108 protein-coding genes and 3 riboswitches (1 of these 111 running past the window's edge) are annotated in these 115,343 nt (G+C 46.2%); of the genes, 44 read left to right on the plus strand and 64 right to left on the minus strand.

The features are described 5' to 3' along the window. The first annotated feature begins 246 nt into the window (after positions 1 to 246). Positions 247 to 1,032, plus strand: coding sequence for an alpha/beta hydrolase family protein (locus tag KNQ02_RS10365; protein ID WP_088838193.1), 786 nt, complete (start codon positions 247 to 249; stop codon positions 1,030 to 1,032). A 17-nt stretch (positions 1,033 to 1,049) separates the two neighbouring features. Here the strand turns inward: KNQ02_RS10365 and KNQ02_RS10370 are convergent, their stop codons facing one another. From KNQ02_RS10370 to KNQ02_RS10380, 3 genes are read right to left on the minus strand one after another with little or no spacing between them, the layout of a single operon-like run. Continuing rightward, positions 1,050 to 1,622: a ferric reductase-like transmembrane domain-containing protein gene (locus KNQ02_RS10370; RefSeq protein WP_088838194.1), complete on the minus strand. Its 573-nt coding sequence runs from the start codon at positions 1,620 to 1,622 to the stop codon at positions 1,050 to 1,052. Beyond that, the gene (locus KNQ02_RS10375; protein ID WP_214808409.1) at positions 1,610 to 2,500 is read right to left on the minus strand and encodes an FAD:protein FMN transferase; all 891 of its coding nucleotides are present in this window, start codon (positions 2,498 to 2,500) and stop codon (positions 1,610 to 1,612) included. The genes KNQ02_RS10370 and KNQ02_RS10375 overlap by 13 nt, the downstream gene beginning before the upstream one ends. Before the next feature lie 11 nt (positions 2,501 to 2,511). Beyond that, positions 2,512 to 2,823 carry a hypothetical protein gene (locus tag KNQ02_RS10380; RefSeq protein WP_214808412.1) on the minus strand — a complete coding sequence of 104 codons (312 nt, stop codon included), beginning with the start codon at positions 2,821 to 2,823 and terminating at the stop codon, positions 2,512 to 2,514. A 112-nt stretch (positions 2,824 to 2,935) separates the two neighbouring features. Between KNQ02_RS10380 and KNQ02_RS10385 the strand changes: the two genes are divergently transcribed. From KNQ02_RS10385 to KNQ02_RS10395, 3 genes are all read left to right on the plus strand, one after another. After that, positions 2,936 to 3,613 (plus strand): response regulator transcription factor, encoded by a 678-nt coding sequence (locus KNQ02_RS10385; RefSeq protein ID WP_088838197.1) that lies wholly within the window; start codon positions 2,936 to 2,938, stop codon positions 3,611 to 3,613. Beyond that, on the plus strand, positions 3,606 to 4,772 hold the full coding sequence (locus KNQ02_RS10390; RefSeq protein WP_214808415.1) for a sensor histidine kinase: 1,167 nt from the start codon (positions 3,606 to 3,608) through the stop codon (positions 4,770 to 4,772). The genes KNQ02_RS10385 and KNQ02_RS10390 overlap by 8 nt, the downstream gene beginning before the upstream one ends. Positions 4,773 to 4,852: 80 nt before the next feature. Then, on the plus strand, positions 4,853 to 5,260 hold the full coding sequence (locus tag KNQ02_RS10395; RefSeq protein ID WP_088838199.1) for a DUF2231 domain-containing protein: 408 nt from the start codon (positions 4,853 to 4,855) through the stop codon (positions 5,258 to 5,260). 84 nt (positions 5,261 to 5,344) lie between these two features. On the opposite strand, the gene KNQ02_RS10400 is transcribed toward KNQ02_RS10395, so the two are convergent. The 5 genes from KNQ02_RS10400 to KNQ02_RS10420 form a co-directional block, all read right to left on the minus strand. Next, positions 5,345 to 6,580 carry a DEAD/DEAH box helicase gene (locus KNQ02_RS10400; protein WP_088838200.1) on the minus strand — a complete coding sequence of 412 codons (1,236 nt, stop codon included), beginning with the start codon at positions 6,578 to 6,580 and terminating at the stop codon, positions 5,345 to 5,347. Positions 6,581 to 6,682: 102 nt separating this feature from the next. Next, a complete protein-coding gene (locus tag KNQ02_RS10405) occupies positions 6,683 to 6,982 on the minus strand; it encodes a DUF3817 domain-containing protein (protein WP_088838201.1) in 300 nt (99 codons plus the stop codon). Between the two features lie 76 nt (positions 6,983 to 7,058). Further along, entirely contained in the window at positions 7,059 to 8,024 is a 966-nt protein-coding gene (locus KNQ02_RS10410) for a ring-cleaving dioxygenase (protein WP_088838202.1), read from the minus strand. A gap of 121 nt (positions 8,025 to 8,145) precedes the next feature. Then, positions 8,146 to 8,346, minus strand: coding sequence for a cold-shock protein (locus KNQ02_RS10415; RefSeq protein WP_012371797.1), 201 nt, complete (start codon positions 8,344 to 8,346; stop codon positions 8,146 to 8,148). Between the two features lie 260 nt (positions 8,347 to 8,606). Further along, positions 8,607 to 10,985, minus strand: a complete 2,379-nt coding sequence (locus tag KNQ02_RS10420) for an immune inhibitor A domain-containing protein (protein ID WP_159173227.1) — start codon at positions 10,983 to 10,985, stop codon at positions 8,607 to 8,609. A gap of 245 nt (positions 10,986 to 11,230) precedes the next feature. Between KNQ02_RS10420 and KNQ02_RS10425 the strand changes: the two genes are divergently transcribed. From KNQ02_RS10425 to KNQ02_RS10435, 3 genes are all read left to right on the plus strand, one after another. After that, positions 11,231 to 12,724, plus strand: a complete 1,494-nt coding sequence (locus KNQ02_RS10425; RefSeq protein ID WP_088838204.1) for an HD-GYP domain-containing protein — start codon at positions 11,231 to 11,233, stop codon at positions 12,722 to 12,724. Between the two features lie 22 nt (positions 12,725 to 12,746). After that, a complete protein-coding gene (locus tag KNQ02_RS10430; RefSeq protein WP_214766344.1) occupies positions 12,747 to 13,181 on the plus strand; it encodes a GyrI-like domain-containing protein in 435 nt (144 codons plus the stop codon). A gap of 413 nt (positions 13,182 to 13,594) precedes the next feature. Beyond that, a complete protein-coding gene (locus KNQ02_RS10435; protein ID WP_214766342.1) occupies positions 13,595 to 15,130 on the plus strand; it encodes a M4 family metallopeptidase in 1,536 nt (511 codons plus the stop codon). Between the two features lie 251 nt (positions 15,131 to 15,381). Here KNQ02_RS10435 and KNQ02_RS10440 read toward each other — a convergent pair whose 3' ends face one another. The 4 genes from KNQ02_RS10440 to KNQ02_RS10455 all read right to left on the minus strand — a co-directional run bounded on the left by KNQ02_RS10440 (position 15,382) and on the right by KNQ02_RS10455 (position 18,925). Then, complete coding sequence (locus KNQ02_RS10440; RefSeq protein ID WP_214808419.1) at positions 15,382 to 16,245, minus strand: hypothetical protein; 864 nt, start codon at positions 16,243 to 16,245, stop codon at positions 15,382 to 15,384. Positions 16,246 to 16,314: 69 nt separating this feature from the next. Beyond that, the gene (locus KNQ02_RS10445; protein ID WP_214808422.1) at positions 16,315 to 17,298 is read right to left on the minus strand and encodes a YhdH/YhfP family quinone oxidoreductase; all 984 of its coding nucleotides are present in this window, start codon (positions 17,296 to 17,298) and stop codon (positions 16,315 to 16,317) included. Positions 17,299 to 17,592: 294 nt separating this feature from the next. Continuing rightward, on the minus strand, positions 17,593 to 18,099 hold the full coding sequence (locus tag KNQ02_RS10450) for a hypothetical protein (protein WP_159173223.1): 507 nt from the start codon (positions 18,097 to 18,099) through the stop codon (positions 17,593 to 17,595). 61 nt (positions 18,100 to 18,160) lie between these two features. After that, positions 18,161 to 18,925, minus strand: coding sequence for a hypothetical protein (locus KNQ02_RS10455; RefSeq protein ID WP_214766338.1), 765 nt, complete (start codon positions 18,923 to 18,925; stop codon positions 18,161 to 18,163). Positions 18,926 to 19,070: 145 nt separating this feature from the next. On the opposite strand from KNQ02_RS10455, the gene KNQ02_RS10460 reads away from it, so the two are divergent. Continuing rightward, complete coding sequence (locus KNQ02_RS10460; RefSeq protein ID WP_214808425.1) at positions 19,071 to 20,705, plus strand: glycoside hydrolase family 55 protein; 1,635 nt, start codon at positions 19,071 to 19,073, stop codon at positions 20,703 to 20,705. A gap of 40 nt (positions 20,706 to 20,745) precedes the next feature. Here KNQ02_RS10460 and KNQ02_RS10465 read toward each other — a convergent pair whose 3' ends face one another. The 3 genes from KNQ02_RS10465 to KNQ02_RS10475 form a co-directional block, all read right to left on the minus strand. Continuing rightward, the gene (locus KNQ02_RS10465; RefSeq protein ID WP_214770202.1) at positions 20,746 to 21,567 is read right to left on the minus strand and encodes a DUF1028 domain-containing protein; all 822 of its coding nucleotides are present in this window, start codon (positions 21,565 to 21,567) and stop codon (positions 20,746 to 20,748) included. Positions 21,568 to 21,669: 102 nt separating this feature from the next. After that, positions 21,670 to 23,076, minus strand: a complete 1,407-nt coding sequence (locus tag KNQ02_RS10470) for a YfcC family protein (protein ID WP_214766334.1) — start codon at positions 23,074 to 23,076, stop codon at positions 21,670 to 21,672. A gap of 170 nt (positions 23,077 to 23,246) precedes the next feature. Then, a complete protein-coding gene (locus KNQ02_RS10475; protein WP_088838213.1) occupies positions 23,247 to 23,528 on the minus strand; it encodes a putative quinol monooxygenase in 282 nt (93 codons plus the stop codon). A 144-nt stretch (positions 23,529 to 23,672) separates the two neighbouring features. Between KNQ02_RS10475 and KNQ02_RS10480 the strand changes: the two genes are divergently transcribed. The 4 genes from KNQ02_RS10480 (at position 23,673) to KNQ02_RS10495 (ending at position 26,627) form a co-directional block, all read left to right on the plus strand. Further along, positions 23,673 to 24,158 carry a cupin domain-containing protein gene (locus KNQ02_RS10480; protein WP_214808428.1) on the plus strand — a complete coding sequence of 162 codons (486 nt, stop codon included), beginning with the start codon at positions 23,673 to 23,675 and terminating at the stop codon, positions 24,156 to 24,158. Positions 24,159 to 24,233: 75 nt separating this feature from the next. Then, a complete protein-coding gene (locus tag KNQ02_RS10485) occupies positions 24,234 to 25,124 on the plus strand; it encodes an aldo/keto reductase (RefSeq protein ID WP_214766330.1) in 891 nt (296 codons plus the stop codon). Between the two features lie 14 nt (positions 25,125 to 25,138). After that, positions 25,139 to 26,071, plus strand: coding sequence for an aldo/keto reductase (locus tag KNQ02_RS10490; protein ID WP_214808431.1), 933 nt, complete (start codon positions 25,139 to 25,141; stop codon positions 26,069 to 26,071). A gap of 109 nt (positions 26,072 to 26,180) precedes the next feature. After that, positions 26,181 to 26,627 (plus strand): OsmC family protein, encoded by a 447-nt coding sequence (locus KNQ02_RS10495; RefSeq protein WP_088838217.1) that lies wholly within the window; start codon positions 26,181 to 26,183, stop codon positions 26,625 to 26,627. 99 nt (positions 26,628 to 26,726) lie between these two features. Here the strand turns inward: KNQ02_RS10495 and KNQ02_RS10500 are convergent, their stop codons facing one another. Both KNQ02_RS10500 and KNQ02_RS10505 read right to left on the minus strand, forming a co-directional pair. Further along, on the minus strand, positions 26,727 to 28,067 hold the full coding sequence (locus KNQ02_RS10500) for a Sau3AI family type II restriction endonuclease (protein ID WP_214808433.1): 1,341 nt from the start codon (positions 28,065 to 28,067) through the stop codon (positions 26,727 to 26,729). A 135-nt stretch (positions 28,068 to 28,202) separates the two neighbouring features. Next, positions 28,203 to 28,676, minus strand: coding sequence for a very short patch repair endonuclease (locus KNQ02_RS10505; protein ID WP_371816422.1), 474 nt, complete (start codon positions 28,674 to 28,676; stop codon positions 28,203 to 28,205). A gap of 570 nt (positions 28,677 to 29,246) precedes the next feature. Between KNQ02_RS10505 and KNQ02_RS10510 the strand changes: the two genes are divergently transcribed. Further along, positions 29,247 to 29,774, plus strand: a complete 528-nt coding sequence (locus KNQ02_RS10510; protein WP_214808436.1) for a PDDEXK family nuclease — start codon at positions 29,247 to 29,249, stop codon at positions 29,772 to 29,774. A 267-nt stretch (positions 29,775 to 30,041) separates the two neighbouring features. On the opposite strand, the gene dcm is transcribed toward KNQ02_RS10510, so the two are convergent. Further along, positions 30,042 to 31,307, minus strand: a complete 1,266-nt coding sequence (gene dcm / locus KNQ02_RS10515) for a DNA (cytosine-5-)-methyltransferase (protein ID WP_214808439.1) — start codon at positions 31,305 to 31,307, stop codon at positions 30,042 to 30,044. Between the two features lie 274 nt (positions 31,308 to 31,581). On the opposite strand from dcm, the gene KNQ02_RS10520 reads away from it, so the two are divergent. Next, positions 31,582 to 33,315 (plus strand): hypothetical protein, encoded by a 1,734-nt coding sequence (locus tag KNQ02_RS10520; RefSeq protein WP_214808443.1) that lies wholly within the window; start codon positions 31,582 to 31,584, stop codon positions 33,313 to 33,315. Between the two features lie 307 nt (positions 33,316 to 33,622). Here KNQ02_RS10520 and KNQ02_RS10525 read toward each other — a convergent pair whose 3' ends face one another. Beyond that, positions 33,623 to 34,879: a DNA cytosine methyltransferase gene (locus KNQ02_RS10525; RefSeq protein WP_214808446.1), complete on the minus strand. Its 1,257-nt coding sequence runs from the start codon at positions 34,877 to 34,879 to the stop codon at positions 33,623 to 33,625. A 334-nt stretch (positions 34,880 to 35,213) separates the two neighbouring features. Between KNQ02_RS10525 and KNQ02_RS10530 the strand changes: the two genes are divergently transcribed. Then, entirely contained in the window at positions 35,214 to 36,401 is a 1,188-nt protein-coding gene (locus KNQ02_RS10530; RefSeq protein ID WP_214808449.1) for a class I SAM-dependent rRNA methyltransferase, read from the plus strand. Positions 36,402 to 36,511: 110 nt separating this feature from the next. Here KNQ02_RS10530 and KNQ02_RS10535 read toward each other — a convergent pair whose 3' ends face one another. Beyond that, positions 36,512 to 37,501 (minus strand): zinc-binding dehydrogenase, encoded by a 990-nt coding sequence (locus tag KNQ02_RS10535; RefSeq protein ID WP_214808452.1) that lies wholly within the window; start codon positions 37,499 to 37,501, stop codon positions 36,512 to 36,514. A 108-nt stretch (positions 37,502 to 37,609) separates the two neighbouring features. Here KNQ02_RS10535 and pepT point away from each other — a divergent pair, with 108 nt between their 5' ends. Beyond that, positions 37,610 to 38,842 carry a peptidase T gene (gene pepT / locus KNQ02_RS10540; RefSeq protein ID WP_214766319.1) on the plus strand — a complete coding sequence of 411 codons (1,233 nt, stop codon included), beginning with the start codon at positions 37,610 to 37,612 and terminating at the stop codon, positions 38,840 to 38,842. A 48-nt stretch (positions 38,843 to 38,890) separates the two neighbouring features. Here the strand turns inward: pepT and KNQ02_RS10545 are convergent, their stop codons facing one another. From KNQ02_RS10545 to KNQ02_RS10560, 4 genes are all read right to left on the minus strand, one after another. Further along, entirely contained in the window at positions 38,891 to 39,904 is a 1,014-nt protein-coding gene (locus KNQ02_RS10545; protein ID WP_214808454.1) for a WxLIP family cell surface protein, read from the minus strand. A gap of 16 nt (positions 39,905 to 39,920) precedes the next feature. Then, positions 39,921 to 40,628, minus strand: a complete 708-nt coding sequence (locus KNQ02_RS10550) for a WxL domain-containing protein (RefSeq protein ID WP_088838226.1) — start codon at positions 40,626 to 40,628, stop codon at positions 39,921 to 39,923. A gap of 15 nt (positions 40,629 to 40,643) precedes the next feature. Continuing rightward, positions 40,644 to 42,191 carry a hypothetical protein gene (locus KNQ02_RS10555; protein ID WP_214808456.1) on the minus strand — a complete coding sequence of 516 codons (1,548 nt, stop codon included), beginning with the start codon at positions 42,189 to 42,191 and terminating at the stop codon, positions 40,644 to 40,646. 255 nt (positions 42,192 to 42,446) lie between these two features. Continuing rightward, positions 42,447 to 43,313 carry a prohibitin family protein gene (locus KNQ02_RS10560; protein WP_088838228.1) on the minus strand — a complete coding sequence of 289 codons (867 nt, stop codon included), beginning with the start codon at positions 43,311 to 43,313 and terminating at the stop codon, positions 42,447 to 42,449. A 294-nt stretch (positions 43,314 to 43,607) separates the two neighbouring features. Between KNQ02_RS10560 and KNQ02_RS10565 the strand changes: the two genes are divergently transcribed. Then, positions 43,608 to 45,230, plus strand: a complete 1,623-nt coding sequence (locus KNQ02_RS10565; protein WP_088838229.1) for an ABC-F family ATP-binding cassette domain-containing protein — start codon at positions 43,608 to 43,610, stop codon at positions 45,228 to 45,230. A 129-nt stretch (positions 45,231 to 45,359) separates the two neighbouring features. Here the strand turns inward: KNQ02_RS10565 and KNQ02_RS10570 are convergent, their stop codons facing one another. The 6 genes from KNQ02_RS10570 to KNQ02_RS10595 form a co-directional block, all read right to left on the minus strand. Next, the gene (locus KNQ02_RS10570) at positions 45,360 to 45,818 is read right to left on the minus strand and encodes an SRPBCC family protein (protein ID WP_088838230.1); all 459 of its coding nucleotides are present in this window, start codon (positions 45,816 to 45,818) and stop codon (positions 45,360 to 45,362) included. A 104-nt stretch (positions 45,819 to 45,922) separates the two neighbouring features. Continuing rightward, positions 45,923 to 46,870, minus strand: a complete 948-nt coding sequence (locus KNQ02_RS10575; RefSeq protein WP_088838231.1) for an ATP-grasp domain-containing protein — start codon at positions 46,868 to 46,870, stop codon at positions 45,923 to 45,925. Further along, on the minus strand, positions 46,867 to 47,925 hold the full coding sequence (locus KNQ02_RS10580) for an LLM class flavin-dependent oxidoreductase (RefSeq protein WP_214808458.1): 1,059 nt from the start codon (positions 47,923 to 47,925) through the stop codon (positions 46,867 to 46,869). Before KNQ02_RS10580 ends, KNQ02_RS10575 begins: the two co-directional genes overlap by 4 nt. 72 nt (positions 47,926 to 47,997) lie before the next feature. Then, a riboswitch (SAM riboswitch) is annotated at positions 47,998 to 48,102 on the minus strand. A 190-nt stretch (positions 48,103 to 48,292) separates the two neighbouring features. Then, a complete protein-coding gene (locus KNQ02_RS10585; protein ID WP_214808460.1) occupies positions 48,293 to 48,967 on the minus strand; it encodes a DUF975 family protein in 675 nt (224 codons plus the stop codon). 67 nt (positions 48,968 to 49,034) lie between these two features. Then, complete coding sequence (locus KNQ02_RS10590) at positions 49,035 to 50,303, minus strand: DUF2325 domain-containing protein (protein ID WP_214808462.1); 1,269 nt, start codon at positions 50,301 to 50,303, stop codon at positions 49,035 to 49,037. A gap of 92 nt (positions 50,304 to 50,395) precedes the next feature. After that, entirely contained in the window at positions 50,396 to 51,175 is a 780-nt protein-coding gene (locus KNQ02_RS10595; RefSeq protein ID WP_214808464.1) for a DUF817 domain-containing protein, read from the minus strand. A gap of 158 nt (positions 51,176 to 51,333) precedes the next feature. Between KNQ02_RS10595 and KNQ02_RS10600 the strand changes: the two genes are divergently transcribed. From KNQ02_RS10600 to KNQ02_RS10620, 5 genes are all read left to right on the plus strand, one after another. Continuing rightward, positions 51,334 to 52,002, plus strand: coding sequence for a YczE/YyaS/YitT family protein (locus KNQ02_RS10600; RefSeq protein ID WP_214808467.1), 669 nt, complete (start codon positions 51,334 to 51,336; stop codon positions 52,000 to 52,002). Positions 52,003 to 52,158: 156 nt separating this feature from the next. After that, positions 52,159 to 52,608 carry a MarR family winged helix-turn-helix transcriptional regulator gene (locus tag KNQ02_RS10605; protein WP_251135072.1) on the plus strand — a complete coding sequence of 150 codons (450 nt, stop codon included), beginning with the start codon at positions 52,159 to 52,161 and terminating at the stop codon, positions 52,606 to 52,608. Positions 52,609 to 52,625: 17 nt separating this feature from the next. Then, positions 52,626 to 53,261 carry a nitroreductase family protein gene (locus KNQ02_RS10610; RefSeq protein WP_214808473.1) on the plus strand — a complete coding sequence of 212 codons (636 nt, stop codon included), beginning with the start codon at positions 52,626 to 52,628 and terminating at the stop codon, positions 53,259 to 53,261. A gap of 53 nt (positions 53,262 to 53,314) precedes the next feature. After that, positions 53,315 to 53,950: a nitroreductase family protein gene (locus tag KNQ02_RS10615; RefSeq protein WP_214805337.1), complete on the plus strand. Its 636-nt coding sequence runs from the start codon at positions 53,315 to 53,317 to the stop codon at positions 53,948 to 53,950. 131 nt (positions 53,951 to 54,081) lie between these two features. Then, a complete protein-coding gene (locus KNQ02_RS10620) occupies positions 54,082 to 55,404 on the plus strand; it encodes an NAD(P)/FAD-dependent oxidoreductase (RefSeq protein WP_214808476.1) in 1,323 nt (440 codons plus the stop codon). A gap of 33 nt (positions 55,405 to 55,437) precedes the next feature. Here KNQ02_RS10620 and KNQ02_RS10625 read toward each other — a convergent pair whose 3' ends face one another. The 5 genes from KNQ02_RS10625 to KNQ02_RS10645 all read right to left on the minus strand — a co-directional run bounded on the left by KNQ02_RS10625 (position 55,438) and on the right by KNQ02_RS10645 (position 60,582). Further along, complete coding sequence (locus KNQ02_RS10625) at positions 55,438 to 56,883, minus strand: DEAD/DEAH box helicase (RefSeq protein ID WP_214766300.1); 1,446 nt, start codon at positions 56,881 to 56,883, stop codon at positions 55,438 to 55,440. Between the two features lie 123 nt (positions 56,884 to 57,006). Then, positions 57,007 to 58,080 carry a dual-specificity RNA methyltransferase RlmN gene (gene rlmN, locus KNQ02_RS10630; protein ID WP_088838241.1) on the minus strand — a complete coding sequence of 358 codons (1,074 nt, stop codon included), beginning with the start codon at positions 58,078 to 58,080 and terminating at the stop codon, positions 57,007 to 57,009. Positions 58,081 to 58,225: 145 nt separating this feature from the next. Beyond that, complete coding sequence (locus KNQ02_RS10635; RefSeq protein ID WP_214766298.1) at positions 58,226 to 59,029, minus strand: ABC transporter permease subunit; 804 nt, start codon at positions 59,027 to 59,029, stop codon at positions 58,226 to 58,228. Then, positions 59,026 to 59,907: an ABC transporter ATP-binding protein gene (locus KNQ02_RS10640; protein ID WP_214808480.1), complete on the minus strand. Its 882-nt coding sequence runs from the start codon at positions 59,905 to 59,907 to the stop codon at positions 59,026 to 59,028. The genes KNQ02_RS10635 and KNQ02_RS10640 overlap by 4 nt, the downstream gene beginning before the upstream one ends. Before the next feature lie 42 nt (positions 59,908 to 59,949). Then, positions 59,950 to 60,582, minus strand: coding sequence for a methyltransferase (locus KNQ02_RS10645; RefSeq protein ID WP_214766294.1), 633 nt, complete (start codon positions 60,580 to 60,582; stop codon positions 59,950 to 59,952). An 84-nt stretch (positions 60,583 to 60,666) separates the two neighbouring features. Between KNQ02_RS10645 and KNQ02_RS10650 the strand changes: the two genes are divergently transcribed. Together KNQ02_RS10650 and KNQ02_RS10655 are read left to right on the plus strand one after the other, a co-directional pair. Further along, a complete protein-coding gene (locus tag KNQ02_RS10650) occupies positions 60,667 to 60,996 on the plus strand; it encodes a heme oxygenase (RefSeq protein ID WP_029332105.1) in 330 nt (109 codons plus the stop codon). A 161-nt stretch (positions 60,997 to 61,157) separates the two neighbouring features. After that, positions 61,158 to 61,904 carry a uracil-DNA glycosylase family protein gene (locus KNQ02_RS10655; protein WP_088838245.1) on the plus strand — a complete coding sequence of 249 codons (747 nt, stop codon included), beginning with the start codon at positions 61,158 to 61,160 and terminating at the stop codon, positions 61,902 to 61,904. A 54-nt stretch (positions 61,905 to 61,958) separates the two neighbouring features. Here KNQ02_RS10655 and KNQ02_RS10660 read toward each other — a convergent pair whose 3' ends face one another. The 5 genes from KNQ02_RS10660 to KNQ02_RS10680 form a co-directional block, all read right to left on the minus strand. Further along, complete coding sequence (locus KNQ02_RS10660) at positions 61,959 to 62,687, minus strand: GntR family transcriptional regulator (protein WP_088838246.1); 729 nt, start codon at positions 62,685 to 62,687, stop codon at positions 61,959 to 61,961. Positions 62,688 to 62,769: 82 nt separating this feature from the next. Further along, entirely contained in the window at positions 62,770 to 64,191 is a 1,422-nt protein-coding gene (locus KNQ02_RS10665) for a glycoside hydrolase family 1 protein (RefSeq protein ID WP_088838247.1), read from the minus strand. 30 nt (positions 64,192 to 64,221) lie between these two features. Next, on the minus strand, positions 64,222 to 65,559 hold the full coding sequence (celB, locus tag KNQ02_RS10670) for a PTS cellobiose transporter subunit IIC (protein ID WP_088838248.1): 1,338 nt from the start codon (positions 65,557 to 65,559) through the stop codon (positions 64,222 to 64,224). Between the two features lie 14 nt (positions 65,560 to 65,573). Further along, complete coding sequence (locus KNQ02_RS10675; protein WP_088838249.1) at positions 65,574 to 65,903, minus strand: PTS sugar transporter subunit IIA; 330 nt, start codon at positions 65,901 to 65,903, stop codon at positions 65,574 to 65,576. A gap of 4 nt (positions 65,904 to 65,907) precedes the next feature. After that, on the minus strand, positions 65,908 to 66,204 hold the full coding sequence (locus KNQ02_RS10680) for a PTS sugar transporter subunit IIB (RefSeq protein WP_088838250.1): 297 nt from the start codon (positions 66,202 to 66,204) through the stop codon (positions 65,908 to 65,910). 150 nt (positions 66,205 to 66,354) lie between these two features. Between KNQ02_RS10680 and manA the strand changes: the two genes are divergently transcribed. After that, positions 66,355 to 68,163, plus strand: a complete 1,809-nt coding sequence (gene manA, locus KNQ02_RS10685) for a mannose-6-phosphate isomerase, class I (protein WP_214766292.1) — start codon at positions 66,355 to 66,357, stop codon at positions 68,161 to 68,163. Positions 68,164 to 68,272: 109 nt separating this feature from the next. Continuing rightward, a riboswitch (Lysine riboswitch) is annotated at positions 68,273 to 68,448 on the plus strand. Positions 68,449 to 68,552: 104 nt separating this feature from the next. Then, complete coding sequence (locus tag KNQ02_RS10690; RefSeq protein WP_088838252.1) at positions 68,553 to 70,136, plus strand: Na+/H+ antiporter NhaC family protein; 1,584 nt, start codon at positions 68,553 to 68,555, stop codon at positions 70,134 to 70,136. Positions 70,137 to 70,501: 365 nt separating this feature from the next. On the opposite strand, the gene htpG is transcribed toward KNQ02_RS10690, so the two are convergent. Further along, on the minus strand, positions 70,502 to 72,367 hold the full coding sequence (gene htpG / locus KNQ02_RS10695; RefSeq protein ID WP_214766290.1) for a molecular chaperone HtpG: 1,866 nt from the start codon (positions 72,365 to 72,367) through the stop codon (positions 70,502 to 70,504). Between the two features lie 84 nt (positions 72,368 to 72,451). Continuing rightward, positions 72,452 to 73,309 carry a hypothetical protein gene (locus KNQ02_RS10700; protein WP_214766288.1) on the minus strand — a complete coding sequence of 286 codons (858 nt, stop codon included), beginning with the start codon at positions 73,307 to 73,309 and terminating at the stop codon, positions 72,452 to 72,454. 148 nt (positions 73,310 to 73,457) lie between these two features. Here KNQ02_RS10700 and KNQ02_RS10705 point away from each other — a divergent pair, with 148 nt between their 5' ends. After that, positions 73,458 to 74,279 (plus strand): SDR family oxidoreductase, encoded by an 822-nt coding sequence (locus KNQ02_RS10705; protein ID WP_088838255.1) that lies wholly within the window; start codon positions 73,458 to 73,460, stop codon positions 74,277 to 74,279. A 266-nt stretch (positions 74,280 to 74,545) separates the two neighbouring features. Next, positions 74,546 to 75,706: an ArgE/DapE family deacylase gene (locus KNQ02_RS10710; RefSeq protein WP_214766286.1), complete on the plus strand. Its 1,161-nt coding sequence runs from the start codon at positions 74,546 to 74,548 to the stop codon at positions 75,704 to 75,706. A gap of 47 nt (positions 75,707 to 75,753) precedes the next feature. Here the strand turns inward: KNQ02_RS10710 and KNQ02_RS10715 are convergent, their stop codons facing one another. Further along, entirely contained in the window at positions 75,754 to 76,122 is a 369-nt protein-coding gene (locus tag KNQ02_RS10715; protein ID WP_088838257.1) for a hypothetical protein, read from the minus strand. A 101-nt stretch (positions 76,123 to 76,223) separates the two neighbouring features. On the opposite strand from KNQ02_RS10715, the gene KNQ02_RS10720 reads away from it, so the two are divergent. After that, positions 76,224 to 76,643 carry a DUF1801 domain-containing protein gene (locus KNQ02_RS10720; RefSeq protein ID WP_214766284.1) on the plus strand — a complete coding sequence of 140 codons (420 nt, stop codon included), beginning with the start codon at positions 76,224 to 76,226 and terminating at the stop codon, positions 76,641 to 76,643. 51 nt (positions 76,644 to 76,694) lie between these two features. Here the strand turns inward: KNQ02_RS10720 and KNQ02_RS10725 are convergent, their stop codons facing one another. Continuing rightward, positions 76,695 to 77,936: an MFS transporter gene (locus tag KNQ02_RS10725; protein ID WP_214766282.1), complete on the minus strand. Its 1,242-nt coding sequence runs from the start codon at positions 77,934 to 77,936 to the stop codon at positions 76,695 to 76,697. Between the two features lie 17 nt (positions 77,937 to 77,953). Beyond that, positions 77,954 to 78,409 carry a CBS domain-containing protein gene (locus tag KNQ02_RS10730; protein WP_029332115.1) on the minus strand — a complete coding sequence of 152 codons (456 nt, stop codon included), beginning with the start codon at positions 78,407 to 78,409 and terminating at the stop codon, positions 77,954 to 77,956. Positions 78,410 to 78,587: 178 nt separating this feature from the next. Between KNQ02_RS10730 and KNQ02_RS10735 the strand changes: the two genes are divergently transcribed. Then, positions 78,588 to 79,010 (plus strand): MarR family winged helix-turn-helix transcriptional regulator, encoded by a 423-nt coding sequence (locus KNQ02_RS10735; protein WP_088838261.1) that lies wholly within the window; start codon positions 78,588 to 78,590, stop codon positions 79,008 to 79,010. A 93-nt stretch (positions 79,011 to 79,103) separates the two neighbouring features. On the opposite strand, the gene KNQ02_RS10740 is transcribed toward KNQ02_RS10735, so the two are convergent. Both KNQ02_RS10740 and KNQ02_RS10745 read right to left on the minus strand, forming a co-directional pair. Continuing rightward, positions 79,104 to 80,510 (minus strand): polysaccharide pyruvyl transferase family protein, encoded by a 1,407-nt coding sequence (locus tag KNQ02_RS10740; RefSeq protein WP_088838262.1) that lies wholly within the window; start codon positions 80,508 to 80,510, stop codon positions 79,104 to 79,106. Positions 80,511 to 80,733: 223 nt separating this feature from the next. Next, complete coding sequence (locus KNQ02_RS10745; RefSeq protein ID WP_088838263.1) at positions 80,734 to 81,654, minus strand: ketopantoate reductase family protein; 921 nt, start codon at positions 81,652 to 81,654, stop codon at positions 80,734 to 80,736. Between the two features lie 194 nt (positions 81,655 to 81,848). Here KNQ02_RS10745 and KNQ02_RS10750 point away from each other — a divergent pair, with 194 nt between their 5' ends. From KNQ02_RS10750 to KNQ02_RS10780, 7 genes are all read left to right on the plus strand, one after another. Beyond that, entirely contained in the window at positions 81,849 to 82,565 is a 717-nt protein-coding gene (locus KNQ02_RS10750; protein ID WP_088838264.1) for a GntR family transcriptional regulator, read from the plus strand. Further along, on the plus strand, positions 82,558 to 84,099 hold the full coding sequence (gntK, locus tag KNQ02_RS10755) for a gluconokinase (protein WP_214808483.1): 1,542 nt from the start codon (positions 82,558 to 82,560) through the stop codon (positions 84,097 to 84,099). The genes KNQ02_RS10750 and gntK overlap by 8 nt, the downstream gene beginning before the upstream one ends. 22 nt (positions 84,100 to 84,121) lie before the next feature. Further along, on the plus strand, positions 84,122 to 85,468 hold the full coding sequence (locus KNQ02_RS10760; protein WP_029332123.1) for a GntP family permease: 1,347 nt from the start codon (positions 84,122 to 84,124) through the stop codon (positions 85,466 to 85,468). Between the two features lie 19 nt (positions 85,469 to 85,487). After that, entirely contained in the window at positions 85,488 to 86,888 is a 1,401-nt protein-coding gene (gene gnd / locus KNQ02_RS10765) for a decarboxylating NADP(+)-dependent phosphogluconate dehydrogenase (protein WP_214770262.1), read from the plus strand. Positions 86,889 to 87,107: 219 nt separating this feature from the next. Next, the gene (ahpC, locus tag KNQ02_RS10770; RefSeq protein ID WP_028105377.1) at positions 87,108 to 87,671 is read left to right on the plus strand and encodes an alkyl hydroperoxide reductase subunit C; all 564 of its coding nucleotides are present in this window, start codon (positions 87,108 to 87,110) and stop codon (positions 87,669 to 87,671) included. 14 nt (positions 87,672 to 87,685) lie between these two features. Further along, positions 87,686 to 89,215 (plus strand): alkyl hydroperoxide reductase subunit F, encoded by a 1,530-nt coding sequence (gene ahpF / locus KNQ02_RS10775; protein ID WP_214808486.1) that lies wholly within the window; start codon positions 87,686 to 87,688, stop codon positions 89,213 to 89,215. An 870-nt stretch (positions 89,216 to 90,085) separates the two neighbouring features. Continuing rightward, entirely contained in the window at positions 90,086 to 90,628 is a 543-nt protein-coding gene (locus tag KNQ02_RS10780) for an ECF transporter S component (RefSeq protein WP_029332126.1), read from the plus strand. Positions 90,629 to 90,688: 60 nt separating this feature from the next. On the opposite strand, the gene KNQ02_RS10785 is transcribed toward KNQ02_RS10780, so the two are convergent. Then, positions 90,689 to 92,182, minus strand: coding sequence for a malate:quinone oxidoreductase (locus KNQ02_RS10785; RefSeq protein ID WP_214770267.1), 1,494 nt, complete (start codon positions 92,180 to 92,182; stop codon positions 90,689 to 90,691). A gap of 234 nt (positions 92,183 to 92,416) precedes the next feature. On the opposite strand from KNQ02_RS10785, the gene KNQ02_RS10790 reads away from it, so the two are divergent. Further along, positions 92,417 to 93,943, plus strand: a complete 1,527-nt coding sequence (locus KNQ02_RS10790) for a cryptochrome/photolyase family protein (RefSeq protein ID WP_214808489.1) — start codon at positions 92,417 to 92,419, stop codon at positions 93,941 to 93,943. Between the two features lie 140 nt (positions 93,944 to 94,083). On the opposite strand, the gene KNQ02_RS10795 is transcribed toward KNQ02_RS10790, so the two are convergent. After that, positions 94,084 to 95,454, minus strand: coding sequence for an amino acid permease (locus KNQ02_RS10795; RefSeq protein ID WP_214808493.1), 1,371 nt, complete (start codon positions 95,452 to 95,454; stop codon positions 94,084 to 94,086). 162 nt (positions 95,455 to 95,616) lie between these two features. Continuing rightward, a riboswitch (glycine riboswitch) is annotated at positions 95,617 to 95,693 on the minus strand. A gap of 214 nt (positions 95,694 to 95,907) precedes the next feature. On the opposite strand from KNQ02_RS10795, the gene KNQ02_RS10800 reads away from it, so the two are divergent. Both KNQ02_RS10800 and KNQ02_RS10805 read left to right on the plus strand, forming a co-directional pair. Then, entirely contained in the window at positions 95,908 to 96,450 is a 543-nt protein-coding gene (locus tag KNQ02_RS10800) for a histidine phosphatase family protein (RefSeq protein WP_214802368.1), read from the plus strand. Between the two features lie 212 nt (positions 96,451 to 96,662). Beyond that, entirely contained in the window at positions 96,663 to 97,025 is a 363-nt protein-coding gene (locus tag KNQ02_RS10805) for a hypothetical protein (protein ID WP_214808496.1), read from the plus strand. Between the two features lie 50 nt (positions 97,026 to 97,075). On the opposite strand, the gene KNQ02_RS10810 is transcribed toward KNQ02_RS10805, so the two are convergent. The 3 genes from KNQ02_RS10810 to KNQ02_RS10820 are packed head-to-tail and all read right to left on the minus strand — an operon-like array spanning position 97,076 to position 98,617. Continuing rightward, positions 97,076 to 97,606, minus strand: a complete 531-nt coding sequence (locus KNQ02_RS10810) for an NUDIX hydrolase (RefSeq protein ID WP_214808499.1) — start codon at positions 97,604 to 97,606, stop codon at positions 97,076 to 97,078. Further along, positions 97,607 to 98,116: an LURP-one-related/scramblase family protein gene (locus KNQ02_RS10815; protein ID WP_214770283.1), complete on the minus strand. Its 510-nt coding sequence runs from the start codon at positions 98,114 to 98,116 to the stop codon at positions 97,607 to 97,609. 21 nt (positions 98,117 to 98,137) lie between these two features. Further along, entirely contained in the window at positions 98,138 to 98,617 is a 480-nt protein-coding gene (locus KNQ02_RS10820) for an LURP-one-related/scramblase family protein (protein ID WP_214766261.1), read from the minus strand. 160 nt (positions 98,618 to 98,777) lie between these two features. On the opposite strand from KNQ02_RS10820, the gene KNQ02_RS10825 reads away from it, so the two are divergent. Next, a complete protein-coding gene (locus KNQ02_RS10825) occupies positions 98,778 to 100,364 on the plus strand; it encodes an FMN-binding glutamate synthase family protein (RefSeq protein WP_214808502.1) in 1,587 nt (528 codons plus the stop codon). Positions 100,365 to 100,503: 139 nt separating this feature from the next. Further along, positions 100,504 to 101,499 (plus strand): tRNA dihydrouridine synthase, encoded by a 996-nt coding sequence (locus tag KNQ02_RS10830; RefSeq protein ID WP_214766257.1) that lies wholly within the window; start codon positions 100,504 to 100,506, stop codon positions 101,497 to 101,499. A gap of 47 nt (positions 101,500 to 101,546) precedes the next feature. Here KNQ02_RS10830 and KNQ02_RS10835 read toward each other — a convergent pair whose 3' ends face one another. From KNQ02_RS10835 to KNQ02_RS10860, 6 genes are all read right to left on the minus strand, one after another. Next, positions 101,547 to 102,071 carry an SF0329 family protein gene (locus KNQ02_RS10835; protein ID WP_088838281.1) on the minus strand — a complete coding sequence of 175 codons (525 nt, stop codon included), beginning with the start codon at positions 102,069 to 102,071 and terminating at the stop codon, positions 101,547 to 101,549. 59 nt (positions 102,072 to 102,130) lie between these two features. Further along, entirely contained in the window at positions 102,131 to 104,905 is a 2,775-nt protein-coding gene (locus KNQ02_RS10840; RefSeq protein WP_214808505.1) for a glycoside hydrolase family 3 protein, read from the minus strand. A 4-nt stretch (positions 104,906 to 104,909) separates the two neighbouring features. Next, positions 104,910 to 106,013: an alpha/beta hydrolase gene (locus KNQ02_RS10845; RefSeq protein WP_214802384.1), complete on the minus strand. Its 1,104-nt coding sequence runs from the start codon at positions 106,011 to 106,013 to the stop codon at positions 104,910 to 104,912. Between the two features lie 255 nt (positions 106,014 to 106,268). Beyond that, the gene (locus KNQ02_RS10850; RefSeq protein ID WP_214808508.1) at positions 106,269 to 107,465 is read right to left on the minus strand and encodes a DUF4317 domain-containing protein; all 1,197 of its coding nucleotides are present in this window, start codon (positions 107,463 to 107,465) and stop codon (positions 106,269 to 106,271) included. A 125-nt stretch (positions 107,466 to 107,590) separates the two neighbouring features. Beyond that, complete coding sequence (locus KNQ02_RS10855) at positions 107,591 to 107,770, minus strand: hypothetical protein (protein ID WP_012371875.1); 180 nt, start codon at positions 107,768 to 107,770, stop codon at positions 107,591 to 107,593. 28 nt (positions 107,771 to 107,798) lie between these two features. Continuing rightward, positions 107,799 to 108,017 (minus strand): hypothetical protein, encoded by a 219-nt coding sequence (locus KNQ02_RS10860; protein WP_088838286.1) that lies wholly within the window; start codon positions 108,015 to 108,017, stop codon positions 107,799 to 107,801. A gap of 230 nt (positions 108,018 to 108,247) precedes the next feature. On the opposite strand from KNQ02_RS10860, the gene KNQ02_RS10865 reads away from it, so the two are divergent. Further along, positions 108,248 to 108,880 (plus strand): HNH endonuclease family protein, encoded by a 633-nt coding sequence (locus KNQ02_RS10865; protein ID WP_214805367.1) that lies wholly within the window; start codon positions 108,248 to 108,250, stop codon positions 108,878 to 108,880. A 49-nt stretch (positions 108,881 to 108,929) separates the two neighbouring features. Next, entirely contained in the window at positions 108,930 to 109,172 is a 243-nt protein-coding gene (locus tag KNQ02_RS10870; RefSeq protein WP_088838288.1) for a hypothetical protein, read from the plus strand. A gap of 54 nt (positions 109,173 to 109,226) precedes the next feature. Here the strand turns inward: KNQ02_RS10870 and KNQ02_RS10875 are convergent, their stop codons facing one another. The 6 genes from KNQ02_RS10875 to rlmH form a co-directional block, all read right to left on the minus strand. After that, entirely contained in the window at positions 109,227 to 111,176 is a 1,950-nt protein-coding gene (locus KNQ02_RS10875; protein ID WP_214805369.1) for a CotH kinase family protein, read from the minus strand. 99 nt (positions 111,177 to 111,275) lie between these two features. After that, on the minus strand, positions 111,276 to 111,959 hold the full coding sequence (locus KNQ02_RS10880; protein WP_088838290.1) for a DUF4956 domain-containing protein: 684 nt from the start codon (positions 111,957 to 111,959) through the stop codon (positions 111,276 to 111,278). Between the two features lie 46 nt (positions 111,960 to 112,005). Next, positions 112,006 to 112,704, minus strand: a complete 699-nt coding sequence (locus tag KNQ02_RS10885) for a polyphosphate polymerase domain-containing protein (protein ID WP_214808512.1) — start codon at positions 112,702 to 112,704, stop codon at positions 112,006 to 112,008. A gap of 104 nt (positions 112,705 to 112,808) precedes the next feature. After that, positions 112,809 to 114,107 carry a sensor histidine kinase gene (locus tag KNQ02_RS10890; protein ID WP_214770310.1) on the minus strand — a complete coding sequence of 433 codons (1,299 nt, stop codon included), beginning with the start codon at positions 114,105 to 114,107 and terminating at the stop codon, positions 112,809 to 112,811. Beyond that, entirely contained in the window at positions 114,104 to 114,787 is a 684-nt protein-coding gene (locus tag KNQ02_RS10895; protein ID WP_088838293.1) for a response regulator transcription factor, read from the minus strand. The genes KNQ02_RS10890 and KNQ02_RS10895 overlap by 4 nt, the downstream gene beginning before the upstream one ends. Positions 114,788 to 115,165: 378 nt before the next feature. Then, positions 115,166 to 115,343, minus strand: the 3' portion of a protein-coding gene (gene rlmH, locus KNQ02_RS10900; RefSeq protein WP_012371884.1) for a 23S rRNA (pseudouridine(1915)-N(3))-methyltransferase RlmH. It continues 302 nt past the right edge of the window; the window shows 178 of its 480 coding nt (coding positions 303-480); its start codon lies off the right edge, out of view; it ends in the stop codon at positions 115,166 to 115,168.

Below are 115,343 nucleotides of genomic sequence, written 5' to 3' on the forward strand. Positions count from 1 at the left end.
TGCCGACTTGAATCGCTTCCATATCGAAAAGCGGGCACCCGCCGCTCGGAGACGAGACAAGGCGGAAACGCGCAGCAGACTACAAGCTAGTCGATTTCAAGCACACCTCCATCCCGGCTCTCAAACGGCGGGGCGCAAAACGTTCTTTTCCTACTTTATTTTTTGTTCATAGACTTAACGATTGCTTTGCTTCCTAACTTGTATCACACTATGAAACATACGAAACTTTTTAAAGGAGCGAATGAGATGGAAACAATCACGAACAAAGCTAGTCTTTCTTTAATTGCCATACCGAGCGGAGGGAACGAAGCGCTATTTTGCCGTCTGTATTCTCCGGCAAGTACAGGTCCTGCTCCGTTAATCGTCCTCTTCCACGGGTTTCCCGGGAAACAATTGAACATGGACTGGGCGGTCCGTCTCCAAGAAATCGGCTACCATGTCCTCGTGACCTCTTATCGCGGCAGCATCGGCAGCCCGGGTGCGTTCCGTTTTCGTCATGTCCTGGAAGATGCGACAGCGATCATGGAGCACGTCGCTTCTCCGACCTTTACAGAACAGCATGATGTGCTCGGCGACCAAATTACGATTGTCGGTCACAGCATGGGTGGATTTGCTGGTCTACACGCGTTTGCTGCTGTTCCGCACATCAAACACTACATCGGAATTTCTCCGTTCAACTTCGGTCTAATCGGTCAACTGATCCTCGACTACCCGGAACACGAGGACGCCTTACGCGGTGTTCTCAGCCGCGGTGCGTCTTTCCTTACAGCGACTGACGGTGACACGTTACTCGAGGAGTTAAAAGCTAACCATGCGAGTTGGAACCTTCTTGCGCTCAAGGAAGAACTAAAGAACCGCTCGGCATTGCTCGTCACATCTGAACGGGATGAAACATCCGTCAAGGCGCTCCACCACGACCTCCTTCAAAACGCCGGTTATTTCGAAGAACTGGTCGTCGACAGTGATCACAACTACATCGAAAATCGGGAAGACGCTTTTGTCGCGTGGACGAAGTGGCTCGAGCAACAATGAATAAAACCGGAATCCTCTTAAGACGTCGAGGATTCCGGTTTTATTTGTACTTTTGTTTTAGGACGTAGGCGCATCCGGTAAAGAATCAATGTGATAAATGTCAGTGTCGAAGCCACGTACCAGATTGTCGTAAACAACGTTCCCGTATCTGTCCCGATGAAGAGACCATGGAGCGTCATCAATCCCCAAGCTGGTAAGACAAGCCAGTGCGTTAATTTCCATAAGGTTTTTCCGAGCGTCTCTTTTAGGAAGTCCGACGTGATCAGGACAAAACCGAAGAGATAAAGACTGATTGTCCCAAAGGCATTCCACAGTGGTTCGTAAGAAGCGTTGCCTGGTATCAAAATCTCGAGGATGGATAGCGGTGCATACGTATCCACGACAATCAACGTCGCGTGGAGGACAATCGCGAGCAGTCCGGCCCATCCGCCATAGAGGTGGACGTTATGAAGTCGTGCTTTTTGTTTTCGGAGATTCGGAAACGAGCCTAGTAATCCAGCTAATACGGATAATGTCATCAAAAAGTGACCCGCTAGCCCACTGAGACGAATCATCGTCCAGGTCGAAAACATCCATTTCAACCAGTCCATAGTGCACATCCTCCTTTCTTCTCAGATATAATTTCACCTGACGCGTCGAGTAACAATAATCGTCCATTCGGAAACCATCTGAATAACTTCTCTTGCCGTTCCTGTTCTGTCATCTGAAAAGCAAGTTTCGTCATTACTTCTGCTTCATACAGCTCTGGAGCAGAAGCCGTCACTTGAATGAGCGGTGTCTCAATCGGTCGCCCCGTTTTACCGTCAAGTAAGTGATGATTCATCCGTTCGCCGACATGCCAGGAGCGATAAATTCGATTCGAGGTTGCGATTGCCCCTTGTCGAAGGTTGATTTCCGCGATTTCTTCGTCTGTATGCGGATGTGTAATGCCAATCTTCCATGGTGTTTCGTCTGACCAGACGACGACATCACCGCCAGCTTCAATCAATCCGCGTCGTCGTTCTTTCCGAAGCCGTTGCGCCACCATCATTGCGGCTGCGCCTTTCCCGATTCCACCTAAGTCAATTGCTCCTCCACCGACACGTGTCACTTCAAGTCCTTCGAGAATAAATGGTGTAATCTCTGGGGGACCAACCCGTTCCGACTCAGTCGCATAGTGAAACGGAAAGGAATCCCGGTATCCGTTTGCCTGTTGTTGTTCAAGAAGAAACGGAGAAAAATAGTGCTCCGTCTGTTCAAAATAACGAATCGAACGCTTTAGTAACCGAGCGAGTGGTAACGAAATCGATAAGGTTTCACCGATTCGAAGGCGATTCAACCGATTCACTTCACTCGCTTCAGCAAACCGTGACCACTCTCGATCAACATAGCTGAAAAATCGTTCAATCTCCTGCCACTCTTCTTCAGGAATCTGATTTTCCGTCACGAATCGAATCGTATTATGCATCGAATAGAGTTGTCGTTCCATCACTTGACCTCCTATTTCGAGTGACTCGAGCGTCCGTCGCTATTTCCGCTCGGCTGGCTGAATCCGGAAGAATCCTCTCCTGACCATCCATCATCATCATCATCATAATAATATCCGCCATCATCGTCTGACTCCTCGTCACCATAAGAATCCCCTTGCATCGGTTGACTCGGGAAATTCGTTTCATTCGAATACGTATCCCCTGTACTGACCGGTGTCGTCGATTGTCCATCTGAGCTGACACTTAATTGACCAATCGCTAGACCGATAAACACCGTACTACTTAAACCGACCATCCATTTTGCAAACGGCTTTGGTTTCATCTTCCTTCATCCTCTCTCGTTTGTTGTTATCTTTACTGTAGCGCTAAAAACTGATAACTAGCTGACGGCAACTATGGGATAATAAGAAAAAATGAACGCGGGGGGAAAATTCATGCGTGTATTGATTGCAGAAGACGATCAGCGGCTCGCAAAAATGCTTCGACTCCATCTCGAACGTGCCGGCTACCAAGTCGATGTCGCACACGATGGTGTCGATGCACTCAATCAATGCCAGACATTTCGTTACGATTTGCTTGTTCTCGATTGGATGATGCCTCATAAAAGTGGGGTTGAGGTCGCAGCTGAACTTAGAAAAAATCGTTTTGAAGGTGGTATTTTAATGTTGACGGCACGTGATACAGAAATCGACCTCGTCCATGGTCTCGATAGTGGTGCCGACGACTATCTCGTCAAACCGTTTCAATCGAATGAATTGCTTGCCCGTCTCCGCGCATTAAGTCGTCGACAAAAAAAGGCCTTCGTCGATACGGTATCTTTTCAAGGACTTGAACTCGATGTTTCATCGCAAATGATTTCCTATAATCATCATCCACTTGAATTGACACGTCGTGAATTTGAATTTCTATCACTCTTATTACGTCGACCGGAACAAGTGATGGGTCGCGAACTGATCATCGAAGTCGTCTGGGGAATTGGTGCCGACGTTACGGACAACGCTCTCGATGCCTTGGTCCGTCTCGTCCGCAAAAAATTAGAGGCGGTTGGCGCTCCACCACTCATCAAGACCGTCCGCGGTTTCGGGTATCGTCTTGGTGACCACCATGCTTGAAGTGATCCGAAAACGGCTGACCCTTTTATTCAGTGGGACCTTCTTACTGTTATTAATCCTCATACTCGTTGGCGTCTACTTTACGACGGCACGGTTACTCGACCAAACAGAGCTCAATCAATTAAAAAACATCTCGAACCGTGACGTCTTCGAACGAATCGAACATGGTGAAGATCGCTTGACACCTAATCCGATTTATTTTCAAGTGCTGGACGAAACGGGTGAAGAACAGTATTCGAGTCTTCCGGATGATTTAACGGAAGAGACCGTTCAGCGTTTCGTATCCTCTGCTCAAGAAACTGAAAAAGTGACTGTCGAGGATCACCATTTTTTATTGTACAAACGCGACACGAACGAAGGCTCCATCGTTCTTTTAAAAGAAACGTCCGCTACACGCGATACACTCCAACGTTTAATCGCTGTCTTATCTGGAATCGCCGTCTTATCGACGTTGATTTTGATGGGACTCAGTTATGTTCTCGCCGGTCGAGCCGTCCAGCCCGTCCAACAATCTTTCGACCGGCAACGTCGCTTCACGTCGGACGCCTCCCATGAACTGCGCACACCGCTGACGATTTTATATAGCGGAATCGAATTGCTTGAAGCTGAACCGCTCAGTCGTGAGGGACAGACGATTCTCGACGATTTGAAAGCCGAGACGACTTCGATGCAATTACTCGTCGCGGACTTGCTGTTGCTTGCCCGCGGGGGTCAATCCATGACCCTGCAATCCGTTGATTTCAGTACGCTCGTCTCAAAGACCGCTGAACGGTTCGCCCATACATTATCCAACCGGACACTACGAATCGAGATTGAACCGAACCTCTTAATTAAAGGAGACGCTAACCAATTGACGCGCTTATTAATGGTCTTTCTAGAAAATGCTTCCGTCTACAGTGACGGACCAATCAAGGTCCGCTTGTCAAAAGCCCCTGGCGAAGTTCAGCTGACAATCGCTGATGAGGGAATCGGTATCCCGAAAAGTGATCAGGCAAAAATCTTCGAACGCTTCTATCGCGGGGACCACGCTCGCCACGGAACAGGGACCGGTCTCGGCCTCGCAATCGCTAGCTCGATTGCTGATGCCCATAACGCGAGCATCGAGGTCGACTCCAGTCCAAATGAAGGAACACGGTTTACGATTCATTTCCCTCATTAAGTAAAGCCGTCAGCTAACTATCAGGTAGCAGGGGTAAAGTAATGAATAGTCATACACTCATTACTTAAGGAGGATTTATCATGCTATTCGGTGTTCCGCTCCACCCCTTACTCGTCCATGCTCCAATCGGTCTGTTACTGTTCGCTACACTACTATTATTCTTTAGTTTAAAATGGGTTCAATTGAAATTGTTTGCTCTGATTACCTTATTCACCGGTCTCCTCGCAGGGGTCGCTGCGTATCTATCCGGAGATGAGACAAAAGACTATGCCCGTTCGACGTTCAATGCGACACGGGCTGCGATTGAAGATCATGAACACTTTGCGCTTTACAGTCTGATTGCTTTCGGTATTTCCTTTGTATTGTTGATTTTCAATTATCGATCAAATAAAAAAATGCTTCTTATCTTCAGTCTAATCGTCGCTGTGATTGGTAGTGGATTACTTGCTTATGCCGGTCATCTCGGCGGACAGATGGTCTATAAATAACACAGACCAGTAAAGCGTCTCTTCAACGATAAAAAATCCCGTTTCCGATGAATGGAAACGGGATTTTTCTGTAGATTGATTTGTTTACTTCCGGTGTGTCCGTCCTGGGCGACGATTATTCGACCGGCGTGTATTGCCACGGCCTTCCGTTGTCGGCTTTTTCGTGCCTTTACTCTGGTCATGCTGTGCCCGAATCATTTCATCTGACAATTCGACGACGATTGGTGTAACTTCGACCCCAAGTTCACGTTCCATGTCACGGAAACTCCGACCGTCTTTCGGTGTGACGATTGAAATCGCGACGCCGTCGTTCCCGGCACGTCCCGTCCGCCCAATCCGGTGGACATAGCTTTCTGCATCGTCCGGCAAGTCATAGTTGAAGACGTGTGTGACACCTGTGACATCCAGTCCGCGTGACGCAACATCGGTCGCAATCAAGAATGGTGTTTTCCCTTGATAGAACTTCGACATCGCCTTTTCACGTTTTCCTTGCGTCAATCCACCGTGTAACTCGTCCGTCGGATAACCTTGCATTTGCAATTCTTCGTTTAATTTCGTTACGCGACGTTGCGTCCGACAGAAAATGATTGCGGCATACGGGCGCATTTCGTCGAGCATCGTCCGAAGTGTCGCTTGCTTACGACGATCCGTCGTTTCGACGACGAATTGTTCAATCGCATCGACCGTTACTTTTTCAGCTTCGACTTGAATTTCAATCGGGTCACGAAGGTACGTTTTCGCGAGTTGCTCGACTTTTGGTGGCATCGTCGCAGATAACATGACGAATTGACGATCGACCGGTGCTGCTGCGATGATATCTTCGATTTCCGGTAAGAAACCAATTTGAAGCATCTGATCGGCTTCATCTAAGACGAGTGTCTTCAGCGCGCTCAAATCGAGTGTTCCCCGTCCGACATGGTCTAAAATTCGTCCAGGTGTCCCGATGATGATTTGCGGCATCCGTCCGAGACGTTGGATTTGTTTAAAGACATCTTGTCCGCCGTATACAGCCAGTGCCCGAATGTCTTCCATATTCCGAATCAACTTATGTGTTTCGTCGGCAATCTGACGCGCAAGTTCACGTGTCGGTGCGACGATCAATGCTTGGACCGTTTTACTCTCTAAATCGATTTGCTCGAGAATCGGTAACAAGAAGGCAAGTGTCTTCCCTGTACCTGTTTGTGCTTTTCCTATTAAATCACGTCCCGCAAGCAAATGCGGAATAGCTTGTTCTTGAATCGGTGTCGGCTGTTTGATGCCTTGCTTTTGTAGTTTTTTTATCCACAGTTCTTGAATGTTTAATGTTTCGAATGTTGACATAGTATCCTCCTAAAAATTATCCACAGAAAAAAGCTGTGGATAACCTGCTTCGCATAGACAAAAACAGTTATCCACAGCCGTGCTTTTACTAGTATACACAATTTACGCGTTTGTTGCTTCCTGTTTTAGCTTTCGATCGAGTACAAACGTACCAAACGGAATGAAGGATGCGATAAAGGCGATACCTGCTTTGACAAACGACCAGCGGTATTTAAATTTAACGACGACAAGCCATAACGCATACATGACAAACAACACACCGTGCATGGCTCCAACGACCGAGACTGCCTCAGGAATTCCTGCCATATATTTTAACGGCATCGCAATCAGCAACAATACTAAAAATGAAATTCCCTCTACAATCGCAATTAACCGAAATTGACCTAACGTAGTTCTTAACATCCCGTCACTCCTTTTCGTGATTCTTTCTTTTAGTATACGGGACGTCGACGTATCTGTGACCCGTGTCACAGGATTGTCAGATTTCGAGTGGACGAAGACGTGCTTCAATCTGCTCACGTTGTGGTTCTAAAAATGGTGGTAGTGCGAGTGTCTCTCCTAACTCCTCAATCGATTCATCTGTCGCAAATCCCGGTGTATCCGTCGAAAGCTCGAATAAAATATGATTCGGTTCCCGGAAGTACAAGGCTTGAAAGTAATGGCGATCAACTTTTCCGGAGTTCGGAAGACGGTAGTGGTTTAAACGCTCGACCCATAGATCATATTCCGCACTGTTCGGTACGCGGAACGCGACATGGTGGACACCGCCGCGACCAAGACGTTCTCGATCGAGATCCGGTCGCGCTTCGAGGTGGACTTCGGCTCCGATTCCTCCTTGACCCGTTGCATACACTTCAATATCCGCAAACTCACCCGCAAGCGACGGATAACTGCCGATTTTTTTAAAACCGAGGACTTCCGTCAAAACGAGCGCTGTTGGTCCCGGGTCGTTAACGGTCAATGTCACGGCACCTAAGCCGACGATTGCATGTTCTGCTGGAATCTCGTCGTGTTTCCAAGGTACGCCACCCGGGACGCCTTGTTCCCCATCTTCTGCGACGAGAATCAAACGTGTCCCTTCTTGGTCACGAAAGGCAAGCGTTTGTCGCCCTGCCCGTTCGATGATTGAATCATGATCAATCTCTTTTTGCTCAAATCGCTGTGCCCAAAACTTGAGTGCTGCCGTTGTCTTAACGCGAAGTGATGTTGAAGAAATACTCGATGCACCAGGTACACCTGTTCCGAGATGCGGAATGTCGAAGAACGTCAGATCAGTCCCCGGATTTCCTTCCGCGTCCCCATAAAATAAATGATACGACGTCGTGTCGTCTTGATTCACTGTTTTCTTAATTAAGCGCATTCCAAGGACTTGCGTGTAAAATTGATAGTTCCGTTCCGCCATCCCGGTCAAAATTGAAACATGATGAATACCGAGTAATTCCATCTTTGCCACTCCCTTTTGAATTTGATTATATGCAAAGCATAGCGCACAGATATCTTAAATTCAAGATATTAAGACAATAAAAAAACCGCTCTTCCGAAGAAGAGCGATTGAATAGTTGAAATTAAAGTTTTACGACGTTAGCAGCTTGTGCTCCACGTGCGCCTTCAGTGATTTCGAATTCAACTTCTTGACCTTCGTCAAGTGATTTGAAACCTTCACCAGTGATTGCTGAGAAATGTACGAATACGTCTTCTCCGCCTTCAACTTCGATGAAACCGAAACCTTTTTCTGCGTTAAACCATTTTACTTTACCTGTGTTCATGGGAACAACCTCCAAAAATAAATTACTTAATACATATGACGATGCATATGAAAGAAATTCATTATTGTCCCGAAATACATGGAGCGACGAAAAGATTGTTCGTGACGCAATGTGAATCAGTAGTGACAATAACAATATTAAGCTAACGTCAGTATAGTATGGATGCGCTTTAAAAGTCAAGTTGTCTGACCAATATTTTTTCCAATTGATTCCACTTTTCAAAAGAAAAACAGACCTGGTTTCCCAGATCTGTTTTGTTCTTAACGGTGGATCCAGACAGCTCCAGCAGAGTTATCTTTCGCTTCACCGATGACTTGAATTTTAAGACCATTGTTCGGAAGAAGTTTCCCTGCATCCGGGATCAATTGGTTGATATACGATTTAGAATCATCGAATTTCGTTACACCTGAGAGACCTTTGTAGTCGTAAAGACCACGTGTTGGTGAATCGATCAACCAAGAAGGTGCTTTATCGTAGCTGAATGCAGCATCCGCAACTTGGTAACGTGTGCTACCTGATACGACTGGCTTGCCTTTAAGCGTACCGACGATTGCTTCAGGGTGTGAATCGACGACACCGAGGAATCCTTCACCCGGGTGAACACCGACCCAGTTATCTGTGAAGCTAGAATCTGCGTACCAAACGACGAGACCTGTGTTGTATTTCACGCCACGCGCATGCTCAAGTGCTTTATCTGAGCCTGCGTAGTTACGCCATTCGAGGTAGTACGCATTGTCAGCATAGCTGAAGCCGTCAGACGCGATGAACCCGTCGAGTTTAAACTTCGGTGTACCTTCTGCATCATCTTCGAAGACGACTTTACCGTCGACTGTCAATTTCGCGTTATCAAGTGCGAAACCGTCGAGTGCAAGACCAGCATCACCTGTGTAATCAAATTTAAGCGTTACTTTTTTGCCTGCAAATTCGCTGAGGTCGTATGATTTATCGACCCATGCACCTTTTGAAGACTCAGCACGTTGATCACCATCAGTATCTTCGTCACCGATGACGTCGATGACTTTTTCTACTCCACCAGCTGTTGCTGTAACTGTCAAGAAGTCATAATCGAACTCGACATCAAAGTACGCTTTGTAATCAAATTTAGCAGCTTTAGCAGCTGTCAAATCGAATTCTGGTGACGTCATTGACGTATGAAGATCGTTTCCTTTTGTGCTGTAATAGTATTTTTTACCGAACGCCGGTGCAATTCCTTTGACCGGTTTTTTCGGTAAGTCTACTTTGATGATTCCTGGGTTTTTCGATTTTGTAACACTTTGATCGATATAAGAAGCAGTTCCTGCTTTTGATAACGAATCAAAATCGATTGTCTCGATATTCGCCCAGTTTCCACCCATCACGTTTTGGAAGAATTCTTTATTTTGTGGTGAGAAACTTGTTGGTTCTGTTCCGGCAACTTTCCCGTTCCAGCTACCGCCACTCATGATTGACCATGATGCGACCGGCTCGCCTTGACCTGTGTACTGTGTATCGTACTCATCTGGAAGACCTAAGTCATGACCGAATTCGTGTGCGAAAACACCGACCGCGCCGTCTTCAGGTTGAACCGTGTAATCGTAGGCAGCCATTTTACCGCCCCAATAGTTTACTTTCGCTACCGAGTCAGCAACAGGATATACGTTGCCGAGTGTCCAACGGTGTGACCAGATTGCGTCATCTCCGAGCGTTCCGCCCCCAGCTTCTTGTCCTGTTCCTGCATGGATGATCATCAAGTGATCGACGAGGCCGTCCGGCTCGTTCAAGTCGCCGTCTCCATCCATATCGTATTGGTCGAATTGATCGTACTCTGCTAAGTTGATGCCTGATTTTACTGCAGCATTCAACGAATCTTTAACGAGACCACGTGGACCCTTAGCGCCTGGAAGGTTATCGTTTCCGCCCGCTGGATTATCCGAACCGTAGTCTTTGGCTGTACCTGGAACTGTTAACCAGTTCGAGACCTTACCATCAACCGTGTAGCTTCCGCCTGACTGTTCTTCATAATACTGTTTAAATGTCTTGACCTTGTCTCCGTTAAAGAGTTCGAACTCTTTATTACCAAACATTAAATCTTGATAATGCTTTTGGTTGAAGTCATTCGAATACATGTATCCATCTTCTTGCACAACATTGTTATGCTTAAAGTCACTGTACTCAACGAGTAGAACAAGGACTTTATCTGTCCGTGTATCACCGTTGTATTTTGCTTGTTTAGCTTTGTCGACTTTGACAAACCCATCTTTTTTACCTTTTTTATAATTATCGTGCTTCTTGTTCAACTGTTTTGCGAGTTGATCTTTTTGTTTCGTCAAAAAGTCTTTTGTTTTTTGATCGAATTCTTTCGCTTTTTCTGACTCATGTTCAGCTGCTGGTTTACCGTTCGACTTTTTATCCAAATACTTTTGGACAGCCTTTTGTTTCTCAGCTGCAGATGATGCTTTTGAGACGACCCCACGATCCTGCAATACTTTTAAGAGACGTTCCTGATCGACTGTGTTCAAGTCCATCGGCGCTCCTACTGCTGCTTTTTCAGCAGCATCAACAGATTTTACCTTCCCACCAGGTAAAACCGGACTAACTGCGAATGCAGCTGCCGTGATTCCAGATAAAACGGCTAAGCTAAGCTGTTTCTTTTTCCCCACGTGAACTTACCCCCTATGTAGTAGTGAAAAGCACACTTTTAATATACTTTTCTGAATATTCAAATCATATGTTATTTTAGTTCGTTAATCAATTAGTTTTTGTATAATTAGGACTTTATAACTATACCTATTTTTGGAATTTAGTTTAATATTCTTACATCGTGCCGATATTAATAAGATAGACCATTATATAGTACTAGAAAAATTCTTTGCTGCACGCTTTGATTAAGAAGAGGAGGAATTCCATGCAACCTTTAAAACGTTTTGAGCGACAAGTCTTAACGAACTATTTAATCGGCTCATTCGTTGCCGTTTTCGGTGTCGGCAGTTTGTTCATCTTCGAAACACTGACCTTCAGTCCACAAGAGCGGATACTCTTGCTTGGTATCATGGCAGGATCTGTCACCCTGATGTTCAGCTTGGAATATACAATCTATCGCCGACACGTTCGGTCCCTTTATATAGTATTTCAATCAAAACAGCCCACTGCTGACGAATTGACAATTGCTTTTCAGACGACGCATCGCTTCCCGGTTTTGACGATGCAACGTATTCTCGGTCCACACTTTCTCGGATTATCACTTCCTTCTTCTACCTTGACAGCTTTCGCCATATACCGTGGTTGGCTCGACATGCCCTACTATTTGATTGGTCTCGCTTGTTTCGGAGCGATTCTCGTCGCGATTCTTCATGCTCTGATTGAATTTTTCCTCACTTACCGGGTCACGGAACCGATGTTGCTCGAGTTGACGAAACGATCTCAGGCGGCAGGTTACGGCGACATCGTCTTAAAGAAACAACATATGGTCAGCTTGCGCCAAAAAATGTTGATTAGTACACTCGTCATCGGTGTATTTCCAATCTTACTGTTCGTCCTCGCTTCTGCCGTTCAGTTAACGGAAAACGAAAGTCTTCAGTCTTATTGGAGTTGGGCGACGTTAATTTTGATTGTCATCCTCTGCCTTGCGACATTTTGCAGTCTTCTACTATATGAAAACATTAAAAAACCGATTCTTGCTTTGCAAGAAGGAGTTGCTCAAATCGAGTCGGGTCAATTGAATACGATTTCCAATCCCTACTCCGATGAATTCGCACACTTGATTGGCGGATTTAATTTGATGGTTGAAGGAATCGAAGGACGCGATTTAGAAAATGAACGCCTTTTAAATAGTTTATTTACGTTGTTTGCCGCGACTTTAGATGCTCGCGATCCTTATACGGCAGGGCATTCTTTACGTGTAGCGGAATATTCCGTTGAAATCGCCCGTGCCGCTGACTTACCTGATGAACAAATCGAGTTATTACGAAAGTCTGCTCTTCTTCACGATATCGGTAAAATCGGTATCCGAGATGCCGTTCTTTTGAAGGAAGGACGGTTAACGGAAGAAGAATTCGATGAAATCAAACGCCATCCGGTAATCGGTGTCCATATTTTATCGCAAGTTGATTTACCAGAGACGTTACAACCGATTCTTCCCGGGGTAAAGTACCATCACGAGCGTTATGATGGCAAAGGCTATCCGGAAGGCTTGACCGGTGACGCGATTCCGCTTTTCGGACGAATCATGGCAATTGCCGACGCCTATGATGCCATGACTTCCGATCGCCCCTATCGAAAGGGGATGCCCGCCGAACGAGCATTGTCGATTCTTGAAGAAGGAAGCGGCACACAGTGGGACGCAACTTTTACTAAACTCTTCTTAGACTTAAAACGACGGAACTTGACTACTGCTTCTTGATTTCTGACGAAAGGAGTCTCAAATGCATCCTAAAATTGTTGAACGTCACGAGCTTTATGTAATCGGACTCAGCATGACGTGCGAAGAAAATGAACTCCATACATTGATGCCTGAACTATGGCGTGAATTTTCACGTCGGGCGCATGAAATTCAGGCAGTCATACCGGACAGTTTTCCATTAGATGTTTCGCTTGCCCATCGCGGAACGACCTATACGCAATGCGTCGGCTTACCTGTCTCTTCACTCGAACGGGTTCCTAAGGGAATGAAAGGATACCATCTTCCTCCCGCTCGCTATGTCTTTTGGAGACATGAAGGACCAGACATCGAAATTTGGAAGTCGTTTGAAAAGATTCAACGTTTTGCACACAAACAAGGGATTGAACTTGATCCGCTTGATTTTAAAATCGATGAGACACGCGAAGGCACGCATCACTTATATCAACGAATTCTCTAAGGACTACTCAAATGAGTAGTCTTTTCCGCGTGTAGACAAACTCTAGCGTGAACTTACGATATCGAGACGGATTGTGCTCTAAACCGTCTGCATGCCCGGCTTTCCCTCCTGGTATTATCTACAAAGCGTCACGTTTCGTTGACTGCTACGGGAAAAGACGCTTTATCTACCGATAGTTCGTTGTCTACAATTTGAGGACTACTCACAGAATTTAAGGCCAGAAAGCCCGTTTCTTCAATGATAGGAGTGCTAGAAGAGTATTTCTTCACTCGATTTGTCTCAATGACTAAATTGTTCAGTACGGGTACTAAATACCTATTTTCAGAAAATTCTATTTAATCCGAATGCCTTATTCTCGTTCTCTATTTTGTTTGGCATAGTTAGACTCAACCCAAACAAGGAGGCGATTTATTTTGAAAAAGTTTCTCGCTACATCGCTTGTCGCAAGTGTACTTGTCGTTCCTACAGTCGTAGGCGCAGAAGGTCTTCAATCTGGCAAGTTGACGAAAGCATCGTCCGAGCCAGCTGCATCAATCGTTAAAGAGTATGTCGAAGGTAAAGGTGACTTCTCTGTACAAGATGTTCAAAAAGACGGATCATCTCACATCGTACGTCTCCAACAAGAAGTGGATGGCGTCCCGGTCTTCGGTAGTGTCGTCGTCGGTAACGTTGCGAAAGACGGTACTTTAAAAGCAATCGTCAATGATGCAGTCAAGGTCAAAGGGAAACCAGGTCTTGATAAGAAAATTGCAATCTCTGAAAAGAAAGCTTTAAAGTTGTATAAAAAATCAATCAAAGCAACAGAATTCGAAGTGGCTCCAACGAGTGAACTCGTTGTCTATCCAGTCAAAGACGATGCTGTCTATGCTTATAAAATCACATCGACTGTCTTAGCCGGCGACGAGCCGTCACGCTGGACATACTTCATCGATGCAAACTCTGGTAAGGTCATCAACAAATATGACCAACTGGCACATGCGAAACCAGTTACGACAATCACCGGAACAACGACAGTCGGTTCAGGTACGACGGTTCTTGGAACAAGTGCTACATTCAACACAACGAAGAGTGGTTCTTACTACTACCTTCAAGATTCAACACGCGGTAAAGGCATCTCGACGTACGATGCAAAAAACCGGACATCACTTCCAGGATCACTTTGGGCGGATGCCGACAACGTTCTCAATGCTACTTACGACCGTGCCGCTGTCAGCGCACAAGTCAATGCAGTGAAAACATATGACTTCTACAAAAACACATATGGCCGCAACAGTTACGATAATGCGGGTGCAGCACTCAATTCAACGGTTCACTATTCTTCACGCTACAACAATGCGTTCTGGGATGGATCAAAAATGGTCTACGGTGACGGAGACGGTTCGACATTCACATATCTTTCTGGCGCACTTGATGTAGTCGCTCACGAATTGACGCACGCTGTCACTGAATACACAGCAGGACTCGTTTACCAAAACGAATCGGGTGCGATCAATGAGGCTGTTTCGGATATCATGGGAACAGTTGCAGAGTACTCAGTCGGATCAAACTTCGACTGGCTCGTCGGTGAAGACATCTACACACCAGGTGTAAGTGGCGATGCTCTTCGTTCAATGTCTAACCCTGCCGCTTACGGAGATCCAGACCACTACTCAAAACGTTACACAGGTACGGCTGATAACGGTGGTGTCCACACGAACTCTGGTATCGTCAACAAAGCCGCTTACCTCTTAGGTAACGGTGGTACACATTACGGTGTCACTGTACCAGGCGTCGGCGTACCGAAACTTGGTGCCATCTACTACCGTGCCCTTAACGTCTACTTGACTCCGACTTCGAACTTCAGCTACCTCCGCGCAGCAGTCGTTCAATCGGCAAAAGACCTTTACGGTTCTTCAAGTGCTGAAGCAGCCGCTGCAGCAAAATCATTTGATGCAGTTGGCGTCTACTAAGAAAACCTCCTCCCAAGGATTTTCTCTTTCCTCTCGAGTCGATGACTCGGGAGGTTTTTATTGTGGAACCAACGCAAAAAAGCACGTTCACTCGACGGAATGAACGTGCTTCAGACTTTAGATAAAATGAAAGACAGGACTGTGCATCTTTGTGAGATGACGATCCTGTCTTTTTTGTCGTTGCGTTCAAATCCAACTCGCCATGTCCGGCTCTTGATTAGAGAAACTGACTAGCTCCAGTCTCAATCGATTCATTTCCCAAGATCACGTGCGAGACGCAAGCGCGTCGAACCGTTATCCGGGAATGCCTTGAGCTGTAATTTCTCACCCTCGTACCATGTGCCGTAATCCGTCTTTACGACCGGATCACCAAGTGCTGTTAAACCTGACGCTGAGACATTCATCCAGTCAATTGCTTCGACTACTCCATCTGATACGACGAGCAAGTACCCGGCGTTCGAGAAATGGTACGTATTGACGGCATCTTTTTGTATGTTGCCGAGCTTGCCATACTTCGCCTCAAACGTTTCAAGCGGTTTCCCGAGGTATTGTTCCGGCTTGTCAATCGGCTGATTCGCGACGACTTGTCCGAGTGTCGAAAGGAGTTCCTCATCTTTTAGACCAGACGGAGCCTCCATCTGAACATCTGTCTCCGGGATGTAGCCTTCGACCGCATCACTTAACTTCAGATGTACCATGCCGTCTTTTGCGTCGAGGACTTCATAAACATCCCCTAAGTCCGCCTTATAGATGACACTGGTCCGATTTGCATCTTGATAGACATCTGCAAACGGTCGTTTGATCCATGTTGCTGAACTAATCTCAGGTGCTGCTTCTTTTTTCGATTTCTTCGGCTCTTTTTTCTTCTCTTGATCGGCCGAATCTTTTTCTTTATCCTTTGATGTTTCTTTGGCAGAAGCATCTGTTTTCGGTGTTTCGACCGTCGACGTCGCTTGCGAAGGATCGTTATGCGCGACCATATAACCCCATCCGCCGACGATCAAAGCCGTCGCCAAAAGGCCACCGAACGCAATCCCACGCCGGTTGCGCTTTTGTTTTCGACGCATGTGACGCGATTGCCGTGCCTGATCGTGCTCTTGTTCCTGTTGACTCATATTTGGTTCCTCCTGAATTGACCGAGTGATGTTTCATTCACTATACCATCTAATCCAGAACCAAATTGTTTAAATTTCGATGACAGTTCTGCCTTGATGTGTCCCTTCAAGCAACGACTTGACGACTGCCGGAACATCACTCAACGCTTTCATTCGGACCATCTCGGCAATCGATAAATGCCAGTCGTTCGCGAGATGATTCCATAAACGCTCACGCTCTGTGATTGGTAACTGAACAGCATCGATTCCAATCAAACGAACACCACGTAAGATGAACGGATAGACGGTCATCGTCAGTTCAGCACCACCGACGTTACCGCATGTCGTGACGAGTCCACCGTATTGTACGTAACGGATGACTGAAGCAAGTAGCGAACCACCGACCGTGTCGATAATACCGGCATACAGTCCTTTTTTCAAAGGTCGCGTTGTTTCTTCCAGAAGTGACTGGCGTGAGATGACTTCTGCGACACCTGCTTGCTTCAAGCGATCATGCTCGGCTTCTTTCCCGGTCACGGCATGGACTGTAAACCCGAGTTTCACGAGGAGTGCGACCGCGACACTGCCGACGCCGCCCGTCGCTCCCGTGACGAGGACCGGACCATCTTGCGGTGCTACACGTTGAACGAGTTCATCAATCGACTGGGCAGCTGTCAGACCAGCTGTTCCGTAACTCATCGCTTCAAGCGTCGTGATGCCGTTCGGTAGCGGCGTAATCCAGTCCGCCGGCACGCGGATATACTCCTGGAAACCACCCGATGTATTCATTCCGAAATCAAAGCCGTTGACGACGACCGCTTGTCCTTCGCTGAAGCGTTCATCAGATGATGTTACGACATGACCTGCCGCGTCGACGCCTGGTGTATGTGGGTAATTTTTTGTCACCCCTCGATTTCCCGTGACCGATAACGCATCTTTATAGTTGATGCACGAATAGGCGACACGAATCAACACATCACCTGCTGGTAAGTCGTCGACTTGTTTTTGTTCGAGTCCCCCGACGAATTGTCCTTCTTCCTCACGTACGACGAATGCTTTAAATGAATTTTTCATATCAATTCCTCCTTCAAGATTTACTATTCCCCTAGCCTATACCCGAACTAAAGTAGTGGTCTACCTTTTTTTAAGGAATAACAAGATGTTATGCATAAAAAACCGCGATGCCGAAGCAATCGCGGTTTTTTGGCATCTGACGGAAAAAGTCTTTTCCGCAGGTAGTCAAAAGTGACAGGTAAACATGTCATCGGTCCGTGGTCATAGGTGTGCCGTGGCCGTTGTGATTCCCTTGTGGAAGCGTTTGAGAGTCAGAAATGCCATCCTTGATCAGGAGTCTCACCTGATCAAGGCTTACATATAACGGTGACCGTCAAAATCAATTTCCGTTCGGTAATTCGCGGCATTGATCGCATTCGAGATGCGGTGAGCAGCCCGCTCCATCTCTTGTGCCTTGATCCGGTATGCCTCAGGATCGTACAAAGCATGCCGGATGACCGTCGTTCCTTCAAATCCATACTGGAATTCGCGTTTCGGACGTGCGGCGAGTTCTTGGAACTGTGTCGCTTTTGCCCGTAATTGAGTCGCCAGTTCAATCGCTTCGACGAGCGGAATTGCTCCTTCTGTCGTCTCGATGGTCGTTGACAAGTTTGCTGCATAGACCAGCCGATCGAGTGTCCGCATATCACGCCTGACTGCATCCATCGCCGACTCGACATCGAGTAACGTCCGTTCTTGACCAGTCGGTAGGGCCTCCCCTTTTTCAAGGTCGATGAATGCAATACGCTCCATCTCTTCGACTAGTTGCTCCAATTGTTTCCGTAAGATACTTTTTAGTTTCACTGCGTCTGCTAAGTACATTCTTCAGTCCCCCGTTTCCTGACCTTCTGTTCCATGATACGTCGGGACTTTCTAAAAGGTTTCATCGGAATCGGTTGAGATAATTTGAAAAATCATGTTTGATGTCTGTCAGCGCGGTCGATGGCACTTGAATTGATTGTTTTGAATCATACCGGATTACCTCATATAGATGCTGCAGTTCGGTTGACGGATGAAAACCGATCCGTCCGAACCACTCGCTGAACGACTCCGTCTCTCGGCGTTTCAGCCGCGCCGGCAACTGACGATTGAACAAAACGACCTGTTGCCGAACTTGTTCGACCGGCAATGGCGGGAATGTCTCCTCTGAATCCACCTTAGTCTGTCGGTATTGCTGCGGTGGCATTACTTCGTCTTCGGGTGCACCTTTTAAGCGACGACGGCGTGTTCGAAGACGACGGACAAGCAGGACAAGCAACAGAACGGCCGCCAGACCCAGTCCAATCAAGAAATAGGGAAATCCTTCTGTCTCTTCAATTCCCACACCACCTTTTTCATCATGTTTAAATCCAAGTGAGATGAACTTAAATTTATCTTTAGGTTCTCCTCCCATTTCACCTTTTTCATCCGTCTCGTAACCATAAACCACACCCTCAGGTTTCGGTTCTTTCTTCCAAAGTAACTTCAGCCACCACCAGTCGAGCGGCTTGCTTTCACAATCTTCTCTACACTGTTGCGCCGTCGCCGTCGCCGGAAAAACTTCGACATCACGCAGTGCCTGATACCCGGTCTCGGCTAACGGTTTCATGATTCCAAGCGCTAACAAAACTATACCCATCATCAACAGTAATCGACTTCGAAATCGCATGCTCCCACCTCTTTAATGTCATTTTTATCCATTATATAATGATTCAAGCCTAATTTACGGAATTTTTTGATTTTAATCAAAAAGGGCTTGAACAACAGACAGGATGGGAAAAGAAATGGAGTGATTTCTAGAGAGGAGTTCAATCATGGTCATATTAGAAGATACGCACAATCCCTATCAAAACGGGCGATTGATTGCTGAATATACGGAAAGTAACACGAATCTTGCGGCCATTACCCATGCTGAACAATTGATGAACGAAAGTCCGTTCGTCGCACCGCGTCGCGCGCCGCATCCGAGCCGCTACTTACGTTCGTTAATCTCACCACTTTTTTTAACGGACCGTGCTAAACATATCTTGCCCCTGACAAAAGCTTTCGTCAGTCAACAGGATGAGGTCCGGCCGAGCTGGTTCGGTCGGCTCACCTATGAATTCGAACAACTGGCCTGTCAGGTCGAAAAAGTCGATGTCCGGACGTATGGAGCCATCGGTGACGGAAAGACCGATGACACGCTCGCCTTCAGGGAAGCACTTGCTGACGGACATCGGCAAGTCCACGTCCCTGCCGGCACATACATCGTCCGCGGGATCCGGCTCCCGAACTTTACGATTTTGACGGGCGACGGGAAAGGCCGGACGATTATAAAATTGCATGACGACGCCCCAAAAGGACGCCGGTTGATCACGAACCAAAATTACTTACTCGGTAATCATCATCTGCTCGTCGAAAAAATGACCCTCGACTGGAACATCGAGCGGATCGGTGATGCTAAAAAGAGCAGCACATGGGGCAACCATTCGAGTTGTCTGACCTACGCCCATGTGACGTACGGCTGGGTCTTCGACGTCGAGGCAGTCGATCCCGGGCTCCATTGTTTCGACATTTCGACACCTTACTACAATTACAACGGGGACGGCGCACGAGCGAATTTAAGTAGTTCCTTCATTTGGTTCGACGGCTTGACCGGATCCGGATTCGGCGACGATGGCATCACGACGCATCATAGCGATCACTTATTCATCTCGAACTGCTTCATGCATGACCCGAGCGGGCGAGCCCACGCCGTCGGCTTTTCGAATTCGAACGGAATCGAAATCGATGATGGCTCGCGCGACGTCTGGTTGTTCAACAATGCGACGTCCCGTTGTTTCGGCGGACTCGAAATCAAGGCGCATGCGACATCGTCCGCTGCTTCGACCGTCAAAATCGTCGGGCACCTCTCCATCGATGACCACCGCTCGTTCAACTTCCGCCATATCGGTCACCATCAAGCAACGGACCCGACGTCACAAACTGCCTATAACATCATCGCGACACGGCTCGTCGCGCAGACGCCTCAATACACACCGCTCTATGCAAACTCAAAACCGCGGGCACTCGTCGTCTCGGCATATCGGAACGTCGTCATCCATGACTTCACCGTCCTCGGTGACCCGAACTATGATTACCAGGAACAGCCGGTGATCGGAATCCAGTACAAGGCGAAAAACGTCACCTTGAGCCAAGTCAAGATGACGGGATTCCGTCAGGCTAAAACGGACATTCAAGTCTTTGGTGGTGAAAACGGGGCAGATGACGTCCGGCTCATTGATGTCCGGATTGAAGATTCCGCACGCCACGGGATTACGATCGGCCCCCACATTGAGCGCATCCGTTTGATGAACGTCGCGATCAAAGGGGACGGGACGGTCGGATTGAATGCTAAATCCGAACCGGAGCTTGAACGCTTCATCGCAACCGGTTATCAAGTGCCTGTCCGGACCCATCCGTCCGCATAAAAGAAGCTCTGCCTGACCTCGGTCAGTGCAGAGCTTTTTCTCATTGGGCGCGGAGATAAGCAAGGACACGTGTATCGATCGTACGGTCCTGATGCTCACGCATCTCGAAATTCTCCGTATGCAGGTACGTCCGGAAAGCTTCTTCGAACGATCCCCGGTAACCGAGTTCGAGTAATTTATCCATCACTTCCGATTCAAGCGCATCATCAATCGGCTTGATTTCTTCCGGTTTACTTGGTTGCAGGTAAAGGGTGTGCAGTTGATAAATCCGCTCGAGCTCTTGAATCGGACTCGGGTGATCGTCGACACGCAAATCGATGTAGCGGTCATTGAAACCACCATATCCACCGTTTTCCTTGACGACGAGGAGCGCAGCTGACTGCATTCCGCGTGAGTCACCGCCTGCCGCTTGTCCGGCAGCGAGGGCACGTAACAACCGTTCACCGAGCGGTCCATCCGTCGCCTCGAACACACGGGCCATCTCCTTGACCGTGTTGCCGTCGACTAAGATATTCCCTTGCGCGGCAAAGTGTTTACCGGCAATTCCGCCTGCCCAGTCATTACAGGCGTCTCCCGTGAAAGTTGCGCTCCGACCAGTTGCGTCAACGATTCCGACTTGCCGCTCTGCCCGTCCTTCGTCCGCGTCCGTCAACAATTTTAAGACTTCTTCCGCCGACTTCCCTTCAGAAATCATCCGTAATCCTTCCGGACCGTATGTCGTATTCGCGAATGATTGGGTCGCGATTGCTCCGACACCTGCTTTTGCAAACGGGACGGCGCTGCCGACCGCAAGAAACTTCGATTGAACAGCGACTCCCCATGCTTGTTCTTTTTCACAATAGCCAACGATTGAATATGTCATGTTGAAATCCCCCTTATGAACTTATAACTAACGTTCGTCTTAGAAGTTCCCGATTCCTGCACGAAAAAAACCTTCCGCACCCATTGCACGGAAGGTCGGTGTTCATTGAATGCCTAAGGTGACGGCGAGAAGCAAGGCGACGCAGGCAAGTGTCACCCAAATCGCAAACAACTTCCAAACGAAACGTAACCATTTTTCATACGGAATGCCGGCGATTGCAAGGAATGCCATCAAATGGGCACTCGTCGGGAAAATCATATTCGTCAACCCATCTCCATACTGGAAGGCGAGGACTGCGACTTGTCGTTCAATCCCTAATAGATCGGCGAGCGGAGCCATGATGGGCATCGTCGTCGCTGCTTGTCCACTCCCGGATGGAATGAAGAAGTTCGTAATCAACTGGACGATGTACATGCCGATGACGGCAAGCGACGTCGGTAAATGTCCGACGGCGTTCGATAAACCGTAGATGACTGTGTCGATGACACGACCGTCTTCCAAGATGACGACGATTGCACGTGCGAAGCCGACGATTAAGGCACCGAACGTCACTGCTTTCGCCCCGTCAATCAAACTTTCGAACGTCCGATTGATACCGAGCGTCGCGATTCCGGCAAGCATACCGATGATGAGGAACGATGCCGTCAACTCCGTTAAGTACCAACCCCACTCAAAGATTCCAATGACATTCAGTGTGATGCCACCAATCAAAACGATGAGGACGAACGCATGTTTCTTCGAAAACCGTGAAAATGTTGTCGTTACTTCTTCTTTCCGATGTTTCTCTAAGTCATAGACTAAGCTGCGCTCCGGATTTTTTTTAACCTTTTGGGCATAGTTCATGACATATAAAATCGTCACGAATAAAAAAGCCAAGTAGATTGCAGTCCGGTAACCAATCCCACTGAACAATGGAACTTCGGCAATCGACTGTGCAACACCAACCGTAAACGGATTAAGCATTCCGCCGGCAAATCCAACCGCTGCCCCGAGACTGACGATCGCTGCGCCCGTCATCGCATCGTAACCGAGTGCCCGGGCGAGCATGATACCGATCGGGACGAAAATAATCGTCTCTTCTGCCATGCCGATCGTCGCTCCAGCAACCGAAAAGACAAACATCGTCATCGGAATCATGATATGTCCCTTTTGACCAAATCGATTAATCAATTGATTGATTCCGGATTCGATTGCTCCCGTCTCACGGATAATACCGAAGACACCACCGACGAGAAAGATATAGAAGATGATGCCAGCACCCGCTTCCATGCCTTTTGGTATCGCTTCAAACAACCCAAACAAATTAACGGGTGCCGACTCGACCGCCCGGTATGTACCATCGATGACGACCGTCTGTCCATCTTGTTTCTCACGATCAAATTGACCTGCTGGTAACGTATACGTCAAGATAACTGAAATCAGTAAAATCCCCATGATAATGGCATATGTATGAGGCATTTTAAAGAAAGAGCGTGAAGACGAATCTTCCTGGACTTTACGTTCGTTCATTTAGCTGCCTCCTCTCAAGTCTGAATCTAGCTACTCTTAAGATAATGCCCTATTTTTGGAAAAAGTAACAGGTATTCGAGGTCTTTTAATTTTTTTGTAACAAAAAAAGAGAACTTTCGTTCGCTTTAAACATAAAAAAAAAGCCTGACATTGCCAGACTTTTCTCCTACTTATGCAGTGAACATTTGAACATCAAGTGGTTTAGCGAGAACAGTTTGTGCAAATGCAACGAACTGTCCGAAATGTGCACTCGTGTTGTGTGATTCAATTGCTGCTTGATCTTCCCATTTCTCAATCATCATGAAGACATTTTCGTCTTCTGTGCTTTGGAACAGGTCATAGCTGACGTTTCCTGCTTCTAAGCGTGAACCTTCGATCAATGCTTTAGTAGCCTCCAAAAAATCAGTACGTTTTGCTGGTTGAACTTCTAATTTTGCTTCGATTGCGATCATGTAAATTCCTCCTTCAACTTTCGTTAACTTACATAGTTTAGCACCTCGATTATGCAAGTGCTATAAAGATGCCTAGACGATTAATTTAATTCGATTTCGGGTAAAAAATGGTATCATTTTTGACACCAGAGAGGAGTACACACGATGAGTATCGAGCTTTTTCGTTTCGAGGACGATGGTGTGATTCCAAATAATCCACGTTACCCGGTCTTGATTTATCGTCATGTCTTCGAAGACCCTTCTGCCATCGAAAAGACCTTCCGTGCGAACAATTGGCAAAACAGCTGGGTCGACGGTATTTTTGATTTCCATCATTACCACAGTGTCGCTCATGAAGTCATCGGTATTCTCGAGGGCCACGCCAGTATCCAGATTGGAGGACCGCTCGGGAAAACGTTTACGCTGACTGCTGGGGATGTCATCGTCTTACCTGCCGGAACCGGACATAAAGCGCTTGATACGAGTCGTCGCTTCAAAGTGGTTGGTGCCTACCCGAATGGTCAAGACTACGATACGTTGACGGGTGAAGCCTGCGAACGACCGGGTAATCTCGAGCGGATTGAACACGTCGAGCGTCCATCGACCGACCCCGTTTATGGCCAGTCAGGTCCTTTGTTTGAGCATTGGTAAACAAACGATTGACGTTTTTTTCTTATCCATCCGTGGTAAAGCCTATTATTGTGAATTTTGGAGGAGGAAGCGAGAATGAATGAGACAGAACGGACGATTCTACTTGCCGCGTTAAAACAACAGACGGTAGCATTTCCCGATGCAACACACGTTCGGGCATTCGGTCAAGGAACGTGGCACATGGGTGAAGAACCGACAAAACGACAAGCGGAAATCGAAGCTTTGAACGTCGGACTCGACAGTGGAATGGAATTAATTGATACCGCAGAAATGTACGGTGAAGGGGCATCGGAACAATTAATCGGCGAAGCAATCGAAGGACGACGTGAAGAAGTGTTTCTCGTCTCGAAGGTTTATCCTCATAATGCTAGCGGAGACAAGTTACGCGAAGCATGTGAACGTTCGTTACGTAACCTGAAGACGGATTATCTCGATCTTTACTTACTCCACTGGCGCGGTGACATCCCGCTTCAAGAGACGATCGATGGTCTCGAGCAGTTGAAGGCAGAAGGAAAAATTCGCCGCTGGGGTGTCTCGAACTTCGACGTCGCAGATATGAAAGAGTTACTTGCGTTAGAAAACGGCGATCAATGTGCCGTCAACCAAGTACTTTATCACCTTGGCTCACGCGGGATTGAATACGAATTGATGCCGCTTTTAAAAGAGCACGGCATTCCAGTCATGGCGTACTGCCCATTAGCAGAAGGCGGGAGTCTCCGGGAGAAGCTACTTGATCACCCGACCGTTGAACGCCTTGCTGAAACACATGGTGTCGACCCGGCACAAATCCTACTCGCCTTCGTCGTGCGGAGTGGTGATGTCATCGCCATTCCGAAAGCCGGTCAGGCGAAGCACGTCGAAGAAAATGGTCGTGCCGCACTCTTACAACTAACTGATGAAGAATTCGCAGCACTTGATGAAGCATTCCCTGCTCCAACTAAAAAAGAATCGCTCGATATCGTCTAAGGAGGAATTTTCTTATGGATACGAAAGTCAAACTCGGAAAATCAGATCTCATGGTTCACCCGATCGGTCTCGGAACAAATGCCGTCGGGGGGCATAACCTTTACCCGAATCTCGATGAACAAGCAGGACGCGATTTAGTCCGTGTCGCCTTGATGAACGGCATCAACTTTTTAGATACGGCCTTTATTTACGGACCAAAACGTTCAGAAGAACTTGTTGGTGAAACGTGGAGCGAGACGGTCGAACGCAAAGACGTCATCCTCGCAACGAAAGGCGCGCACAAAATCGTCGACGACGAGGTCGTCATCGATAACTCACCCGAGTTTTTGAAACAGTCGGTCGAAGAGAGCCTGAAGCGTTTAAAAACGGATTACATCGACTTGTTCTACATCCACTTCCCAGATGAAGCGACACCAAAAGATCAAGCAGTCGCTGCACTTGCCGAATTAAAGGAACAAGGAAAAATCCGAGCGATCGGTGTCTCGAACTTCTCACTCGAACAATTAAAAGAAGCCAATAAAGACGGGCACGTCGACGTATATCAAGGCGAGTACAACTTGTTCAAGCGGGATGCAGAAAAAGAAATCCTGCCTTATATCCGCGAACACGGGATTTCATTTGTTCCGTACTTCCCGCTCGCTGCCGGATTACTTGCCGGAAAATATGATGAAAATACGAAGTTCGATGATTTACGTGCGAAGGATCCCCTTTTCCAAGAAGATGTCTTCAAAGACAACTTAGCAAAAGTCGAGCTACTTCGCCCGATTGCAAAAGAAAAAGAGGTTGACGTCGCGCATGTCGTCCTCGCTTGGTACCTTGCGCAAGATGGCATCGATGCCATCATTCCTGGTGCAAAACGTGCCGACCAAGTAACAGATACGCTCCGAACGATTGAAGTCGAGCTGACGGATGCAGACATTAAAAAAATCGATCAAATCTTTAGTTAACGCCATGCAAACCCTCGGTCGCAAGATGACCGGGGGCTTGTTCATGAGCAAATAGCGCGAAAATCAAAAAGACAACACGTATGATAACAACAGAGGAGGCGATTTTGAAATGAAACATCATTTTCACTTAACAGCAGACTGGCCGGGAAACCGAAATGACATCGGCGACATCGAGACCGGTGACTTAAAAACGAAGATTTCGATTCCGGAAGCGATGGACGGTCCTGGCGTCGGAACGAATCCGGACGAAATGTTACTTGGCGCAGCCGCGACCTGCTACATCATCACGCTTGCCGCGATGCTCGAGCGCAGCAACATCAAAAAAGTATCGCTGACGATGGAGTCTGAAGGCATCGTCGATGTGACGAACGGGGTCTTTACGTATGATCAAATCATTCATCGTCCCACGTTGATTTTACCTGCCGATACGACAGAGGCAATGGTCAAGATGGCACGTCGCCTTGCGGAAAAAGCGGAAGGTTCGTGCATGATTACCCGTGCGCTTGCAGGAAATGTAAAAGTCTCGCTTGAAGCGATGATTGAAGTCGAAGCTTAATCGAATACGAGACCGCACCTTCTACATGAATGCGCGGCCTCGTATTGCTCTTAATAATGAATATTTTTTATCGATATGCTAAATGCCTCGACGTACTTATCAAGCTTCCCCATTGATGACTTGAAGAATATACTCTCGATTCAACCAAAAACATTTTTTCGTCTCTGCTCCTCCGAACGGGGTAGGATATGTATCTGATTTTTTTAAGGCTTTGGGTCTAACATGGCAAACGCTGAACTCTGATTTTTTAGGAAGTTTATCCGCTTGATTGTTCCGAATTCTTCTAACGGTTTCTTCCCAAACAACCTTAACTTCTGAATCCAACGTCTTCAACGGCATATTCCACATCACTACCCGATCGAATACATATTCGTCCGCATTAATCTCTCTGAAAACAACAAATAAATATTTTGTCGTTTCGAACATTTCTCTCAAATCTGACTCTTCCCAGGTCTGATTAACTATCTCTGTGTATTTAAAGTTCGGGAACGACATCTCTTCCTTCAATTTACCTTTCATACCAATGCGCATGGTCTTCAATTTTATTTTTGCTTTTTGGAACTCTTCTGACTTCCCGGCATCGTCAAAAGTATCATTCAACATTCGAGAAGCCAACATGGAAAGCTTAGATTTTGCAGTCGAATCAACCGAGAAACGATGTTCCAACTCCTCTACGGTCATCCCCGTGAAACCGTTCATCCGCTCGACAATCCATTCTTCTAATCTACGGCCACCTAATCCATCGACCATTTTTTTATAAGTAGTGACACCCTTTAGGATATATTCATTTAGAATGACTGTCATGTAAGACCCTTTTAAGGAAAAAGCTCGCTGCATCGCCATACGTTCTGAATAAGGTTGTGACCGAAGACTGTTTTTGTTAGCGCCTTTCGTACAGGCACCTAAATAACTTGTATCCCCTTCAGACAATAGATGCGCTTGTCCTGCTTTTATCTTATCAACAATGAATTCCCAGTCTGCTTTTATGACCTCTAAATCCGATTCAGGGAATTGGAAAAGTTGAGCATGCGTGATTGGATAATCTAACCTCTCTAACTCTTCTTTCCAAAGATAATTAACCATCAACAACAGTTGATTCTTGTGATAAAAACTACTTTTATCAAATTCTTCTTTGATTACATCTTGATAGTTGATGATGTTCAAGACCAAACGTTCCTTGGCCGAGAATTTTTTACCTCTTTTCAATTCTTTATAAGGTGTGACCTTCAGTTCTACACCAGCATCAGCAAAATCTGGTGCCGCCTCGGAATTCGGCTTATACCCGAAGTAGTGTTCCTCAAGAAGTGTACCTAGATTTCCTTTTGAGGAACGATTTTCAGTCGCTTCTGGCATGACTTCTCGAAAACTTTTTCCGATAAGTCCTTTCGCATGTCGTTCTATATCTGCCGGATCTTTCGAATCATAATAGAATTTATCCAATCCAATTCCCTCACTTTCATTTCGAAATTTTAATTTTATCCATTTTACAATATTACCCTATCCAAACAATGTGATAAAATCAAATATCTCGTTAACGAAAGTCGAATTACATTGAATCAAGTTGATTTTCTTGTATCAATCACATGGATTACCAAAATCAATCTCTTCTTCCAAGGGGTCGTTGATGTCACTATCTATCTCTTTATTCGGATGTCTTGCTAATTCTTCATGTTTTTTGATGATTTCAGTGATGACGCGATTGAATTCTGTATTTACTTCATGTTCCCAGAATCTTAAAATCGTCCAGTCTTCACATAGATAATGTTCAGTTTGCTCTTTGTCTCTTTCACGATTTCGTTTGATTTTATTTCTCCAAAACTCGATATTCGATTTCGGCTCTTTATAGTGTTTCGGACATCCGTGCCAAAAACATGAATCCAAAAAAATGACAAGTTTTAGATTCGGGAATGCGATGTCAGGAGTTCCAAGAAGTTTCCGATAGTTCTTGCGATACCGTAGTCCTCGTTTCCATAGCTCTTTTCTAACGCGAATTTCCATTTTCGTATCTTTTCCATGAACCTTACTTAAATTTTTATTTTTAATAGCCACCTAATCAAACCTCCTTAGCAATACCTCTATAATTTCTTTCAAGATTTTTATTTTAATTAGAGTGGCGTAGCGAAATGGTAGATCTACTCTTCGTATTTTTAATTACAAATCAAATCGATATAAAAAAATCTTAGCTATTTCATTCAAAATAGAAAAAAAGCTACATAGTCTTTTACTCATTAGCTCTCAAAACAGAAAAATGAATTTTAGAATACCTAACGAAATATTTTATATATCAAATTTTTTTTTTGCTCTTAAAGCATTTTCGTGATTAGATATAGTATAATTTCAATAATGTATTTTACAATTAAATTCAAAAAAGGAGATTTAAATGTTTAATTTTATTATTAATTTGGATTTTAAAGGAATTAAATATGCGTCATTCGAACAATCCTCCGGTATTTCGAGTAAGGACAATAAAATTTTACAACAAGACGAGTCTACCTTTTATTTAAGTCCAGAGAAATTTGTTTGGGGACGGGTAGAAGCTTATAAAGGGTTAAGCCAAATGAATATCCTAAAAAACTCGAAAACAAAAATTATAATAATCCCCCTAAAAACATAAGTAAAATGATTTCAGATAGATTAGTAGGAAAAGATAATGATTTATTCAGAAAATCTAAAGTTTCAATAAAAAATATCCCTATTGGTGGAGACGACCAGCCTCTTGAGAAAGCTACCTTTAGCACTTTGCAACTATCAGACTTTTCACTTCCATGGAATCAATCTGAATGGAAACGTTTCTTTGAAGAAACTACTTTCATATATATTGCATATTTTGGATTAAGAAACGGTATGAAATTAGAAAACGGCAATAGAATTTTAGAAAAGCTTTACAAATTTAGATTTACTAATGAGGATTTAATGGACTTCGGAAAAACATATAATATGATAAAAAGAGCAATTGACGAAAATGATGTATCTTTTCTTCCAACAGCCTCTTCAGATGTGAGCAATAAATACAAACTTGTAATCGCACCTAAAAGTAGCGCTGGTGGTGTTTATGATCGGTTTCTTGATGACACAAGAGAAACTTGTTTCATGCTGAACAAAGACTTCCTTCAAAAAAAATTCAAGACCGCTATAACCTTAGGTTAAAAATCTAGATAAACTCATTCAAAAAAGCTTTAATAGTTGCTTTTAGCCTAATATGCACAGAATTATGCATAAAAAAACTTGAAGATGTGCTCTTCAAGTTTTTTTATTTCCAAGTAGATAAAATAAAGTTAATTTTTATATGTCATTTCATTTATTTCTAAAGAAGAAAAAAACATGCGCCTTAATATCAGGGCATGTTTTTTACATACTAGTAACTCACAAAAAAAATTAGAAAATATGTTCAATTCTTGCAAAGAATTTCACATATTAATTATTCAAAAACAGCTTTTCTTGTAGAGGAATTTCATCCATATATTTGTGTTCAAGTTGTTCAATTCGTTTTCCCATTCGTTCAATCAAACCAACTACTAAAGCATTGCCCATGCAGAAATAACGCATCCGGTCGCTCATCGTATTCGTCCAGTTGTCAGGGAATCCGTTTAGTCGTTCACACTCGAGAGGTGTCAAGAAGCGACGCTTACCGTCCACTTCGACTACATGGGAACTTCGGTTCGTCGTACCTTCACTCGTCAACATCGTGCGTCCTGGCTTATCTAAATCATCTATCGGTGACATGCCGCCCTCGGAGTAAATGTACTTGTGACCATCTGCAGATGTTCGTTCAATCTTTTTAGCACCACGTAAGAAACTAAACTTTTCTATCGCAGTTTCACTCAGATAGAACTTCTCGGGGACAGTTTCTTCAGGTTGTAAGATTTCTTTGAGTAGAACTGGTTTCTCGAAAACCGGCTCAGTATGGATGGAGTAAAAATCACCATCTTCCATATAACCTGAATTATGGAATAATGCAGAAAATGTATCTGAAATTTCAACGATGTCTTCAGGAAGTTTTCCAATCAGCTTACGATTTTTAATGACTTCATGTTTGACCGGGAAGGCCGGACTGAAGAATCCTTTTTCAAAAAGAATATCTTCTGCTTCATATGATTCGAGTTCTTTTGAAAAGCCAGAATCGTTTCGTGTCGCAAAGATGAATACACGCCTTCTTCTCTGTGCTTGTCCATATTCAGCCGCATTGATGACGCGCCATTCAACCTTGTAGCCTAAGTCACGAAAAGTCGCAAGCATGACTGCGAAATCACGTCCTCTTTGACTAGCAGGGGACTTAAGCAAACGATCGACATTTTCTAATAGAACATATTTAGCCGAAGTTGCTTCAATCACTCGCTTAATTTCCCAAAAAAGTACACCTTTCTTACCTTGAATTCCTTTTTCACCAGATAAACTTCTTGCGACTGAATAGTCTTGGCAAGGGAATCCACCAACAACTAATTTCGCATCAAGATTTTTAAAAGATTCGTCACTTACTTTTGTAATATCTTCATTGGAATGAATTCCTTCTATAAAGTTAGATGTATAACAAGCAAAAGCATCCTGTGCTTTTTTAGAAGGCTCCCATTGATTTCCCCATACGACTTTAAACATATCGGGGTTGGCCTTCTCTAGTCCTACTCGAAATCCGCCGACGCCCGCGAATAACTCGATTGTGTTCATTTTATTTTCAGTTCTCATAAATACGAACGTCCTTTCGTACCACTAATTTAATTCATTATAACAAACAAAATATATGCTGCATAGATCAAATCATAAATAACATACGATTTCTTTAGCATACTTTACTTAAAATCAATCTCTCCTTCCTAAAAAATGGTACATTATTCATGATAAGAACTTTATTGATAAATTATTCGTCTGATATTTTTTTAATCATACTGATACTACTTCTTTACTAGTAATATTTCAATCATCGTTGATATTAGTCGATTTTTTCGGAAGGATTCATTTTATGTCAAACAATCAAAAAGAATCAGGTAACTCTCATACAAAAAAGATTGCTCATTATTTACGAAGATTAATTATTAATGAATCTTTGACACAGCAAGAAATCTCTGATGATGATTTCAAAGTAGCACATATCCTAAATTCATATTTTAAAAATCTAAAAGACGTAAAATCGAAGTTCGATTTCTCACGTCCAGATCATCATCCCGATTTGTACCTTTATCTTGAAAATAAAACTGTTCCCGTTCATCTATTCTCCATCAAAAAAAACGGAAAAATTCAACTGAAAAATCCTGGTGCCAAATCATTTTTACATAAGTACTTTGCTCTTCCCGAAGCGCAAGAACAGTTAAGTTTTCTCATCTCTCAAGAACAACGATTTTTATATGAACATATTCTTTTACAAAATAGATTTCCTCATCTGTATTTGTCGGATGCGGAATTAAAAAAAGTAGTTCGTGGGCTAACGCTCGAAGAAAACGACATCAAACAATATCGGTTAATGTTCTTAGAACGTATTCGCGATCATTGTTACTCCATCCTTCTTGAGGCAATGAATCATAACCAAACTTCGATTTTCGAAGGATTCAAGCAACTCTCGATGATTGAAGAATACAAGGTCGTCTTGAATCAAGACAAAATAGATGTCGCTGATATCGTTCTTCAACAGACTTTTCTCGATACATTTAAAGCAATCAATATCTTAAAGAAAAACAATTCTTCCATTCATCTAACCGTCGATGACTTTGATTTAGAATTACGATTTAAGTTTGAGTCTTCACTATTTTCATCGATTAAATTAGCAACCAAGTTAGTTGAAAACGAGCATTCACCTAAGAATCTTCAAAAGCAACGGATGCGTGCGAATTCTTTCTGGCTAGATTCATTTGAGAATTCAATTGCAACACACGCACCTCGACCTAAAAAAAATAGTAGTAATGCAATCGGAAGATGTAATGAGACACTTCTCATTTATCAATTCGTTAAGCATCGCCCCTCGATTGATATCGTAGATGCCGCCTTAGTAAGAGAGACCTTCGATAAGTACTTTCATGATGTCAGTCCCACTACTCTCAACGAATTGTTCATTTGCTCAAGTACCACATACTTCACGATCTTAGAATTCTTAGACCAACACTTTGATACACACTACGACATCCAACAAATTCAACTTGTTGCCGGGAATTACATTTTTAATAATCTTGAAACGGCAGATATCGTCATAACTGTTCTTCATTCAGATAACTTTGTTGAAATTCCATTCTCTTTAAAAGCATTAAAAAAGAAAAATATGATGATGACTTTGAAGAATCCTGGAATCGGAAGCATCTTATCCTATAGTTACTTCGATATTTATGACGATATGCAGTTATTTATCGCTCGTATAAAAGAAGATTATTCTTCTGGAAGGTTGACTAGAAAAGAAGTACTTACTATCGTGTCGAGTCAAGTCACAGCGCATCTCATGAATGCAAACCAACACTCACTCGAACTCGGTCTAAAGAATATGATTGGTACAAACACTTCTGTCATATCGTTTTACCAACAAAATACCTGCAGCATTCATTCGCATATCCAAGTGAATGGACAGATTCGTGTCGAACAAAAAACGCCTACAACAACACGGTTATCTTGGGATGGCAATCAAGAAGAAATTCGACTACGTGTCAAATTTAGTGAAGGTGCGACTCACGGTTGGTCTTCCTTAAAGCTAGCTTGTGAACGACCTATTTTTTAAAATTCGTATTATCAAAAAAGAGCCTAGGGTAAATCTAGTTAATTTTGAACGCAACGCTAAAAAAAGAAGGGATTACCATCGATTTAAGACGGCAATCCCTTCTTTGACCTTCTAGACAAAGTCACGCGCTTCACGCGACTCCTACAGGAAAAAGCGCAAGATTACTTGCGCTGTCAGAGACGAACAAGACCCACCGCTGTGTCCCCTCGGGCAGAGCGGTTGGCTTGTGTCTCGCCTGAGGAAAGCGAGTGAAGGAAGCGTGACGACATGTGCGAAGATAAGTTGTGTATCAACTTCTTGCTTATCGTCAAAACAATTCAAGTTGTTTGTTAGACTTCGTTTTTACGATATCTTCGTTTTTTAACCAGTCGGTAATCGGTTGAAGAATTCGAAGTGCAAGTAATACAGGTACCGCATTCCCAATCTGCTTATATTGTTTATCCAAACGATTATTTAATTGTGTACTCATATTGCCACCATCATAAAATTCCCACCAATCAGGGAACGTTTGAATTCTAGCTGATTCCCTCACACTCATTCTTCGGTTTTCGCCAACCAATTTCCATTCATCTTTTCCGATTTTCATCATTCTGTCTCCGCCAGGCCAAAGTTGGGCTTGTCTTCCCGAAGCTTGAATCGTAAAAGCTTGGTCCGCCCATTCTTTTTTACGATTTCTCGATAAATACATCGAAGAGAATCCACCGCTGTAGACATCAGAAGGATTGGGATGCAAATCGGAAATCGCATCTGCCAAAGTAACATATTCATGCTGACGTGAAGGCCCATGTGTAGGCTCTGGAAACTCATAGTCAAAATCAATACCCTCTCGTACTCCAACAATAAAAACTCGTTCTCGTAATTGCGGCACACCATAATCTCGGGCGTTTACTAATTGATATTTGATGCTATATCCAGCAGAAGCAAAGTCCTCGATGATTTGTTTAGCCACTTCACCGTTTCCTAAGGTCAATAATCCTTTAACATTTTCTGCAACAAATACTTTAGGTCTTGTTTGAATGATTGCACGAATAAAGTGGATATATAAAAAGTTTCGTTCATCATCAATCAATCTCGGGCCTGCTGAACTAAAACCTGGACATGGGAATCCCCCTAATATCAAATCACAATCAGGAAAATATTTGATTTTTCGAATATCACGTTCATCCTGAATCACATGATTCGAAAAATTAGTCTTATATGTGATAGCAGATTCCTTAAAAATATCATTGGAATAGATAGTTTCTGTAACTGTTCCTTTAGCAATCAGCTGCTTAAATTTTTCTTTAGAGTGAAATGCCTTTTGAACAACATCCTCTCCATGAAGACTCACTAAACTGGCTAGTTCAAGACCTAAATCTAAACCACCAGCACCTGAAAAAAGACTAATCACACTATGGGAAGTCGTTGATCGCTTGATTGTATTAAAAAAAGTTTCTTCTTCATTGTTTTCAATGATTAAGTTTGTTTCTTCGTAGATTTTTTCAAACAGAATATTCTTCACATCACTGTTTTCATAACTCTTAAGAGGACGAAATTTTCCTCTTCCACGTTCATTAATTTTCATCGATTTCACCTCACGGTTAAAGTACCTATTCTCACTATATCGGACTCTTATCGAAAAGGCCAGAACTGTTTTTTGAATTTAGAAATCTATCGCGAATTCAAGTAAAAAGTTTGTTTTCAAAGAAGAACCTTTCCTTCACTCGACACGCATGGAAAGATAAGGTTCGATTGAAGAACGTTCACTTAAATTATCTCCACCTGGATCATCTTGAATTATCCACAGAAACCGACGAAGGACATGTTAAATATCTATCGATTTGAATTATCCACATGTGGACAACTTTTCCTATGCTATAATTTGACTACTTATCCACAATTAGAAATGAGGAACTCACGTGCCACGCGAAATCTATCCTGTCGTCGTCAAAGCGACGGCTGTCGAACAAATCAAAAAGGGTCAGCCTTTACTGTATAAAGAACTGTTCCAAAAAAGTAACCACCTCAAAGAAGCTGGTGCGTTACTCCGGCTGACTACAGAAGATAAAGAATACCTTGCGACCGGCTATTTTGGCAAGCAAGAAAAAGGACTCGGCTGGTTGCTCTCGACGGACGAGATTCAAGAAATCGATGACGTCTTCTTTAAAGAAAAAATCGAGGTTGCTCTCGACCGGCGCGATGCCTTTTTTGAGAACGAACTCATCGATACGTTCCGTGTCTTCAATGGTTCAGGTGACGGCATCGGTGGTTTGACAATCGATTGTTTTGATCACCACTACTTGATCACGTTCGAAAATGAAGGCATCTATTCATTTAAGCAGGAAATCGTCTCTGCCCTTGAGTCGTTAATCCACTTTAAGAGCATCTACGAAAAACGTGCCTTCCAAATTGATGGTCAACCCGTCAAAGGCGATGATTTCTTAGCCGGTGAACGGGGAGATTTCCCGGAAGTCCTCGAGGAGAACAGTCTTCCGCTTCTCTATCACCTGGACGCTGGCATGCGGACGGGTCTCGACATTAACCAACGCGACCTTCGTGCCATCGTCAAACAACATGCGACAGGACGAAATGTCTTGAACCTGTTTTCCAATACAGGGACGTTGACAGCCGCTGCGCTGCTTGGTGGAGCGCTTGAGACGACGAGCGTCGATTTCTCGACCCGGAGCCGGAACAAGACGATTGAACAACTTGAACTGCATCAGCTTGATCCAGCGGCGCAAACGATCCTCGTCCAAGATGCGTTTGATTACATCGATCAAGCTGATAAGAAAACACGTTTTGATTTTGTCATCGTCCATCCACCGGCACTCGTCAAAACACAAGTACGCCATTTCCGTGCCGAAGTCGATTTACCCGCTTTAATCCAACAAACGATTCATATGACCCATCGCGGTGGACTGTTGTTGATCACGACGGATTGTCAGCTATTTGATCAACAGCGCTTCATGAAAATGGTCGAACAAGCTTTCAAGAAACTTCGTCAAACGTACGAAATCGTTTGGGAAAGTTCCTCGCTTGAAGACTTTCCGGAGCATCCTTCGATGAAAGAAGCGGAACGTAAAGCCGTTCTTGTCCGCCGTAAATAAGCTCAAAACAAATAATTCTGCTAATCTTCTATCGATTAGCAGAATTATTTTTTGTATTAAAAGGAAAAATAAACCAAACGCCGAATCTTTTAGGTTAGTCGACATTCTGATTACACATCATATACGCTGACCTTTCCGAAATGCGAGTGTTGGTCGAAGGTTTTATACGCTTCGTTTAACGCTTCCACTTGGCGCGGGACACGCAAATCGATTCGAAGTTCAATCGTTCCGTCCGCGACTAAACCGGCGACTTCCGTAAGGTGTTCTTGTTGGCGGCGCATCTCATCTGCTTTTCCTTTTAACAACGGCAATGCGACGAATAAGGCTTCAAGCGTCAATGCCTTACTATGCATTTGCGTCAAATCTTGTGTCGTCCGTGTCGCGATTGAGATGATTTTCCCGCGTTCCTTCGCTAAGACGAACGACTCTTGTAAATGATCACCGCCCACCGTATCGATGACGACGTCGAAACCGTCAGGCGCAACACGTTCGAGTAGCGCTTCACTCGTTTCGTCGCGATACCGATGGACTTGTATCCCATGTCCTTCTAGCCAGTTCGCTTTTTCATCATTCGCGGCACTCGCCGTCACGTCGCATCCATAATGTTTTGCAAGCTGAACGACGAGATGACCAACCCCACCTGTTCCACCGACGACATACAGTCGCATCCCGTGTTGAACCATAGCCCGTTCTTTTAAAGCCTCCATCGCCGTTAAACCAATCACGGGCAGGCATCCGGCAATTTCCGAACGCAGTGCTGCTGGTTTTAAGACGGCCATGCTTTCCGGGACAAGCATCTCTTCCGCGAGTGCACCGGATCGTTCGCCTAATCCGCCTCCGAAGGCGATGACGTGATCGCCGACAGAAAAAGTCGTCACACTCGATCCAATTTCGATGATTTCCCCCGTTACATCGCCCTGGAGAATTCCAGTTGTCGGAGCTGCTGCCACATGACCGAAAAACATCTTCGTATCAAGTGGATTTAAGCTCGTCCCCGTAACACGAACGCGTAAATCGTAATGCCCCGTTTCAGCGAGTGTGACGTCTTTTTCTGTTAACGTAGCGTCTGTCCCATACTGATCGACAACAAATGCTTTCATCTGTACTCCCCCTTTTTTCTTTCCCATTTTATCATGGTTCAGAATACTCGAATATTATCGCTTCATGATATGATGAACGTAACTCAACTCAGAAAGGACGTTTTTTCATTGAAACAAGATTTGATTCGTCGATTGACTACATATGCAAAAATCGACACACAATCCAGCTATGAAAGCACGACCGTCCCGACGACGGAAGGACAGTGGACACTCGCTCGTCTTCTCGTTGAAGAATTAAAAGAAATCGGCATGACGGATGTCACGGTCGACGCCAATGGTTACGTCATGGCGACACTCCCTGCGAATACAGACGCCGACATTCCGACGATCGGTTTTCTCGCCCATCTCGATACGGCGACGGATTTTACAGGAACGAACGTCAATCCGCAGCTCGTCGATGCATATGATGGAGGACCGATTGTCTTAAATGACGCGATTCCCGTCGTACTGTCACCGAACGATTTCCCATCCTTGACGAACTACGTCGGGCATACTCTGATGACAACGGACGGGACGACATTACTCGGCGCCGACAATAAAGCCGGGATTGCCGAAATCATGACGGCGATGGCTTACTTGATTGCCCATCCGGAAATGAAGCACGGACGGATTCGTATCGCCTTCACGCCTGACGAAGAAATCGGTCGCGGACCGCATCATTTTGATGTCGAAGCATTTGATGCCCAGTTTGCTTATACCGTCGACGGTGGACCACTCGGTGAACTCGAATATGAGAGTTTCAACGCGGCAGGTGCTAAAATCACGTTCCATGGAACGAACGTTCATCCAGGTACAGCAAAAGATAAGATGGTCAATTCACAAAAACACGCGATGGCCTTCCAAAACCGCTTGCCGGGTGATGAAGCGCCCGAGTTCACGGAAGGGTTCGAGGGTTTCTATCATTTAATTTCCTTTGATGGATCCGTCGAAAAGACGATCGTCCACTACATCGTCCGTGACTTCGATCGCCATAACTTCGAGGCACGAAAACACTTCTTAACGGCGCTCGTCGAGGAATGGAACAAAAAGTACGGCGCCGGTAGTGTCGAAATGGAATTAAATGATCAATACTACAACATGCGGGAGAAAATCGAACCGCACATGCACATCATTGACATCGCGCATGCTGCAATGGAGTCGCGTGGTATCACACCAATCATCAAGCCGATCCGTGGCGGAACGGACGGTTCGCAGCTGTCCTACATGGGATTACCGACACCGAACATCTTCACAGGTGGCGAAAATTATCACGGGAAATTCGAATTCATTTCTGTCGACAACATGGTGAAGGCGACAGAAGTCATCGTCGCCATCGCAAACGGGTTCGCCGAAAAAAAATAAGTACCTTCACACGTGCGGCCCTGCTGAATCAGCAGGGCCGCTTGTTTATCATTCGGAAGATGCTTTTCGTTTCAAGTGATAAATGTAACCGAGTAAAAGAACGATGATAGAAAACGAAACGATCATCAACATTTTCGATGTGTCTCCAAGGAACGAATTCGGATGTTGTTCGACGTCAGGAACCGTTTTTTTCATCTGTTCCACTTGTTTTTCACTAATTGTAAAATCATCCTGCCACGTCCAGTTTTTTTCTTTCCCGATTACTTTAACATCGAGTTGATATGTTCCCGGCTTCAAAATTCCCATTGATGTAAGTGGGAACGTCATGTATGTCGTCGGAGCGAATTGAGCCGTCATTTCTTTACGAACGATGACCTTTCCACCTTTTTTGACGACAGCTTCCACCTGAAATTTTTCACTGATGGCAGGTGCTTGGTTCGCGAGGGTGACGAGGACGCTCGGACGAGACAGATAGGAAGTTGCTTTTACTCCCTCGAACAGCAAATCCGGTTCAATCTCCCGGATTGATGATCGAACCTTTACACCAATGACGTACGCTTGACGACTTTGAACACCGACTTCTGCGGATGCCTCTTCTGGTTTGTCCTGTTTCTTGATTTCAATACCTGCGAGCAGGACCCCTTCAATCGCTCGTTTCGGCAAAGTCAGCTTCAACGAAACGATTTTCGACTCTCCTGCTTTAATTGTAATTGGCTTTTCCGACACGCGAGCTAACTCGGATAGGGACACTTCCGCGAGCGTCAATGGTCCTTTCTCTTCATATACAATCAACCCGTTCCCGTTCGTCGTCGCATTTCGGAGCGAGACAAGATAGGACTGATCGTCTGATCCGTGATTATAAATCCGAATTTTCATATCAGTTCGTTGTTCCGGAGGTATCCTTAAATCGAAATACGTGACACCAGAATCCACTTGAAATTCATTCGGTATCGCTTCAACCGAAAAATTGACGTTACTCTCGGCACTGACGACTACTCCGGTCATGAGTAGATAGATGACTCCACTGAATCCAACAAGATACTCTATACCACGTTTAATCAACTCATCCCCTCCTTAATCAAGGAATCGAATCCGTTAATACCCAGTCGATTGTCGCGACGTGGGTTCCTTTGATTTGTTGATTCAATGGAACATTCAATGTAATGTTGTCATTCGACCAAAGTGATCCGTCCGTCTCAGGTGATACATCAGTACCCAACCAAGATAGTAACCAAGAGTAAGGCGATCCAGCTGTCGACGTTAAAATATCTACTGCTTCACCACCCGCAAGCAATTCAATCGCGCTTGTCACGGGTGCCGTCGCTCCGACGTTATAGGTAGGTGTATTCACGATGCCTTCCGCTATCGATAATGATGCTCCAGGCAACGTGTTTTCCCCTCCACTCGTGAACGTATTCAGCTTGGCAGTAACCGTCCATTCAGACAACACGACACGCCGGTCTGTCACTTGTAAAAAGGGTTTTTCGTCAGTCGATTCAAAAATAGCATCACTTCCAAGAATTTCATGTGTCCCAAAGTTAAAATTCGGTGCATAATCTAATGTCAACGGTCCTGTATTACCGGTCGGTGTGTTTTCACCCTTACCTGGGTCAGGTGTGTACGAATCATCGGGATTGGCTGGATCCAGAATGTCAGGTGCTTTATTCGTCTCAAAAGTGATGGTCGCGGTTGAACTTCCTGACGACGTTTCTGCAAATACGAGGGACGGTCCACCTAGTAGTAGTGCACTAGCAAACAATGAAGTAACGGTTGACTGTTTTTTCATTCAAATCTCCCCTTCTCATGGTGCATTAACTAATGTCCATTGAATTTGCGTCTGATACGTAGTAGCTCGTGGTCGTTTCCCTGTCAAATCGAGAATGATTCCTTCACTTGGTCCATACGTCAAAATTGTTGATGTCGCTCCCATTTTCCCGGATGCAATTTCGCTATCAATGGTTTGTAACGTTTGATTTGTCGCACCGACTTTAAAGAGCAGCACGTCATCTAGTACATCACCTCCCTCGCTCGAGAGTGGTGCCGTCAACCTAGCGCGAAGTTTCCAATCATAATTCAAAGCATTTTGATGCGAGATTTCAATCGTCATCGCTGTTTTTCGATTGATTACACCTTCTCTCCCTTTGATTTCCTGTGTTCCAAAATCGAGAACTTCAGGTACTTTAAGGTTAAATACGGGACCGATTGTTAAAGTCGCCATTCCAAGACCACTATTTAAAACATCCAAATCGACTACACTACTCGTCAATGAACTTTCAAATGTATACACTGAATTTGTTCCGACCGGAAGTGGATTGACTTTGAAACTTAACGTAAAGATATCTTTTGATAAAAGTGAGAGTGCAAGCAAAGAACCGACTTTTGCATAAATTTGATTACCGTTTTGTTGAATCGAACTGGCCGGTACATTTGCAACCTTCGCGCCCAGCAATCCTGTATAGGAATAACTCAAACTGATTGTCCCTGCCTGAATCGATTGCATCACTTCCTGTGGGAGTTGAAAAATCACGTATTTGCTTCCTAATCCTAAACTCAAAACGGATTGCATATCCGCAGTCAACGTAATTTTCCTTTGCGCTGCTTCATAGGCGGCGGTCAGGTTGACCGATCCTACCAACGCGACATCGAGTGCTCCTCTTTGTTCTGCTTTTTCCGCTCCTTCGTCGACAGGTATTTCCTTATCCTCTAATGCAGGATTTTGTGACTTTGATGCAGTTGATGATTCATCCTCGGATTCTAGTGATTCTTTCTCTTCAGGTACTTGAGGATCTAGTGTCAGGGGTATGTCAGTCTCGGGTGTTGGGGACTCTTCCTCTTCTGGTGCTTGAGGTTCTGGTGTCGGGGGTATCTCAGTCTCGGGTGTTGGGGACTCTTCCTCTTCTGGTGCTTGAGGTTCTGGTGTCAGGGGTATTTCACTCTCGGGTGTTGGGGACTCTTCCTCTTCTGGTGCTTGAGGTTCTGGTGTCAGGGGTATTTCACTCTCGGGTGTTGAAGATGCTTCCGGTGACGCAGGCTCTGCGTGATCAAGTTCGTCGTTTTCTGGTGGCACGACCGCTTGATCCTCACCTTTTGCCCTATCGTCTTCTTCCTTTTTTGCTTCTTCGTTGGATTCATTTTCTGCTTCATTCAAGGTGTTTTCACAATAATCGACTACATCGATTGCATTTTGGTCAGGTGGCGGTTGTGCTTCGAGAATGCTTACACATTCTTTTAACGTCGGATTACCTTTAATCGTAATCGAAGTTGCATTCGCTAAAGCGTGTGTGCCTGACAAGAAAATAATAAGCACTAATATTGTTGGGATAGATTGGATTGGAGATTTTTTTATCAACCACTACCTCCCCCTCCTAACGACCGATTACGATTAACTCATTCACGACTTACTTCAACAATTACCTTATAAACACTAAAATAAACCAATTATTTTACAATTTAAAAGATGTATCTTTCTTATTTTTTTCCTGAAATATGTTTATATGCTTGATATAACTCATTTATTCTCTCGTATCACTTTATCAAAATTATAATTTACTGTTTAAAATCTTCAAAAAAATACACCTTCCCATCGGAAGGTGTATTCCATTACTTATTCCTTCTCTGTTTCCTGATCCGGAAGCGGCAACTGCACCATGCTGCCCGATCCACTCACAAGTGGTGACTTTCCGTCCCACTTCTTGACAGCTTCATATTGAATCATTTCGGCAGTCAACGTTTTTTGAAGTTCCTTCTGTGCTTTCGCCAAACCTTGCGCTTCAATCAAACGCGCATCTGCTTCCCCTTGTGCCTCGACACGAAGTCGTTCTGCTTCAGCTTTGGCAATCGCGAGATCCGTTTTCTTCTTATCTAGCTCTTGTGAAGCTTTAACACGAGAATCGATGGCTTCTTGTGTTTTTTCATCTGGTTTCGGAGCACCGAGTGCAACGTCCTCAATGATGAAACCGATTTTTTTAACGTCTTCTGCAAATTGCGTTTGGATGCTCGTTGAAACATTTCCTGACTCTTCACCGAACAATTCGAGTACCGTTACTTTCGAAATTTGCTCTCGTGACGCATCATATAAACGTTGTTTCAAATAGCCATCTGCGATTTCATCGATATCGATCGGTCCGAACTTATTGAATACTTTCGTGACTTGATCGGGAGAGACTGCAAAACTGTACGTAAAGTCGACAACAATGTTCTTCCCGTCTTTTGTCGCGAGTGTCATATTGTCGAGCGACTTCGTTTGTGTCCGAATCGGATACTCCGTCACACGTGTGATCGGTGAAACGACGTGCCACCCTTGCGAAAGTGTTTCGTCCTGGACACCGCTTGACGGTTTGTAGACGACACCGACTTGCCCCGGTTCAATCTGTTCGACGATGAACGGTGTCATGGCAAGGAGTGCAACGACGATGACACCGGCGATGATCATCGCTGGGTTAATTCTTTTCTTTGGTTTGATTTCTCTCATTATGAGTCCCCTTTGTCAATTTTGTCTTGGATATATTTATACAGTTCGATTCCTAACAAGGCGATGAGTGCGAAAAACAGTAAGGTAAACAATGTTGCCATGATTTCTCATCCCTCCTTCATCCTGTCTCTTTAACTTATACGGTTGATTTCAGAAAATGTTTCATGACCATGGTTGCTTATTTTTAGAATCTGTCTTAACATGTAAAGAACTTTGTCCTTGAAACGAGCCGTATCATTTTGTGGTACACTCGTAACAGCACATCACACACTAGAAACGAGGGTTCATCTCTATATGATTACAGTACAAAACGTCGGCCTCCGCTTTGCGGACCGCAAATTATTCGAAGACGTCAACATCAAGTTCACACCAGGTAACTGTTACGGTCTGATTGGTGCGAACGGCGCCGGTAAATCGACTTTCCTCAAAATTCTTGCAGGAGACATCGAAGCACAACAAGGCGATGTCATCATCACACCGGGTGAGCGTCTTGGCGTACTCCGTCAGAACCACTATGAATATGAAGAGTTCCAAGTCATCGAAACCGTCATGATGGGACACAAACGTCTGTATGAAGTCATGAAAGAAAAAGATGCAATTTATATGAAAGAAAACTTCTCGGATGAAGACGGCATGCGTGCCGCTGAACTCGAAGGAGAATTCGCAGAAATGAATGGTTGGGAAGCTGAGTCTGAAGCTGCGATGCTCCTTCAAGGTCTCGGAATCAAAGAAAGCCTTCACACAAAAACAATGGCTGAATTAACAGGTGGAGAAAAAGTTAAAGTCTTGCTCGCGCAAGCGTTGTTCGGTAAGCCGGATATTCTGTTACTCGATGAGCCGACCAATGGTCTTGATTTGAAAGCCGTCAAATGGCTCGAAGAATTCCTGATCGGGTTTGAGAACACGGTCATCGTTATTTCCCACGACCGTCACTTCCTCAACAACGTCTGTACGCACATGGCCGATCTCGACTACGGGAAAATTCAACTCTATATCGGGAACTATGATTTCTGGTATGAGTCAAGCCAACTCGCTTCACGGATGGCTGGCGACCAAAACAAGAAAAAAGAAGAAAAAATTAAAGAACTTCAAGCCTTCATCGCGCGTTTCAGCTCGAATGCTTCAAAAGCGAAACAAGCGACGTCACGGAAGAAGTTGCTCGATAAAATCACACTTGACGACATCCGTCCGTCATCACGCCGCTATCCGTTCGTCGGTTTCTCACCGGAACGTGAAATCGGAAACGATTTGTTGACGGTTGAAGGACTCTCGAAGACAATCGATGGCGTCAAAGTCCTCGACAACGTCCGTTTCTCATTAAATAAAACAGACAAAGTGGCATTCATCAGCCAAAGCGATATCGCCATCACAACACTGTTTAAAATTTTGATGGGTGAAATGGAAGCAGACAGCGGGACATTCAAATGGGGTGTTACGACGTCACAATCGTACTTGCCAAAAGACAACTCGGAGTTCTTCGAAGGGTCTGACAAAACGATTCTCGATTGGTTGCGCCAATACTCACCAGCTGATGAAAGTGACACATTCCTCCGTGGTTTCCTCGGTCGGATGCTCTTCTCCGGAGAAGAAGTCATGAAAAAAGCGTCAGTCCTCTCTGGGGGAGAAAAAGTCCGTTGTATGTTATCGAAAGCGATGCTCAGTGGTTCAAACGTCCTCGTCCTTGACGATCCGACGAATCACTTAGACCTCGAATCAATCACAGCACTCAACGATGGCTTGATTGCTTACAAAGGTGCGATGCTCTTCAGCTCGCATGACCATCAGTTCGTCGAAACAATTGCGAACCGGATCATCGAACTCACACCAAACGGAATCGTCGATAAAGAAACGACGTACGATGAGTACCTCAACAACGATTCAATCCAACAACAATTGACTGCGTTATACGCACATTGATTTGTCTACTGTCCTCGTTAATCGGGGGCAGTTTTTTGTAAATACGTTTATATTTTTTTGTTAAGTATCATCTTCCTTACTTAAAAAGGTACGCCTATTCTCGCAGTAATCGAGAGTAAGCGTACCTTTTTATTCTTGGATTTGCTTCACTTCTTTTTCGAGCCGCTCGAGAAATCCTTTGACGATTTTCTCGTTTTCACGTTCTCCGCCTAACGATAAGAGACTGCGACCGACGAAGTTGACGCCTTCATTTTTCCCCGTGTAAATCAAACGGCAGCTCGTCGCATCGATTCGCTTCAGCGCAAACGACATCTCAAGGCGAAACATCTTCGCTAACGTAAAACCAATCGTATTTTGTTTATAGTCCGGTTCATTCGTATAAGCGAGATCGGTCACGATGTAGGTTTCAAGACGATTCCCTTGCATGTAGGTTTGCCGGTACGTCGATCCGACGACGCCCGGCTTACGTTCAATCACCTCATGCTGGACGACACCCGGAATGAGTCGTTGCAGTCGATCGTGATCAAACAGATGCCACGCCTGTTCGATTGGAATCGCAAGTACTTTTTCTTCACGCCACGTCACCATGACACCACCTCCTTTTAGTTTAAAAATACCCTGATGTCCGTCGTTCTAACGCTCGACTCCGGCACAATCAGGGTATTTTTCTTACTTCAAGTGGTTTTTGATGTTCACTTCACGGTTTGACGTTCTAACGCATGACCTAGGAATGTTGCGAGTTCCAGCATCCCGAACTTCCCAGCTGCCGCTTCAGCGTCCGAATTGTAATTCGTATTCGTATTGACGTCGTACGTATAAATCGTCCCGTCTGCATCCTTGATGAACTCAATCCCGGCGACCGCGATTTTATTTTCTTGCAGGAACGCTTCATACTGGGCGATGATCGGGTCATCGAACCCGTCGACAATTTGGAATTTCATCGGTGTCTCTGCCGCCTCTTCTCCGACCGGGCAGAACAAATCATCGATGACACAAGCATCCGCGGGGCAGAGCTCGAATCCTTCCGACGTATCGACACGGACCGCATAGACGAACTTACCACCGACGAATTCACAACGCGTAATGTAGGGTTCAGGTGCTTGAATGTACTCTTGAATCAACGTGATGCCGTCGACCGGCTCATCGAATGTCGGTCCGTCAAGATACGTCTCGAGTGCTTCAATCGAGTGGAACAATTGAACGCCGAGTCCTTTACCGGCACGATTGTGTTTCGTGATGAACGACGATACTCCGATGTTTTGAGCGGCTTGGACGATTTGATCACGTCCGACGGCTGCCGTCGTTTTCGGAACACGGATACCTGCTTTTCGTAAGGCGGTGTATTGGTTGACCTTACTGACCTCGAGTCGTAACGCACGGGTTCCGTTGAAAACGGTCCGGTCATGTTCTTCGAGCCAAGCGAGGACCCCTTCCGTCAATTCTGGTGCATAGCGGTGCCCGCGCGTATGGGACGAGGCACTCATCCGGCTGTAAAAAACGCCTTCCGGTGGTGTTTCATCGAGCGGGACGACCCCTTCGTTGAGGTGCCACTGTTCATACGGTAAGTTGAGTTCCTCGAGTCGCTTGATTAAATGATCCGTCCATTCCTGATTTTCGTGTAAGATATGAATTTTCGTCATTTTAGTTGACCTACCTTTCGTTTCGCTTCGACGCGTGGCATGACCTCGCGGGCAAAGCGTTCCATTTCTTCGAGTTGCGGAGAAAATTGAAGCAAGAGCAACGTCACGCCGACTGCTTCAAATTCAAGAATCCGTTCTGCGATTTGATCCGGCGTCCCAATCAAGTTCGGACGCAGTCCCCGGTTTGAGACCGAATAGTCATTTCGTTTGACCTGTTGTTCGAGTTGCGATTTACTGACGAAGTCGTCATACCCGGCATATCCGGCACCGTCTTCTTTAACGTTCGTAATCCGGTGCCATTCTTCGAGCGCCGCTTCTTCCGTCTCGCGACAGATGATGTAGGCCGCCAGTCCGAAACTCGCAAGCGGCTGCTTCCCGGTCGCCGCGCGGCGGGTTTTCATATCCGTAATTTTCGTCGCGACTTCATCGACCGTTCCTCCATGTATGACATAGGCATCACAGTGATTGACGATCGTCTGTTTCCCCGTCTCACTCTCACCACCAGCGTAGAGCTTGATTCCGGGACGCTGAACGGGTTTCGGGTGAAGCTCTGCCCGTTCCAGCTGATAGTACGCCCCATCAAAACTATAGGGTGATGCGTCCGCCCATAATCCTTTCATGACCGTCACGAATTCTTCCGTCCGGGCATATCGTTCGTCATGGGCTGTAAAAATCCCATTGTATTGACGGGCTTCTTCCTCCCACCAGGCCGAGACGACGTTGAGCGTAAAACGTCCGTTACTCAACTGATCGAGGTTCGCCGCCATTTTTGCTGTCGTCGCCGGATTATGAAAACCGGGCCGGACGGCTGTCATGATTTCCAACCGTTCCGTTGTCGCCGCAATCGCCGCTGCCGTCGTCCACGCCTCAAGACTCGGTTCGGCTATTCCTTTAATGTCGTTTAAGTTCAATTCTGCAATCAATGTCGTAGAAAAGCCAATCCGTTCTGCCGTCTGTGCGACTTGTTTCGCATAATCGAATGTCGCTGGCATTTGTTCATCCTCGACGTTTCGTAACCAACCCCCGAAGATTGGTAACCAAAATCCGTATTCCATCCCCTGTGCCCCCTTTTTGCATAAAAAATCGCTCTTTTCGTTTAGAAAAGAGCGACGAATGTCTACTGTCGGCTCTTATCTTCAAAGGAATAAATTCCTCTTGGAAGTAGCACCTTCCGCTCATGCGGGGTTGCTGAAGTGTCGTCGGGCCAGTCCCTCGACTTCTCGTGATAAGAATAATTGAAATTAGCGTACATCTTTTAGCAGAGTAAAGCAACCTTTAAACCTTCTTTTCCTATCGGAATTAAAAAACATTTGGAAAATCACTCTGTTTCTTGATACTTCTTTGTCTAGAAGCTAAAAACAGGAATTGCACATCGGTTTAAGATGGCAATCCCTGCTTTGTATGGTGCTGTTCAAAATCAATTCATTCTGGTGATACGAACGGTGAGTCATTGTGATTTGCATCCATCATGACTGTCCGGCGACCAGTCGTTGAAACTTCTTCGCCCCGTACGCGATCGTAGAACTTCGCGATTGTGACACTGAAGTATGGTCCAATCCAAAGGAAACCAATCCCGATCGTAACAATTCCGAGCAAGAACCAACCAATGAATGAAAGGACGAGGAAAAACGCCTCTTTTTTGTGTCCATCCATCATTTGGCGTGAACGTGTAATGGCATCAAGGATGCCAATCGATGGTTCGTCCCGAATGATGTAATACGTCAACATGTAAGAGAATGACTTAATGATTCCTGGAATGATGAAAAGTAAGAACCATAGCCCTAAGAAAAAGGTTTGGACGATTGACACTCCAATGGCTTTCAAGAACATTTTGTACGGCTCAAACAAATCGGCGACTTTCGTCTGCTCGTCTCGGGCGACAGATAGGGCGAGCCATGACCATCCCATTGCAACCGGTAAGGTCAACACCGTCAAGAGCATACCAATCAAGTCGATAAATTGGAAATCCTCTTCGGGTGAGGACGCAAATCCGTTCGGAACGCCTTGAATGATTAAGAACAACAACATCATTAATGCCATGAAGCCCCATCGTCCCTGCAACGACTCGCGCGCTGCTAATTTTAATTGTTTTGACATCGAAAGATCCTCCTCAAAAATAAGTGCTACCTTTCTTTACGGTTTATTTTTGAGGAGGTTTCACTTTTTAACGCTCGTCTTTTAGTAAACGTTGGACCATTGCTTTTTCAAGTTGTTGCTGGCACGCCGTATACAAAGAGCGTCGTCCATCGAGTCGTTCAATCGCAAACGGAATATCGTGCTTTTTTGCTTGCACGAGGACATGTGCCGCTGCTGCGTGAGAAACCCGACTTTTGACGACGACGATCGCATCTGTCTTTTTCGCGAGACAGGCAATTTTTTTCGCAGCTTGGGCATCACCGCCAAGATGGATTAATTCGACTCCCGTCTCCGCAAAGAAGTCGCGGTAGACGGCGCGCTGTTGCTCATTACCGACGATGACGAGACGCATGCCGTCGTAGGAAGCAAAATCGAGTGCCGTTTTATCGACGAATTCGATTGGTTGACCTGGTAATGTCGTCGTATCGAGACGTTCGAGTTGCTGGACTTTCTTTTCCCGGAGGCGCCGCTCTTTTTTGACTTTCTTCGCCTTCGGTTTCCGTTGCATCATCTTGTCGTAGCGTCCTGTTTTCGCCTGTTTGTTTGCAGGTGACGCAGTGGCGGACTCGGGCGAACCATTCGATACGTCGCGTGCCGGTAATTCCGTCATGGTCGGTACTTCATAATGAAATGCGTGTTTCCAAACAATCGTCAATGTCTCCGGATGACCTTTCCACATGACGAGGTCGACGAGTTGACCTGCTTTCAGTTGGAAGAACCGCATGTCTTCGAGTGGTGTCGTGTAATAGAACGGTTTTCCCGTCTCATCTTGCAGTGGACCGTCAATCGTCGCTTCGATGATGCCATGGTTCTTGACGATACACTTTTCAAAAACGATTCGCTCTGCAAGTGGTTTTACTTGATCCGTCGCGACGACGGCTAAGATTTCAAGCGACGTCCGGCGCTCATCTTGATGTAGGACTTGGACACGGACTTCCATCCCATGCTCCAGGTTCCAGTCACGGATTTCTGTTTCTGAGACATGACTGTTTGGCCATTCCCGTAACGAGCCGCCCTTTAATTGCCGTTCGAACGTATAGGAATACCGTTGTTCGACAGTCCGTTCAACTTCTTCCTTCCGTTCCTGGATCATTTTGATCGGGAGGCTAGATGGTGTTTCCGGACGTTCTACTAGTTTCGTCGTTGTTTGACGTGGCGCGTAGTACTGCGACAGCTGGACCCATTCATCGATTCCGTTGATTTCTTCAAGTAACAAACCCCAGTCGTCTGCTGTCTCGACGATGTTCAGTTTGCTTGTAACTAACTCCTTCGCTCGTTCGATTACGTGATGCATCATGTTAAAAACCCCTTTGCTATTTTTTCCAACTATAGCAAGGTCAAGATGCTTCACCCGTGTAAAAAAACAACCGGGTATTTTTTTATTACGGGTTACGATTTAACTTCGACTGCGGAGTCGCCACTTCGGTATTTTTCGACGACGACAATCAAGACGGTAATGATGACGAGTAAGAACCAAGACGATAATTTGCCAAAATCGACAAGTGCCCAGCCCTCTTGCTGATGCGGATAGACCCAGCCCTTAAAAAAGGTGACGATGTTTTCCGCCAGCCAAATGAACCAGGCAATTAGTAAAAATGATAAGACAAGCGGGAGACGGTAAACCGTATCCTCTAGTCGGAAGTAGACCCACGATTTAAAGAAGACGACGATGACGAGTCCCATCAAGAACCACCGTAAATCGAGCATCCAGTGGTGCGTAAAAAAATTTAAGTAAATCAAACTCCCGACAGCAAGTGCGAGGGTCGGACGTGGAAAGGACGTAAACCGAAGCTCAAGTCGCCGAAACGCCTGACAGATGTAACTCGCGACACTGGCATACATGAAGCCCGCATAGAGCGGAACACCAAACACTTTCGAAACAGCGTCTTCCGGATAACTCCACGAGCCGACGTGGACTTTAAACAGCTCAAGTCCTAATCCGATGACGTGAAAAATAAGAATCAGCTTGAACTCTTCTTTCGTTTCATAACGAGTCACGAGTAAGGCGACTTGGACGAACAGACACCACAGTAACAGGATGTCATAACGGGCAATCGGTTCACTCGGCAAATAACGTGATAAGGCGAGTGCAGCAAAGATGGCTACTGGAAAGATACAACAGAGCGCTTCAAGATATGTAAAACGGATGAGATGGCGGATCAATCGCATCGACGTCCCTCCTCTTCTTTCTTTAAGTATACGAGACGTTCGCCGTACCTCCCTCCTTCTCAAGTTGGACATTCGACAATTTGTTGCTTCTGCTTTAGTCCACGAACGTGATACAGTTAACGAATACGTATCTTATTGAATCGAGGTGACACGCAACGATGTTCAAACGTTTCCATACGTCCTGGTTGCTGCGCGCAACGTTGAAGTGGTTCTTATTTTTAAGCGGTCTCTTTTTACTCGCCGTCGGTTCCTCCATCATGATCACCGCTAACCTCGGTGTCTCGACTTGGGATGTCCTGCATCTCGGTCTTCAAAACAAAACACCTTTGTCAGTCGGGACGGTCATTCTTCTCGTCGGTCTGCTGCTCGTCCTCGTCAAATACTTACTCGACCGGATTCGACCGCAAGTCGGGACACTCGTCAATGCAATTTTCGTCGGTGTCTTCATGAACCTCGTACTTGGTTCTCATTTGCTTCCATCGTTCTCAGCTGTCTGGCTAAACGCCTTATGGCTCATCTTCGGTATTTTCATCATCGGCATGGGGGCAGGGCTATACGTCGCCGTCGGATACGGCGCCGGTCCACGTGACGGATTGACCTTGACGTTAGCGGATCGTTTCGGAACCTCAATCCGGATGATGCGGACAATCATGGAGATAACGGCATGTGGTCTTGGTTGGTTACTCGGTGGCCCCGTCTTTTTCGGGACCATCCTCTCAATCTTTTTGATTGGACCGTTTCTTCAATTTTGGTTAGTCTATTTCCGGCGGATGATTGCCGCAATCGATGCTGGGGTCGTTCGACCGAACGAACAAAAAATCAGCTGAGCCGCCTGACTCGATATCGTTTCGAAAGAAATGGTATCTTTTTTTCGTGGATGAAGCAGATTAGTTGCACCTAGAAAATATACACGTTATATTCGTTTACATATCAATCTTTGATACGTCAAAGGTTTCTTGGGACGAAGGGAAGGATGTGATGATTTGAGTATTTCTTGTACGGAAAAAGGACGCCTCATTTATGCGCTCGTCTCGGTCAATAAGACGATCGCGCAAAAATTTGATTTATGTACAGATGGCTTCAGTCAGACTCGGATGGACTTACTAGCCCAACTCGAGGTCGGAAAGACGATTAGTCAAAAAGAATTGCAACAACGCGTCAATGTCGACAACGCTGCCGTGACGCGACATTTAAAACATCTCGAAACGAACGGAATGATTCAACGTGTCCGTTCTGAGAGCGATAACCGTGTCATCCTCGTCTCATTAACTGCAGAGGGTGCCACGCGTATCACACAATTGCGCCAGCAAAAAGATGACTTCTTGGAAAGTCTGTTAACCGGCTTTACTGAAGAAGAACAAGATCAACTGGCACAAATGATTCAGCGCATTGAAGATAACGCGTTAACATTATCTAAAACTACTGCCCGATAAAAAAGGAGAGCTTACTCATGACAATACAAACATCTACTGACTTTATGGAAATCGTAAAAGGCCGTCGTTCAATCCGCAACTACGACACGGACGTAAAAATCTCAAAAGAAGAAATGACACAAATTCTTGAAGAAGCAACACTCGCACCGTCTTCCGTCAACATGCAACCATGGCGTTTCCTCGTTATCGACAGCGAAGAAGGAAAAGCGACACTCGCTCCACTCGCGAAGTTCAACCAAGTCCAAGTCGAGACATCATCTGCTGTCATCGCGGTCTTCGGTGACATGAATGCGATCGATCAACTTGAAAACATTTACGATACAGCTGTCGCACAAGGACTTATGCCGCAAGAAGTCCGCGACCGTCAAGTTCCGGCAATCAAAGGTATGTATGAAAACGTTCCTGCTAGCGCACTTAAAGACAGCATCTTGATCGATTCAGGTCTTGTTTCCATGCAATTGATGCTCGTCGCTCGTGCACACGGTTACGATACGAATCCGATCGGTGGATACGAAAAAGATCAAATCGCTGAAGCTTTCGGCATGGATAAAGATCGTTATGTACCAGTCATGCTCCTTTCAATCGGGAAAGCTGTTGATGCAGGATACCCATCAGTCCGTCTTCCAATCAACGATATCGCAGACTGGAAATAAGTTCGATTCGCTTCATCAAAAAATAGAGAACACAACAAGGGAGATTGAATACTATGACAACACAAACAACTACTGACTTTATGGAAATCGTAAAAGGCCGTCGCTCAATCCGTAACTACGACACGGATGTAAAAATCTCAAAAGAAGAAATGACACAAATTCTTGAAGAAGCAACACTCGCACCATCTTCCGTCAACATGCAACCATGGCGTTTCCTCGTCATCGACAGCGAAGAAGGAAAAGCGACACTCGCTCCACTCGCGAAGTTCAACCAAGTCCAAGTCGAGACATCATCTGCTGTCATCGCTGTGTTCGGCGACATGAATGCGGTCGATAGCATCGATACAATCTACGACATGGCTGTTGAAAAAGGGCTTATGCCGCAAGAAGTCCGCGATCGCCAAGTTCCGGCAATCAAAGGATTCTACCGCCCAGAAGATACAGACACACTTCGTGACAGCATCTTGATCGACTCCGGTCTTGTTTCGATGCAATTGATGCTCGTCGCCCGTGCGCACGGTTACGATACAAACCCAATCGGTGGATACGAAAAAGATCAAATCGCTGAAGCTTTCGGCATGGATAAAGATCGTTACCTCCCTGTCATGCTCCTTTCAATCGGGAAAGCCGTTGACGCAGGATATCCATCAGTCCGTCTTCCAATCAACGACATCACAGATTGGAAATAAGCAATCCGCACGACGAAGAGAGCACCTCGTTTTACGGGGTGCTTTTTGCTATATCTCCTGTCCCTCCTTTGCATTTAAATTCAGTTCGGCTCAATCCTTTTGTATACTGAACGAAAAAGGAGCGGATGCAGGTGTATGACGTAACGATCATCGGCGCAGGTGTCGCCGGAATTTTTCTGGCACACGAACTCGTACAGGACGGACAATCCGTCTTAGTGATTGACGCCGGAAAACCGTTAGCCGGAAGAACCGTGACAGACGCTTACCTCGGCTTTGGCGGACTCGGTAAATCAGAAGGAAAATACAATTATTCAACAGAGTTCGGGGGCGAACTCGAACAAAAGTTAGGTCCGGAAACGACACTTCGCTTAATGCAACAAGTCGATGCCGTCCTGTGTCAGTATGGAGCACTGGAGGTCCCTTTGTATTCCACTCATAATGCGTCATTTGCGGCGCGTGCTGAAGACGCTGGTTTACATACAATCGAGACGTCCGTCCGTCATCTCGGAACTTCACTTACGAAACAGGTGCTCGCCCGACTGGAGGACATGTTGATGCAGACGGTCACGTTCCGCTTTTCGACGCAAGTCGAACAGATACAGAAGCAAGCGGATACTACATTCACACTCAAAACAGCGTCAGAGACATTCTCGAGCCGACGAGTCGTGCTTGCGACCGGACGTTCCGGAACGGACTGGATGCGCCAGCAGCTAAAGCAGCTCGGTCTGGTGCAAACGAAAACACGACTCGACCTCGGGATTCGGATTGAAATGGATGAAGCGCCTTTTCGGACTGTATTACAGGACACGTTCGAAACGAAACTGGCATACGCATCTGACGCTGGAACGGCCGTCACCTACTGCATGAATCCGACCGGTCGGATCATCCGCAAATATCAAGAAGGTCTCGTCATGCCGGACGGACAAAATTTCCGCGAACAGACGACGGGGACGGCAAATTTAAACTTCACGTTGTTTTTACCACGCTATTTCGATACGTTGACCGCAGCGAATCAATTTGCGACTTCAGTCATCGGACAAATCAACCAGGGGTCGGACCGGATTGTCGTCCAACGTCTCGGTGACTTGCTTGCCGGTGTAGCTTCTACAGCAACCGGAATCGCTCACAATCAAGTCGTCCCGACGCTCGAAGCAACACCAGGAAACCTGCTCGACGAGGTCCCGGACACAGATCTCACCGTGTTACTCGGATTTTTCGAGCGGCTCGAACGTTTGCTCGAAACTCCGCTCTCCCCTGATACATTGCTTTACGGAATGGACGGGAAGTTTTACGCTCCGGTCCTCGCGACCTCCCGCGACTTCGAAACAGACATCACGGGACTGTATGCAATCGGGGATTGTTCCGGCGCGACCCATTCGCTTTCGCAAGCAGCGGCGAGCGGTCTCCACCTCGGACAAGTCTTACAGCAAAAAACAGCCGTTTCGGGAGAGTAAGCTCTCTCAAAACGGCTGTTTTTCATTCAGTTCTTATTTTTTAAACGCTTCATATACTTTCAGTTGTTTCCCTTTGACCTTCGTCGTCTTCATCGCGCGTAAGACGAGTGGCCCTTTACCGTTCAGAATCTCGACATACGTTACCGTATCTTGAATCGTGATGATCCCGATATCCTGAGCAGTCATCCCTTCGATTTTCGCAATCGTTCCGACAAAATCAACGGCCCGAAGTTTCTTTTTCTTCCCGCCATTGAAATAGAGCTTCATGATGTCAGCGTTCAGTTGTTGTGTTTTTGATGTGCGGACATCCGTCGTCGTGATTTTCTCTTCGAACGCATCTGCCGTCCGAATCAATTCACGTTCCGTCGGTGCTTGACGTTTTTCGATTGCTTCGCCACGGTACTGTTCGACTTCACGAAGACGGCGCATATCCGCTTCCGTCACGAGGCTGATTGCTTTCCCCATTGCGCCCGCACGCCCTGTCCGACCCGTCCGGTGCACATAACTTTCTTTTTCGACCGGCATGTCGTACTGGATGACGTGGGTGATGTTTTCGATGTCAATTCCACGTGCTGCGACGTCTGTCGCGACCAAGTAACGGAATTCGCCTGCACGGAATGCCTTCATGACCGCAAGGCGCTCGTCCTGTTCCATCCCGCCGTGAATTTTCTCGACCGGATACTCCATCGCCGTCAGTCCTTGGGCGACAAAATCGACATGTTCTTTCGTCCGGCAGAAAATCATACAACGGTCCGGATTTTCGACGACCGTGACGTCTTTCAAGATTGCGAATTTCGTCTTATCGGTTACAGAAATATAACTGTGATCGATTTGAGCGATTTCGGTTGCATTTGTCGTGATTTCGACCTCTTTCGGCGACTGCATGTAACGTTCGCTCAGCTTGTGAATGTCTTGCGGGAACGTCGCTGAGAACAACATCGTCGTCCGTTGTGTCGGCAGTTGTTTTAAAATCGTATCGACTTGCTCGAGGAAGCCCATGTTCAGCATCTCATCCGCTTCATCCAGGACAAGGTATTTGACCTTTTCAAGCGAAAGTGTCCCTCGCTCGAGGTGATCGAGCACACGACCTGGTGTTCCGACGACGATATGGGTCTTCTGTTTTAATTCCGTGACCTGACCACGGAACGGCTGTTTCCCGAAAACGGCTGTCGCTTTAATCCGCTTGTAACGCCCGATGTTCATCACGTCTTCCGTGACTTGCAGCGCCAGTTCACGCGTCGGTGTCAAAATTAGCGCTTGTGGTTTATTTTCTTCCCACTCGACGAGTTCACAGAGTGGAATGCCGAACGATGCCGTTTTCCCGCTTCCTGTGCGTGATTTGACGATGATATCTTTTTCAGACAAGGCGACCGGAATGACGGCTTGTTGGACATCCGTCGGAGTATGGTAACCAAGTTGTTCAATCGCTTTTAAAATTGGTGAACTGAGTTGAAAATCAGTGAATGGTTTTTTTGGCATGTGAATCCCTCATTTATTATATAGTTTCGAATTGACCGTACATCTCATGACCTCTCATTATGCGCTACTTTCCGCAGGACGTCAAAAGAGCTTCCCGTCAGAGTGACAGGAAGCTCCACTTGCTTATTTTGCTGCGACTTTATCTTTTTTGATTTGTTTACTACGTAACTGTCCACATGCTGCATCGATGTCTGTCCCGTGCTCGAGACGAACACCACAGTTGAGACCGTTCTTTTTCAACGTATCGTAGAATGTCGAGATATCTTCTGACGTACTCCGTTGATATTGACCATGCTCATCAACCGGGTTGTACGGAATCAAGTTGACATACGTCAAGTGACGTTTGTCTTCGAATAATTTCGCAAGTTCGATTGCTTGTGCTTTTTGGTCATTGACTCCACGAAGTAAGATGTACTCAATCGTAATTTTACGATTCGTCGTCTTCACGTAATAATCGATGGCAGGCATCAATTTTTCGAGTGGAATCGCACGGTTGATTTTCATGATTTGTGTGCGCAACTCGTTGTTTGGTGCGTGCAATGAAATCGCCAAGTTCACTTGAAGTTTTAAATCTGCGAATTTGTAGATTTTATCAGCAAGACCACTTGTCGAAACAGTGATGTGACGTGCACCGATCGCAAGACCGTTGTGATCTTTGATGACGTTCAAGAAGTCGACCATGTTGTCGAAGTTATCAAACGGCTCACCGATACCCATGACGACGACGTGGCTGACACGTTCTTCTTTACCGACAGCATCGAGGTGATGTTGGACGTTCATGATTTGTTCGACGATTTCACCAGCTGACAAATCGCGGCTCTTCTTAATCAATCCACTCGCGCAGAAGCTGCAGCCGATGTTACAACCGACTTGTGTCGTCACACAGACAGAGAGTCCGTATTTGTGACGCATGAGGACTGTTTCAATCAAACTGCCGTCATACAACTTGAAGAGGAACTTGATTGTTCCGTCCGCTGATTCTTGTTTAACGGATTCTGTCATCGAGCCAATCGCAAAACTCTGATCTAACAACTCAAGGCAATCCTTGTTGACATTCGTCATTTCAGCGAAAGTAGTGACACGTTTACGATAAAGCCAATCCCAAACCTGCTTCGCACGGAACGGCTTGTGACCTTGATGCGATAACCAGTCTGTCATCTGCTCAATTGTTAATCCATAAATGGATGGTTTATTCATTAGTGAGACCTCATTTCTTTTTCCAGAACTATAACATTCCTTTATCTTAGTAAAAATCGGGCACTTACGCAACGTTCAAATCCTAAATGTTCACTTTCTGTAGATTTCGAAAGGCTGTTTCGCTTTGTTTTGTCAAAAAAATGCCTCAAATCGATAAATTCCGTTTTCGAAAACTGATAAAAGCAAAACTACTGAACATCAGACAGATTAGCACAAGTAGAAGGATGTGCAACAGTAAATGTTCTGTCCCCGCCAGCAATCGTCCCGTATCAAACAAACTGAAGATCGATCCATAACGCATCCAGTCCGTTTTTTCACTTAAGCCCGCTCCAATCGTCAAGACAATCGAGAAGACGAGGACACCGGCAGCGACGGAAAAGGCACGACGCTCATCGTCAAAGAGTGTCGTGATAAACAACGTGAAACCAGCAACCGCATACAGCAAAAACAAAGCATTGACTTGCAGTCGCAATAAAGTCATACCATCAATCGAGATACCAGACATCGTCCAGTCCGCCATCAGTAAAACGAGCCCATTCAATAGAATGAGACAGGTACTCGCAATCAGCATGACGATGAGCGCTGCTGCCGTATATTGAATCCGCGTGATCGGGGATGCTAGATATAAAATCAATTCGCCATTGTCGATCGGACGGGCAAGTAACCGTGCCGCGAGGGACAACATATAAAACGTCGCAATAACTTGAAAAATCAAGCCGTAATAATTGCCGGCTAAGAGATCGAGCAGATTATTGAACGTCACCTTGTCATATTGGAATGCCTGTAACAATTCTTTTGGGAGAGCTTCGAGTTTTGCCTCGAGCAGACCGGTCTTCATCATCGATGGATACAAGGCGGCGAGCAACAATAAGTACAAACTGGTACCAAGTGAATAGGCAACGATCGGTTTGACGTTCTGCTTGAGTAAAGACCAGACGACCACGCTCATGATTCGTCACCCTCCCCGTAATAGTGCAAAAAGACATGCTCCAAATCATCAGCCGTCGTCTGAATCGAACGAATATCGTACGCAGTCAGAAGACGGAGAACTTGACTCAGTGTCAATTGGTCACTTGTCAAAAAGGAGACACGTTGTTGTTTTTGCGTCGCCCCGACTTGAATCGCAAATTGTTCCGCCTGTGCAGCAAGACCGAATTCGACCGTATACTGTTTCCGGCTCGACCGGATCAGTTCATGGATATCGGATTCAACGATGATTCGTCCGTCTTTTATCAACGCTGCCCGGTCGCACGACTTCTCCATCTCCGGGAAGTGGTGCGAACTCATCAAGATTGCTTTTCCGAGGCGACGTTCTTCCTCTAACCACGTCAGAAATCGTTCCTGCATCAGCGGATCAAGTCCGCTCGTCGGCTCATCAAGGAGATAGACCGGTGCGTCCTTCATGAAACATCCGACGAGTGCGAGTTTTTGTTTTGTACCTTTAGACATCTTCCGCACCTTCGTTTTCGGATCGAACGGAAAGCGCTCAAGTAAATCCGCTTGACGCTTCCGGTCCCCACCATGCAATTGTTGCATCAACTGTAAGATGTGGTCTCCCGTAAAGTCTCCCGGCAAACTGATTTCTCCCGGCAGATAACCGACGAGTCGTTTCACTTCTTTTGTTTCAACCCAGCAATCAAATCCACCAATCGTCGCATGACCGGAGTCAGCAGCAATCAAGCCCATCAATTGACGAAGTGCCGTTGATTTCCCTGCCCCATTCGGACCAATGAAACCAAAGACCATTCCCGGCTCGACAGAAAAACTGACATCGAATATTCCTTTACCCGACGCGAACGCTTTCGTGACATGTTCGAGATAAATCACTTCAACCGCCTCATTTCTTTTTTAAGAAATGGCTACAGTTAGTTATACCCGTTCTGTCATCGTGTCGGACGTAGCGAATCGATAAATCACAAACCGTTCATCATGATTTTTTTCGAATAAATCGCGTAACCGGACTTCCTCGATTTGTTCGAACGCCGTCTGGTTCTCTAAAAAATACCGGTATTCATCTGCCGGATAATAAAGAATCAAATCGATGGTCCGTGGCGCCTGCTCGACCGACTGTAAGATGTGGTTGACGACCTTGATAAAAATTTGAACGGAAAAAGGGTTAAAAAAATAAAATTTTGTCGCTTCTACCGGAATCGGATAACTTTCTGCATAGACATGTTCAAATTGAAGACTCCCGCGCCGTTTTTTAACTTTTTTTAAGTAATTCATCTGATTCGTCAGTGCATCCTCATAAAACTGACCGTTCATCTCGATTCCGATGACGGAACAGTCAAACCGATCGTGAAGATAAAAGTTCAGTCGTCCCTTCCCGCACCCAAAATCAATCACCGTATCCTCAGGATGAAACGGATAGACCGCGCATAGCTCATCCAGGGCTGCATATGGGGTCGGTTCATAACGGTTATAGTGACTGAAGGCATTGTAGAGGTGCTGGACATCAATCGTTTTAATGTGGAGCCGCGTTTCATATTCTTGTTCATTCATAGTTCAACTTCCTTCTTTCAAGCATTGTTTTCTCCATCGTACTATACTAAAGAGGTACGTAATTCGATAAAAGGGGATGTTTTTATGATCGTCGTAACGAACCGGATTAAAGTCAAAAAAGGGATGGCTGCTGCACTAGCACCTCGCTTCACACGCCCGAGTGGTCTCGACTCGATGGACGGATTCATTCGTGTCGAAGTTCTCTTAACGCAAAATATCGAAGAACATGACGAAATGAACGTCAACATGTACTGGGAAGACATGAAGCACTTCGAAGCATGGCGGAACAGTGATGACTTCAAGGAATCGCATAAGCGTCCTGCGCAGCAAGAAGGCGAGGCACAGGAGTCACCGATGCTCGGCAGTGAAATCATCACCTATGAAGTCGCCTCCGTAAAAGAAAGTACACGTTAATCGACACGACTTAAATCCCCGAATCCTTAAATCGATTCGGGGATTTAATTTTTCAAACGTTATTTTGCAATTAACCTCGCACAATATTTAACAAGGGTTAAATTGTATATCGTTCCATTTATTGTTATTATATGTCCAATACTAGAGAGAGAGGACATATTATGATTGATTCCTTAACGATTTTTGAACAAGTCATTCGAGATTTGCCTGTCGACCGGTCGTTGACACGAGAAGATATTTGTACAGAAGATTTTTTATTGCAAACAGAACATGAGTTATCGGTCTATTATTCCCCAATCGGTGACTACATCAATCCTTTCGCAAAAGTCATTATCGTCGGAATTACGCCAGGACTTGAACAGATGCGAATCGCGTTCGAAGAGATGGCCGATGCCTTACACCATGGCGTTTCGTTAGAGGAAGCGGCAAAAATCGCCAATTATTCAGCTAGCTTTTCCGGTGTGATGCGTCGAAATCTCGTAACGATGCTGGACGAACTTGATTTTGCAACAATGCTGTCGATTCCGACGACCGCTACTTTATTTAATGAACACCAGGAATTACTCCATGCGACCTCCATCTTAAAACATCCTGTTTTCTATCGCGGGAAAAACTACAGTGGTCATCAACCGAAGATAGATCGTATCCCTTTACTCCGACACTATGCGTATGAACACTTCGCAGCAGAATTGAATCAATTAAACGAACCTGCCCTGATTATTCCGCTCGGCCGAATCGTTGAGGCGACGGTTCGGACCTTACTTCATCAAGGACGGATTCGAAAACATTTTCTTTTATCGGGTTTTCCTCATCCCTCTGGTGCCAATGGCCATCGTAAACGTCAATTCGAAGACAACCGTTCCTACCTCAACCAACAATTGATTCACTACTTCACGCGTTCGGATTAAATCAAAAAAAGAGTCCCTGTCGTACCAGCTTCGCGCTGAGACGTCAGGGACTTCTTATCGACCGATATGCACAGATGTGAACACGAATTTGTCATACCGGTGCCGCGAAAATGAATATTCAAATGGTTTTCCGTTCCCTAAAAAAACGACTTGTTCCACTTCGATGACAGGATCGGTTTCGAGATTTCCAAGATATTTTTGATCCCATTCATTCGGTTTATCTGCACGGATCATTTTGTGCGAGCTCGTAATCGTATAACCAAGTTCTTCTTGAATATAGCGGTAAATCGATTGATCGAGAATCGCCTTCGTTAAACCTGTAATCAAGGAGGAAGGCATAAATGTATGCTCAATCACGTAAGCCTCTCCTTCGACGTAGCGGACACGTCTAATTTCATAGACCGGATCCGTTTGCTCAATCATCAAATGTCGTGCGACTTCCTTCTCCGGAAAGCGCACCTCAAATTGAAGTACTTCGCTTTTAACAGCCCGTTCCCCAAGCAATTTGGTCAATCCTTGCGATTCTTTGTTCAGAACGTTAATACGTCCTTGTGAAAAATTCGATGGTAAAATAAACGTCCCTTGTCCCCGTTGTCGGTAAATAATTCCTTCTAAGACGAGAATCTCAAGTGCTCTCTTCATCGTCATCCGGCTGACTTCGAATTCTTCTGCTAAGTTGATTTCGTCCGGCATCGCCTGATCGACATCATATCCCCCATTTAGGATTCGTTTGCGAAGTTCATCAGCAATTTTCTCATATTTCGGTTGTTTCTTTATAGACATGACTTCACCCCATGTATAGACATATAAAAATAATATAACAAAAAAAGATGATCAGGACTAGACATCCTAATCATCTTTTCAGTTATTTCGTAAATCCTTGCTCTTCAATCAATTGTTTGAACCAATGGCCGCTTTTCTTGACCGTTCGTTTTTGGGTCGCGAGATCGAGTCCGACAAAACCGTAACGGTTTTTATAGGCATTGCTCCAAGACCAGTTATCCATGAACGTCCATAAGTGATAACCTTTGACGTTTGATCCTTCCTTCAGCGCACGATGCATCCATTGCAAGTGAGAGGCGATGAAATCGATGCGATAATCGTCCTGAACACTGCCGTCCTCGTCCCGGTAACGTTCCTCCCCTTCTACACCCATTCCATTTTCAGAAACAAAACACTTGATGTTCCCGTAATTCTCTCGCAGGTTCGTCAAAATATCGTAAATTCCCTTTTCGTAGATTTCCCAGCCACGATATGGATTCATTTTTCTTCCCGGCATCTCGTAATAATCGAACAGATGCTCCGGCATGAAAGGTGCATCTGGATGCGGAAGGTGCTCTTTTACTTTGATGCGTCGTGGTTGATAGTAATTAATTCCGAGTAAATCAACGGTATTTTTCGCGATGAGTTCCAGGTCACCTTGAACGACCTCGGGCAAAGCACCTTGTTGTTCCAATAAATCGACCAATTCGGCCGGGAACGTTCCGAGTACGGAAGGATCCAAGAAGGAACGATTGAACAATACGTCGGCTACTTGGGCCGCTTTCACATCCCCAGCATTTTGGCTTCGAGGATAAGATGGCGTTAAATTCAAGATGATGCCAATTTCACCCGTCTGCTCTGTTTCTTTATAGGCCTGTATTGCAAGTGCACTCGATAAAATCGAATGATAGGCCACTTGAACGGCACGCTTGAAATCAACAACGTTCGGGTAGTGGAAGTCGTATAAATAGCCACCTTCTACCGGGACGATTGGCTCATTATGCGTAAACCATTTACTGACACGATCTCCGAATAGTGAAAAGCACGTTTTAGCATATTCTGTATAGGCGGTGACGACGGCACGACTTTCCCAGCCACCGATGTTTTGCAGTGCAAGCGGCATATCAAAGTGATATAGATTTACGAACGGTTCGATGTCCGCTGCAATCAATTCGTCAATCACACGATTATAGAAATCAATGGCAATCGGATTCATTTCCCCCTGCCCCTCAGGAAAAAGACGTGACCAGGAAATCGAGATTCGAAACGAGTTGTGTCCGAGTTCTTTCATCAACGCAATATCTTCTTCATAACGATAATAAAAATCAGAGGCTACCGTTGCATTTACACCATCGAAAAAGCGATTCGGTTCTTGTTCGTACCAATGATCCCAAATGTTCGGTCCTTTTCCACCCTCAAATGCTGCACCTTCCGTTTGTGTCGCTGAAGCTGCTGTTCCCCACCAAAAATCTGCAGGGAACGTATACTTTTGTTCTTTTGCCGTCGTAACTTCCGTTTGATTCATCTCATCCACGTCCTATCTCTATTTTTGAATTCAACCTACATGTTGATTTTCATCTCCGGCAACATTCGCTTCTTCTCGTTCTTTTTTCATATTCAAGCGGTCAATGAAGACTAGGAATGGGAACCACACTGCCATGATAATGGCGAAGTTGACGAGTTGTAACAATCCGCCCGCCAGTGAATTCGTTGCCATCATGCCACTGATAAACATCGGCACCGTCCAAGGCACAGCAACTCCTGTTGGCGGCGGAACGATTCCTGTCGACATCGCAAAATAAGTAACGGTTACGGTAATCAACGGTGCAAAAATCCAGGGAATCATGATGAGGGGGTTCATGACGATTGGTAACCCGAAAATGATTGGTTCATTGACGTTAAAGATTCCGGGTCCGATCGATAACTTACCGATTTGCTTCAACTGTTTTGAGCGCATGAAAAGGAGGATTGCGACGACGACAGCCAGTGTCGAACCGGAACCACCAATTCCAACTGTATAAATTTCAATGAATTGTTTACTGATGATATTCGGGAGTTCTCCATTCGCCGTATAGGCGTTTAAGTTTTCAAGTGACAAAGTGTTCCAGATCGGATCCATGACCGAATTGACGATAACTTGACCATGCAGGCCGAAAAACCAAAACAATTGAACAAAAAAGATGGCGATTAATGTCGGAACCAAACCGTTCCCAAGATTCACGAGTGGTTTTTGAACTAAATTAAAGATTAAATCGTGGAGATTCGTGTCTAAAAGCGAGGTGATAGCGATGTTAATGCCAAGGAAAATGGAAAGTGTCAAAAGTGCAGGCACAAGAGCTGAAAATGACTTAGCCACAGCAGTCGGCACACCAGCCGGCATTTTAATCGTCCAGTTTTTTTGAACGACAAATCGATAAATTTCTCCTGCTAAGAACCCTGTCATCATTGCAAGGAACATGCCTTTTGCACCGAGACGGTCAAGTGGAATGACATTTCCGACAGGATCAGCAACATTTTCGACTGCTACAAAGAAAGGTGTTAAAAGTAAAAAAGAAACAAGGGCGATTACACCACCAAAAACAGCTTCTACATCATAGCTTTTCGAAAGATAATATCCGATACCGAAGACGACGAATAGTGACATGATTCCCATCGTCGCCGAGGGTGCGTTTCCTAATGAAGTTTTAAAAGCATCCAATACTCCAGGCGACATAAATTTATCTAAGAATGGTAAATTCGCAATAACAACGATTAATGAACCGAACATCGTAATCGGAAAAGCGAGCATGAACGCGTCACGTAACGTCTGAAGATAGCGGCTATTGTTTAAATATGCCGCAATCGGCATCAGAAAACGACTCAACAAATCGAACCACTTACTATTACCAGCCATTTCAATCCCTCCTCTTATTTTTGAGAAAATTTATGTTCCATCATTTCAACTAATCCTGACGTCAAATCAAGCATCGTTTGTGTCGACATCAAATGATCTTCTGCATGCAAAAGCAGTAAAGACAATGTCGTCGGCTCACCGCTCGCTTCTTTTTGGACTTGACCGAAATGAATCTGGTGCGCTTCTTGCAACTGTTCTCGGGCATCTGTTAATAACCGCTCAAATGCCTCAAATGATTCTTCCTTGTACACTTCGATTGCTTCACGAATCGTACTTCGCGCATTTCCACTATGCAAAATCATCATGAATGCTACTTGTTCCATCGTCTGTTCATTTGTTTTCATTTCTTCACCCCATCAACTTAACGGCTTGTTCATAGGCCGCTTTTCCGTCGGCCATTCCGTACGCCATCATATCGATGACTTCGACTGGTTTATCTGTCGCTTGTTGAAATTTTGATAATAAAAAGCGCATTTGTGGACCAATCAATACAACATCTGCTCCATCCATTTCTTTTAAAGCTTGGTCTTGACCGACTGCCCAAATTGTCGCCTCTTCACCAAGTGATTGGGCATGTTCCTGCATCTTAGTGACGAGAATACTCGTCGACATTCCTGAACTACACGCCAACATGATTTTTTTCATTTCAACCATTCCTTCCGCGTTTTGGAATCGCTTACAACTTTGATTATACGGATTTTAACATCCATGTCTATACTTGATTTTTATTTTGTTTATTTTTATTTTTAAAAAGTGTAGTGTTGTAATCGAAAACAACTTGGAGGAGGAACAATCATGGAAGAACTGATTTGTTTTGAGCCGATTTTACAGGAGCGGATATGGGGTGGATGTAAGCTTGGTGCATATGGATTTGATACGTTAGGCAAACAAAACATCGGTGAAGCTTGGACCTTGGCTGATCACCAAAACGGGCAAACCAAGGTGAATGCCGGACGTTTTTCCGGTGATGCACTACGGGATTTATGGTCAAATCACCCTGAAATCTTTGGGATGGACACAACGGAAGCTTTTCCTTTACTCATTAAGTGGATTGACGCTGCGGATGATTTATCCGTTCAAGTCCATCCTGACGATCATGATGCCTGTCGCCTAGAAGGACAGCCTTACGGGAAAAATGAATGCTGGTATATCGTCGATTGTCCGGCAGACGCCACCATTATTTATGGGCATGACTTCAAAACAAAAGCTGATTTGTTGCGCGCTGTCCGTGAAGACGATTTAACTTCCGGCTTAATTGATTTGCCTGTTTCACCCGGCGATTTTTTTTACGTTCCAGCAGGTACTGTTCATGCTTTAACCGAAGGGTGTCTTGTCATCGAAATCCAGCAGAACTCTGATACCACGTACCGGTTGTACGATTACGATCGAATTGACCATTCGACCAACAAACCGCGTCAACTCCACCTTAAAGAAGCACTCGAAGTCATTCAATTTCCTCATTTCCAGTACGAGGAGCCTTATGTACCGACCTCTTTTTGTTCAAGACTACTGACAACCAACGCCTATTTTTTTGTCGAGGAATGGGCCATCCATGACATGATTACGATTGCACCACGAACTTCCTTCCAAGTCATCACTATCATCAGTGGCACGCTGATCATCAACCAATTGCGTTATACCGCCGGAGACACGGTTCTGATTCCGGCAAAAGTAACTTGTACCGTTTCTGGAAAGGGGAAACTTCTATTGACTGGTCCAAATCCAACACCGAAACAACGACTTCACATCGGAATTGATCTTGGTGGGACTCACACGCGTGTTGCCGCAATCAATCAGCACCATGTCGTAAAACAATATCGATTTTTGACAGAGGCGGCTGCTGGCCCGGACTATACAATTAAACATTTAAGACAAGCCATCCAAAAGCTACTTGAAGAATTTGAAGTCGAACGAATTGGTATCGCAGCGCCTGGTCCGCTTGATGCAGCAACGGGTCGGCTATTGTCACCTCCAAACCTGCCGGGTTGGGACGATGTAAATTTAGTTCGCCCGTTAGAAGAGTTCTTCAACATCCCGGTTTCCCTTGAAAATGATGCAAATGCCGCCGCGCTCGGCGAAGCATTGTTCGGGGCAGGACAAGACTATACATCCATCTATTACATGACAGTCAGTACAGGAATCGGTGGTGGATATGTCTATCAAAAGACGTTGATTCGAGGCGCACACGGATATGCTGGTGAAATCGGAAATACGATCATCGATGCTTCTGGACCGGAACATCACGTCTTGAACAAAGGCTCACTCGAAGGATTAGCAAGCGGTACGGCTCTTCAGACGCGGGCTGATTCATTAAATGAATCTTCTATTGCACAACTTCTTGGCAATACACAGGAAAGGCTTCGTTTCGTAAATCATTTAGCAACAGGCGTAGCGAACATCATTCACACACTTGATCCGGAAGCCGTCATCATCGGTGGCGGTGTTACGGCTTCCGCCGATTTATTTTGGGAAGAGCTCTTACAAGCCGTCAATGCCCGTCTCTACCCGACGTTACGTCAAAAAACAATCATTCGCTTAGCTGCATTGGAAGGAAATGCCGGTGTCATCGGTGCTGCCCATTTAAATCGGATGAACGCCGAATAACTTCATTGTTCCTTTTGAACAGACTTTACTACTTTTTTTAAAAACAGACTTGAAACTTTTTTCTGAAATATGATAAGGTTTTCTTATTAAAAGAATATGACTATTCTATCGATGAGGTAGAGGCGCGGTCTTAATGAGTATTTGATCTGAGGATGACAACGAGGACGATCAAGGAAAGGTAATGCTGCCGAAGTATCGTCAAGTGTCTGACTTGATGGTACTGGTCGAATTGGGAAATACCCGTTCGATTGCCATACGTGTTTTGTATGGAGCGCTCCAATTCGGCTAAGAAAGACGCATCCAGCAAGGGTGTCGGCTTTGTTGCCGGTGCCCTTGCTTTTTTATATGCAATGGGTCTCATCTTCTAAAAAAAGAGGAGGAACCACACAATGGTCAATTATTCAGATTCAATCGTTGCGCTCATTCCAGCTGTCATTGCAATCGCACTTGCAATCGTGACGCGCAAAGTCGTTATTTCACTTGGTGTCGGTATTTTGATTGGTGCTTTATTGCTGCATAGCTTTAATCCAATCGATACGGTCGTCTATCTCGGCAAAAACATCTTTAGTCTATTTTGGGCGGATGGGGCGTTAAATGAATGGAACGTCTTATTACTCATCTTCTTACTATTACTCGGTGTTCTATCGACGCTTATCCAAACATCGGGCGGTGCACATGCCTTCGGTGAATGGGCAACAACACACGTCAAGACAGCGCGCGGCGCTCGCCTCGCAGCATTTGGTTTAGGTATTTTAATCTTCATCGATGATTACTTCAACAGTCTTGCTGTCGGGAATGTCAGTCGTCCGTTAACGGACCGTCGTGGCGTCTCGCGTGCAAAACTTGCTTATATTATTGACTCGACGGCTGCTCCAGTCTGTGTCATCAGCCCGCTTTCAAGTTGGGGAGCGTTCATCATCTCAATCATCGCGGGTATCTTGACGACACATTCGATTACGGAGTATTCCGCATTCAGTGCTTTCATGATGATCGTGCCACTCAACTTCTATGCGATTTTCGCTCTATTGCTGACGCTTTACATCGCGTACACAGGGATTGCGGTCGGACCGATGCGGACGCATGAACTTCGTGCATTAAAAGGTGAACTTTTCGACGCAAGTAAAGGAACACCGATGGGGATGGCAGAGGAAGTCAAAGAACACGAAGGTGGAAAAGTACGTGACCTCGTCGTTCCGATTATCGTTCTCGTCATTGCAACGGTTTCCGCATTACTCTTTACCGGTGCTCAGGCACTCGCTGCTGACAATCGTGCATTTACGTTGATTGGTGCATTTGAAGCGACAGACGTAACACGTTCACTCGTTGCTGGTGTCGTCATCAGTTTAGTCGTTGCTTTCCTGATGTTGATTGGTCGGAAAATCCCGGCGCGCGAATACGGACACAGCATCTGGGCTGGGATGAAATCCATGTGGCCTGCTGTCGTCATCTTATTATTCGCTTGGACAATCATCGCTGTTATCGGTGACATGAAAACAGGTGAGTACTTAGCAAGCTTCGTCAGTAAGTCGATTTCTGCTTCGTACCTCCCCTTCTTATTGTTCTTGATTGCAAGCTTAATGGCATTCTCGACAGGTACAAGTTGGGGAACATTCGGTATCATGCTGCCGATCGGTGCTGACCTCATCATGGCGGTCGAACCGAATCTCTTACTTCCGACGCTCGCTGCCGTTCTTGCCGGATCCGTCTTCGGAGACCACTGTTCACCAATTTCCGATACGACGATTCTCAGTTCGACAGGTGCCGGTTCGCATCATATCGATCACGTCACGACACAACTTCCGTATGCGTTGGTTGGTGCAGCGACATCGGCAGTCGGCTACCTTGTGCTCGGTTTAACCGATTCATCAATCATCGGCTTCATCGGTGCACTTATCGCCTTCTTACTCGCACTCGTCGTCCTGAATGTCGTCTCGAAACGCGGCAAAGTACCAACTGAACTTCGCGCTGAATAATAAAAAAATAACGCTCAGCTTAGCCGAGACGAGAAAAAAAGAAGGGATTGCCATCTACCGTGATGTGCAATCCCTTTTTTAAGTTGTAGACAACATGGTATGGAGAAATAAAAAGCGTCTTTTTTTCGTTGCTTTCCTCGGGCGAGGCGCAAGCCGTTGCTCCTTGATCCTCACGGACAACGAGCAGGGTCTTGCCTGCCTCTGAAAGTGCGTTAAAAACGCACTTTTCCCCGTAGGAGTCAACGAAACGTGATGCTTTTTAGGTAATACCGTGAGAGAAATACAGGAAAGCACGAACGAATTGCAATTCGATATCGCATGTTCACGCTTCATAAGCGTTTGTCTACACGCTGAAGCGATCATTCTTACACCATCAAGGCACACACTTCATTTGCAAACGCAACTGGATCTTCGATTGGCAAGCCTTCCATGAGCAACGCTTGTTGGTACATTAATTTCGTATAGCGTTCAAATTTCGTACGGTCTTCTTTAAAGGCCGTTTCAATGGCTTGGAAGACGTCATGCGACGTGTTCAACTCTAAAATTTTCACGGCTGAAACATCTTGGTTGTTCGGCATCGATTTAAGAATTTTCTCCATTTCAATCGAAACGGCACCATCCGTCGCGAAGCAGACCGGATGTGATTTTAAGCGTGAAGAAGCTTTGACTTCTTTGACTTGCCCAGCAAGCACTTCTTGCATCGCTGTAAACATCTCGACTTGTGTTTCGGTCGTTTCTGCTTGATCCGCTTGCTCGATGCCAAGATCACTGCTCGTAACCGATTTAAATTCTTTTCCTTCATAGTTGAGCAACATTTGAATCGCGAACTCATCGATTTCTTCCGTAAAGTACAGAATGTCGAACCCTTTGTCTTTGACAAGCTCCGACTGTGGCAACTTATCTAAACGGTCCGTACTTTCCCCTGAAGCATAGTAAATGTATTTTTGATCTTCCGGCATCGCCGCGACGTATTCAGCGAGCGTGACCAGCTTCTTCTCTTTTGCCGAGTGGAACAGGACAAGATCTTTGACCGTCTCTTTATGCATGCCGTAATCATTGTAGATTCCAAACTTCAATTGACGACCAAAGGCTTGATAAAAGGCTTCATACTTCTCGCGATCGTCACGAAGCAGTCCTTCAAGTTGCGTCTTAATCTTACTTTGAATGTTTTTTGCAATCAATTTGAGTTGGCGGTCGTGCTGCAACAACTCACGTGAAATATTGAGTGACAAGTCTTCCGAGTCGACCATCCCTTTGACGAAGCTAAAGTGGTCCGGCAAGAGGTCACTGCATTTTTCCATGATCAAGACGCCGTTCGCATACAGTTCAAGCCCTTTCTCGAACTCTTTCGAATAATAGTCGAAGGACGGTTGCTCCGGAATGAATAAAATCGATTGATAACGGACGGCACCATCTGCACTGATATGGATGTGCTTGACTGGTGTATCAAATCCATATCGTTTTTCTTGATAGAAGTTCGTGTAATCCTCGTCCGTCAACTCCCGTTTATTTTTCCGCCAAATCGGCACCATGCTGTTGATTGTCTTGACGACCTTCACTTCTTCCATCTCGTCCGATCCTTCAATCGGTTGACGTTCCGTCTCTTCCATCTCAATCGGATAGCGGATGAAGTCGGAATACTTTTTGACGATCGTCCGCAAACGATGTGTATCTAAATACTCATCATAATTTTCATCTTCTTCGTTCGCTTTGATGTGCAGCGTGATTTCCGTCCCGACTGTAGCTTTTTCGACTTCTTCAATCGTATAACCGTCGACACCGTGCGACTCCCACTTGTACGCTGTTTCGCTACCGAATGGTTTCGTGATGACCGTGACCACATCCGCGACCATGAATGCCGAATAAAAGCCGACACCGAACTGTCCGATGATGTCGTGTCCGTCTTGCGCGGCATTCTCCGCCTTAAAGGCAAGTGACCCACTCTTCGCGATTGTTCCGAGATTCGCTTCGAGCTCGTCTTTCGTCATCCCGATTCCCGTATCACGAATGACGAGCTGTCGTGTCGTTTGGTTTGGTTCAATCGTAATCTTATAGGCATCCTTTTCGAATGTCAGTGTCTCGTCCGTCAATGCTTTGTAATAAATCTTGTCTATCGCGTCACTAGCGTTCGAAATCAACTCACGTAAAAAGATTTCCTTATGTGTGTAGATGGAATGAATCATCATTTCGAGTAAACGTTTCGACTCTGCCTTGAACTGTTTCGTTTCCATTTCCGATGCCCCCTAGTTCTTTTTTAGCACTCTAACAATAAGAGTGCTAATACAAATCTATTATTACGGATTGGAAAAATAGTGTCAATCCCCTTCTTCAAGTCGGCTGCGGATATATTTTCCGATTTTACATAAGCTTTCCGCCGACCCGTATGTGCCATGACTGACACCATGGCAGTCCGGCCGATTCCCGAGTCCGATGAACTGCTCACTCGGTTTAAAGTGAAGACCGATGATTGGAACGGAAAATTGTTCCGAAGACCCGAGTTCGAAGACGGCATCCGGATACCCCGGGACCGGCTCGGGCGCTTGCCATGTAGCCGTCTGATCGATTGTCCGGTAACGTTCCGTATGTTCCCGTCCGAGGAGAATGATGCCGCGTAACGAAAAGAGACGAATCAATTTCAAAAGGAACGTCTGACCAAATACGGTTTCTTCCAGTTCATGTCGCTGAGCAATCGTTCCCATGTACCGTTTCGTCGGAAAGGGAAAGAAGTCCGTATGGATGACCGGCTCTCCGGTTCCGTAAAAAGAAGCTTCGAATCCATTCAGAAAACCTTCCAATTTTCCTCCCCCCTCCCGTCCGAACCACGATTTATAAATGTCCGGCTGTTTGAAATAACGATTATAGGAATCAATCATTTGATTAAATCGTTGGTCCGTCCGGTACTCCGTAAGCGGCGCATCGACTTCTCTTAGGACGAATGGTCCTGTCGTCTCATAGCGTAACGTGCCATCCCGGTTCAAAAACTGGCCTGCCGACGGATTCGTCGCAATCGTAAGCCAGCTACGCTCGCTTACGTCACCAAACCATAAGACCGGTGTCGTCCGGTCAATCAACTCATCCTTAAATACATCTTTCTCTAACTCGATTTGGTACAGAATCGCTTCATCGAGTAATTTTTTTGCATATTCACGTTGTTCGGATGTCAGCGTTCTCATTCCTTTCCTGTCGGGTTTTCACTTTTCATCTGTTCCCGTTCTCATGGATTGCTAGACAGTTCAGTAGGTTTATCCTCCAAAGTCAAGGGAATGATTCATAAGGTGAACAACATTCGGAGCAAGAGTACTTAGAAGGAGGAAATTACACATGGGTCGATTAGAGAATAAAGTAGCAGTTATTACAGGTTCAGCTACAGGAATTGGTCAAGCAACGGCACTCGTCTTTGCCGAACAAGGGGCGAAAGTCGTCTGTGCTGACGTCAATCTTGAAAAAGCACAGGAGACGGTCGAAAAAATCAAACAGGCTGGTGGACAAGCGGAAGCGATTCACGTCGACGTCACGCAAGTCGATAGTGTCGAACAGCTCGCGACACAGCTGAAAGACACGTACGGAACGATTGACGTTCTGTTCAACAATGCCGGGATTGATCAGCAAGGCGGAAAAGTCCATGAATATCCGATTGAACTGTTTGACCAAATCATCGCGGTCGACTTACGTGGTACATTCTTGACGAGTAAATTCTTGATTCCTTTAATGCTTGAGAAGGGCGGATCGATCATCAATACGTCATCGATGTCAGGTCGCGCTGCCGACTTAAACCGCTCAGGTTACAACGCAGCAAAAGGTGGAATCACGAACTTTACACGGGCGATGGCAATCGATTATGCGCGTGAGGGCATTCGTGTCAACTCGCTCTCACCAGGTACGATCGAAACACCACTCATCGACACGCTCGTCGGTGGAAAAGACGAAGACCAAGGAAAACAATTCCGTGATGCCAATGCATGGATCACACCAATGGGTCGTCTCGGGAAACCACGTGAGATGGCAACGGTTGCCCTCTTCCTCGCTTCCGACGACAGCTCTTACGTGACAGGTGAAGACATCACAGCAGACGGCGGGATCATGGCCTACACATGGCCTGGCGAGATGTTGATTGATGATAAATGGAAGACGGATGCTGAATAACGATCCATTTGACGCATGAAACATCGCAACATCTAAATAAAGAGGAGGACGATTTCGAATCGTCCTCCTCTTTTTCGTATGTCCTTCGACTTATTAAATCAACAATCTGCGCCTTTTGACCACAGTCCTTTGACGCATCCTCTTAAAAACGGACCATTTGATTCTAAGAAATACCGCGATTTTAAATTTTCTCCTCGCTTGTTTATCTCTCGGATAGCTTTTTTTCGGGGAATACTCTAGTGAATGTAAATCAAGGAGGAATCAGCATGACGCAACAACAACAAATCGAATCACTGCAACACTGCCTGCAAATTCCGAGTGTCAATCCGCTCGACGGGGAACGAGACGTCGCGACTTTTGTCTATGACTACTTGACCACTCACGAAATCGAAACCGAATGGATTGAGGTCGCGCCAAAACGAATCTGTCTCGTCGCGACCCTTCCGGCAAGCGAGGTAGCCACCGAACCAAAAACAATCGGTTTCTCGGGTCATCTTGATACCGTACCTGTCCAAACGACCGGTTGGACAAAACAACCTTTTGGTGGTGAAATCAGCGACGGACGGATTTACGGTCGCGGGGCATCCGATATGAAGTCTGGTGTGATGGCAATGGTCAATGCGATGATTGAGTTAAAGGACTGTGCGGACCGCCCGAATCATCTCAAACTACTTATTACATCTGATGAAGAAAATGGTATGACAGGCGCGAAGTATTTGACGGAACGTGGTGACGCCGACGATTTAGATGCGCTGTTGATCACGGAGCCGACAAGCGGAATGATTGGGTATGCTCAAAAAGGTGTCGTCGGAATCGAAGTGACGTGCGTCGGTAAAGGGGCTCATAGTTCCGCGCCGCAACTCGGAAAAAATGCCATCGATGATCTGTATCGTGTCATTCAGGAAGTGAAGTCGGACCGTTTCACGATCACCGACAATCGCCACCCGCAACTCGGTCCTGTCGTCGCCTCGATCACGTCGATCCAAGGCGGAGAAGGTCCGAATGTCATCCCGAGTAACGCTTCCTTTTACATGGACATCCGGACGATTCCCGGATTCGGACGCCTCGAGATTTTAGAAGCTTTTGCGCAGATCGAACAACGGCTGCGTAAGGAAGATCCGACGTTCGCGATGACCCTGCGTGTCATCAAAGAGATTCCTTCATGTGAGACGGATGCGAATGCACCGTTCCTCGAAACGGTTGCACGACACATGGAAACCATCACGGGTCATCCGGCGCGGCGCGTTGCGATTCCGGGTGGGACGGACGGAGCCATGTTCAGCCAAGCCAACCGGACCTTCCCGATTGCCGTCGCTTCGTTCCACGACTTCCGTTTCGCCCATCAAGTCGATGAATCGATTCCCTTGTCGGAGTATTTCCAGACGATTGCGTTATGTAAGCAACTCGCACTTGAACCCCTAGCCTGAACGAAAAAAACCGCTCAAGCCTTCTCTTTCGAAGACTCGAGCGGTTTTTACGTATAGACTCCGATACTCGCAAGCGCTTGTCCGAGATAACTCTGATCACTTTGCAACGCTATTGTCTGTTGACCCTTCCATCCGATTTCAATCGTGACGTGACCGAGACGATGATAGGTCAACGTCATGTGAAAATCTGCTTGCGTATAGGTCGCAGATCCACGAAGTTGCTCATGGACCGTTAAAAAATCATGCGCAAAGGAATCATACTCAGCGAACGACATATTTAATCGATGACTGGTCTGGTTGTCCGATTGCGATAGGACGACATCGATTTCCAGTATTTCTTCCAGACGATTGACCCGTAAAATACGCCATTCGACCTTCCCTTCATAACCAATAAAGTAAATACTATGGACCTTCATCACGCTCACCTCGATTCTTATTGAGTGGATCGACATAAAATCGGGAAAAGAAGAACTAAAATCATAAATATCAATAGGTGTTTTCAGAAAGGAGCCGCCATATGACTTACAAACAAAAAACGCAACCCAACACAAACAGTGTGACTGAATTTTTAAATCAAATCGAATCCCCTGCAAGGCGCGCAGATTGTCAGGTATTACTTCAGCTATTTGAAAAAACGACGAACGCTCCACCTGTCATGTGGGGAGAATCAATGATCGGATTTGGTCACTATCATTATAAATACGCCTCCGGACATGAAGGAGATGCCTTTCTCGTCGGTTTTTCACCTCGCAAAGCAAACATTAGTCTTTATTTCGCTCCCGGGGCTGATCGTGAGGCATTGCTCGCCAAGTTAGGTAAACACAAAAGTGGAAAGGCATGCGTCTATATCAATACGGTAGCAGATGTCGATCTGGCTGTCATCGAATCCCTTATCGTCGAGTCTATGACTTTTTTACGTACTACGTATCCTGATTAAGAAAAACAATCCGCTCTTCTTTCTTAAGCAATTGAAAGAAGAGCGGATTGTTTAGTGACCGCTATCGATTGTATCGATGTGACGGATGTGCTTAAGATTGACCCCGATGATGACGACAGAGAGTAAGACAAATCCGCTCCCGACGTAAAACGGCAAGTTTGCGTTAAAGATTTCAGCCAATTTACCGGCCATGAATGGCGCGATGGCTGCCCCAAGGAAACGTAAAAAGCTGTATGCAGCAGATGCGGTCGAACGTTCGACCGGTGCCGCGTCCATGACGGCTGTCGTAATGAGTGTGTTGTTATTACCAAGTACCGCCCCGGCAAGAATCACACAGACGATGACGACAGCTGGTGTTTCCGTAAAGATCCCCATCAATAGTAAGAGAACGGCGAACAGTAACAGCATCAACACCATCGCTTTAATCGTCCCGAGCCATTGTTTTAATTTCGGTGCCGTCAAGACAGACGTGATGGCGAGCAACATCCCCCATCCCAGGAAGACGAACCCGAGACCTTGTGCCGGCAGTTTCATGACGAACGGCGCATAGGCCATGATTGTAAAGAAACCGACGTTATAGAAGGCCGCGACAATCCCGAGTGTCAAGAGCGACCGGTGTTTCATCGCTTGGAAAGGCGCGAGCAAGGAAATTTTTTGCCGTGGTGCCGTCGTTGTTGCGACCGGTTTCGGCATCAAGAACAACAGGACAAGGAAGGCGATGACCATGATTGTCGCGACACCCATGAATGGTGCACGCCATGTGATCGAACCGAGTGTCCCTCCGAGAAGCGGCCCAATTGAAATCCCGAGACCGACAGCTGCTTCATATAAGATGATTGCTTTTGCTGTCCCGCCTGACGAAAGGGAGACGATGGCCGCAAGTGCCGTTGCGACGAACAAGGCATTCCCAAGCCCCCAGCCGCCACGTAAGGCGACAAGCGTCCAAATGCTATCGGCTTGCGCTGCAAATCCAGCGACGAGCGCGATGACGGCAATTCCTAACATCAATGTTCCCTTTTGACCGATCCGTGATGAAATCGCACCTGTGATCAGCATCGCGAATGCCATGACGGCATTATAACTTGTAAATAAGAGCGTGACTTCACTTTTTGAGGCTTCTAAATTATCGGCGATCGTTGGTAAAACCGGGTTGACGAGCCCCATCCCCATGAATGCCGTGATACTCGCAAAAAATACTGCCCACACGGCAATCGGTTGGTGGAATAATCCATGCTTGCTTTCTTCTAACACCGTTTCCGGCGCAAGCGTCGTTGTTTTATTGGCAAGTGCCATATTGTCCCTTCTTTCTCTTATAAGAACCGTTTAAAGGAGTGACGGATGACGTCGCCCCGACTGATGATTCCGACAAGCTTTCCTTGTTTTAAAATCGGTAATTTTTTAATCCGTTTCGAACCGAGCGTCGCTGCGATTTCTTCCATCTCCGTTTCAACATCTGCCGTGACGACTTTCCGGCGTGCCATCTCCATGACCGGACGGTTCAGAATGTGACGCACCCGCGCGTCATAATCTTCTTCATCCCCTTTGATGACATCTACATATAAAAACGTATCGACGATGATGTCTTTGTGCTTTCCAATCGCCCGCATGATGTCACCATCACTGATGTACCCAACGACTTCGCTCTCGTCATTGATGACGGGAACACCGCTGATTCCGGATTGGATGAAACGTTCGACGACATGGCGGATGACGTCTGTTTCGTGGACTGTGATCACTTCTTGTTTCATCGATTCATAAGCTTTCATCGGAATTCTCCTTTTGTGTGTGTTCTGAATAAATAAGTTGTATGATGCAATTAAATAACAGAAATGATTGTATAATACAACTAATGGACTGTCAAGTTTCCTGACCTCTCATTGACAGGGGCTAAGTCCTTGCGTAATGATGGGAAACATGAAGCACTTAGGAAAAGAGGGGATTAACATGTCTGATCAGGCACTCGAAGTGATTGAACTAGAACTTGCGATTCTGATTCGTCGTTTGACGACAGCGACGGCCGATAACCGAAATTTAGATCGCGCGTCGTATTTGTTACTGCGTCAACTGTCCGAGTCTGGTCCAGTCGGGGTGAAGACATTGGCACGCGAATTGCAACTTGACGTCTCTACCGTCAGCCGGCAAGCGGCAGCGCTCGATCAAAAGAAATTGGTCGAAAAAGTACGCGATGAAGCAGATGGCCGTGCCTTCTTCTATCACATCACTTCATTCGGACAGGAAGAATTGACGATTTACCGGACGGCACGCCTCGCGAGCATCGAACGCTTACTGACAGACTGGTCAGGCGATGATACGGAAGCATTTGGACGCCTGCTCCAACAATTTAATCGTGAACTACGGGAACGTTAATTAAAAAGCTTCATCTCTTCTTTTTTAGGAGATGAAGCTTTTTCTATGCAATAAAAAACGTCTCACACCGCATTGGCATGAGACGTCTTATTTTTATTTCTTCGCGAAGAGATCGGCTGTCTTAAGTGCCATCCGAACCGCTTTACGGTTCAATGTACCTTCTTGATGTTTAACCATCTTCGTCTGCTTGTTGAGTTTACCTTGTAATGTTTTAATCTTTTTATCTTTATCTTTATCGCGTTTTTGGATCGCAGCGATTTTTTTCTCTTCTTCCGGGAAGAATGATTCAAAACGAGCGATTGCTTCTTCCATGCTGATTCCTGTGATCGGTTTAACCGCTGGGAGAAGTTCTGTTTTCGCCATTTCACGGTCAAACGGCACGTTCTCTGGGTAGTTCGTGTCTTGGTAGATGTGCTCCAATTCGTTTGTGTTCAAGAAATCGACGAAGTTGTCGAAGTTTTTCGCTTGAATCCGAGCCGGGCTTTGGAAGTCAGCTGTTTCGACGATGTCTGAAAGACGTGTGTCTGCCGTGATATCGTTCGCCCAGATGTGCGTCAATTGGTGGTAATCCGTCAATTCACGCATCCGTGCATCTTTCGGAATCAAAATACTTGGTGTTCCAGCGAGCGTCGCTGTGATGTTTCCGTGGAGACGCGCACCAAAGCTCAAGTCAGCTTCTTTGAGGAAGTCGAACCAAGTTTGAGCGTTCAAGAAGAAACGAACACGGTCGTTCATATATGTCGGGTCAGACATTTTAACCGGGTAGTTCGTGACAGAAAGGTCCGCGATCGGATGCGTTCCTGTGTACGTCAATTTCAATTCTTTCATCCATTGCGGGATGAAGTAGTGATTTGGATACTCTTCCATTCCACGTGTGATGAAATCAAGGACGTTTTTCGGCGAAAGACGTGACGAGTTAACACTGATCATCGAATCTTTCGTGATGTTTGTCTCACGGATGTGAAGATCACGACCAAACGCATACATCGATGGGCAACCGATGACTTTGTGATCGATGCCTTCACGGAAACCGAGGCGTGTCAGGTATTTCGATGTGATTTCACCACGAAGTCCGATGATGCTTGAACGTTCGAGGACTGCGCTGACGAATGCTTTAACATCCTCGTCGAACGGGAATCCGCCTTTTAAGTCCGGCTCGAATGGTGCGCGTAGACCAACACCGATGACGACGACCGGAATTTTCAATTTCTTAATCAAACGTGTGTACTTACGAAGTGATGGTGCGAACTCTTGACGGAATGCATCCGCAAGTGGAATGACGTAAAGATCGAAGTTTTCGTTGATCTCGTCTGCACGCTCTTCATCGTAGTAGTAATAGTCAGGTGTGATCGTCGTTCCTTCTGTCATCAATGTACGGAAGATACTGTACTGATAGATCAAGTTCCCGACGTTCCCTCCGATTGAGTTTTCTTTCATCATGTACTCAGCGTCGAACTGCTCAAACGGTGTCATACCGGCGCGAATGATAATACGTTTCATGTAAATTAAATCCCCTCTCACATCTGTTGTTCAGTTTTATATCCAAATGGTACTACACAATATATTGATGGTTTTTTCAATCTTACTAAGAATAGATGAATTCTAGTAAGGAAGTCAATGCTATGTCCGCGAGATTCAGCTAAAGTTCAGCTAGAACGTTTTTGCTCTCCAGTCTACTCTCTCCGCTTAATTTTACCAGTATAGTAAACAGCGTACTAATTCCTTATTCGGAAACTCCACTCCGCAATCGTTCATATATCTTTAAATTCGTATGAATCATCCGTAACGTCGGGTACACCGCTGGCTCCGCTCCTTCTATTAAACTGCCAAACAGATGGTCTGCTTCGACCATGCCTTGTTTTTCCATGTCCCGTTGTAACGACGACTTCATATCCGGTGCCATTTGGTGAATCCGTTTTTCCTGCTCCTGTTCGATATGTTGCACGAACGTTGCCCCTTGACTTTCCATGGCTTGTTTTGCTTCTTGTAAGACATTCCGGATGACACGATCCCCGGCTGCGTCGTCGCGAATCGGACCGATCGGTGCCCGAAATAGCGAAGTCACTCCGGAAAAAGTCGTAATGAAGAGATACTTTTGCCACATATCTTGCATGATGTGGTCTGATGCTTTAATCGATGCTTTCGTCCCTGCAAGTGCTTCCTTCACCTCAAACAAGCGATCCGTCCAGTCCCCTGTTCTTGGACCAAACACGAGTTGATGGGCAGGACTCGTCTGAATGACGCGTCCATTCGTGTCAAGCGTCGATTCAATGAAGCATAAGCCTCCGAGGACACGCGTCTCGCCAAATTTAGCGACGAGTTGTTCGATATGCCGCATCCCGTTCAAGACAGGTAACACATATGTATCAGGTCCGACGAACCCTTCGAGATCCCCGATGACATGCTCCAGGTGGTACGCTTTCGTCGACACGATGACTAGGTCAAACGTCTCTTTTGTTCCAACTTGGATTAAACGCGGCGTCAACGACACGTCTCCGTGCGGACTGTCAATCTCAAGACCTGTTCGCTCTAACTCCTTTGCCCGACGCTCACGGACAAGAAACGTCACGTCTTCCCCTTTTTCTGCTAGGCGTCCCCCGAAGTACCCTCCGACAGCTCCTGCACCTACGACTAAAATCTTCATCATATATCCTCCTTTGTCTTAAAGATCAACATGTTTTTCTCAGAAAATTGTTTTCTACATCCTATCATACTGAAGGTAATGCGAATGTAAACCAAACGAAATAAAGCGTTTTCATTAAAGCGCTTGCATTTTATATTCAGTCGTTTATACTACTTGTATACAAGTATACTCATAAAACAAAGCAGGTGATTTTTATGTCTGATTTTTTATACCCGATTAAATGGTTATCGAAAGCATCAACTGGAGATCGTGTCGCCCACGAACTCCGGATGCGTATCATTTCCGGAAAGATTGAGCAAGGGACCGTCCTTTCTGAAAATAAATTAGCGACGGATTTTTCCGTCAGTCGCTCGCCCGTTCGCGACGCTCTAAAAGTTCTCGCTGCTGAACGGATCATCCGGCTTGAGCGGATGGGTGCCGTCGTCGTTGGTTTGTCGGAAAAAGACATCCGCGAGATTTATGACGTCCGCCTGTTAATCGAAACGTTCGTCTTCGAACGAATCGTCCGGATGGACCGTCAAGAACTCGTCCGTGAACTGAGCAAGATTCTTGAGATGATGAAAGTCGCGATCAAGTTTAATGATGCCGACGAATTTTCGTATCAAGATGTTTTGTTCCACGAGACGATCATCCGGTCGATTGATCACAGTTATGTCAGCATGATTTGGCAAAACTTAAAACCGGTCATGGAAAGCTTCATCCTTTTATCGATGCGGACTCGCTTCGAAGGACAGATGGAGGATTTCGACCGGATCATCGCCAACCACGCACTTTATATCGAAGCCATCGAAACAGGAGACCGTGAACGGATGGTCACGTCTCTCCACCAGAATTTCGACGATGTCCAAGAAGTCGAAGATTTATGGCAATCGCAACAGATGATGACGAAAGGAGTCGAACCACATGACTGAATACATGCTAGGAATCGATATCGGGACGACGAGCACGAAAGCTGTCCTCTTTACGACAAAAGGAGAAGTTGTCGGCCAGACGAACGTCGGCTATCCGCTCCACACGCCAAACCGCTCGACTGCTGAACAGGATCCGGAAGAAATTTTCCACGCCGCTCTTGAAACAATCCGTCTGCTGACGAAGCAGTATCCGGACCAAAAACCGAAATTCGTCGCTTTCAGTAGTGCGATGCACAGCTTGATTGCCATCGACGAGGACGACCAGCCTTTGACTGCCTGCATCACCTGGGCGGACAGTCGGAGCGAAGCCTGGTCGAACCGGATTAAGGAAGAGTACGGAAATGATGTCTACCACCGGACCGGTACACCGATTCACCCGATGTCCCCTCTCGCGAAAATCTTTTGGCTCGTCGAAGACCGGCCGGAGATTGCCGAGCGGACGAAAAAATACATCGGAATCAAGGAATTCGTCTTCCAGCGTCTGTTCGGACGTTACGTGATTGATCATTCGCTCGCATCGGCGACAGGATTGTTCAATATCCACGACATGAAGTGGGACTCGAAAGCCTTAGAGATCGCCGGCATCGATGCTTCAAAATTGTCGGAACCTGTCTCGACGACGACACAGTATTCGGACATTAATCCTGAATATGCAAAACAAATCGGACTTGATCCGGCAACACCTTTCATGATCGGTGCCAGTGACGGGGTCCTGTCAAACCTCGGTGTCAACGCCATCCGTAAGGGCGAGATTGCCATCACGATCGGGACGAGCGGTGCGATCCGGACTATCATTGACCGGCCGCAGACGGACGAAAAGGGACGGACATTCTGTTACGCACTGACTGAAAAGCACTGGGTCATCGGTGGTCCGGTCAACAATGGCGGGATGGTCTTACGCTGGATTCGTGATGAGCTCGCATCGGCTGAAGTCGAAACAGCGAAACGACTCGGGATTGATCCGTATGCGGTGTTGACGAAAATCGCTGAACGGGTCCGTCCGGGTTCAGACGGACTGTTGTTCCATCCGTATCTATCGGGCGAACGGGCACCTCTTTGGAATCCGGACGTCAGTGGCTCATTCTTCGGATTGACGTTGTCACATAAAAAAGAACATATGATTCGTGCCGCGTTAGAAGGTGTCATCTACAACCTGTACACTGTCTTCCTGGCATTGATTGAATGTATGGATGGTCCTGTCACACGGATTCAAGCAACCGGGGGGTTCGCGCGATCTGAAGTGTGGCGTCAGATGATGGCCGACATCTTTGAGTCGGAAGTCGTCATTCCAGAAAGTTTTGAAAGTTCATGTCTCGGGGCTTGTATTCTCGGATTGTATGCGACTGGGGAAGTCGATTCATTCGAAGTAGCTGCTGAGATGATTGGGGAAACACATCGTCATGTACCGAATGAAGAAGCGATGCACGAATACCGTCAATTGCTACCGATCTTCATCAGCTTGGCACGGACGCTTTCAGCCGACCATCGGCGGATCGCAGAGTATCAACGTAGCTTGATTCAGCAAGAAAACTAATTTATCTTTTGGGGGAAGTCACATGCCGTTAGTCATCGTTGCCATTGGGATCATCACATTACTCGTTTTAATCATGGGGTTGAAATTAAACACGTTTGTTTCATTAATCATCGTCTCGTTCGTCGTCGCTATACTACTTGGAATGCCGCTCGACCAAATCGTCACGACGATTGAAGCCGGTCTCGGCGGAACACTCGGTCACCTTGCGCTGATCTTCGGACTCGGTGCAATGCTCGGGAAATTAATTGCTGACGCCGGTGGTGCACAGCGGATCGCGATGACACTCGTCGCGAAATTCGGGGAAAAGAACATTCAATGGGCAGTCGTCGTCGCTTCATTCATCATCGGGATCGCGTTATTCTTCGAAGTCGGACTTGTTCTATTAATTCCAATCGTCTTTGCGATTTCACGTCAGCTTCGCGTCTCGATTCTCTATCTCGGGATTCCGATGGTCGCAGCACTTTCTGTTACACACGGCTTTTTACCACCTCACCCCGGTCCAACTGTCATCGCGGGTGAATACGGGGCAGATTTAGGGCAAGTCTTACTTTACGGTTTCTTAGTCGCTGTTCCGACGGTCATCATCGCCGGACCGCTCTTTACGAAAGTCGCAAAACGTCTTGTGCCGGAATCATTCAAAAAAACAGGTAACATCGCCTCACTCGGCGAACAAAAAGAATTTGATTTAAGTGAAACACCTGGATTCGGAATCAGTGTGTTCACAGCAATGCTACCTGTACTCTTAATGTCGATCGCCACGATTTTGACATTGCTACAAAAAACGCTCGGCTGGGACGGCAATGCGGTTCTTTCTGCCATCCAGTTCATCGGGAATGCTTCCACAGCAATGTTGATTTCGTTACTCGTCGCAGTCTATACGATGGGACTTGCACGTAATATCCCAATCAAGACCGTCATGGATTCATGTACGACAGCGATCACACAAATCGGAATGATGTTACTCATCATCGGTGGTGGCGGTGCCTTCAAACAAGTCTTAATCGATGGAGGCGTCGGTAAATATGTCGCTGAACTCTTTGCTGACACAACACTTTCACCGATTTTACTCGCGTGGTTGATTGCCGCGATCTTACGGATTTCACTCGGTTCGGCGACGGTCGCTTCACTGACGACAGCTGGACTCGTCATCCCGCTCCTCGGTCAATCAGACGTCAACCTCGCCCTCGTCGTGCTTGCGACTGGTGCTGGTAGCTTAATCGCTTCGCACGTCAACGATGCCGGGTTCTGGATGTTCAAAGAATACTTTGGTTTAACTATGAAAGAAACTTTCGCGACGTGGACGCTGCTTGAGACAATCATTTCCGTCTTCGGACTTGGATTCGTCCTCCTCCTCAGTCTCGTCGTCTAAAAAAAGGAGTCGTTACACTATGCTAAATTCAATCGGAGTCATCGGCCTTGGTGTCATGGGACGCAACATCGCCATGAACATGGCGAGCCATGATGAAAACGTCGCTATCTATAACTACACGCCAGACTTAACGGAACAACTCGTCGCGAACCGCGAAGGGTTACCGCTTCATCCGTACTATGACGTCGAAGCCTTCGTCCGCTCACTCGAGCGTCCACGCAAGATTTTCGTCATGGTCACGGCGGGAAGTGCCATCGATTCCGTCATCGGTTCGCTTATCCCGCACCTTGAGACGGGCGATATCATCATGGACGGTGGGAACTCCCACTTCCTCGATACGGAACGTCGCTTTGATCAACTAAACGAGCATGGCATCGAGTACATCGGTGTCGGTGTCTCGGGTGGTGAAGTCGGAGCCCGGACCGGTCCTGCCATCATGCCGGGCGGAACAAAAGAAGCGTACGATCAAGTTGCGCCGATTTTGACAAAAATTGCAGCACAAGTGAACGGCGACCCATGTTGTGTCTACATCGGACCTAAAGGGGCCGGACACTTCGTCAAGATGGTCCATAACGGAATCGAGTACGCTGACATGCAGTTGATTGCAGAAGCTTACAGCTTCCTCCGTGTCCGTCTCGGACTCGATGTCGAAGAAATTGCGGACATCTTCTCCTCATGGAACGACGGCGAGTTAAAAAGTTATCTGATTGAAATCACGGCTGAGATTTTACGGAAAAAAGATGACGAGACGGGTCTTCCCTTGATCGACGTCATTCTCGATCAAGCCGGTCAAAAAGGAACAGGCAAATGGACGAGCTTGCAGTCCATTGATAATGGGATCGCTTCCTCTATCATTACGGAGGCACTCTTCGCCCGTTATCTCTCTGCCGTCAAAGAAGAACGTGTCGCTGCCGCCTCTGTCCTCGGTGGACCGGAAGCCCGTGCAGCGCTCGACAAAGACGTTTGGATCGAACGCATCCGCCAAGCACTCTACATGGGTAAAATCGCTGCTTACGCACAAGGCTTCACCCAGTACCGGACTTCATCCGAACTGTATGACTGGAACTTACGTCTTGAAGAGATTGCCTTGATTTTCCGTGGCGGTTGTATCATCCGCGCCGAGTTCCTCAATGTCATCAGCGAGGCTTTTGCAACGGACGCATCACTCGACAACTTAATGCTCGCACCGTACTTCGCAGACAAGGTACAGGCGTATCAAACGTCGCTCCGCCAAGTCGTCGCAGAAGGTGCGCTCACAGGTCTTGCGTCACCGTGTCTCAGCACGTCACTGACGTATTACGACAGTTACCGGACAGCGAATTCAAATGCCAACATCCTGCAAGCACAACGTGATTATTTCGGAGCCCATACGTATGCCCGGACCGATCGCGAAGGAATGTTCCATACTGAATGGCAATGACTTATACAGCTCCATCTCCCTGTTTCATTCAGGGAGATAGAGCTCTTTTTTTGTTCACAATTCATTTCTTGAAATAAGAATTTACAGGTTAAACCTTGACAAAAGAGACGCTTTATATGAAATTAGTATTAGATTAGAATTATTCTAGTGTGATAAGTACAGTTATTCTTAACGACTAGAACAGATTCTTAAATAGAACCCAACAGGAGGATTTTTATCATGTCTTTAATCGGAAGTGAAGTAAAACCATTTAGTGCATCAGCATTCCACAACGGAGAGTTCGTCGATCTTACAGACGCTAACCTTCGTGGAAAATGGAGTGTCGTTTGTTTCTACCCAGCAGACTTTACATTCGTTTGCCCGACTGAGCTCGAAGATCTTCAAAACCAATACGCAGCACTCAAAGCGCTTGACGTTGAAGTGTACTCCGTTTCAACAGATACGCACTTTACACATAAAGCTTGGCACGAAACTTCAGAAACAATCGGTAAAATCGAGTACGTCATGATTGGTGACCCGTCACACGTCATCTCACGTAACTTCGAAGTCTTAAACGAACAAGATGGACTTGCTGATCGCGGAACGTTCATCATCGATCCGGACGGCGTCATCCAGACTGTTGAAATCAACGCGGGTGGAATCGGCCGTGATGCAAGTACACTCGTCAACAAAATCAAAGCAGCACAATACGTGCGCAACAACCCAGGTGAAGTTTGCCCGGCGAAATGGGAAGAGGGTTCTGCAACACTCACACCTAGCCTTGACCTCGTAGGGAAAATTTAAGGAGCGGATTTGAGATGGCTTTAGCAGCAGATATTAAAGCACAACTCGCTCAATACCTCGATTTGTTAGAAGGAGACATCGTCCTCGCCGTCAGCGCCGGGACGGACTCCGTCTCACTCGAGATGAGCGAACTCGTCGAAGAAATCGCGAGTATGTCACCACGCATCAGCATCGAACAGGCGACGCTCGCCCGGACACCGAGCTTCAGCGTCAACCGCGCTGGTGAAGTAAGTGGAATTACGTTCGCCGGGATTCCGCTCGGTCACGAGTTCACGTCACTCGTCTTGGCTTTGCTCCAAGTCAGTGGTCGTGCGCCGAAGATCGATGCGCCTGTCATCGAACAAATTAAAGGCATCAAAGAGACGTATCACTTCGAGTCGTACATCAGCCTCAGCTGTCACAACTGCCCGGATGTCGTCCAAGCCTTGAACGTCATGAGCGTCCTCAACCCGAACATCAGTCACACGATGATTGACGGTGGAGCGTTCAAAGAAGAAGTCGAGCAAAAAGAAATCATGGCTGTCCCGACGGTCTTCGTCAACGGCGAAGCATTCGGGAACGGACGGATGTCACTCGAAGAGATTCTTGCGAAGCTCGGTACGGGTACAGATGCAGCCGATTTCGCTAACAAAGATCCGTACGACGTCCTCGTCGTCGGTGGCGGTCCTGCCGGTTCAAGTGCCGCGATTTACGCAGCACGTAAAGGCATCCGGACCGGGATTGTCGCAGAACGTTTCGGCGGACAAGTCATGGATACGATGAGCATCGAAAACTTCATCAGCATGAAGTACACGGAAGGTCCGAAACTCGTCGCGAGTCTTGAAGAACACGTCAAGGAGTATGGCATCGATGTCATGAACCTGCAACGGGCAACACGTCTCGAGAAAAAAGACCTCGTTGAGCTGGAACTTGAGAATGGTGCGGTCCTCAAAACGAAAACGTTGATTTTGTCGACAGGTGCACGCTGGCGTAACGTCGGTGTCCCAGGCGAACTTGAGTTCAAGAACAAAGGTGTCGCGTACTGCCCACATTGTGATGGTCCACTCTTCGAAGGAAAACGCGTTGCGGTCATCGGCGGCGGTAATTCCGGTGTTGAAGCGGCAATCGACCTCGCAGGTCTCGTCAAACACGTCACGGTCCTTGAGTTCGCACCTGAACTGAAGGCAGATGCAGTTTTACAACAACGTCTCGCAAGTCTTCCGAACGTCACGGTCGTCGCAAACGCCCAGACGAAGGAAATCACGGGGACGGATAAAGTAAACGGCATCACCTATGTCGAGCGTGAAACAGGCGTTGAACAACACGTTGAGCTGGAAGGCGTCTTCGTCCAAATCGGTCTCGTGCCGAACACGGACTGGCTCGGTGATACGGTGGAACGCAACAAATTCGGTGAAATCCTCGTCGACCGTCATGGTGCGACGAATGTCCCTGGTGTGTTCGCAGCAGGTGACTGTACCGACAGTGTGTATAAACAAATCATCATCTCGATGGGCTCAGGCGCGACAGCTGCACTTGGTGCCTTCGATCATATGATTCGCAATTAATCGTTTAAACGTCTTGCTTCGGCAAGGCGTTTTTTTAATTTAAATACTATGTTTTCATCGATGTACGATTCTTATTTCCATTGCTTTCCTCGGGCATTGCTCCTTGCCTAGCGGACAATGAGTAGGGTCTCGCCTACCTCTGGCAAGTCGCGTTAATAACGCACTTCAGACTGTAGACAAAGTGATATCGGGAGATCAAGCGTCTTTTTTTCATTGCTTTCCTCGGGCGAGGCGCAAGCCGTTGCTCCTTGGTCCTAGCGGACAATGAGCAGGGAGGGTCTTGCCTGCCTCTGAAAGTGCGTTAAAAACGCACTTTTCCCCGCAGGAGTCAACGAAACGTGACACTTTTTAGGTAATACCGTGAGGGAAATCCAGGCATGCAGACGGCTTAGAGCGCAATCCGTCTCGAATCGCTTTTAAAGCGAAAAGCAATCGATCGCGACCCTGCAGCTTTGCTGTAGCGGCGTGACCGATTGCCGCTTTGAAGACGAGGCGAGACAGGGGAGCGCGAACAGATTGCCTCTCGTTATCGCATGTTCACGCTTCATAAGCGTTTGTCTACACGCTGAGTGCGTTAATAACGCACTGTTCCCGTAGGAATCAATGGAAAATAAATCTTTTCCGAGACCATTTGGCTGAAGCACTATGTGAAACACAGATCTTTTAACGCGTATCCTGAATGGTATTGCTCCAACGCGAAAAACAAGCAGAAGCGAATTTGAACGAATACATACGCCGTCTTCCCTCTTCAGTATAAAAAGCAACGGTTCAACTGACCCCTATAAATTGTTCGATATTGACACTTTTAGCTAGTCCAGTATTTTGATAGATTTAAGCTATTCAAAATCTATCATAAAGAAGGTCTGACTCATGCAAAACGCAACACCGTATTCAAGCACTCGTACCCGGCAACTCGTCATCACGTCGATGTCGATTGCACTTGTTTTTGTCGCAACATTCTTTATTAATATTAAATTGCCAATCGCAGCGAACGGCGGACTTGTCCATATGGGGACGGCCATGTTGTTCATTATCGCCCTCTTGTTCGGACCGCGAACTGCCATGATCGCCGGAGCAGTCGGAATGGGACTCTTCGATATCGTATCAGGCTGGACACTTTGGGCTCCGTTCTCGTTCGTCGGACGTGGTCTGCAAGGTTTCGTTGTCGGTTATATTGCCTGGACATATGGTCGTAAAGCAACGAATGTCAGCGTCAACGTACTCGCAATGATTGCTTCTGTTCCATTTATGCTTGGCGTTTACTATATCTGTGAAGGGATTCTTTATAGTAACTGGATCGCTCCTGTTGCTTCAATCCCAGGTAACCTCGTTCAAAACGTCGTCGGAATCCTCGTTGCGATTCCGGTCAGCGCAGCTTTAAAGAAAACAGCATTTTTCCGCCAGCGCGGATAATCCATATGAAAAGCCCTGTCTCCTAACGATTAGGAAACAGGGCTTTTCATTTTGTCGTTTTTAATGAATCGGTTGTGCGGCTGTTAGTTTAAGTGTTTCGGTTGTTTCCGCATGGATTTCGTCAAACAGATCCGGGTGCGCAACAAGCGATGTTCCGTATGACGGAATCATCTCCTTGATTTTAGCTGTCCAACCGTCGATTTGATTCGGGAAACATTTTTCGAGCACTTCGAGCATGACCGGTACAGCGGTCGAAGCTCCCGGTGACGCACCGAGTAAGGCCGCAACGGACCCATCCGCCGCACTGACGACTTCCGTTCCGAACTGGAGCGTCCCTTTTCCTTGTGGTGTATCTTTGATGACCTGAACGCGTTGTCCCGCGACGACGACATCCCAGTCTTCAGTTTTTGCGTTCGGAATGAATTCACGTAGCTCGTTCATCCGTTGTTCTGTCGAAAGCAGCACTTGTTCAATCAAATATTTCGTTAAGCCCATTTCTTTTGCTCCGGCAGCAAGCATCGTCAAGACATTGTTCGGTTTGACGGACGCGAGCAAATCGAGATTCGAACCGGTCTTAAGGAATTTCGGTGAGAACCCGGCAAACGGTCCGAATAACAGTGATTTCTGCCCGTCGATGTATCGTGTATCCAAATGCGGGACCGACATCGGAGGTGCTCCGACTTTCGCTTTCCCGTACACTTTTGCATGGTGCCGTTCCGCGATGTCCGGATTTTTACAGACGAGGAACAGACCGCTGACCGGGAATCCGCCGATTTGTTTTGATTCGGGAATCCCTGTTTTTTGGAGCAATGGCAGACTGCCGCCACCGCCGCCGATAAAGAGGAACTTCGCCGTATGATGTTCAATCCGGTTGTCCTGTTCGTTTTTGACTTTGACTTCCCAGCCGCCGTCGACTCGTTTCAAGTCTTCGACGCCGTGCCCATAATTGATTTCAACGCCCTGTCCTGCGAGGTGCGTGAATAAAATCCGTGTCAGCGCACCGAAGTTGACGTCTGTCCCCGAATCAATTTTTGTTGCAGCGATCGGTTCCGGTGACGTCCGCCCTTCCATGATGAGCGGAATCCATTGCTTCAGCTGCTCCGGATCATCGGAAAATTCCATCCCTTTAAAGAGTGGATTCGCTGATAGCGCTTCCAATCGTTTTTTCAGAAACTCGACGTTTTCCGCTCCTTCGACCATACTCATATGCGGAATCGGCATAATGAATTCTTCTGGATTCGGTAAGACGTTTTCTTTGACGAGATGCGACCAAAACTGGCGTGACAGTTGGAATTGTTCATTTACTTTCACGGCCTTACTGATATCGATCGTTCCGTCTGCATTCTCTGTCGTATAGTTGAGCTCACATAACGCGGCATGACCCGTGCCCGCATTGTTCCACTCATTCGAACTTTCTTCCCCTGCGTTCGGTAACTTCTCGAACACTTTAATTGTCATGTCAGGCGCGAGCTCTTTTAATAAGACCCCTAGCGTCGCACTCATGACTCCTGCACCAATCAATATTACGTCTGTTTGTTTAGGCATACTGCTCATGATATCCTTCCTATCCCCGTTGATATTATGGACCTGCCATGAAAAATAGAGCGCTCTCATGACGACAACTTACCTTTCCATTATAACCCTATCACAGGTCGTTCATATATTAAAATATTGGGTGTTTCCGACTTAAAATAGATGCACTTCCCTGAATCGCACGCGCACATCCTGAGACATACTTTCAGAGAAAGCGGATATATACTCTAGTAGAAGAAAAAGGGGGAATGATTCATGGCGACACGCTGGATTTTTGGCAATCAGCTGAACCACACGTTACCGCTTCTGCAGGAAGCGGATCCGAAACACGATGTCATCCTGATGGTCGAAGCAACGTCCCGCTCGACCTGGAAAATGTACCACAAACAAAAACTGGTGCTGATTTTTTCAGCGATGCGTCATTTCGCAGACGAACTCCGGAATAAAGGGTTTACGGTCGATTACCAGGAAGCGGATTCGTTTGACGAAGCATGGAAGCAGCACCAGCAACAATACAAACCGACGCACCTGCTCTATACAGCCATCACAGACGAACCGATGCGCCGTGCTATGAAAAAATTCCAGGAAAGTCTTCCGAAGACAATCACCGTCGATGTCTGTTCCGACGTTCCGCTCTTTTTGCTGACACAGGACGAAGCCGTCGCCATGCTCGGGGACAAACCGTGGAAGATGGACCGGTTCTATCGTCAACTCCGAAAAGACCGCCTCCTGTTAATGAACGGAACCAAACCGCTCGGTGGAAAATGGTCGTTTGACGCCGATAACCGAAAACCGGCGAAGGACGGCGTCGATTTTAAAGCACCGATCCGGTTCCGGCCGGATCAGATTACGCGTGACGTCATCAACAAAGTCGAGACGACGTTTGCCGATCATCCGGGGCAGCTCGATACGTTCCACTGGCCGGTCACACGACAGGAAGCACAGCGGGCACTCGCCCGTTTCATCGACGAACGGCTTGAGACATTCGGAACCTATCAGGACGCGATGCTGACAGGAAAGGATACGTTATCACACTCTCTCCTTTCCTCGTCGATCAATATCGGGTTGCTGTCACCGGACGAAGTCATCAAAGCCGTTGCCGCAGCGCTCGAAGAACAGGAGGCGCCGCTCAATGCCGTCGAAGGATTCATCCGCCAGATTCTCGGGTGGCGTGAGTACATGCGGGCCGTCTATCTGAGTGAGATGCCCGGTTATGAACAGGTCAATGTCCTCAAACACAACCGTGAGTTGCCGGACTTCTTCTGGGACGGTCAGACGACGATGACCTGCGTCGCCGAGTCGCTCCGACCTGTCATCGAAACGGCGCACAATCACCATATCCAGCGGCTGATGGTGCTCGGAAACTTTGCCAATCTGTTTGAGATTTCGCCGCAACAAACGGCGGACTGGTTTAATGAAATGTACATCGACGCCTATGACTGGGTTGTCCTTCCGAATGTACTCGGCATGGCCTTGCATGCCGACGGTGGTCTCCTCTCGACGAAACCGTACATCGCGTCGGCGAACTACATCCATAAGATGAGCGACTACTGCGGGAACTGTCCCTTTAATCAGAAAGATGCCCTAAGTGACGAGGCCTGTCCGTTCAATGCCTTGTACTGGGACTTCATCGCAAGGCACGAGGAACGGTTCTCCGGCAATCAACGGATGACGATGATGTACCGGCAGTGGGCCAAGCGGGACAAGGCGGATCAGCAGGCCGTCCGTAAAAAAGCGACGGCATTGAAGAAACAGTTGGCGGACGGACAGTTTCATCGCTGAGTCTGCCACTGCGACAGACTCGACAAAGACCCGACTCCCTGTCTTCTTCGGCAGGCAATCGGGTCTTTGTCTTTCAGCTCAGGAGCGCGGGTGAAAAAAAGTGAGCGCGCCTTTCGTCAGACGCTGCTCTGTTTTTTTCATCACGCACTGTGCCGTTCTGCTTTTTGATGTTTTTTCGTCCGCAACCGATACAGGACAAACAATCCGATAAACCAAACCGGTGTCAGGAGTAAGGCCGGACGGGTTTCATCCGCGACGAGCATGACGACGAGGATCAGTCCGAACAATCCGAGGACGAGGTAGTTGACGAGCGGTGTCCACGGTGCCTTGAACGTTGACGCCGCATGCAGTTCCGGTTGTGTTTTCTTATATTTCAAGTGACAGACGAGAATCACACCCCAGACCCAGATGAAACAGATCGCACTGATTGTCGTGACGATGCTGAAGGCTTGTCCCGGGATCAATTTACTGAGTAACGCTCCGCCCGATACGACGAGTGTCGAGACAAACAAAGCGTTCGCCGGGACATGGTTTTTGTTGAGCTTCGAAAAATTAGCCGGTGCCTGTTTTTGATTTCCGAGATTATAGAGAATCCGGCTTGTCGAGAACATTCCGCTGTTACAGGCTGAGGCAGCAGACGTCAAGACAACGAAGTTGATGACGCCGGCAGCAAGCGGGATTCCAATCAAGCTGAACGTTTTAACGAACGGACTTTCCGTCGCATTTAGTCCCGTCCACGGATTGATCATCAGGAGAACCAGTAACGCCCCGACGTAAAAGAAGAGAATCCGTAACGGAATCTTATTGATCGCGGACGGAATGTTCTTTTTCGGATCCGCTGTTTCCGCTGCTGAGACCCCGATTAATTCAACTCCGACATAGGCGAAGACGACCATCTGGAACGACAACAGGAAGCCGGTCACACCGTTCGGGAACATTCCGCCGTGTTGCCACAAATTACTGACGGTTACAGGACCTGAATCGGTTTGGAAACCGATGATCAGTAAGACGATCCCGACACCAATCAAACCTAAAATCGTAATGACCTTAATCAAAGCGAACCAAAATTCAAGTTCCCCAAACAGTTTGACCGTCAGTAAATTAAAGCCGAGTAAAATCAGGAGCGAGATCACAGCCGGAATCCACTGCGGAATATCGAACCAGTATTTCACGTACACGCCGACGGCAATGACGTCCGCCATCGCCGTCATGATCCAGCAGAACCAATACGTCCAGCCGGTCACGAACGCGGCACGTGGACCGAGATAATCTTCTGCGATGTCCGTTAATGATCCGTATCCGGCTTTCGACAATAACAATTCTCCCAGTGCCCGCATGACGAAGAAAATCGCAATCCCGACGAGTAAATACGCAAAGACGATCGATGGTCCCGCGAGTTGAATCGCTTTCCCAGATCCTAAAAACAATCCTGTCCCAATCGTTCCACCAATCGCAATCAACTGGACGTGCCGATTCGATAAATCCCTTTTCAATCCTTCTTGTTGTTCCAAACCTGAACTCCTCCTTGAATGCTTTCTCTAGTTCCCCCGGTCGGACTGTTCTGTCAGTCCAACAAAAAAAAGAGACTGGACGGGTGTCCAATCTCAAAAAAATCATCAGAATAGCAAATAATCATCCCTTGACTGGCGACGCCAATTCAAAGAATCAAGATTTAGTACTCTTCTGTCCTTTTGCCTGAGATTGTGAACCCTTCGGCGCCGCATCCTGCGGTCTCTCCAGAAGCTGCTCCTGCCATAGTGTGACCCATGACAATCATAGCTTTCTCTTTTATTCGGTTGCTGAGGTGACATAATCACCTGAATTGTTTTTAATACTAGTAATCTTATGATTGTTTGTCAACCGTTTTATAAAATCTTTCATTTCTTCTTTCATAGACTGAAACAGGAATCGATGTTGATTTTCTAGAAGAAGGAAATCACTACAGTCGAATTAGGAGGATTATCATGAAAAAAATTTACTTGATTCGCCACTGCGAAGCATCCGGACAAGAACCGGACGCTCCGTTGACGGAGAACGGCCATAGACAAGCTAAAGAATTGGTTTCCTTTTTTGAATCCCGTCCCGTCGACCGTATCTTATCGAGTCCTTTTCGCCGAGCAATTGAATCAATCGAAGCTGTTGCTTTTCAGACAAATTGTTCCATCGAAATCCAAGATGACTTGCGTGAACGCGTTCTAAGTCGTCAACCACTGACCGATTGGCAGGAGCATCTCCAAAGAACGTTTACCGACTTTGATTACGCATGTCCCGGTGGAGAAACGAGCGCAGAAGCGACGCGGCGAATCCAAGACGTCCTGAATGACGTTTGGTCTCACTCTGCTGAGACGAGTGTTCTTGTCACACATGGCAATCTGCTTGCACTATACCTCCACTCACTCGATGCCTCTTTTGGTTTTGAACAAGGACAACAACTTCGCAATCCCGATGTATTTCTCGTGACAGAAGTTGACGATGCTCTCGTTTTCGACCAGTTAGATCTCTTCTGATTCCACTGATTGGTTGTACCGACCGTAACGTTCGAGTTCAAAAACGGTTTTCTCGAAATCGAGTAAGCCGTTTTCGATACGTATACCGAACTGAACGGCTCACTCGTCAATCTGCTTGTCTCCGGTGCCGGAATCATCGGAACTTTGTTGGTCTGAAAATCGGCAGTCGCAGAACACCGCGAAAACCGATTCTCCTGACCAGCGGACTCATCATGATTGGCAGTTTCATCGTTACGGTTGCGTTCGGCAACATCTCGCCACTCGTTTCGTACATCTTTGCCTTCATTTCCGGTTTTGCGATGTACATCCAGTATCCGATTTTCATGAACTTGGCACACGAGATGAAAGGGATGACACCGCAAAAAATCACCGTCCTCTTCGGTCTGTTTTGGGCAATCGCTTATGCGCCGCAGACGATTTTCACCATCATTTGGAGCTATTCCCTCGGTCATATGGGCTATACCGTCTCGATGGTCGTCTTTTTCGTCAGCTGTTCGACTTATCTGCTGTTCAGCTTTTTCCTACCTGAAACAAAACCGAAGCAGACGCAACCCGCTTCCAAAAAAACGGCGTAACATTGCAAAAACCCATCGTGTTTCCTGACGAAAATACGATGGGTTTTTAGTTACAATAACGCGTATGATGTGATGTTGCCGCGTTGTTTACGTAACGCAAACAGCATCGGAATTAAACCTTCATGATACGGAATGAACGTCCCTGCTTGAATCCGGGCGATGATTTCCTCCTCCGTCGCCCAGGCGACAGCTTGCACTTCTTCCTGTTGTAAGACGAGTGTCGACAAATCGATATCTGCCTCAATTAAGTAAACATCATCGAACCCTTCATCAAAATGCGACGTCAAATGCGGGCGCATGCCCTCAAAATCATAGCGCAGGCCAATCTCTTCAAACAGCTCCCGTGCTGCCGCCTGCTGGCTCGTGTCTCCCGCGACCGCACTTCCCCCGACGGTCAAGTCCCACAAGTTGGACCAGCCTTCTTTGAAAGGTTGCCGTTGCTGAATCAACATTTCGCCGCTTGAGTTAAACAGACAGACGTGCACGACTAGATGATAATCGCCGCCTTGTAACTTCTTTCCCCGTGTCCATGTCCGTCCTGTTTTCTCGCGGTCCGCGGTATAGATATCCCATTGTTCCATTTACTTCTTCCCCCCTGCCCAATTGTCCGCAAACAGCGTCGAGACCGTTTTGTCTGCTTTCGCCCGGTCGAGTCCGAGCACGACACTTAAAAAGAGTGTCTCCGCCGTCTCGTCGAACAGTGTCAATTCATACTGTTTGATGAGGCGAACCCACCGTCTTTTGCCTTGACCGATTTTGTTTCCTTGATACGTGACACTAAACGTCATCGTCGCCCAGTTGATGTCGATCTGCAGGTCCCGGCTGTCAATCCGGTAATCCGCAAACATCAAAAACCCGGTTTTTTGAATGGTCGCAACGACACGCCCGTCCACTTCCACAAGGATATGCGGCAGCATGCTGAACGTCTGTTTCGTCACGCGGCCGACCTCGGCAGCTTCTTGTACGAGTTGCCAATTTTTCTGCATTTGCAACAACTGCCCGGTCACTTCATGCGTGACGTGTCCGGCTTCATCTTCAATCGTAAAACGACGGTTCAAATCCATCGTCTGGTTCATCAAAAGTGCTTTCATCGGTTCCTCCCTGGGTTCGGTTTATGAACTAGCCTCTTCGTCCTCTTTGACACAGTCAATTGCGACGACCAGCGCGATCAACACCTTCTCGACATCAGGATCAAAGACTTGAATCTCGTAACTGTCACCAAACGTGAACCATTTTTTCTCGACGCTTCCGACGACTTCACCATGACGTTTGATTTGAAAATCCATGTCCCACCAATCGCCGTCGATTTCTAAATCTGCCGCGTCAATCGTGTAACGGTCTTTAAAGAATGTAAATGATTTTTCGATCGTCAGTGTTTCGCCATCGACCTCAACAAAAAACTTCGGCAACAGGCTGAATACTTTCTTCGTGATGGTGGCGACTTCTTCCCCGTCGACGCTCGAAATCGAAAAGGTCTTCGGAATTTGCATGAAGCTCCCTTCGATGAGATAGACATCCTGTTCCTGCTGATCTTGAATCGAAAAACGCCCCCGTAAACTAAATACTTTCTGTTTCATGTAAAGTGTGTGCATGGCTCTTCATCCTTTCGAAATTCAGAAGTTTTATTATTCTACGCACCACACTAGTATTTAGTTTCAACACAATACGAATATTTCACATAGTTAGTTAGGTTTGTTAGCGTCTCGTGAGTGGTATCGGATTAAGACTACAGTTCGCTTAGGAGGTCCACTCATGCCCATCCATACCGTCATCTTGATTACCTTACTTCTGCTCGTTGCGCTCGTCTTCATCGTCCCGCTTATTGTCGTTCTCTACTTATGGGTGACCGATTCACGTCAAAAAGAACATGCCGTCCTCCGAAATTTTCCCGTCCTCGGTAAAATGCGTTATATCTTAGAAAAGATGGGTCCGGAACTTCGGCAATACCTGTTCTTGAACAACAATGAAGGAAAACCATTTTCCCGAAACGATTACAAATCAGCCGTCATCGCCGGTAAATACAATTCACGGATTCTCGGTTTTGGATCAGAACGTGACTTCGATGAAGCCGGTTTTTATATCCAGAATGCCCTCTTTCCGACGAACCGCGATGAACTCCGGGTCGCGAACGATAACAAAGTTCCAACCTACTTATATGAACTCGATCAAGATAATTTATTCACCCGGAAAGAACATCTCGTCGAAAAACAAGTCGCGCCCTTTTTATTACAGGACGACGACGCCCCCATCATCGGTGAAGCGACGTGCCGCCAGCCGTTTCAAGTCCGCGGACTGATTGGACAATCGGCGATGAGCTTCGGTGCACTTGGAGACCGAGCGATCACTGCGCTGTCGATTGGCCTCGGACGCGCTCAAGGCGCCTGGATGAACACAGGCGAAGGCGGTCTGTCCGACCATCATTTAAAAGGCGACGTCGATATCATTTGCCAAATCGGTCCCGGACTGTTTGGCGTCCGGACGGAAGACGGTGACTTTTCATTCGAAGAATTTGAACAGAAAAGTCAAATTCCCCAAGTCAAAGCATTCGAATTAAAACTTGCCCAAGGTGCAAAAACGCGTGGTGGTCACCTCGAAGGTGAAAAGGTCACACCGGAGATCGCCAAAGTCCGGAAAGTCAAAGCCGGTGTCGGCATCGATAGCCCGAACCGCTTTAATGAGTTCAAGACGAACGCCGAGATGCTAACGTTCGTCGAGAAGTTACGCGACATCGGTGGGAAGCCGGTCGGTATCAAAATCGTCGTCGGGAAAGTCGATGACATCAAAGATCTTGTCGCCTATATGGCGGAGTCCGGCAAACACCCTGATTTCATTACGATTGACGGCGGCGAAGGCGGGACCGGGGCGTCGTTCCAGGAGCTCGCCGACGCGGCGGGTCTTCCGATCAAATCGGCGCTCCCCTATGTCCATCAACTCCTCGTGGCATACGGGATTCGTGACCGGATCAAACTGTTTGCGTCCGGTAAGTTGATCAGTGCCGATAAGATTGCCGTCGCCTTAGGGCTCGGTGCTGATTTCGTCAACATCGCCCGCGGCCTGATGTTCAACGTCGGTTGCATTCAGGCGCAAGTCTGTCACACAAACCATTGTCCGGTCGGTGTCGCGACGACGGATCCGAAACTGCAAAAGGCCCTCATCGTCGACGAGAAGAGCTTCCGGGTGACGAACTACATCATCTCGCTTCGGGAAGGGCTCTATAATTTGACAGCAGCGGCCGGACTTGAAAGCCCGACGCAGCTGACGGCAGAACACATCATCTACAAGGATCAAAATGGTCATGTCACGAAAGCAACGGCGCTGAACTACAATCCATTGAAATGATTGACGTGTGCAAGCAGCTGACTCCTACGATCTGTGGAGTCAGCTGCTTGCACTTTTTCTGCAATACGCTTAAAGTATATAGTTGATGAAATTTTAATTGAACAAAACGAATTACCTTAAGGAAAGGGTTTTATATACGATGAAAAACAACTTTTGGCAGGACCTGCCACGACCATTTTTTGTACTTGCACCAATGGAAGATGTCACCGACGTCGTCTTCCGTCACGTCGTCGCGAAAGCAGCGCGGCCGGATGTCTTCTTCACTGAATTTACGAACACCGAGAGTTACTGTCATCCGAAAGGCAAACAGAGTGTCCGCGGACGCCTCGAGTTCACGGAAGATGAACAGCCGATGGTTGCCCACATTTGGGGCGACAAGCCGGAATATTTCCGTGAGATGAGTATCGGGATGGCGGAAATGGGCTTTAAAGGCATCGATATCAACATGGGTTGCCCGGTCCAGAACGTCGCCGTCAACGGAAAAGGATCAGGCTTGATCAACCGTCCCGACGTTGCGGCCGAACTGATTCAAGCAGCGAAAGCCGGCGGTCTGCCGGTCAGCGTCAAGACGCGTCTCGGCTATTCGAAAATCGAGGAGTGGCACGACTGGTTACGCCACATTCTCGAGCAGGACATCGCCAATCTGTCGATTCACCTGCGGACGCGTAAAGAAATGAGTGCCGTCCCGGCGCACTTCGAACTGATTCCGGAAATCAAGAAACTCCGCGATGAAATCGCGCCGCAAACGCTCCTGACGATCAACGGAGACATCAACGACCGGCAGCACGGTCTGGAACTCGTCGAGCAGTACGGTGTCGACGGTGTCATGATCGGTCGCGGGATTTTCCATAACCCGTTTGCGTTCGAAGTCGAAAAGAAAGAGCACTCGAGCGAAGAGTTACTAGGCTTGTTACGTCTGCAACTCGACCTGCATGATCAGTATTCAGCGGAATTCGAACCCCGTCTGTTCAAACCGCTCCGTCGGTTCTTTAAGATTTATGTCCGCGGTTTCCGCGGGGCGAGCGAATTGCGCGCCCGTTTGATGGAAACGAATTCAACGGACGACGTCCGGGCGCTGCTCGACGAATTCGTCGAACAGGAAGGCATTCACGCCGTCAATTCGTTTTCGATTTAATGTAATCATGTGAAAGAGCAAGGCCACGCGCCTTGCTCTTTTTGTCGTCAGTTCGCTACCGCTTCCAGTCGAATCTTTAAACAGGTGAATTCAAATGGTGTGTCGCAGGTCACCCGTTCAAGCCGCCGCTTTCCGACACGCCGGTCGAGCAAGGCAAAGCCGCGGATAAAGGCATGGGGATGCGTCAACGCTTCTTCAATTGATAGTGTCGGGTACAACAGAAAATCCTGTTGGACGGCATAATTGGCATGCCATCCCTCTTGTTCCAACTCCCGTTCGATTTGCTGGTCTAATTCACTTGATGCCTTATACCAGTCTGATTGAAAGATTTCCAACGTAATCTGTTCCGGCTTTTCCGGCAAGCGGTTCTTCACCAACGCATAACGACGATCTGACTCTAATGTAAAACGTAAATCTTCGGCCTTAAAAAAGGGTTTTCCATCCAGTGTCATCCAGACTCGAGCTTCGCCGTCATGAAAATGACGATCGACTGTTGCATAGAGATTTATACGTGTCTGAAGCGATGGTGCGACAAACGACAACATCTGTTTTTTTATTTTTGAGAATTGCATCGGGTCCTCCTTTTACACACATCAAACACCAGGCAGCAACTGACTGCCTGGTGTTTAGTTTACCCGTTCTTCATATCGAACGACTCCGTCAACGTGAAAGTAATTTGCTTCACATCAAGACCCCCGAGCGTAAAGTAGAGCTTGAAGTAATTATGCGGATTAAAGACGAAAACGTCTTTCGTTTGCGTCACCCATTCGCCGTTCGTCCCGTTGAATGTAAAGGTCGCGACCGGCATATTGTTCGCAAACAGCGTCACCGGCATCTGCGCCAGCTCACCGGCAAACGAACGTACTTCTAGCGAAACATGATACATACCTGTCTCTTCTGCAGTCACAGCAAAAACATGACTGTTCCCAGTTGACGTAACAAGTTCATCGAAGACCAGTGGCACACCACTGATGAGTGGTTGATGCGTCATGGCTTGTTCGTTTGTATCCATTGTTTCTTCTGGTAATCCTATCACTTCAACTGTCGCTTCTTGACCAAGCGCCCGTTCCATGACCGGTGAGCGGAGAATGAAGCGGCAAATGTTTGCTGCACTCCGGAGTAGCTCCGCCCGTGTCAATGTGCTGTCAGTGATTGATGTTAATGTATCATCCTCAAACGGATTGGCACCCGATTCACCGACGACCATGTATAAATCGTTTTGCGAACGGACCATCGCTGCCGTTTGTTGACGGTTCGCGTCCGTTCCTTCAGCATTGATCTTCGCCCACCAGTCGGTCATGACGACACCTTCAAAGCCCCACTCGTCACGCAGAATCCGGGTGTTCTGATCATAGAGTCCAGCTGTCCAAAGGCCATTGACGGCACCATACGTCGTCATAATCGCATAGGCTTGCCCGCGTTTGACAGCATGCTCAAATCCTTTGAGATAAATCTCCCGTAAGGCCCGTTCCGAGACAATCGAATTGAGATCATGGCGATGGAATTCCTGGTTGTTGGCGCTTAAATGTTTAAGTGTTCCCGTCACGCCGACCCGGTGCATCCCGTCCAGTTCAGCGACCGCCATCATCCCCGTCAGGTGCGGATCTTCCGAGAAGTACTCGAAGTTTCGGCCGTTGAGCGGATGACGGTGAATGTTCATGCCCGGTCCGAGCAAGGTATCGACGCCGTTTTTCCGAAGTTCAAGACCTGTCATCTCAAATAAGTCAGCCACGAGCTCGACGTTAAAGGTCGAGGCGACAAGCGTCCCGTTCGGAAGTGAAAAGGCTTTTGTTCCGATATCCATCCGGATGCCGGACGGACCGTCGGCACAGCAGGCTGCCGGGATCCCGAACGCCGTCAGCCGGTCGGTCACGCCGCCAAACGCCGCCGCTGTTCCCGGTGTGACACGCGGTGAATTCATCCCTTCACCGCGGACGATCGCGGCGAGATCCTCATCCGTCAACTGATCGAGGAACATGTCGAGTGATGTCTTGCCTTCAGAGACGTCCTGCCATGTCAGTCCTTGATCGTCCGAATAGGTCCGCTCTGCCGGACGTTCCGCTAAGCGGCGGGCTTCCGGATCAACCGTCCGCAATGGTGTCGCTTCGTACGACACGTCGTAACCGGTCTCCGTCTGTTGCGGCTTCAAGCGGTCGAATGCCGTGACCGGTGCCATGTTTTCGCTTAACGTCTCGATCACCTGTAACTGCCCAACCGTTTGCGTCGCCACGTGCGTCGCCTTCCGGACGTCTGTTCCGACGTACAGATGATATACACCTGCTTCAATCACGTAAGAAGACTTATGTCCGGTCAGACCGGAGTCATCATAGCTCGCATATTCCATCAGCGGAGCCGTTAACGTCAGTGTTTCACTTTGACCCGCCTCAAGGAGTTGGGTCTTCGCAAACGCAACAAGTCCACGGGCCGGATTGCCGAGCTTCCCTTGTGGTTTCTCAAGATAGACTTGGACGACTTCTTTTCCGCTGTGCTCTCCTGTATTCGTGACGGTGACGGTTAACGTCACCTGTTGCTCCGTCATATCGATCGTATCCGTCGCGACGTCAAACGTCGTATACGATAAGCCGAATCCGAACGGATAGAGAACGTCGTCTTTCGCAAACGTCTCGAAGTAACGGTACCCGACATAGATATCTTCTTTGTAAATCGCCCGGTCTTCGTGACCGAAGTACGGTGTCGACGGATAGGCGTCAAGTGAACGGGTAATCGTATCCGGCAGTTTCCCGGATGGTGTGACTGCGCCCGTCAACAGATTGACTAAGGCATTGCCGCCTTCCATCCCGCCTTGCCATCCGTACAAAATCGCACTCGGATTGAAATCGACTGCCCACTGCATATCGATGACGTTCCCGACGTTCAGTAAAACAACCGTCTTCGGGAAGGTCTGCGAGACTTTTTCGATCAACGTCAACTCGACGTCCGTCAGCAGATAACTGCCCGGGTCCGCCGTGTTATCCCGGTCTTCACCGGCTGTCCGGCCGATCATGACGATGGCGACATCTGACTGTTCCGCTGCGGCTGCGACCAACTCATCGCTAACCGGCATTTCTTCCTGTGACCATGTTTCTGCCGCCCAACCTTCCCCTTTATCAAACGGGTGATCTTCGAGCCATGCTTCATAGACGTCGAGTAACGACTGGTTCAGTGTCAAATCCGGATGACGTTGCAGGGCTTCGAGCGGACTGACTACGTATGAGACGTTGACCATTCCACCTGATCCTGTTCCACTTTTATAATAATTGAACTGATTGCGTCCAAAAACAGAAATCGTTGTCCCGGTAGCAAGTGGTAACGTCTGATTATCATTTTTTAACAGGACCGCGCCTTCTGCGGCCGTCTTTCGTGCAAGTGCTGTATAAGCGTCCCAATCTAGCGTGTATGTCGTCATCTGCTCATCCCCCTATGGTGTTTGTATCAGATTTTATCTCAGCAAACCGTTTCTGAAGACCGTTCGCGATTTCCGTGATGCAGTCTTCCGCTTGCGGGTATTGCCCGAGTTTTTCAATGAAGGCATGATCCATGCCGTTGTACTGAATCCGTTTTGTTTTGACGCCGGCCCGCGCGAGTTTCCGTCCGTACGCTTCGCCTTCAAGACGGAGGTAATCGTACTCTGCCGTGATGATTAACGTTTCCGGTAATTCTGCCAGCTTGTCACTGAAGAGTGGTGAGACGTGCGGATCCTGTACGTCCGTCGTCCCTTGCAGGTACAAGCGGTTTAACAAGCCATCCGTGTCTTCAAGTGCTGTGACGATCCCTTCAAGTAACTCACGATTTTCGTTCATCTCGTACGCGTCAAGACGCCACTCGAAGTCGTCCGTCGGCAAGGCGGCAAGATTGATGACCGGATAGAGCAGGACTTGGTACTGGATCATCTCTGTCTGTTGTTCGCGGTCAAGCAGGGCACAGACGGTCGCCAGGTTGCCGCCGGCACTGTCGCCGGCGACGGCTAGCTGCTCGCTGTTGATGCCGAGCTCATGCGCCTGTTCGTAGACCCATCTGACGGCCGCGAAACAATCGTTCAGACCGCTCGGGAAAGGATGTTCCGGTGCCAGCCGGTAATCGACGGAAATGACGACGACGTGCGCCCTTTCTGCCAGCAACTTACACGGGTGCTCGACCGGTTCAAGCGTCCCGCCGAAAAAGCCGCCGCCGTGAAAGTAGAGAACAGCCGGTAACGGTTCCGTCGACCGGGGACGATAGATTCGTGCCGGAATCGGTTGTTCCCTACTTGGAATCATGATGTCTTCCGTCGTGATGTCTGTCGTCGTCAGGTCGGTATTGACCCAGCCCATCCCGGCCCGTGCCGCTTCGAGTGAAAACGGGATGGGTTCCGGTGAAGGCACTTGCTGCTGCATCACGTCCATGACCCGTGGATCGAGCACACCTTTTTCTTGACGGTCCGGCACCGATTTGATAACGACTTCAACGCCATCTTGCAGTTCCCCGGTCGTTTTTTCCGCTAACCGATCGACCAATTGCTGATAATCCTGTCCCATGCATCTTCCTCCTTTAACTCCATCATTTGCTTGCTTATCAGAGATTATTCATTTGTCAAAATAAGTATCGAAACCGCTTTCGTAAATCTCAAAAAATTTTTAGGATCCCCTTTATCAATAAAAAGAGACCGCTTACAAAACCAATCATACGCATCTTTATCCGATTAATCAATCATTCTGGATGATTCCAAAAAAGCCACTCATCTTTCGCGTGCTTCCCTTGTCGGAATGACGTGAAATGAGTGGCTTTTTGACTTAACTTAAAATATTTTCTTCGGAAACAAGCTTAAAGCCGTCAATGATTGTATCTTCCTCGACTTCGATCAACAGACATTGTTTGCCGTTGTAATTGACTTGCTTAATATACTTCAAGTCTTGCGGACTGACCGTGATGTTTGCGACTTTCGTATTGATTTTAATTGATTTCGCTTCATAGTTCGGGACGATGTTGCTCGCCTTCATTTCGTACGTCGTATCATCGATGACTGTTTTGAAGGCCCGCTCGACCTGTTCCGTGTCGACGTCTTCGATGCCGCTCGCTTTTAGGACCCGTTCGACTTCTTTGACGTCAAGCATCGGTATCTCTTCCGTCTCATCTTCCTTTTCGTCTTCAAGGACAAGCAGGTGATTGACTTCTTCATAGACACCGGCAAGCGTCTTTGAATCGACTTCTTCGCCGATGACGAGCTTGACGATTTCTTCAAAGACCGATTTATCTTCTTCCGCCGTCACGATTTGGTCCCCGTTCAGGACATTTTCGATGAAGGCAAGGTCCGGTTTATTCGGCTTGCTTGCTGTGTAAAGGACACGGTTAACGTCCGCCGCATTGTCCGTAAAGCACGGGAATAAAAAGCCGCCGATCGGTGACGCGAGTTTAATGACCGGATTGATCAGCAGGTTCGACTTAAATTCGAGATCGACATAGTCAAAGACGAGCGACTGTTTCGGCAGTTCCGTCTGATTAAGACTGCTGAGGATGAATGGCGTCGTATAGACTTCATCGTTTTTATCGACTTCCGTCTCGTCTGCCTGACGTTTCGTCGTCTTGTAATACTGTCCCCGGATGAACGTGACGACGATATCATTGTCGTATTGAACGTCCTGCACCATCTTCAGCGCAATCTGTTGCATCTGTTCCGTCCAGTCTTCCGTCTCTTCCGTGTAGAGCCCTTCGTACAACAGTTGTTGCGTATGTCCGGTCGCACCTTCTTCCGGTTGCTGGAATTTGACTTCAAACAGCTTGATGTCGAGCTTACCGGTTAAAACTTTCTTGAAGTTCGCCAGGAACAGTTCCTGTTGCTCGAGTTCGAGAAAAGCGAACGGTCGGCTTTCTTCATAGAAAATTTCACTCGTTTCCTTGCGGATATATACATTATAAATTTCGTTGATTTTAAGTAGTTCCGAGTCGACCTTAAAATGGCGACGGATATCACTGATGTCTTGTTTGTTCACGGTACAGCTTCAGCTCCTTGGCGTTTGAATTCCTCGTGGCTCCTAAAAAAGGAGTGCCTCCTGTCCGAATCGAACAGAGGTACCCCTTTACTATACAAGATTTGAATCAGATTCGCTGACAGAGTTCAATTCTTTGCCCGGGAACTGAATAAATAATGTCTAATTAGATAACCGACCAGAACAATCAGCAACGCGATGGAAAAGTAGACGATGAAATTCAGCGCGACCGGCAGAAAAATCGAGACGACATAAATGATCATCACCGTAACGGCATAAAACAGTAAAAACTGGCTGATGGCTTTCAATGGATTTCTCCTTTCGACGGAATTCGTATCAATCCTGTTCGAAGGCTCTAAAACTGTAAGAGTTCGTAATTGGTTCATGGATCACCAATTCGTAGCCGAGACCTCGTTCATCCGCTTGCTCGACAATCGACTCAATCTGAACCGTATTAAGGTGGCGTTGGACGAAGACGAGTGAAATGGCTACCGCGAACGCTAAACCAGTTAAAAGAACGATAGATGTAATAGATGAATGTAACCTTTTTTTCATGGTCTCAGCCCCTTTTTCAATTAATACGTTTTATTTCATCGAAAGTTCCTAGTTTTATTATTATGGCAGTTTTATAAATCTACTTTCTTTGTGTCTTCATATTGTCCATGTCAATACCATTTAATTTTTGTAATTTTTACATGATTTCAACCCTTTAAAAAAAATTCAATGGCATACTGAAAAATGTAAGAGGATTCTCTCATCATAACCTACATAAGAGGAGGCAGTTCATGTTCCAGAAACTCAAGTTACTCGCCGTATCCGTTGTCTTGTTCCTCACTGCATTTCAGTTCGACCTTTCACCCGTCTCGGCACTCCCGTCCGGACTTCCGTCAAAAGCAACCGCTCAGTCTGAATTAAATGCATTAACGGTCAAGACCGAGGGCACGATGACCGGTTACTCCCGTGATCTTTTCCCGCATTGGAGCAGCCAAGGTGGTGGATGTGACACACGTCAAGTCGTCTTGAAACGCGATGCGGATTCTTACGTCGGCAATTGTCCGGTCACGTCCGGCTCATGGTACAGTTATTACGATGGACTGACGTTCACGAACCCATCCGACCTCGACATCGACCACGTCGTGCCGCTCGCTGAAGCATGGCGTTCTGGGGCAAGCAGCTGGACGACGACGACCCGTCAAGCATTCGCAAACGACCTCGAAGGTCCGCAACTGATTGCGGTTTCTGCAAGCTCGAACCGTTCAAAAGGAGACCAGGATCCATCAACATGGCAACCGACACGCTCGGGTGCAAGCTGTGGTTACTCGAAGATGTGGATCCATACAAAAAGTCGCTGGGGCTTAAGTCTCCAAGCAGCCGAAAAAACAGCATTACAAACGATGTTAAACACATGTTATTACTAAAAGAAGCACACATTCCCCATAAATCAAGTTATCCGGAAGGACTGATTCGATGGAAACGAAAACCTCTACTTTCACCGCCACGCATGGTGTGATGACAAATGAAGTCGGCGTCATCAGCGGCGAGCTGGAATTACGGACGACATGCCAGGAGGACGGCATGCTGGAGCTTGCGATTTTATATGCCGGGGCAACAGACGTCTATACCTTACCAGGGAAAGATTATCAGTTATATGATGCCCGCGATCATGACGTGGTACACCGGATGTTAGCAACTGTGCTTGAACGTACTTAAGAAGAGAAAAAGCAGCCATGGCGAAGGTTCTCGTCTTGGCTGCTTTTAAATGTTTTATCGTCCGATGCGACGAAAGGCAACAATCACACCGACTGAACTCATTAAGAATGCAAACAGAATATACGCATCGCTTTTCGTATAGTCTCCACTCGTTTCGTCACTGTCTGCATTGTTACTCGCTTCATTATTTAAGGGTTGATTGTTATTTGGATTTTCTCCATCAGCATTTTGAGGCGGTCCTTGTCCTTGTCCTTGTCCGCCCCCCATATTTTCATTGAGGTACGTCTTTTTCTCTTCAATCGTCATCGTCTCAAAATCATCTGGTAAGGCGATTGGCAGATTTCCAGATTGAATCTGTTCGACAAATTGATTAAATTCTTCATCTGTCATCGAGTTAATGTCGGGTCTTGGCCCCATATTCCCTCCTGGTTGTGCTGGTGCACCTTCTTCATTCGTAGTTTGTTTATTATTGTCTGGGGTTTGATTTGCAGCTGAATTGTTTTCAGCTACCTCGTCAGCGTCAACCACGAGTTCACCCGATAATTGAGCTAATATTGATTCACTGCGTTGTTTAGCAAACTCTGGGAGACTGTTTTCACCACTGACACCTTCTAAAAATTCTTCCGTTGTAAAGAATTTAGAAGGATCGCTGTCGACGTAGGGTTCTAATAAGATACCGAGCTTCGACGTAATAGACTCCACGTTTTCTTCAGTTAAAATTTCAGTCGCAATTTCTTCCAGATACTCCTCGTATTGCTTCGATAAGGTTTCGTCACTTAATAGTACGTTCAACAAAGGACGTTCAGATAAAGTTGTACCAGAAACGGGCTGATCTATGCTGAAGTTGATCGTGTCTTCACTTAATAATTCTCCAGCCTGCGTTCCGCCACCTTGATTCCCTCCACCTGCTTGAGGAGTTACCGGTTCTGCATCTGTATCAGACTCCTGCGTGGGCGGAACTTGTTCCGGTCTAGTTTCAGGAGCTGTTACTTCTTCACCTTGTGTGTCTGCACCATTTTGTGTAGCTTCTTCGCCCGGTCCGCCTTGACCACCGGGTCCACCCTGACCGCCACCACCCATGTTAAATCCACCAAACGACATATTATAATCCCAAGGTAAAATCGAAAATTCACCGTCTGCATCTTCGTAGAGATAATAATTATGCTTCAGTTGGCCTTGATAACTATCTAAGCTGACTAAAGACGTGTTCAGGGCAAAATAGCGGAGCATCTCATCCGTATTCAGGTAATCCTCATACCCCTCCCCTTCATTGATGGCTTTCAGCATCGAGATCAGTTCAGATTCGTCTACACTTTCTTCATTCATTTCAACTTCGATACCGTCATAATCTTCAAGTGAATCACTTATATAAACCAAATCACTACCTGTACCGTCCGGCTTATACAAGTACCCTTCCGTCGTATTATAATTTTGGGCGATAAACGTCTCGTCAATTGCTTCTACACCGAGCATCAGTCCATAGTATTCTCCATTCACCATGACCTTCATGTAGGCATGCTCCGGTGTCTCTATTCCCATTTGCTCCATCAATTCATAAGAAACAAACTCTTTCATTTGTGTCGTGTCACTAAAGTTGTTATTTAAATTGAGTTTGGATAGACCATAATAACTTTGATTGGAATCGTAATAGTTAAAATCTACTTTTAAGCTATACCGATCCGAATCTTCATCACGAGCAACTGATGTTAATGAGGAGTTTCCTTTTGTACGGATGGCTACATTCGAAACTTCTTCTCCATTAATCGTGATAGAAGCTTCTTTATACTCCTCCTCAAGCGGATTTTCAATCAAATCCTCCCATTCATCGTCATCCATTGAAATCTCAATAGTAGAAACTTCATCTTTATTAAACATGGTTTCGTCATACGAATACGCAGAATTTACTTTTTGTAGTTGAAACTCTTGAACCGTATAAAGGCTCCCCACTGTAAAGAAAATCGCAACGAGCATTAACGTGATAATCCATCTTTTTTTTATTAACATTTCCACCCCTCCATTACGTAAATCTTAAGTAATCCGTTTAATTGAAACAGCGGTGGCAGCAAGAGTTTTCTTGCTGCCACTTGAGGTTCTCTCTTTTAATTAGGCAGTAAAGTTCCCGTCGTAACTGATCATGACCGCTGATTGGACACCTTTCATATCTGAAAGTGTGTTTAAAAATTCCATATCGTCTTCTTTAACACGAATTTCGTAAGTCACCTCAAACTGATTACCGGGTAACACAGACTTTGATTTGACTGTATGTTTCTTCGCATAATTCTTGACGACATGATCCACTAATTCAATGACTGAATTTTCGTTATATTTGATAACAAGTAAATAAGGATTTTCGATTTTGATTTTATTCACGAACAAAATTAAAACTAGACCAATGGCGATAGAACCTAATACTGCCAGAGGAACGAATCCTGCTCCACATAAAATCCCGACTACGATTGCCCAGAAAAGATAAACAATGTCCATCGGATCTTTAATCGGTGTCCGGAAACGGACGATCGATAGCGCACCAACCATACCAAGAGACAACAAGACATTTGACGAAATCCCCATGATAATGAGTGAAGTCGCCATCGTCATGATAATCAGCGAGATGTTGAACGTATGAGAATAAATCACGCCGGCAAATGTCTTTTTATATACCGTGTAAATCAATAAACCTAAAATAAACGCTGCCACTAAACCGATCAAAGAATCAACAATTGAAAAGCTCGTTGTTTTCTCTAAAATATTGGACTTGAAAATATCATCAAAAGTTACATTTTCCATTTCTATTCCTCCAAATGACTAATCTTTTATACGTTAGTCTTTTTTATTATCCGTACATTCGACTCATTTGATATTTTGAATACGTTCCTTTTCGTCTGTTACCAATCTGAAGAAGTTTTTTTATGACATCCGGTAGAAATTCGTCATACTTAATTTCTAAAATGACGACATCCGGATTCGTTTCAATCATCGGCAAATCAAAATTGAGAACGTCATTATTTCGAAAACTGGTTTTGATATCACTGTCAAACGTGACCCGGACATTCCCGTAATGATAAATGAACACTTCACGTTCATAATCCACTACGGTCATTGGTTTGATGTGATACATCTTCATTTCAATATAGAGTTCACGAATCAACATTCGTTCATCATGTTCCATCCAAGAAATCTCGCCATTTCGCATGTCTTCATACTCTTCAATGCGAATACGACATTTTTGCTTGTACGTGAGATTATTACGCTTACTTTTCTTCTCCAAATGGAGAAGACTGATACGATGGTCATACAACCGCACACGAAATTTATCTCGGTCGTAGTATCCTTCTTTTTTTTGCGTTAGCACTTTATTATCGATGTTATCGAAATACACGCTTCGAATATGATATTTGCCTTCCTCGTTTGCATGAGGATCGACCTCCATAATGTGCTTCAATCGATGGCGAAGCAGGTAACAATCCATTTTTGATAGCTCGTGCTTAAGCTCCGTCCGCCCTTGTACACCATTCAACGTCTTTGCCTGCATAGCGTTCAACTCCCTTTTAATAACTTCCTCATGCCTTGATTATTAAAGATGAACCTTAAAAATTGCTTAAAGTTTTACGCGATTTGAACAAAAAAAAAAGGAAATCACAAATGCGTGATTTCCTTTTTAGGCAATTTAATTTGAAAAATACTTCCTTTTGATTCACCAGTATCGACTACTTTAATTGTGCCGCCATGACTAACGACAATCCAGTGGGCGATTGCTAAACCTAGACCGGTCCCACCGGTATCTCGTGTTCTCGCTTTATCTTCTCTAAAGAATCTTTCAAAAATTCGTTTTCTATTTTCTGGACTTATTCCAATGCCTGTATCACTTATTTCTATGATTATCTTATGTCCTTCCAGATATGTTTTCACCCCGATACTTCCATTTTCCGCGGTAAACTTTAATGCATTATCCAACAGGATGACGAACAGTTGATGCATCCTGCTCTTATCTGCTTCAATTTCTATCGGAGTATTTACATGAAGCCACATCGTTTTATCTTGCATTTCAGCAATTTCAAGATAGGGCTGACAGACACGTCGTACAAAATCATCTAAGTGGAACGTTTCTGTACTTAACAGGGTTTCCAATGAATCTGCACGGGCAAGCGTTAGCAAGTCGGTCGTCAGCTTCGACATGCGTCTTGTTTCAGATAAACTGAGTGCAATGCTCTCAAAAGAGTCTACAATTTTTTCATTAGGCTGGACCAATAACAATTCAAGCTTATTTTGAATGATCGTCAACGGGGTTCTTAACTCATGCGAAGCATTTTCCACAAATTCAGCCTGGCGATCCCAGGACTTAATGATTGGTTGCATTGTTTTTTTGGATAGTAAATAACTAATCGTAAGAGAAAGAACAATGCTTACAATTGAACAAATCAGTAAAATCCATCTGAAGTTTTCGGTTAGACTTTCTTCAGCATCTGTATTAATTAACAGTTGGGTGTAGGAAAAATCATCACTCTCATCATTCTCGTAAGACAAAGACCGAAAAGTATATTCATCCTTTAAGCGAACCTTCGTGACTTCATTCAAGGACTCTTCGTTAAAGTTTTGGTCTTCAAAATAATTTTGATAGAACTGCGTACCAATCTGATCTTCATTTACATTTTCGCCCTCACTATTCCACCGTAAGACAATGATTCGTGGATTTAACGGGGGCGCCAGCTGGTCCGGTTGCCCACGGTCAGCCGGCAGATTTTCTTGCTGATCTAAGTCTTCACGTTGTATTTTTTGTTTGAAATTATATAACTCCTCATCCGCTTTTTTATAAAGCGTACTTTGAACGAGTGTAAAAATAATCACGCTGAATATCGCAAAAATCAGCGTAAATGCAATAAAGTTCAACGACATAAACGTAAATTGCTGCTTGCTTATTATCTTGTTTTTATTCATGCGTCCTGACCTTCCTCGGATAACATATAACCTAATCCACGAAATGTCTTAATGTAACGATCGTAATCATATGCCTTTAATATTTTACGAAGATGACTTGTATAGACTTCGACGACTGTATTCGTCGTATCTGATTGAAAGCCCCAAATCCGGTCAAATATTTGTTCTTTCGTCACAATCGTTTCTTTGTTGTTAATGAGATACTCAAGTAGTTCAAATTGCTTTCGATTTAACTTAATCGACTCTCCGTTTAAAGTGGCAGTTTTAGTTTTTACATTCAGAATAAGCTCTTTAAACGAAATATTATTTTCTTTGAAATGCCCAATTGTCCTTCGAACGATTGCCTCTAACCGTAACAATAATTCTTCCCGGTGAAAGGGTTTCACTAAATAATCATCTGCACCTAGACGAAGACCCTGTATTTTATCATCAATCGCATCTTTAGCTGTTAAAATAATTACGGGTGTCGTGATGTCCTTTGACCGTAATGCCTGTAATACTTCGTATCCGTTCATAAGCGGCAACATCAAGTCTAAAATAATAATGTCATGGATGTTTTGCTCAGCTAAATAAAGCCCTTCTTCTCCGTCAAAGGCTTGAGAAGTTTCATATAATGTATTCGTAGACTCGACAATTGTATTGGACAGCATCACATCATCTTCAATAATTAGTATTTTCATAAGATCCTCACTTTTCAATTTAAACTTTATTCTGCACCACTGAGATTAGAGAAGAAACAATCTATTTCGCACGTGTAAAGTTTACCGTAAAAAAGATTGTATCAGACTAAAGATTAGACGGTATCATGATCCGATTAGAGTCGCTAAGTATGCTGATTTTAACTAAACCTTACATCCTTTATTTGATGTGTCTAACACCTTCTTAAAGGTTTGCAATTTTTTCATCTAGCGTAACACAATGAAATGCCATACAAATCAATTGCTTATTTTAATTTTGTAGACACAGAAAAAGGAGTTGTTTATTTGCACCCATATACCAAAAAAAGACCATCTGAAACGCTTCTTAACGTTTGAAATGGTCTTTCTTATCAACTCTATTCACTTATGATACGGCTCATTCCGATTAATCCGATATGCCCGATAAATCTGCTCACACAGAATCATCTTCATCAATTGATGGGGAAACGTCATCTTCGAGAAGGAAATCGTATCGTTCGCCCGCTGCATGACTTCCGGTGCGAGACCAAGCGATCCGCCGATGACAAACGCGATTTTG

This window comes from Exiguobacterium sp. s102 (assembly GCF_018618635.1).
GTDB lineage: Bacteria > Bacillota > Bacilli > Exiguobacteriales > Exiguobacteriaceae > Exiguobacterium_A > Exiguobacterium_A oxidotolerans.

Bases quoted from the DNA above. Each gene is read 5' to 3' on its own strand.
- KNQ02_RS10365 (WP_088838193.1), top strand. From the start codon at position 247: ATGGAAACAATCACGAACAAAGCTAGTCTTTCTTTAATTGCCATACCG.
- KNQ02_RS10370 (WP_088838194.1), bottom strand. From the start codon at position 1,622: ATGGACTGGTTGAAATGGATGTTTTCGACCTGGACGATGATTCGTCTC.
- KNQ02_RS10375 (WP_214808409.1), bottom strand. From the start codon at position 2,500: ATGGAACGACAACTCTATTCGATGCATAATACGATTCGATTCGTGACG.
- KNQ02_RS10380 (WP_214808412.1), bottom strand. From the start codon at position 2,823: ATGAAACCAAAGCCGTTTGCAAAATGGATGGTCGGTTTAAGTAGTACG.
- KNQ02_RS10385 (WP_088838197.1), top strand. From the start codon at position 2,936: ATGCGTGTATTGATTGCAGAAGACGATCAGCGGCTCGCAAAAATGCTT.
- KNQ02_RS10390 (WP_214808415.1), top strand. From the start codon at position 3,606: ATGCTTGAAGTGATCCGAAAACGGCTGACCCTTTTATTCAGTGGGACC.
- KNQ02_RS10395 (WP_088838199.1), top strand. From the start codon at position 4,853: ATGCTATTCGGTGTTCCGCTCCACCCCTTACTCGTCCATGCTCCAATC.
- KNQ02_RS10400 (WP_088838200.1), bottom strand. From the start codon at position 6,580: ATGTCAACATTCGAAACATTAAACATTCAAGAACTGTGGATAAAAAAA.
- KNQ02_RS10405 (WP_088838201.1), bottom strand. From the start codon at position 6,982: ATGTTAAGAACTACGTTAGGTCAATTTCGGTTAATTGCGATTGTAGAG.
- KNQ02_RS10410 (WP_088838202.1), bottom strand. From the start codon at position 8,024: ATGGAATTACTCGGTATTCATCATGTTTCAATTTTGACCGGGATGGCG.
- KNQ02_RS10415 (WP_012371797.1), bottom strand. From the start codon at position 8,346: ATGAACACAGGTAAAGTAAAATGGTTTAACGCAGAAAAAGGTTTCGGT.
- KNQ02_RS10425 (WP_088838204.1), top strand. From the start codon at position 11,231: ATGCAACCTTTAAAACGTTTTGAGCGACAAGTCTTAACGAACTATTTA.
- KNQ02_RS10430 (WP_214766344.1), top strand. From the start codon at position 12,747: ATGCATCCTAAAATTGTTGAACGTCACGAGCTTTATGTAATCGGACTC.
- KNQ02_RS10440 (WP_214808419.1), bottom strand. From the start codon at position 16,245: ATGAGTCAACAGGAACAAGAGCACGATCAGGCACGGCAATCGCGTCAC.
- KNQ02_RS10445 (WP_214808422.1), bottom strand. From the start codon at position 17,298: ATGAAAAATTCATTTAAAGCATTCGTCGTACGTGAGGAAGAAGGACAA.
- KNQ02_RS10450 (WP_159173223.1), bottom strand. From the start codon at position 18,099: ATGTACTTAGCAGACGCAGTGAAACTAAAAAGTATCTTACGGAAACAA.
- KNQ02_RS10455 (WP_214766338.1), bottom strand. From the start codon at position 18,925: ATGCGATTTCGAAGTCGATTACTGTTGATGATGGGTATAGTTTTGTTA.
- KNQ02_RS10460 (WP_214808425.1), top strand. From the start codon at position 19,071: ATGGTCATATTAGAAGATACGCACAATCCCTATCAAAACGGGCGATTG.
- KNQ02_RS10465 (WP_214770202.1), bottom strand. From the start codon at position 21,567: ATGACATATTCAATCGTTGGCTATTGTGAAAAAGAACAAGCATGGGGA.
- KNQ02_RS10470 (WP_214766334.1), bottom strand. From the start codon at position 23,076: ATGAACGAACGTAAAGTCCAGGAAGATTCGTCTTCACGCTCTTTCTTT.
- KNQ02_RS10475 (WP_088838213.1), bottom strand. From the start codon at position 23,528: ATGATCGCAATCGAAGCAAAATTAGAAGTTCAACCAGCAAAACGTACT.
- KNQ02_RS10480 (WP_214808428.1), top strand. From the start codon at position 23,673: ATGAGTATCGAGCTTTTTCGTTTCGAGGACGATGGTGTGATTCCAAAT.
- KNQ02_RS10485 (WP_214766330.1), top strand. From the start codon at position 24,234: ATGAATGAGACAGAACGGACGATTCTACTTGCCGCGTTAAAACAACAG.
- KNQ02_RS10490 (WP_214808431.1), top strand. From the start codon at position 25,139: ATGGATACGAAAGTCAAACTCGGAAAATCAGATCTCATGGTTCACCCG.
- KNQ02_RS10495 (WP_088838217.1), top strand. From the start codon at position 26,181: ATGAAACATCATTTTCACTTAACAGCAGACTGGCCGGGAAACCGAAAT.
- KNQ02_RS10510 (WP_214808436.1), top strand. From the start codon at position 29,247: ATGATTTCAGATAGATTAGTAGGAAAAGATAATGATTTATTCAGAAAA.
- dcm (WP_214808439.1), bottom strand. From the start codon at position 31,307: ATGAGAACTGAAAATAAAATGAACACAATCGAGTTATTCGCGGGCGTC.
- KNQ02_RS10520 (WP_214808443.1), top strand. From the start codon at position 31,582: ATGTCAAACAATCAAAAAGAATCAGGTAACTCTCATACAAAAAAGATT.
- KNQ02_RS10525 (WP_214808446.1), bottom strand. From the start codon at position 34,879: ATGAAAATTAATGAACGTGGAAGAGGAAAATTTCGTCCTCTTAAGAGT.
- KNQ02_RS10535 (WP_214808452.1), bottom strand. From the start codon at position 37,501: ATGAAAGCATTTGTTGTCGATCAGTATGGGACAGACGCTACGTTAACA.
- KNQ02_RS10550 (WP_088838226.1), bottom strand. From the start codon at position 40,628: ATGAAAAAACAGTCAACCGTTACTTCATTGTTTGCTAGTGCACTACTA.
- KNQ02_RS10560 (WP_088838228.1), bottom strand. From the start codon at position 43,313: ATGAGAGAAATCAAACCAAAGAAAAGAATTAACCCAGCGATGATCATC.
- KNQ02_RS10565 (WP_088838229.1), top strand. From the start codon at position 43,608: ATGATTACAGTACAAAACGTCGGCCTCCGCTTTGCGGACCGCAAATTA.
- KNQ02_RS10570 (WP_088838230.1), bottom strand. From the start codon at position 45,818: ATGGTGACGTGGCGTGAAGAAAAAGTACTTGCGATTCCAATCGAACAG.
- KNQ02_RS10575 (WP_088838231.1), bottom strand. From the start codon at position 46,870: ATGACGAAAATTCATATCTTACACGAAAATCAGGAATGGACGGATCAT.
- KNQ02_RS10580 (WP_214808458.1), bottom strand. From the start codon at position 47,925: ATGGAATACGGATTTTGGTTACCAATCTTCGGGGGTTGGTTACGAAAC.
- KNQ02_RS10585 (WP_214808460.1), bottom strand. From the start codon at position 48,967: ATGTCAAAACAATTAAAATTAGCAGCGCGCGAGTCGTTGCAGGGACGA.
- KNQ02_RS10590 (WP_214808462.1), bottom strand. From the start codon at position 50,303: ATGATGCATCACGTAATCGAACGAGCGAAGGAGTTAGTTACAAGCAAA.
- KNQ02_RS10595 (WP_214808464.1), bottom strand. From the start codon at position 51,175: ATGCGATTGATCCGCCATCTCATCCGTTTTACATATCTTGAAGCGCTC.
- KNQ02_RS10600 (WP_214808467.1), top strand. From the start codon at position 51,334: ATGTTCAAACGTTTCCATACGTCCTGGTTGCTGCGCGCAACGTTGAAG.
- KNQ02_RS10610 (WP_214808473.1), top strand. From the start codon at position 52,626: ATGACAATACAAACATCTACTGACTTTATGGAAATCGTAAAAGGCCGT.
- KNQ02_RS10615 (WP_214805337.1), top strand. From the start codon at position 53,315: ATGACAACACAAACAACTACTGACTTTATGGAAATCGTAAAAGGCCGT.
- KNQ02_RS10625 (WP_214766300.1), bottom strand. From the start codon at position 56,883: ATGCCAAAAAAACCATTCACTGATTTTCAACTCAGTTCACCAATTTTA.
- rlmN (WP_088838241.1), bottom strand. From the start codon at position 58,080: ATGAATAAACCATCCATTTATGGATTAACAATTGAGCAGATGACAGAC.
- KNQ02_RS10635 (WP_214766298.1), bottom strand. From the start codon at position 59,029: ATGAGCGTGGTCGTCTGGTCTTTACTCAAGCAGAACGTCAAACCGATC.
- KNQ02_RS10645 (WP_214766294.1), bottom strand. From the start codon at position 60,582: ATGAATGAACAAGAATATGAAACGCGGCTCCACATTAAAACGATTGAT.
- KNQ02_RS10650 (WP_029332105.1), top strand. From the start codon at position 60,667: ATGATCGTCGTAACGAACCGGATTAAAGTCAAAAAAGGGATGGCTGCT.
- KNQ02_RS10655 (WP_088838245.1), top strand. From the start codon at position 61,158: ATGATTGATTCCTTAACGATTTTTGAACAAGTCATTCGAGATTTGCCT.
- KNQ02_RS10660 (WP_088838246.1), bottom strand. From the start codon at position 62,687: ATGTCTATAAAGAAACAACCGAAATATGAGAAAATTGCTGATGAACTT.
- KNQ02_RS10665 (WP_088838247.1), bottom strand. From the start codon at position 64,191: ATGAATCAAACGGAAGTTACGACGGCAAAAGAACAAAAGTATACGTTC.
- celB (WP_088838248.1), bottom strand. From the start codon at position 65,559: ATGGCTGGTAATAGTAAGTGGTTCGATTTGTTGAGTCGTTTTCTGATG.
- KNQ02_RS10675 (WP_088838249.1), bottom strand. From the start codon at position 65,903: ATGAAAACAAATGAACAGACGATGGAACAAGTAGCATTCATGATGATT.
- KNQ02_RS10680 (WP_088838250.1), bottom strand. From the start codon at position 66,204: ATGAAAAAAATCATGTTGGCGTGTAGTTCAGGAATGTCGACGAGTATT.
- manA (WP_214766292.1), top strand. From the start codon at position 66,355: ATGGAAGAACTGATTTGTTTTGAGCCGATTTTACAGGAGCGGATATGG.
- KNQ02_RS10690 (WP_088838252.1), top strand. From the start codon at position 68,553: ATGGTCAATTATTCAGATTCAATCGTTGCGCTCATTCCAGCTGTCATT.
- htpG (WP_214766290.1), bottom strand. From the start codon at position 72,367: ATGGAAACGAAACAGTTCAAGGCAGAGTCGAAACGTTTACTCGAAATG.
- KNQ02_RS10700 (WP_214766288.1), bottom strand. From the start codon at position 73,309: ATGAGAACGCTGACATCCGAACAACGTGAATATGCAAAAAAATTACTC.
- KNQ02_RS10705 (WP_088838255.1), top strand. From the start codon at position 73,458: ATGGGTCGATTAGAGAATAAAGTAGCAGTTATTACAGGTTCAGCTACA.
- KNQ02_RS10710 (WP_214766286.1), top strand. From the start codon at position 74,546: ATGACGCAACAACAACAAATCGAATCACTGCAACACTGCCTGCAAATT.
- KNQ02_RS10715 (WP_088838257.1), bottom strand. From the start codon at position 76,122: ATGAAGGTCCATAGTATTTACTTTATTGGTTATGAAGGGAAGGTCGAA.
- KNQ02_RS10720 (WP_214766284.1), top strand. From the start codon at position 76,224: ATGACTTACAAACAAAAAACGCAACCCAACACAAACAGTGTGACTGAA.
- KNQ02_RS10725 (WP_214766282.1), bottom strand. From the start codon at position 77,936: ATGGCACTTGCCAATAAAACAACGACGCTTGCGCCGGAAACGGTGTTA.
- KNQ02_RS10730 (WP_029332115.1), bottom strand. From the start codon at position 78,409: ATGAAAGCTTATGAATCGATGAAACAAGAAGTGATCACAGTCCACGAA.
- KNQ02_RS10735 (WP_088838261.1), top strand. From the start codon at position 78,588: ATGTCTGATCAGGCACTCGAAGTGATTGAACTAGAACTTGCGATTCTG.
- KNQ02_RS10740 (WP_088838262.1), bottom strand. From the start codon at position 80,510: ATGAAACGTATTATCATTCGCGCCGGTATGACACCGTTTGAGCAGTTC.
- KNQ02_RS10745 (WP_088838263.1), bottom strand. From the start codon at position 81,654: ATGAAGATTTTAGTCGTAGGTGCAGGAGCTGTCGGAGGGTACTTCGGG.
- KNQ02_RS10750 (WP_088838264.1), top strand. From the start codon at position 81,849: ATGTCTGATTTTTTATACCCGATTAAATGGTTATCGAAAGCATCAACT.
- gntK (WP_214808483.1), top strand. From the start codon at position 82,558: ATGACTGAATACATGCTAGGAATCGATATCGGGACGACGAGCACGAAA.
- KNQ02_RS10760 (WP_029332123.1), top strand. From the start codon at position 84,122: ATGCCGTTAGTCATCGTTGCCATTGGGATCATCACATTACTCGTTTTA.
- gnd (WP_214770262.1), top strand. From the start codon at position 85,488: ATGCTAAATTCAATCGGAGTCATCGGCCTTGGTGTCATGGGACGCAAC.
- ahpC (WP_028105377.1), top strand. From the start codon at position 87,108: ATGTCTTTAATCGGAAGTGAAGTAAAACCATTTAGTGCATCAGCATTC.
- ahpF (WP_214808486.1), top strand. From the start codon at position 87,686: ATGGCTTTAGCAGCAGATATTAAAGCACAACTCGCTCAATACCTCGAT.
- KNQ02_RS10780 (WP_029332126.1), top strand. From the start codon at position 90,086: ATGCAAAACGCAACACCGTATTCAAGCACTCGTACCCGGCAACTCGTC.
- KNQ02_RS10785 (WP_214770267.1), bottom strand. From the start codon at position 92,182: ATGAGCAGTATGCCTAAACAAACAGACGTAATATTGATTGGTGCAGGA.
- KNQ02_RS10790 (WP_214808489.1), top strand. From the start codon at position 92,417: ATGGCGACACGCTGGATTTTTGGCAATCAGCTGAACCACACGTTACCG.
- KNQ02_RS10800 (WP_214802368.1), top strand. From the start codon at position 95,908: ATGAAAAAAATTTACTTGATTCGCCACTGCGAAGCATCCGGACAAGAA.
- KNQ02_RS10805 (WP_214808496.1), top strand. From the start codon at position 96,663: ATGATTGGCAGTTTCATCGTTACGGTTGCGTTCGGCAACATCTCGCCA.
- KNQ02_RS10810 (WP_214808499.1), bottom strand. From the start codon at position 97,606: ATGGAACAATGGGATATCTATACCGCGGACCGCGAGAAAACAGGACGG.
- KNQ02_RS10815 (WP_214770283.1), bottom strand. From the start codon at position 98,116: ATGAAAGCACTTTTGATGAACCAGACGATGGATTTGAACCGTCGTTTT.
- KNQ02_RS10820 (WP_214766261.1), bottom strand. From the start codon at position 98,617: ATGCACACACTTTACATGAAACAGAAAGTATTTAGTTTACGGGGGCGT.
- KNQ02_RS10825 (WP_214808502.1), top strand. From the start codon at position 98,778: ATGCCCATCCATACCGTCATCTTGATTACCTTACTTCTGCTCGTTGCG.
- KNQ02_RS10830 (WP_214766257.1), top strand. From the start codon at position 100,504: ATGAAAAACAACTTTTGGCAGGACCTGCCACGACCATTTTTTGTACTT.
- KNQ02_RS10835 (WP_088838281.1), bottom strand. From the start codon at position 102,071: ATGCAATTCTCAAAAATAAAAAAACAGATGTTGTCGTTTGTCGCACCA.
- KNQ02_RS10840 (WP_214808505.1), bottom strand. From the start codon at position 104,905: ATGACGACATACACGCTAGATTGGGACGCTTATACAGCACTTGCACGA.
- KNQ02_RS10845 (WP_214802384.1), bottom strand. From the start codon at position 106,013: ATGGGACAGGATTATCAGCAATTGGTCGATCGGTTAGCGGAAAAAACG.
- KNQ02_RS10860 (WP_088838286.1), bottom strand. From the start codon at position 108,017: ATGAAAAAAAGGTTACATTCATCTATTACATCTATCGTTCTTTTAACT.
- KNQ02_RS10865 (WP_214805367.1), top strand. From the start codon at position 108,248: ATGTTCCAGAAACTCAAGTTACTCGCCGTATCCGTTGTCTTGTTCCTC.
- KNQ02_RS10870 (WP_088838288.1), top strand. From the start codon at position 108,930: ATGGAAACGAAAACCTCTACTTTCACCGCCACGCATGGTGTGATGACA.
- KNQ02_RS10875 (WP_214805369.1), bottom strand. From the start codon at position 111,176: ATGTTAATAAAAAAAAGATGGATTATCACGTTAATGCTCGTTGCGATT.
- KNQ02_RS10880 (WP_088838290.1), bottom strand. From the start codon at position 111,959: ATGGAAAATGTAACTTTTGATGATATTTTCAAGTCCAATATTTTAGAG.
- KNQ02_RS10885 (WP_214808512.1), bottom strand. From the start codon at position 112,704: ATGCAGGCAAAGACGTTGAATGGTGTACAAGGGCGGACGGAGCTTAAG.
- KNQ02_RS10890 (WP_214770310.1), bottom strand. From the start codon at position 114,107: ATGAATAAAAACAAGATAATAAGCAAGCAGCAATTTACGTTTATGTCG.
- KNQ02_RS10895 (WP_088838293.1), bottom strand. From the start codon at position 114,787: ATGAAAATACTAATTATTGAAGATGATGTGATGCTGTCCAATACAATT.